The sequence below is a fragment of the Sphingomonas sp. Leaf38 genome (genome assembly GCF_001421825.1).
Classification (GTDB): domain Bacteria; phylum Pseudomonadota; class Alphaproteobacteria; order Sphingomonadales; family Sphingomonadaceae; genus Sphingomonas.
Map to the genome: position 1 here is coordinate 12,811 of NZ_LMLD01000015.1, position 87,568 is coordinate 100,378.

Sequence of the window (87,568 nt, forward strand, 5' to 3'; positions counted from 1 at the left end):
TCGCGACCGGCACGCTGGCGTCCGCGCCCGAGCGCCGCATCGTCCGCATCCAGGGTGCCACCACCACCGCCAACGCGCTCGCCGAGTGGCTCACCATCCTGTGGCTCACCCCTGCGATGGACCGGCTGTTCGTCGCCCCCGCCGGCGAGCGCCGCGGCTTTCTCGATCGCCTCACGCTCGCGCTCGCGCCCGCCCACGCGCACCACGCCGCGCGCTACGACGCGGCGATGCGTGCGCGTAACCGGTTGCTCGCCGATGAAGGCCGCCCCGATGGCGACTGGCTCTCCGCGCTCGAGGCGCAGATGGCCGAACACGGCGCCGCCGTCGACGCGGCCCGGCGCGAGACGGTGGCGTTGCTCGGCGCGCGGCTCGCGGACCAGGACGACGGCCCGTTCCCGCGCGCCGGGCTGGCGCTCGACGGCTGGAACGGCGACACGACCCGGCTGCACGTCGATCTCGCCCAGGCGCGCGCGCGCGATGCCGCCGCCGGGCGCACGCTCGCGGGCCCGCACCGCGTCGACCTGATCGTCACGCATCGCGACAAGGCGCGCGCCGCCTCGCTCGCCTCCACCGGCGAGCAGAAGGCGCTGCTCCTCGGCATCGTCCTGGCGCATGCCGATCTCGTCGCCGAACGCACCGGCACCCCGCCCGTTCTGCTCCTCGACGAGGTCGCCGCGCACCTCGATCTGGCCCGCCGCGCGGCGCTGTTCGCCCGGCTCGCGGGCCGCGGGCAGGTGTGGATGACGGGCACCGAGGACGCGCTGTTCGACGCGATCGACACACAGGCAACGCGGATCGCGGTCGGGCGTTAGGCTGAACGCGCGCTGTCGATCGACGTCACCGCGTGTTCAAGCGGACGCGCCCAAAGCTCCGTCCATCGACGACCTGGAGAGACAGCAATGACCCGGACATTCACGCGCGCCGCCCTTGGCGTCCTGATGATCGCAGCGACTACCGCCCCCATCCTCACGGCGCCCGCCGTTGCGCAGGTCGGCGCAGGCGCGCGCGACGGCGGCCGCTACGACATGAGCCGCGCGCCCTGGTTGCGCCCCGGCTACCGCCTTGAAGGTGCAGGCGTGCCGATCCTGTTTCCCGAACTGCGCAATACGCCGCGCGGTCGCGCGTTCGTGATGCCCAATTTTGACGCCAACGGCGACGGCCGGATCAACCGCCGCGAAGCCGACGACGCCAACCGCGAGTTCGCGCGCATCGCCGGCCCGCGCCGCGACCGGTTCGACTGGGACGCCTATGGCCGCAACCCGGGTGGCTATCGCGGCGACCGCGGCGGCGGCACCACGGTGGTCGAGACCACGACGACGTGGGACCGCGGCGCGATGCGCAACTACGGCTTCCGCCAGACCCCGCGCGGCGCGACGCTGACGCTGCAGGAGGACGTGCTGTTCCGCACCGACAGCGCGGTGCTCCGCCCCGGCGCGATCGAGAAGCTGCGCCCGCTCGCCGGCTATCTGCGCGGCAATCCGGGCGTCCGCGTGGCGATCGACGGCTTCACCGACTCGCGCGGCACCGACGCGCACAACCAGGACTTGTCCGAGCGCCGCGCGGCAAGCGTCCGCCAGGCGTTCGACGACATGGACGTCGTCCGCGCGCGCTTTAGCGTCGTCGGCCACGGCGAGCGCCAGCCGGTCGCGACGAACACGACCGCGGCGGGCATGCGCCTCAACCGCCGCGTCGAAGTGACGCTGCTAGGCCAACGCGCCGACCGCTTCTAACCACCAACTCCCTCTCCCCCCCGGGGGAGAGGGACATACCCCACCACCCCGGCGAAGGCCGGGGCCCAATTGGAAAGGTGGTCGTAACCGGGGGCGGCCCTCCGTCGATTATGTCCCCCAATTGGGCCCCGGCCTCCGCCGGGGTGGTGGCTTTAACAACGGGATTACCCACCCCCCTGTCCTACACGGCGCCACCCTGCCACCCTCCACGCATGGCGATCCGAACCCCCTCGCGACCGTTTCGCCCGACACCCGAAGTGCACACCCGCCCCAAAACACTCTCAGCGTGTGAACTTCGTGAACTTCACTCCCCCGCGCCGCTGTCCCTACAGGCCATTTCGCTTCCGTTTCGGCCGTCCGATGCCTATATGCTGGGCATGGCATCCAACCCCGAAACCAATAATCCCAACCTGCCCAACCAGGGCGACTATGGCGCCGACTCGATCAAGGTCCTCAAGGGCCTCGACGCAGTGCGCAAGCGCCCCGGCATGTATATCGGCGATACCGACGACGGGTCGGGCCTCCACCACATGGTGTTCGAGGTTAGCGACAACGCGATCGACGAGGCGCTTGCCGGGCATTGCGACCGGATCGACATCGTTCTGAACGCCGACGGATCGGTCAGCGTCACCGACAACGGCCGCGGCATCCCGACCGGCATCCACACCGAGGAAGGCGTCTCGGCGGCCGAGGTCATCATGACCCAGCTCCACGCCGGCGGTAAGTTCGAAAACACCAACGACGAGAACGCATACAAGGTCTCGGGCGGCCTGCACGGCGTCGGCGTCTCGGTCGTCAACGCGCTCAGCGAGTGGCTCGACCTGACGATCTGGCGCGACGGCAAGGAGCATTACATGCGCTTCGCGTTCGGCGACGCGGTGCTGCCGCTCAAGATCGTTGGCGACGCAGCCGAGGGCCAGAAGGGCACGCGCGTCACCTTCTTCCCGTCGCCCGCCACCTTCAAGATCACCGATTTCGACTTCGACAAGCTCGAGCATCGCTACCGCGAGCTCGCCTTCCTCAATTCGGGCGTCCGCCTGTTCCTGTCCGACGCGCGGCACGAGGAGATGAAGACCGTCGAGCTCTATTACGAAGGCGGGATCGCCGCGTTCGTGAAGTATCTCGATCGCGCCAAGGTGCCGTTGATGCCCGAGCCGGTCGCGATTTCGGGCACGCGCGACGACGTCACGATGGACGTCGCGCTCCAGTGGAACGACTCCTATTACGAAAACGTCCTCGCCTTCACGAACAACATACCCCAGCGCGACGGCGGCACGCACATGGCCGCGTTCCGCGCCGCGTTGACGCGTACGCTCAACAACTATGCCGAGAAATCGGGCCTGTTGAAGAAGGAAAAGGTCCAGCTCACCGGCGAGGACATGCGCGAGGGTCTCACCGCGATCGTCTCGGTCAAGCTGCCCGATCCCAAGTTCAGCAGCCAGACCAAGGACAAGCTCGTCTCGTCCGAAGTCCGCCAGCCCTTGGAAAGCCTGATGGCCGACAAGATGGCCGAATGGCTCGAAGAGAACCCCGCGCACGGCAAGGCGATCGTCGCCAAGATCATCGACGCCGCCGCCGCGCGCGAAGCTGCCAAGCGCGCGCGCGAACTGACGCGGCGCAAGGGCGTGATGGACATCGCCTCGCTGCCCGGCAAGCTCGCCGACTGCCAGGAGCGCGATCCCGCCAAGTCCGAGCTGTTCCTGGTCGAGGGTGACTCGGCAGGCGGTTCGGCCAAGCAGGGCCGCGATCGCCATTTCCAGGCGATCCTCCCGTTGCGCGGCAAGATCCTCAACACCGAGCGCGCCCGCGAGGACCGCATGTTGTCGAGCCGCGAGATCGGCACGCTCATCACCGCGATGGGCACCGGCATCCGCGACGACTTCAACGCGGACAAGCTGCGCTACCACAAGATCGTCATCATGACCGACGCAGACGTCGACGGCGCGCATATCCGCACGCTGTTGCTGACGCTGTTCTACCGTCACATGCCCAAGATCATCGAGGGCGGCTATCTCTACATCGCCCAGCCGCCGCTCTACAAAGCGACCAAGGGCCGGTCGGAAATGTACCTGAAGGATGACGCCGCACTCGACGAATATCTGGTCGATGCCGGTGTCTCGACGATGGTCCTCGAAGGCCCCGCCGGAACCCGCACGGGCGACACGCTCAAGGATCTGGTCGACCATGCGCGCCGGATGCGCACGCTCATGCGCTACGTCCCCAAGCGCTACGATGCGGGGATGATCGAGGCGCTGGCGCTCGGTGGCGTGTTCGATCCCGAGGCCTCGGTCGCGGATCGCACCTCGCGTCTCGAGACCGTCACGCGTCGTCTCGAACTCGACGACGGCGATGCACGCTGGACCGCGGTGCTGACCGAAGAGGGCGGCATCCACTTCCAGCGCGCCTGGCGCGGTGTCACCGATCACCACATCATCGAGGCAAGCTTCCTGGTGTCGGCGGAGGCGCGCAAGCTGCATTCGCTGTCGGCCGAGCAGGCCGAGAGCTATGCGCAGACCTCGAACCTGATCCCGGCAAGCAAGGCCACGCAGGCCGACGAGCCCGAGGCCGAAGAGGGTGCGGAACCTGAGGCCGGCGTGATCGGCTCTGCCACGATCGTCGTCGCCACGCGCGGCTCGACCCAGGTCTCGCGCCCGAGCCACCTGCTCGATGCGATCCTGACCGCGGGCCGCAAGGGCCTCGCGATCCAGCGCTACAAGGGGCTGGGCGAGATGAACGCCGAGCAGCTGTGGGAAACCACGCTCGATCCGACCGTCCGCTCGATGCTCCGCGTGACCGCGGTGAATGCCGAGAGCGCGAACGAGATCTTCACGCAGCTGATGGGCGAAGTCGTCGAACCGCGCCGCGAGTTCATCCAGGACAACGCGCTCAACGTCGCCAATCTCGACGTCTAAGCTTGGAACATCGAGTGTCCAACCGCGCTTAACGGCCATCTATCAAGGAGTGATACGCATGGCCGAAGACCGGTTGGACATCGATCTGAAGACGCTCGAGGACAATAGCGACCTGCACCAGGTCGAGTTCGAGGGCGAAGTGAGCGACGAGCGTTATCAGTTCGCGGTGCAGTATGACGTGCTCGAAGCGCTGAGCACCGTGGCCCCGGAGGGCGATGCCGTCGCGATCTTCAAACAGCATGCCGAAGAGATCGCCGATCTCGGCGTCGTGGCACTGGCGCGCGACCCCGACCAGGAGATCGTCGTGATCAGCGAGAACGATCTGGGCTGACGTCGTCGTCGGGTGAGGCGCCCGCTGCGCCGGCCTTGCGCGCGTGGCGGCCTCGCCAGAAGCGGATCGCGGCGATCATCAGCGCCGCGACCGCGACCAAGATCGCCACGCCAACCAGCTTCTGCCTGGGCATGACCGTGTCGACCAGCTCGATCAGGCCGTCGCCGAACACATAGCCGATCCCGGTGAACACGACGCCCCACACCAGCGCCGAGATCGCGTTGAGCACAACGAAGGTGCGCGCCGGGACGTGCGAGGTACCGACCGCGATCGGACTGATCGTGCGCAACCCGTACAGGAAGCGAAAACCGAGGATGAAGATCGTCGGATGCCGGTCGAGCGTATCGAGCGCCTTGGCGAAGGCGGGTTTTTCGGCGATCCGGCGGACGGGCTTGGTGTCGCGGTATCGTCGTCCGGCGAAGAAGAACAGCTGATCCGCGAAGAACGACCCCGTCACCGCCGCTGCGGCGCTGCCGACCAGCGGCAGCAGATGCTGGTGCGCGAGCAGCCCGCCGGTGACGACGCTGGTCTCCCCCTCGAACGCCGCCCCCAGAAAGATCGCGGCCAGGCCGTATTGGGTGATGAAGCTCTCGATCGACATTTGCCGCCCATGACGGACCGCGTGACGTTTAGCCAGCGCATAGAAGCGTCGTAATCGCGATACGGAAACAGTCAGTCGCGATCGTCCAGAAACCCCGCGAGCGCGGTCCAGGCGGGAAGCTTGGCAGCGAGCCCGACCGTGTGCAGTGGGCTGCTCGACGGCAGCGCGACGATCTGCGCGTCGGCGAAGTCGGGCCCGAGCAGCTTGCGACCGTATTTCAGCGCGGTGCTGCCGTTGAAGCCGATCGCGCGGAGGTCGGGCAGGGTGGCGATCAGCGCGGGGAGGTCGTTGCCTTCGATATCGGCGATCGCCGCATCGGTGCTCCCTGCGCGGCGCGCCGAACCGATCACGTCCCACAGCGCAACGCGCGCCACGCGCAACGCCGCGAGCCGGTCGTCATAGTCGAGCACCGTCAGGTCGCAACCGACGACCGGCGACATAAGCTGCCAGAACTGGTTTTGCGGATGCGCGTAATAACGCTGCGCGGCGAGCGACCGGTCGCCGGGCAGGCTGCCGAGGACGAGCAGACGCGCGTCCGGAGCGGCGACGGGTGGAAAGGAATGCTTGAGCGGCATGGCCCATGATAACGCTTCCGTCGTCGATAGTGCCCCGCGCCCTCTGTTCTCCCGCGAACGCGGGAGTCCAGGGTCGCGGGCGGCAGCGTTCGTGACTCCTGGACTCCCGCCTTCGCGGGAGAACAGGGTAAGCGTGGGCCGGTATCCGCACCGCCGACCGCGATGATTGCGCCCGCTCCTGCAATCCTCCTATGTTCGGCGCCATGAAGATCATGCTTTCCGCCAGCCTCGCCGTGCTCGCCCTAGCGAGTGCCCCCGCCGCCGCCCGGCAGCTCACTATCGATGACGTCACGATGCTCAGCCGCGTCGGCGCGCCGGCCGCGTCGCAGGACGGGCGCTGGCTCGTCTGGGCGCAGCGCGAGACCGATCTCGCCGCGGACAAGGGCCGCTTCGATCTCTGGCGGCTCGACCTGAGCAAGCAGGGGGCTGCCCCGGTGAAGCTGCTCGCCGACCCACAGGTCAACGAGAACGATCCGCAGATCGTTGGCACCACCGTCTATTTCACCTCCGACAAGGGCGGCGAGGACGCCATCTGGTCGATGCCGATCACCGGCGGCACCCCGCGCCGCCTCACCAGCTTCACGGGCGGCTTCAGTGGCTTCAAGGTCGCACCGACCGGCGACAGACTGCTCGTCTGGGCGGACCGCAAGCCGGGGGCTCCGAGCCTCGCGCCGGCAATGGAAAAGAAGGATCCGAACGCCGGCGTAGGCCGCACGTACGACCAGCTCTTCGTCCGCCACTGGGACACATGGGCCGACGGCACGCGCTCGCAATTGTTCGTGTTGCCGCTGACCGCAGCCGGTGCGACCGGCAACGGCGTGCCCTTGGTCGGTGCGCTCGTCGGCGATGCACCGTCCAAGCCGTTCGGAGGGGGCGAGGAAGTCTCGTGGAGCCCGGACGGTCGCACCGTGTATTTCGCGCTGCGGGAGGCGGGGCGGATCGAGGCGCTGTCGACGAATTTGGACATCTTCTCGGTACCCGCAGACGGCTCGGCCGCGCCGGTCAACCTGACCAAGGCGAACCAGGCGACCGACAATCTGCCGACGGTGTCACCCGATGGCCGCAGCCTTGCCTATTTCGCGATGCGCCGGCCCGGGTTCGAGGCCGATCGGCAGGTGCTCACCGTGCGCGACATCGCGACCGGCAAGACGGTGTCGCTGACCGAGCGCTGGGACCGGTCGGTCGGCTCGATCGCCTGGGCACCCGATTCGAAGTCGCTCTACGTCACCGCCGACGACACGCAGGAAACGCCGCTGTTCCGCGTCGATGCGGCAAGCGGTGCCGTCACGCGGCTGACGCAGGAGGGGCATGTCAGCGCGGTCGCGATCACCCCGCGCGGACCCGTGGTGGCGATCGACAGCCTGACCGCGCCGGCCGATTTCTACCGGATCGCGGGCAGCGGCGCACCGCAGCGTTTGACCCAGGTCAATGCTGCAAGGCTCGCCGGGATCGACCTGCCCACCGTCACGCGGTTCAACTTCAAGGGCGCCAACGCCGACACCGTCTGGGGCTATGCGGTGAAACCCTCTGGCAGCACGGGGAAGGTGCCGGTCGCCTACATGGTCCATGGCGGACCGCAGGGATCGAGCAACAACAGCTGGTCGTATCGCTGGAACCCGGCGGTGTTCGCCGGCGCGGGCTACGGCCTCGTCGCGGTCGATTTCCACGGGTCGACCGGCTACGGGCAGCGCTTCACCGATGCGATCAGCAACAACTGGGGCGGGTGGCCGCTCGAGGATCTGCAAAAGGGTCTGAAGGCCGCGACCGACAAGTTCACCTGGCTCGATGCGGACAACGCCTGCGCGCTCGGCGCGTCGTATGGCGGTTACATGATGAACTGGATCGAGGGGCAGTGGCCCGATCGCTTCAAGTGCATCGTCCAGCATGACGGCGTCTTCGATGCGCGCGCGATGGCCTACGAGACCGAGGAACTCTGGTTCGACGAATGGGAGCATGGCGGGAAGGCCTATTACGAGGACCCGCAGGCGTTCGAGAAATGGAACCCGGTCAATTACGTCGCCAAGTGGAAGACGCCGATGCTGGTCATCACCGGCGAGAAGGATTTCCGCATTCCCTACACGCAAGGGCTGGCGACGTTTACCGCGCTCCAGCGGCGCGGGATTCCGTCGCGGCTGCTGGTCAACCCGAACGAGAACCACTGGGTGCTCAAGCCGAAGAACTCGCGCCAATGGTATGGCGAGGTGATCGGCTGGATGAACAAGTGGACCGCCGAGTAGGAGCTAATCTTCCACAAAGAGACACCACCCCGGCGAAGGCCGGGGCCCAATTGGGAAGGGCGAAGTAACAAGGGGCTGTCGGCCGTTACCGCCGTTCCCCAATTGGACCCCGGCCTCCGCCGGGGTGGCGATTGGTGATAGGGCCTCCTAACCAACCGCGGCGTGTTTCCCTGCGAAGGCGGGGACCCAGACTGGGCTCCCGCCTGCGCGGGAGAACACGGAATAGCTGGTTGGTCAGTGCGCCTTGGGCTTCTTCACCGCGTGCAAGCCCAGCGCGATCGCGCCGCCGAGGATCAGGCCGACCACGCCCGAGAAGAACGCGTTCACCGCCCAGTTCACCGCGCCCTTGGCGAACGGTACTGCCGCCGCCGCGTGCTCGGCCGTATCGTGGATCCAGTGCGGGATCGCCGTAAAGCCGAACGTCTCGACCCCGTGGACGATGATCTGTCCGCCGACCCATACCATCGCCGCCGTCCCGATCACCGACAGCGCGGCCATCACGATCGGCATGCCCTTCACCAGCCCGCGGCCGATCGCCTGGACCGCGGCACTGCTGCGCTGCGCGAGATGCAGGCCGATATCGTCCATCTTCACGATCAGCGCGACCACGCCGTAGACGCCGATCGTGATGACGATGCCGACGATCGCGAGCACGATCGCCTGTTCCCAGATCGGCTTGGTCGCAACGTCCGACAGCGCGATCACCATGATCTCGGCCGAAAGGATGAAATCGGTGCGGATCGCGCCCGAGACCTTCTGACTCTCCAGCGCCTTCGCGTCGGTCGGGACGTCGACGACCTCCTCGGCATGGCCGCCGCCGACCGCCTCGAGGATCTTCTCCGCACCCTCGAAGCAGAGGTAGGTCCCGCCGATCATCAGCAACGGCGTCAGCAACCACGGCGCGAACGCGCTCAGCGCGAGCGCGGCGGGGAGGATGAAGAGCAGCTTGTTGCGAAACGAGCCCAGCGCGATCTTCCCGATCATCGGCAGTTCGCGCTTGGGCTCGAATCCGACCATGTAGCGCGGCGTGACCGCTGCATCGTCGACGACCACGCCGATCGCCTTGCTGCCCGCCTTGCTGGTCGCAGCACCAATATCGTCGAGGCTCGCGGCGGCGAGCTTGGTGATCCCGGCGATGTCGTCGAGCAGTGCGACCAGTCCTGTGGGCATCGAGTCTGTCCTTAGCGTGCGGTTACGCGCTCGGTAACGTGACAGGATTGTCATGCAACGGCTTTCGTACTTGCGGTAGTGCGCGGCGCGCGGAATGGTTGCAGCCGACGCCCCCAAAGCGACAGGACGAGCCATGACCCCACCTTTTATGAACGGCGACTTCATCACGACCCTGCCCAAGGCCGAACTCCACCTGCATATCGAGGGCAGCCTGGAGCCCGAACTCATGTTCGCGCTGGCCGAGCGCAACAAGGTGGCGATCCCGTTCAAGAGCGTCGAGGACGTCCGCGCGGCGTACAGCTTCACCAATCTCCAGACCTTTCTCGACATCTATTATGCCGGCGCGGCGGTGCTCCAGACCGAGGAGGATTTCCGCGATCTCGCGGCCGCCTATTTCGACCGGGTCGCGCAGGACGGCGTGATCCATGCCGAGATCTTCTTCGATCCGCAGACGCACACGCATCGCGGCATCCCGTTCGACGTGGTCGCGCGCGGGCTGTTCGCCGGCATCGACGAGGCGCAGGCCAAGCACGGCATGAGCGTAGGGCTGATCATGAGTTTCCTGCGGCATCTCGATGAGGAGGATGCGTTCAAGACGTTCGCGCAGGCCGAGCCGTGGCTCGACCAGTTCATCGGCGTCGGGCTCGATTCGTCCGAGGTCGGGCATCCGCCGTCGAAGTTCGCCCGCGTGTTCGCGGCGGCGGGGGATGCCGGGCTGATGCTGTGCGCCCATGCCGGCGAGGAAGGCCCGCCCGCCTACATCCACGAGGCGCTCGACATCCTGCAGGTCGACCGGATCGATCATGGCAACCGCGCGCTGGAGGATCCGACGCTGGTCGCCCGCCTGGCGCGCGACGCGATGACGTTGACCGTGTGCCCGTTGTCGAACGTTGCGCTGCGCAACGTCGACCGGCTGGAGAACCATCCGATCGACCGGATGCTCGATCTCGGCCTGCGGGCGACGATCCATTCGGACGACCCTGCCTATTTCGGCGGCTATATCGGCGAGAATTTCCGGCAGACCGCGCGCGCGAAGAATTTGTCGCGCGATCAGGTCGTCACGCTTGCCCGGAACAGCTTCCTCGGCAGCTTTCTCGACGATGCGGCGCTCAGCGGCCACCTCGCGACGCTCGATGCCTATGTGAAGGCGCATCAATGATCGGACGCTTTCTGGCGGTGTTCGAGCCGTTCATCCTGATGCTGCTCGGGACCGTGGTGCTGGCGAGCCTGCTGCCGGCGCGCGGCGAGATGGCGACGATCGTCGGCTATGCGGCGGACATCGGTATCGTCCTGCTCTTTTTCCTGCACGGCGCAAAGCTGTCGCGCGAGGCGATCGTGTCGGGTCTGCGCAACTGGAAGCTGCACCTCGCCGTGCTGGCGGTGACGTTCGTTGCGTTCCCGCTGTTCGGGCTCGGGCTCAGCGCGCTGCCGTTCGTCACCGGGCCGCTCGCTGCCGGGCTGTTGTTTCTGACGCTACTGCCCTCGACCGTCCAGTCGTCGATCGCCTTCACCGCAATCGCGCGCGGCAATGTTGCGGCGGCGGTGTGCAGCGCGTCGTTCTCCAATCTGCTCGGGATCATCGTCACACCGGCGCTGGTGGCGCTGTTGATGAACGTGTCGGGGAGCGGTGGCATCTCGGTCGAAAGCGTCGAGGCGATCGTGCTGCAACTGCTCGTGCCGTTCGTCGCGGGTCATCTGTTGCGACCATGGATCGGCGCCTGGGTCACGCGGAAGAAGGCGCTGCTGACATTGGTCGATCGCGGGTCGATCCTGCTGGTCGTCTACAGCGCGTTCGGCGCGGCGGTGGTCGAGGGATTGTGGACCCGATTGTCGATCGGCGACCTGATCCTGATCGGCCTGTTGTGCGCGGCGTTGCTCGCCTTCGTCCTGGCGCTCACCTTCGCGGTCGCACGGCTGATGAAGCTGCCGCGCGAGGATGCGATCGTGCTGCAATTCTGCGGATCGAAGAAGAGCCTGGCGTCGGGCGTGCCGATGGCGGGTGTGCTGTTCCCGCCTGCGAAGGTCGGCGTGATCCTGTTGCCGGTCATGCTGTTCCACCAGTTGCAACTGGTCGCCTGCGCGGTCATCGCGCGCCGCTATGCCGAGTCGGCGCCACAGAACTGATTTCGATCAATATGCTGACAAGGCCGGGGTATTTGCTTTGTTCCGCGGACGTCGGCAAAGCGGAGCTTGAGACGAGGAGGGCCTTGGCCGATGACGACGTTGACCGATGCCGATACCGCCGCGCTCGATCTCGCGCAGCGCCAGGACAGCGGGCTCGATCTGACCGCCTGCGACCGCGAGCCGATCCATATTCCCGGTGCGATTCAGCCGCACGGCCTGTTGCTGGTCGCCGATGCGGAATCGCTGGCGATCGTCGCGGGTGCCGGCGATATCGAACGGCGATTGTCGCCCGAATGGCTCGGCGCGGATCTGTCGCGGCTGATTGCGCAGGACGTCCGGTCGCTGCTCGCCGACGAGATACCGCTGGGGGGCCTCATCGGCGAACCCGTTGTCGGGCTGACGGGGCGGTTCGAAGTGACGCTCCACCGCGCCGGCGATCACGTGCTCGTCGAACTCGAACAGGTCGACGTCGCGCCGGTGACCGCGGCATACATGCTCGGTCGGCTCAACGCGATGGCCGCAACGTTCGAGCGCGCGACCGATCTGAACGCGCTATGCGCCCGCGCCGCGATTGCGTTCCGCCAGCTCACCGGGTTCGACCGGGTCATGGTCTACCGCTTTCTCGATGACGAAGCCGGCCGCGTGATGGCGGAGGACAAGGTCGACGGACTCGGCACCTTCCTCCATCATCACTTCCCCGCGTCGGATATCCCTAAACAGGCTCGCGTGCTGTATGTGCGCAATCGGACGCGGACGATCCCGACGATCAGCTACACGCCCGCGGTGCTGCGTCCCGCCGGGTTCGAGTCGATCGATCTGAGCGACGTCGCGTTGCGCAGCGTCTCGCCGATCCACTTGCGCTATCTCGCCAACATGGGGGTTGCTGCCTCGGCATCGATTTCGATCGTCAAGGACGGTGTACTCTGGGGTATGATCGCGTGCCACCACGGATCGCCGCGCGGCCTGACGCCCGACATCCGCGCCGCGTCCGCGACGCTTGCCAGCGGTCTCGCCCGCCAGATCCGCGCCAAGGAGGAGGCCGAGATCTACCGCGAAAGGCTGCGCCTGCGCGGTGCGGAAGACGCGGTGATTCCAAAGCTCGCGACCGAGCCTGCGCCGCGCCGCACCGTCGCCGCACTGCGCGACGATCTGCGGCGGATGCTCGATGGCGACGGCTTCGCATTCGTTCAGGGAACGGTCGTCGACACCGGGGGCGTGTGCCCGGCGAAAGACGACATCCGCGATCTCGCCGCCTGGGTGTCCGCGCGCAGCGGAATCGACACCTTCGCGACGCACGAACTTCCCGTGCTGTTCCCGCGTGCGGATACGTATCGGACGTGCGCGAGCGGTGTCCTGGCGTTGCCGCTAATCGACGAGGGCGCGATGCTGTTGTGGTTCCGCGCCGAACAGGCCGAAGAGGTCGAATGGGCAGGTAATCCGCACAAGGCGGTGGCGCTCGACCCGACCGCGGCGCTGACCCCGCGCGCCTCGTTCGAATCCTGGACGCAGGTCGTGTCCGGGCGATCGCGCTGCTGGACGCTTGAGGAAGTCGAGGCCGCGCACCGGTTGCGCCGCGCGTTCCACGATGCGCATATCAACCAGCGGCTTCGCCTGCTCAACGCCGACCTGCAACGCACGCTGGCCGACAAGGACGTGCTGATCGCGCAGAAGGACGTCCTGATGAAGGAGGTCAACCATCGCGTCCAGAACAGTCTTCAGCTGGTCGCGGCGTTCCTCGCGCTGCAGGCCAAGGCGTCCGACGATGCCAAGGTGAAGGAGCATCTCGCCGAGGCGCAGGCGCGGCTGTCCGCGGTCGCGCTGGTGCATCGCCGGCTGTACCGCGACGATCAGGTCGAGTCGGTCGATCTGTCGCGCTATCTCGAGGAGCTGGCGGGCGACATGAAGACCTCGCTTGGGGCGGACTGGGCGGCGCACATGCGGCTCGATCTCGCGCCGATCCTGGTGCCGACCGATCGCGCGGTGAACATCGGTTTGGTGCTGACCGAGCTCGTCATCAACGCCAGCAAATACGCGTATGGCGGACGTCCAGGCCCGATCCTGATCGCACTCGAACAGTATCGCAACCGCCTTCGGCTGATCGTCGCGGACGAGGGCTCGGGCAAGGTCGGCACGCGCGAAGGGTTTGGCAGCCGGATGATGAACGCGATCGTCGCCGGGCTGTCGGGCACGATCGAGCATGACGACAACATGCCTGGCCTGCGCGTGATCATGACCACGCCGATCGGGGATGTGGTCTGACCGGTGCGATTGCCGACGAACACAGGCTTGGGCGCGGCTGATATTTGATCGGGCGTCCGCGGGTTGAAGCTTCATGCTGCAACTGCGAAATGAATCGCATGATCGACACCGACCAAGCCGTTCCAGTCGCTGCAGTCGCAGCCCCACCCGCCGCCCGATCCGTCAATGCACGGCTGGCGTTGCTCGCGCTTGCGGTGGGTGGGTTCGCGATCGGGACTACCGAGTTCGCCGCGATGAGCCTGTTGCCGCAGTTTGCGCGCGGACTTGGGATCGACGAACCGACTGCGGGGCACGTGATCAGCGCCTATGCGCTCGGCGTCGTCGTCGGGGCCCCGACGATCGCGGTGCTGGCCGCGAAGATCGAGCGGCGCGTGCTGCTGATCGGGCTGATGACGTTTCTGGGGATCGCCAACGGGCTGTCCGCGCTCGCGCCGACCTATCACCTGATGTTGCTCGCCAGGTTCCTGAGCGGGTTGCCGCATGGCGCGTATTTTGGCGTTGGGGCGCTGGTCGCGGCGTCGATGGTGCCGCGCGAGAAGCGGTCGCGCGCGGTGTCGCGGATGATGCTCGGGCTGACGATCGCGACGATTGCCGGGGTGCCGCTCGCCAATGGCATTGGCCAGTGGTTCGGCTGGCGCTGGGGGTTCGGGATCGTGGCGATCATTGCCGCGGCGACGGTGCTGATGCTGTCCAAATTCGCACCGGTCCTGCGACCGGCAAAGGATGCAAGCCCGCTCGGCGAACTGGCGGCGCTGCGCAACGGGCAGGTATGGCTGACGCTGGCGATCGGCGCGGTCGGGTTCGGCGGAATCTTCTGCGTCTATACCTATCTCGCCTCGACGCTGACCGAGGTGACGGGCGTATCGTCCGCGTTCACGCCTGTCGCGTTCGCGCTGTTCGGCGTCGGGATGACGATCGGCACGCTGGTGTGCGCAAAGGCGGCGGACGTCGCGCTGATGCCCGCCGCAGGGATCACCTTGCTGTTCGGGGCAGCGGCGCTGGCGCTCTACGCACCGGCGACACCGCATCTATGGGCGATCCTGCCGGTGGTGGTGCTGATCGGGTGCGGGGGCGGATTGTCGACCATCCTCCAGACGCGACTGATGGATGTTGCCGAGGAGGCGCAGACCTTGGCGGCGGCGCTCAACCATTCCGCGTTCAATACCGCGAATGCGATCGGGCCCTGGCTTGGCGGCCTGGCGATTGCGGGTGGGTTCGGGCTGCCGTCCACCGGCTGGGTCGGGACCGCGCTCGCGCTCGGCGGGTTTGCGATCTGGGCGCTGTCTTGGGCGATCGATCGTCGGCGGGCGTAATTGCTTTCGCCATCATCCCAGCGAAAGCTGGGATCTTCCTGTTCCGGGGTACGGCATCCGCCCCGGGGAGACCCCAGCGCTCGCTGGGGTGACAATGTGTCGGCAACTCAAAGCATTCCCGGAACCACCACCCCGGCGAAGGCCGGGGCCAAATTTGCTAGGTCGTGGTAAGGCGGGGAACACCTTGGCCATCCCCGTCCCCCAATTGCGCCCTGGCCTTCGCCGGGGTGGGATCTTGTTGGTAGGTCCGTCAGCCTCGGCAGCTCAGCGCGCGATGTCGCGCTTGGCGAGCTGCTTGTTCAGCCCCAGCGCGACCAGCGTGAACACCGCGCCCGAAAACAGATAGGCGCCGCTCGCGGCGAGACCCAGCTCGCTCGTCAACAGCAGTGCCGCCAGCGGCGCGAAGCCCGCGCCGAACAGCCACGCCAGATCGGTCGTCAGCGCCGACCCCGTATATCGGTGCTGCGGCGACAGGCTCGAGGCGATCGCGCCCGAGGACTGGCCGAACGACAGGCCGAACAACAGGAAGCCGATGCCCATGAACAGGCGCTCGCCGACCTCGCCGCCACCCAGCAGCGACGGTGCCGCGATCGCGAACAGCGCGATCAGCACCGCGATCGTCCCCAGCATCGTGCGACGCCCGAACCGGTCCGCCAGCAGACCCGAGACCAGCATCGCGCCGATCCCGATCACCGCGCCGATCACCTCGACCATCAGGAAGCGCGCGGGCGCCTCGCGCGTGAACAGCACGACCCACGACAGCGGGAACACCGTCACCATGTGGAACAGAGCGAAGCTGGCGAGCGGCACGAACGAGCCGAGCCAGATCGCTTTCCACTGCGACTGCACGGTCTCGACGACCGGCGCGGGCTCGAGCTCGCGCTTGGCGTACATCTCTTCGAATTCTGGGGTCACCACGAGGCGGAGGCGAGCGAACAGCGCGACGACGTTGATCGCGAACGCCACGAAGAACGGATAGCGCCAACCCCAGGCGAAGAAGTCCTCGTTGGGCAGCGCCGCCACGAAGAACGCGAACAGGCCGCTGGCGACCAGCAAACCGATCGGCGCCCCCAGCTGCGGCAGCATCGCATACCAGCCGCGATGCTTCTCAGGCGAGTTGAGCGACAGGAGTGACGCCAAGCCGTCCCAAGCGCCGCCGAGCGCGATGCCCTGGCCGATGCGCAGCAGGGCGAGGATCGCGACCGACCAGTTGCCCGCCGACTCGTAGCTGGGGATGAACCCCATCGCCACGGTCGAGGTGCCGAGCAGGAAGATCGAGATCGTCAGTTTGACGCTTCGGCCATAAGCGCGATCGACCGCGATGAAGATGATCGTGCCGATCGGGCGGGCGAAGAACGCCAGCGCGAACACCGCGAACGAATAGAGCGTGCCCTGCAACCGGTCGACATACGGGAACACCAAGGTCGGGAACACGAGCACCGAGGCGATCGCGAACACGAAGAAGTCGAAGAATTCCGAAGTGCGGCCGATCACCACGCCGATCGCGATCACGCCCGGCGTGACGTGTTCGCCGTCGCTGTGGATACTGCGAGCGTCGGCTTCGAAGCTCGTCTCGGGGATTGTGTTTGCACTCATTCTTCAACTCGCTCTTCGGGGCGCGAACCCGATCATACGCCGTTCCGGCGGATGCGGGCAGGGGTAATATATGCTATCCCTCGCGATGCTAAAGCCATGCCGATGTTGCAGTGCAGCGCCCATTGGACAAATTGTCCACTGTAGCGCAGCGCAAGCCAGGCGTAGGGGAACCGGATGACCGTCGTGACACAGCTTTCCCGCTCCAAAATCTCGGCCCGAAAATGGTTGGCTGCCATACCCCTGGCGCTGCTTACCAGCGGCTGTAACTGGGTGGTGATGTCGCCGTCGGGCGACATCGCAGTGCAGCAGCGCGATCTCGTTCTGATCGCGACCGGGCTGATGCTTCTGATCATCGTGCCGGTGATCGCGATGACGCTGTTCTTCGCGTTCCGCTACCGCCAGTCGAACAAGGCCGCCAAGTACGAGCCCAACTGGGATCACTCGGTCGGGCTCGAACTGCTGATCTGGGGCGTGCCGCTGCTGATCATCATCGCGCTCGGCGCGCTGACCTGGACCAGCACGCATCTGCTCGATCCATATCGTCCGCTGGGCCGGATCAAGCCCGACACGCCGACGCTCGCGAACAACGTGCCGGTCGGCAATCTGGTCGACAAGCAGCAGGCGGGCAACGGTGCCAACGGCGCGGGCAAGCCGCTCGAGGTGCAGGTCGTCGCGCTCGATTGGAAGTGGCTGTTCATCTATCCCGAATACGGTATCGCCACGGTCAACGAACTGGCTGCGCCGGTCGATCGTCCGATCCGTTTCCAGATGACGTCCTCGTCGGTGATGAACGCGTTCTACATCCCGGCGCTCGCGGGCATGATCTACACGATGCCCGGCATGCAGACGACGCTGAACGCGGTCATCAACAAGCCCGGCAATTACGAGGGCTTCTCGTCCAACTATAGCGGCGCGGGCTTTTCGGGCATGCGCTTCCGCTTCCATGGCGTGAGCGACGCGGGCTTCCAGGCCTGGGTCAACCGCGTCAAGCAGGGCGGCGCCAAGGCCAGCGGCGGGCTGAACCGCGCAAGCTATCTCCAACTGGAGAAGCCGAGCGAGAAGGTGCCGGTGCGCTATTACAATGCGGTCGCACCGGACATGTTCAAGCTGGTCGTCGAACAGTGCGTCCAGCCAGGCAAGGTCTGCATGTCGCAGATGATGCACGGCGGAAAAAGCGGGGGGGACTCGCACGCCGGCATGGCAATGCCGGGCGTCAATGGCGGTAAGGGCCCGCAGGATTCGTCCGAGCGGGTCGAAGGCGCTTTGATGAAGGACGCCGACGAGAAGGGTAGCGGCAATCACTGGACCGCACCCGCCGACATAAAACGGGACGGCGCCAACAGCGCGCCGGGCTCGCAGTCCAACCGCAATCATACGATGTTGTCCCCCTCCACCATGCCGGGCACGCGCCCCGTCGCGAACGGCTAGAGAACCATCATGAACGACACTCTGTTGAAGACAATCTTCGGCCGCCTGACCCTGGAGTCGCTGCCGCTGCACGAACCGATCGTCGTCGCCACCTTTGCGATGGTGGCGATCGGCGGGCTCGGGCTCGTCGCGGCGCTGACCTACTTCAAGGTCTGGGGCTATCTGTGGAACCAGTGGTTCACCAGCGTCGATCACAAGAAGATCGGCATCATGTACATCATCCTGGCGATCGTCATGCTGTTGCGCGGGTTCTCCGACGCGATCATGATGCGCGCGCAGCAGGCGATGGCGTTCAACGGATCCGAGGGATACCTGACCGCGCATCACTATGACCAGGTCTTCACCGCGCACGGCGTGATCATGATCTTCTTCGTGGCGATGCCGCTGGTCACGGGCCTGATGAACTATGTCGTCCCGCTCCAGATCGGCGCGCGCGACGTGTCGTTCCCGTTCCTCAACAATTTCAGCTTCTGGATGACCGCGGCGGGTGCCGTGATCGTCATGATGTCGCTGTTCATCGGTGAGTTCGCGCGGACCGGCTGGTTGGCGATGCCGCCCCTCTCTGGACTGGCGTACTCGCCGGACGTCGGTGTCGATTACTATATCTGGGCGCTGCAGATCGCGGGCATCGGGACACTCTTGTCCGGCGTCAATCTGGTCGCGACCATCGTCAAGATGCGCGCGCCCGGCATGACCATGATGAAGATGCCGATCTTCACCTGGACGTCGCTGTGCACCAACATCCTGATCGTGGCCGCCTTCCCGGTGCTGACCGCGGTTCTCGCGATGCTGTCGCTCGACCGTTACATCGGCACCGCGTTCTTCACGAACGACTCGGGCGGCAACCCGATGATGTACGTCAACCTGATCTGGATCTGGGGCCACCCCGAGGTCTACATCCTGGTCCTGCCGGCGTTCGGCATCTTCTCGGAGGTCACCTCGACCTTCTCGGGCAAGCGCCTCTTCGGCTACAGCTCGATGGTCTATGCGACGCTCGTCATCACGATCCTCGCCTATCTCGTCTGGCTGCACCACTTCTTCACGATGGGGTCGGGCGCGAGCGTGAACTCGTTCTTCGGGATCACCACGATGATCATCTCGATCCCGACCGGGGCCAAGATCTTCAACTGGCTGTTCACGATGTACAAGGGCCGGATCCGCTTCGAACTGCCGATGATGTGGACGATCGCCTTCATGGTGACCTTCACGATCGGCGGGATGACCGGCGTCCTGCTCGCGGTGCCGCCTGCCGACTTCGTGCTGCACAACTCGCTGTTCCTGGTCGCGCATTTCCATAACGTGATCATCGGCGGCACGCTGTTCGGCATGTTCGCCGGGATCAACTACTGGTTCCCGAAGGCGTTCGGCTTCAAGCTGGACGAGACGTGGGGCAAGATCTCGTTCTGGTGCTGGGTGTCGGGCTTCTACTTCGCCTTCATGCCGCTCTACGTGCTCGGCCTGATGGGCGTGACCCGCCGCATGCGCTATTTCGACGATCCGAACCTGCAGATCTGGTTCGTCATCGCCGCCTTTGGTGCAGTGCTGATCGCCGCCGGTATCGGTGCCTTCCTGATGCAGATCTTCGTCAGCATCCGGAACCGCGAGAAGCTCGCCGACCTGACGGGCGATCCGTGGAACGGTCGTACGCTCGAGTGGGCGACCTCGTCGCCGCCGCCCGAGTATAACTTCGCGTTCACGCCGATCGTCCACGATCTGGATGCCTGGTACGACATGAAGGATCGCAAGCATGTGCGTCCGCTGACCGGGTTCAAGGCGATCCATATGCCAAGCGGCACCGGCACGGGCGTCGTGCTCGCCGGGCTCAGCGTGGCGTTCGGGTTCGCGATGATCTGGTATGTCTGGTGGCTCGCAGGGCTGGCACTCGCCGGCATCTTCGGCACGACGATCTTCCACACCTTCAACTACAAGCGCGACTATCACATCCCCGTCGAGGACGTGATCGCCAGCGAGGACGCGCGCACCCGCCAGCTCGCGACCCAGGGAGCCTGACGCGATGTCCGCAATACCCATCAAGGACGGTCTGAACGAGACGGAGAAGGTCTCGTTCTACGACCTAGACGAGCACGAACATCCCGATGGCGGCAGCACGATGCTGGGCTTCTGGATGTACCTGATGAGCGATTGCCTCATCTTCGCGGTGCTGTTCGCGGCCTATGCCGTGCTCGGCAACAGCTATGCCGGCGGTCCTAGCCCGAAGGAGATCTTCGAGCTGCCGCTGGTGGCGGTGAACACCGCGATGTTGCTGTTCTCGTCGATCACCTACGGCTTCGCGATGCTGTCGATGGAGGAGGGTCGCCAGCGCATCATGCAGATGTGGCTGGTGTTCACGGGGCTGTTCGGCCTCGCGTTCCTGTCGATCGAAATGTACGAGTTCGCCACCCTCATCCATGAGGGTGCGGGCCCGACGCGCAGCGCGTTCCTGTCGTCGTTCTTCACGCTCGTCGGCACGCACGGCCTGCACGTCACGATGGGTCTGATCTGGCTCGTCACGCTGATGGTGCAGGTGCAGAAGCACGGCCTGATCGCCGCGAACACGCGCCGCCTGATGTGCCTCAGCATGTTCTGGCATTTCCTCGACGTCATCTGGATCGGCGTCTTCACTTTCGTCTATCTGATGGGCACCCTACGATGAGCGACCCCCACGCAAACACGCATGACGCGCATGCGGACCATGACCACGCAGCGCACGGCACGCGTGGCAGCTACATCAAGGGGTTCTTCCTCTCGGTCATCCTGACCGCGATCCCGTTCTGGATCGTCATGACCGACGCGTTCAAGGATCCGTCGACCGCAGCCCTCGTCGTGATGGTGTTCGCGGTCGCGCAGATCGTCGTCCACATGATCTACTTCCTGCACATGAGCGGCAAGTCGGAGGGCGGCTGGACGATGATGGCGCTGATCTTCACGATCATCCTCGTCGTCATCACGCTCAGCGGGTCGATCTGGGTGATGTACCACATGAACACGAACATGATGCCGATGCAGGCCGCGGCAGACATGTGATGAGCGCGCGACCGGGCCCTGCCGTCTATGTCGCAGGCCTGGTCGCGCTGCTGCTGTTCGCCGGGTTCATGGCGCTCGGCATCTGGCAGATCGAGCGCCGCGCCTGGAAGCTCGAGCTGATCGAACAGGTCGCGGCGCGCGCGCATGCCGCGCCCGCGCCCCCGCCGGGCCCCGCCTCTTGGGGCGCGATCACCGCCCCCACCGACGCCTATCGCCGCATCCGGCTCGACGGCACGCTCGACAATACCCGCGAGACGCTGGTCCGCGCCGCCACCGCACTCGGCAGCGGCTATTGGGTCGTCACGCCCCTGCGCACCGCCCAAGGCTTCACCGTCCTAGTCAACCGCGGCTATGTCTCCTCCGAGCAACGCGCCGCGCATGCCAAGCCGACCGGCCCGATCACGATCACTGGGTATCTGCGCATCACCGAACCGGGTGGCGGTTTCCTGCGCAGCAACGATCCCGCCGCCGGCAAATGGTATTCGCGCGACGTCGCCGCGATCGCCGCCGCCCGCGGGCTGACCAACGTCGCGCCCTATTTCGTCGACGCGGACAAGACCGGCACTGCTGCCCCCATCGGCGGGTTGACGATCATCGCCTTCCCGAACAACCACCTCGTCTACATGCTGACCTGGTTCGCGCTCGCCGCGATGACGGTCGTCGCATTCGTCGTGTTCGTCCGGCAGGATGCGCGCAAGCAGCGAGGGGCGGTCGACACGTGACATCGGGAAGCATGGGCGCCAGCGTTGCACGTCAAAGCTGGCAACGGTGGCTAGCGCTCGCCACTGCGCGCACCGACGCGACCGGCAACGCCAACATGCGTCAGCTCGTCACGCTGCGCTGGATTGCGGTGGCCGGACAGTTCGTCACGATATTGTTCGCCCGCTTCGCGCTTGGCTTCGATCTGCCGATGATTCCGATGCTTGCGGCGCTGGCGGCGGGGGTGGGGCTCAATCTGGTCAGCATGCCGCTATACGGGTGGCGCAAGGGCGCAAATATTCAGCTCCTGCTCGCGCTCCTGTTCGACGTCGGCCTGCTCACCACGCAGCTCTATCTCGCAGGCGGCGCGACCAATCCCTTCATCTCGCTGTATCTGCTCCACGTCGTGCTCGGCGCGGTGCTGCTCGATCGCTGGTCGAGCTGGGCGATCGTCGCCGTCACGGCGATCTGTTTCGGACTGCTGACGCTCTACTACCGCCCGTTGATCCTGCCGCCCAATTACAGCGGCGAGTATTTCATCCTCTACACGATCGGCTCGCTGCTCTGCTTCATGCTGATCGCGACGTTGCTGATGCTGTTCATGACCCGCATCACGGGTAACTTGCGCGCGCGCGATACGCGGCTCGCCGATCTCCGCCAGCAGGCCGCGGAGGAGGATCACATCGTCCGCATGGGCCTGCTCGCGTCGGGCGCCGCGCACGAGCTCGGCACGCCGCTCGCCTCGATCGCGGTCATCCTCGCCGACTGGCGTCGCATGCCGACGCTCGCGCAGGACGCCGACCTTCAGGCCGAGATCGTCGAGATGCAATCCGAGGTCCAGCGCTGCAAGGCGATCGTCACCGGCATCCTCCTGTCCGCCGGCGAAGCGCGCGGTGAGGCGCCCGAGATCATGCCGCTCCACCAGTTCCTCGATGCGATTGTCGACGAATGGCGCGCGGTGCATGCGGGTGTGGAGTTCGACTATACCACGCGGGTCGGCGACGATCCGCAGGTCGTCTCCGATCCCGCGCTCAAACAGGTGATCGCCAACGTGCTCGACAACGCCGCCGAAGCCTCGCCGCACTGGGTCGCGTTCCGCGGCGAACGCAGCGACGGCGACCTCGCGCTGATCGTCCGAGATCGCGGCCCGGGCTTCAGCGACGATCGGCTCGCGAGCTTCGGCAAGCCGTATCAGTCGAGCAAGCGCGAACCCGGCCACGGCCTCGGCCTGTTCCTGGCGGTCAACGTCATGCGCAAGCTGGGCGGCGGCGTGTCCGTGGTGAACTGCGAGGGCGGCGGTGCGGAAGTCACGATCCGTATGCCGCTCTCCGCGATCGCCCTGTCATGAACGGGGCCATGACGGACACGAAGTTACTCGCGATCGTCGAGGACGACGAGACGTTCGCCCGTACGCTCCGCCGCTCGTTCGAACGCCGCGGCTATGAGGTGATGCAGGCGGCCAGCCACGAGGAACTCGTCGAGCAATTGGCCGACCGCACGCCGCGCTACGCGGTGGTCGACCTGAAGCTCGGCGGCGCGTCGGGTCTCGTCTGCGTCCAGACGCTCCACGCGCACGATCCCGAGATCCTGGTCGTCGTCCTCACCGGTTTTGCGAGCATCGCCACCGCGGTCGAGGCGATCAAGCTCGGCGCGTCGCACTATCTCGTCAAACCCTCGAACACCGACGATATCGAAGCCGCCTTCGACCGCACTGAAGGCGTCGTCGACACCGAATTGTCGGAACGTCCGACCTCGATCAAGACGCTCGAATGGGAGCGGATCCACACCACGCTCGCCGAAACCGACTTCAACATCTCCGAGACCGCGCGCCGCCTCGGCATGCATCGCCGCACGCTCGCGCGGAAGCTCGAGAAGCGCCCCGTCAAATAGCGGCAACGCATCGGCGGTGGCCGGCGTTGTCCCCCGATGCGCTCCCCTAAACTCTGGCAACCCCGCCGCCTGCTGGCGACCCCGTCCGCGCTGACCTGGGATCACGGCGCCCAGATCGTCGCCCGCGCCACCGCACTGGGCGTACCCGTCACGACACTGCCGAGCGACCGCCTCAAGCTCGACCTCCCCGACGACTCGCGCCACGCCTATGCCGAAGCCAAAGCTACGCTCGCGCTGGTCGTCGCGCCGCCCTCCAAGCGCAAGCTTCAGCCGATCGCGCCCAGCGCGGACTGGCGGATCGATCTTGCCGAGGGGTGCCCGGCGCATTGCGGCTATTGCTACCTCGCCGGCTCGTTGAAGGGCCCGCCGATCACGCGCGTCTACGCGAACCTGCCCGAGATCCTCGCCGAACTCCCGGCGCATCTGGGGCAGGGCACGGTCACCTCGCGCTCGACCACCCGCGCACACGAGGGGACGACGTTCGAGGCCTCCTGCTACACCGACCCGCTCGGCATCGAGCACGTCACCGGATCGCTGTCCGCGCTGATCGCGCATTTCGGCGCGTGGGAGGCCGACGTGCAGCTCCGCTTCACCACCAAGTTCGATGCGGTCGAACCGTTGCTGGAGCTCGACCACCGCGGCCGCACCCGGATGCGCGCGTCGATCAATCCCGCCGCCTATGCCCGCTTCGAAGGCGGCACGAGTCCCGTCGCTGCGCGGTTGGTGGCACTGCGCAGGATGGCGGACGCCGGCTACCGGATCGGCCTGACCGTCGCGCCGATCATCGCCGCGGACGGGTGGCGCGAGGCGTATGGCGACTTGCTGGCGGAGGCGGGCAGAGTGCTCGCCGACCTCCCCGATGTGACGATCGAGCTGATCACGCACCGCTATACGCCCGGATCGAAGGCGGTGCTCGAAACCTGGTATCCCGGCTCGTCGCTCGATCTCAGCATGGCCAACCGCACCGAGAAGCGCACCAAGTTCGGCTCGGTCAAATATGTCTACGACGCGGACTCGATGCGCGCACTCCGCAGCTTTTTCCAGGACGAGATAGCGGCGAAGCTTCCGCAGGCGCGCATCCTCTACTGGACCTGACCGCCGCGCCAACCGGCAACGCAGCGTTGCCATTCACGCCCTTCCGATCACCGCCGCCGCCGCCTACCTCAAGAGCATGACAAACGCCCGCCAGCCGACCCTGTTCATCCCGCACGGTGGCGGCCCCTGCTTCTTCGTGGACGATCCCGCGGGTAACTGGACCGGCATGGCCGCATATCTCCGGTCGATCGCCGCCTCGCTGCCGGAGAGGCCCAAGGCGGTCCTGGTTGTGTCCGGTCACTGGGAGACGCGCGGCTTCGCCTTCACCGGCGCCGCCACCCCGCCGCTGGTCTACGATTACGGCGGCTTCCCCGCGCATACCTATGAGATCCGCTACGACTCGCCCGGCGACCCCGCTTTGGCCGCGCGTGCCGTCGACCTGCTCCGCGGCGCCGGCTTGACCGCCACCGTCGACCCGATGCGCGGGCTCGATCACGGCGTCTTCATCCCGATGAAGGTGGCGTTCCCCGACGCCGACATCCCGGTCGTCGAAATGTCGGTCGATCGCGATCTCGACCCTGCGCTCCATGCCGCCGCCGGCCGCGCGCTCGTCCCCTTGCGCGACGAGGGCATCCTTATCGTCGGCTCGGGCATGAGCTTCCACAACATGCGCGGTTATGGCGACCCGCGCTTCACCGCGCCGTCCGAAGCCTTCGACCACTGGCTCACCGCCGCGGTCGAGGCCGACCCGACCGCCCGCGCCGCAGCGCTTGGCCGTTGGGCCGAAGCTCCCGCCGGCCGCCTCTCGCACCCCCGCGAAGAGCACCTCTTACCGCTGATGGTCGCCGCCGCCGCGTCCGACCAACCCGGCACGCAGGTCTACGGCGAACGCGTCCTGCAAACCGCCATCTCTGGCTATCGCTTCAACTAAGGAAATTCGATGTCCTCTCCCGTGCTACTCGCTTTGTCCGGCAGCCTGCGTCGCGGCTCGTACAACGGCGCGATCCTTGCCACGCTTGGCGAGGCGGTCGCCGACAAGGCCGCGCTCACGATCTTCCCGCTCAACGACGTCCCGCTCTACGACCAGGACGCCGATACCGACACGCCCCCCGAAGCCGTTGCGGCCTTGCGCGCGGCGATCGGCGCGGCCGATGGGATCGTCATCGCCTCCCCCGAATATAATCACGGCATGTCCGGCGTCCTGAAGAACGCGCTGGACTGGGCCTCGCGCCCGCACGGCAAGGCGACGCTGACGGGCAAGCCGGTCTTCACGCTCACCTCTTCGCCAGGCGCAGTCGGCGGCGCGCGCGCGCATGCCCAGCTGAACGAGACGCTGGCGTCGATCGGCGCGCGGGGCGTCCTGCGTCCCCAGGCCGTCGTCGGCGCGGTGCACGAGAAGATCGCCGACGGTCGCCTGACCGACCAGCGCACGCTCGACTTCCTCGTCGCCGGTATAGACGACCTGCTCGCCGACATCGTGCGCCCCACGGCCGCCGACCGCGAGGCGTCGTAAAATGCGCCAGCTCCTCCGCCAATACCCCGCTCAGCGCGACGATATCGCCGATCTCGTCACCCGGCGGCCGCTGCCGGGGCCCGGCCTGCCGCCGGTCGACCCGTTCCTGTTCCTCAACCATCACGGCCCGCAGACCTATCGCCCCGGTAACTCGGGTCTCCCCTTCGGCCCGCACCCGCACCGCGGGTTCGAGACGGTGAGCTTCATCCTCGAGAGCGAGATGGCCCATCTCGACAGCGGCGGCCACGAAAGCGTCATCCGCGCGGGTGGCATTCAGTGGATGACCGCAGGCTCGGGCCTGATCCACGCCGAGATATCGCCTGCATCGTTCAAGCGCGACGGCGGCCCGCTGGAAATCCTGCAGCTCTGGGTGAACCTCCCCGGCCGGCTCAAGATGACCAAGCCCGCTTATACCGGCCTCCAGCGCGAGGACATTCCCGCGATTCCCGTCGAAGGGGGCGTCGTGAACCTGATTTCGGGCGCATTCGGCGAGACGCAGGGCCCGATCAAGTCGCTGACCGATGTTACGATGATGACGGTCGCGCTCGAGGCGGGGGGGCATGTCGACCTGCCCGCACCAGCCGGTCGCTCAGTCTTTTTCTACGTCGTTGCCGGGTCCCCCTCGGCCAACGGGACCCCGGTCAACCCGCACCACCTCGCCACGTTCGCGATGGACGGAGCCACGATCGCGGTCACCGCGCAAGCACCCGCCACGATCCTCTACGGCCATGCCGATCCGATCGGCGAACCCGTCGTGTCGCACGGCCCCTTCGTCATGACCACGCGCGAGGAGATCGTGCGCGCGATCGACGATTATAACGCCGGCCTGTTCGGCGAGCCGCCCGTCATCCGCTAGGGCGCCTTGCGCACCGGGGGCAGCGCGGCACAGATGTCCGCGCCGCCCGCCGGCACCGTGAAGAACGGCCCCGACCGGTTCTCGCGCGAGGCGATCCAGGCGATGAACCGCGGATTGTCCGCGCGGCGATACTCGAAATGCGGCCGCGCTGCGGCGGGGAGCGCGCTGGCCAGCCGCGCGGACACGATCGGGCTGCGCTCGCCCGCGGTCGTGTAGAAGCCCAGATCCCCGGTCCCGCGCGGCAGCGACGACAGCCACTCGATCCCGTCGATCACGCGCCCGACGACCGCGATGTTGCGGTCGAGCGCACGCGGCGAATGACCGATCACGGTATAGAGCTCCGCGCCGCTGCCCGTGCTCGGCGCCAGATCGCGCGCGACGCCGACCATGCCGTAGCAATGCGGCAGCCACTCGGTCGCGCCGTTGCCGGCCAGCGGCCATCCGTCGCGACTATAGCCAGCCCATTCGGCATAGGGATCGCGTTGCGCCAGCCGCGCCACCGTCGTCGGCCCGGCATGCGCATATTCCGCCGGCGGGGTTTCGACGACGCCCGCGGCCAGCGCCTTCTTCTCGGTCGCATCGCCCCATTGCGCGACATAATTGTCCTGCAACCGGTACACGCTGGTCCCGAGATCCCACCACTTGGCAGCGGCAAGCTTGCGGATATTGGCAACATGGACCGGCGCGTACCGGCTTGCGAGACGGACGGTGAAGCTGTGCCCGTTCGCCAGCGTGAACACGAGCAGTTCGTCGTCTGGCACCGCGATCCAGTCGGCCGGCACCGGATCCGAGGGGAGCGCCGCGGCGGCGGGTGAAGCCGCAACGGCTTGCGCGAGTGCGGCGGCGAGAAGGAAATGCAGCATCACCGGAGACTGCCCGAGCGCGTCTGCACACGCAATCGCTTGCGCGCGCGCGAAACCCGCTCTAGCAGATCCCCTTCCAGAGCAATGCGGAGCGGTGGCCGAGTGGTCGAAGGCGCTCGCCTGGAAAGTGAGTATACGTCAAAAGCGTATCGAGGGTTCGAATCCCTCCCGCTCCGCCACCTAGTCTCAGCTATGCGCTCTCCACGGGGGAGGACCCCGGGAATGGCGCGGAACCGCGCCGTTTTCGCTTAGGTCCGTACCATTGAGAATGTCGTTGAGGCGGCAATCGCTAAATTTAGCGTCGGATTCTCTGCGGCCAGCAGTGGCACTACGGTTTCATTTTTTGCCACGACATCGCGCTGCAGAGTTGAGCCACCGCGTTCACGGGACGCATTCTCGAAATTCGCTGATACCCGCCTTTTTACAGGGTAATTACCCTGAACTTGTCCGATCAGGCGTTGAGGCCCTCGATCCAGCCCCGGAAAACTGCCGGTTTCAGAGCAATTTCCCTGGCAAGTATAACAGGGAAAACGAACGAGGAATTGCATCTTCGAAATCGAATATCTGCGACTCTCGCTTCGAAGGAAAGATCAAGCATCAGCGCCGACTTGCGGCGTTTGTTGACAATGAATGTCAGCCGTAACTCCTTGCACTCAAACAACTATTTGACGGCCTTTACTCGATGTAGTATTTGCTTCGGTGAAGGTGAGAGCCTTCCCCGCGCCGCAGACAGCCGACGTGTCTAAGACACCGCACGCGCAGCAGAAACGGGATCACATGTACTTTCGAACGAACCACGCGGTTCGGGCGAGCCAGTGGTCACCCAGTCTGTTTTCGGTGTCACTTGCTTGTCCTCCGCATACTGGAGGCAAGAAATGCCTACTTCAAAGACCCGGTCTTCTGCCACAGCGCTGGGGAATGCCTGCGCGGCTCTCGATCATAAACTTGGTCCCATTCAGTACCGAGGGGTCGGCAGCATCAGGGCGTATGAAGGCCACGCCCGAAAACATCCCGAAAAACAGATTGTTCAGCTGACAGCGTCGATGACGCAATTCGGCTTTGCCATGCCGTTGCTCGTCGATGAGGGCGGCACGCTCATCGCGGGTCATGCTCGCTACGAGGCGGCGATCCGGCTCGGGCTGACAGAGGTGCCAGTGATCGTTGCCGACCATTGGTCTGCATCACAGGTGAAGGCCTACCGGCTGGCGGACAATCAGCTCGCGCGCCACGCGACATGGGACGAGCGCCTGCTGCGGATCGAAATTCAAAGCATCATCGATCTCGACGACGTGTCCGTCGAGGTGATGGGTTGGGAAACAGCGGAAATCGACGTGCTGCTGGGCAGCGTTGTTGGCGACGACACTGACCCCGATGACGACATGCCGGAAGATCACGCGCAACCTGTATCGCGCACTGGTGATCTATGGGTCTTGAACAAGCACCGGCTGCTGTGTGGTTCATCCCTGGAACCTGAAAGCTGGGCGCGTCTGATGAACGGCGCGCGTGGTGCAATGGTGCTGACCGACGCACCGTTCAACGTACCCGTAAACGGCCATGTCTCCGGCAGCGGCCGCCATGCTGAGTTTGCGATGGCTTCCGGGGAGATGTCGGAAGCACAATTCACGGCTTTCAACGAAACATACCTCAGGAACATGATGGCCCATCTGAAGGATGGCGCGATCGTGATGGCCTTTATGGACCACAAGCACCTCTACGAGCTGATGACGGCCGCACGCGCCGCAGGGCTGCATCACCTCAACCTGTGTGTCTGGGCCAAAACAAACGGCGGCATGGGAAGTCTCTACCGTTCCCAGCACGAGCTCGTCCTCGTGCTGAAACATGGCAAGGCACCGCACACGAACTGCGTCGAACTGGGGAAGCACGGTCGGTATCGCACTAACGTCTGGAACCATGCCGGCGCAAACAGTTTTGGCGCCAGCCGGGATGCTGATCTTGCGGCTCATCCAACGGTGAAGCCGGTCGGACTGTTGGCGGAGGCTATCCGCGACGTCACGCGGCACGGTGAAATCGTTCTCGACGCCTTTTCCGGTTCCGGGAGCACTGTCCTCGCGTGTGAGCGAACCAAGCGGGTCGGCTATGCCATCGAGATCGAGCCTGGCTACATCGATGTCGCGATCCGGCGTTGGGAAGCGATGACCGGTGAGCAGGCCATCCTGGAAACCTCCGGACAGACGTTCGCGGAAGTCGCCGCGGAGCGTCTCCACCCTCTCTCTGTTGCTGCCTGACCCTACCGGCGCGCCTCGCCCGCTGCACAACAAGCGCGAGCGTCACGCTGACACCTTTATCTTTCGGAGAATTTCGATGCCGTTTGTTGTTGCAAAACAGCTCAAGCCAGCACTTTCAGTTGGCCAGGTCGTTCAAGAACCCGCGATTGTGCCGCCGCGAACTCGGATTATAGTCACGGCTTCTGGTGCCAACGCGCCTGTTGCTACTTCTCCCGCTTCCAGGGTTCGACCGGCTTCTCAGCCGGCAACAGCTGATGCTCCCGCCGTAAGCGATAACGTGAAGTACGACGTTGGCTATGGACGGCCGCCAAAGCACACCCAGTTTCGCAAGGGACAATCGGGTAATCCCAAGGGGAGGCCGAAGGGCGCAAAAGCCTTCAATACCATCGTCCGGGAGACGATGACGGCGAAGCTCAGGATCCGTACCGCGCAGGGTCGCAAGAATGTGACCCACGTCCAGGCCCTCATGATGCAGGCGATTGAAAGTGCATTGAAGGGCAGCCGGCACGACCGTCACGAGCTCATGCGCTATTACCGGGATGCGGTTCCGGAAGAGCCGCAGGAGATTGCGAGCGCCGGCCCAGCTTCAACCGTCCAGCCGGAAGACGTCGATGCGCATGACCGCGCGATACTCGAACATCTGCGCGCGACGATACTCGCTGATCAGGGAGACGTACGATGAGCGCCGTCGTTAGAGCCGCGATGCGGCAGAACTTCGAGTTGTTCCTGTTACGCGTATTCGCGGAGTTACACGACGGTGCCGAGCCGCTGGACGTTGCCTGGTATCTGCGTGCGATCTGCCATGCGTCGACCGAGGCGTGCGCGCGTCCTGGTGCACGCCTGGTGATCAACGTTCCACCGCGGCATCTGAAGTCGGTGGCGACATCAGTCGCACTACCGGCGTGGCTGCTTGGTCGAGATCCTGCGCGTCGGATTATGGTCGCGACCTACAGCCAGGATCTTGCTCGGCTGCATGCAACGCAATGTCGAGCGATCATGCAGACCAGCTGGTATTGCAGGATGTTCCCAAACGCGGCCATCGCCGAAGATGGCAATCGCATGCTGGAGATCGTCACGACGAGGGGCGGGGGGCGCAAAGCGGTTTCCGTTGGCGGCAGTGTTACGGGCCACGGCGCAGACATCATCATCGTTGACGATTGCCTGAAGGCTGATGATGCCCGCAGCCAAGCCAAGCGCGAAGAGGCAAAAGCGTGGTTCGACGGTACACTGGCAACCCGACTGAACGCCGTGGGCGGAGGAGCCATCATCTCCATTTCCCAGCGCCTTCACGAAGACGATCTGGCCGCTCACCTGCTGGAGAAGGGCTACGATCTTCTTTGTTTGCCAGCGATTGCCGAGCGGGACGAGCGGATCGCGGTGGGGCCGGCCGCATGGCACCATCGCCAGGTCGGTGACCTGCTTGGGCGACGGGATATCACCCGTGAGCTGATGGAAACAGAACGGCGCAACCTTGGACCGCAGGTGTATTCATCACAGTATCAGCAGAACCCGGTCGCACCGGAAGGTAACCTTGTCCGGATGGAGTGGTTCGGCAGCTATGAAACTACCCTTGATCGAGATGCTTATTTCAAGGTCGTTCAAAGCTGGGATACTGCGCTGAGTGATCAGCCGACAGCAGACTTCTCGGTGGGTACGACCTGGGGAAGCCTCGATGGCAAATGGCATCTGCTCGACGTGTTCCGCCAGCGCTTGGCTTTCCCTGATCTGAAACGAGCGGTCCTGCGGCTGCACCGGCAATGGAAGCCCGACAGGGTCATCATCGAAGATGCGGGAACGGGTAAGGCTCTTTTTCAGGAATTCCGTGCCAGCGGCGAGCTGCGGCCAATGATGTGGTCTGTGACGCAAGACAAGGAGACCAGGCTGATCGGCGTGACTGGTCAACTCGAGGCTGGGCTGTGCGTACTTCCGACTGACGCTCCGTGGCTCAATGATTTCCGCCGCGAGATGCAAGCCTTCCCCTATGGCCGGCACGACGACCAGGTCGACAGTCTGACGCAGTTCCTTGAATATTATCTTCTGCGCTCGGGCCGGCTGATGGTGAAGAGGGATGAGAATGGCCGAGCATATGAGGTCCGGCGGCGAAGCCAAGTCAGGCGCCGCTGACGTGCATTTCGAACTCTGGGCTGGCCGGTGCGAATTGGCCACGGCCATTTATCAGCCGATTAGAACCTTTACATGAAGTGCTGCGGCGGAGGGGAGCCATCGCCGCAGCGATGGACATGGGTGGCATCGACCGAGTGAGTGGCATGGTCATGGGCTTAGCTGTGTCGCGGCACGTTTCTTTGGTCTGGGGCGGATCTCGGCCGGGATCTCCGCGGGGGCCGGATCCGCATTTGCCGGGTTCGCGCAGCCCAATTCGGCATCCAACGGCGTAGCGGTGAGTGTCGCATCGGGAAAAAGGCGAAGCCTGGCGCGCAGTTCGACGTGGCGGATCGAGACCCGCGCTGCACACATGTCACGGTTGCGGGCGTCGGCCTGGTCAAAGACGAACGCGGTCGATCGTCCGTCAGCAAGAGATACCACCTTCCAATAGCCTGACGGTACACGCTGGTAGTCGCCGCCTGCTGGAAGCGGCCGCATCATGCGCTCGTAGAGCGGGCCGGTAAGTACGTAGACCGGCATGGCGAGCCGGGTTGCCAGTTCACGCTCTCTGTTCTCCAGCTTTACCCAAGAGCCTTGATTGAGAGCGGAACTCTGCGGTGTGATGTTCGACAGGATATTGGTGTCTGCCGCCCAGGGCGTGCCAGAGAATGATGCGAGCGGAGCCTGGTGGCCACGGTCGATGTGCAGCGTGTCGCTAGCACTGTCATATGCGCCCGGGCCGAGCGTCTCGTTAGCGCCCAGCCATGGGTCAGCGCGCCATTCGCGATCACCGGACGCCCCGATCGAATCTTTGGTGACCCGATAGGCAACCCAATCCGCCATCTTCGTCAGATCGTTGGACGATAACGTATATATCTCGCGAACGATGACATCGTTGGTAGCCGGAGCACCGACGGGACATCCGCTGAGACAATGAAACGTGTGCAACTCTGCATCGTTAGCGGGTGCTACCGCTGGAACTGCTGCTGCTATCGCTGCAGCAACTACGCTGGTCTTCCATCTCATAGGGCTACGCTGCTACTCATATGGACATGGGAGTTCGCTGTCCTGGACCTGCATATTCCGGGTAGCAACATTCTCACCGGCCTGGTGCCGGCAGCAGCGTCGCGATCTGCGTCTGCCAGTCGGCAGCAATCGCGCCTTCGGCAGTCAGGCTGGCAACGGTCACCCCGGCGCGCTGACGCCCGGCGAGGATCGCCTCGGTGACGGCAGGCGCAAGGAAGGCCAGCCGGAGCACACGCGCGACATAGGAGCTGGTAACTCCCTCGCGTGCGGCAAGCTCGGTCGTGCTCATCTCACCCGTTCGCAACATGCTCCACCAGCGTCGCGCATGGACGAGCACGCGTATCAATGATCGGTCAGGTACGGCCTGCGCGGTGGCACCGCTGTCCTGCACCAGCCGCAATGCCCGACCCGACCGGGTTAGGCGGGCAGCACAGCCAATCTCGATGGTGGCTGGCGCATCGGCATGCTGTTCCATGCCCAGCGCCGTGGCGAGCCCAGCGGTGTCGCAGGCGAGCGTCACCGTGGCATCGCCGACCTGCACCTTGGTGACGATGGCGAGAAGGGCAGGGGAGCGCCGCACGCCGAAATGCTCGGCCAACGCCTCACAGCGTGCGTGCAGGTCTGCCACCTGATGAACCTGCACGTCGAGCGCCGCCATGGTGGCAAGTTCGAGCGGCTGGCGGACAAGCTGCTGCACCCGCTCGGTGACGAGCGCCTCGATCTCGCGGGCCGGGATCCGCAGGCCGGTGTCGCTGGTCGCCTGCTGGAGCGCCCGGCTGACATAGTAGCGATGGCGCACCTTGTTCTTGGTCGCATGCGTCGCGACCAGCGGCTCGCCATCCCCATCGACGATCCTGCCCGTTAGCGGGCTGGGCTCGGCGGCACCAGCACGGGTGCGGTGACCCTGGAGATGGTCGGCAAGCATGGCTTGCACGGCGGCAAAGGTCGCCTCGTCGATGATCGCCGGGTGCAGCCCCGGGTAGACCTTGTCCTTGTGACCGATCTTGCCGGTGTAGATGACGTTCTTGAGGATCTGGTAGAGCTGGCCGCGAGTGTAAGCGCCGCCGCCGAGCGGCTTGCCGCCAACTGTGGTCCTGACCGGCACCGTCACCCCGCGCTGTGCCAGTTCCTCCATCAGCCGCCGCACGCTGCCGAGCGCCAGATAACGGGTGAAGAGATGTCGCACGAGCGTGGCATGCTCCTCGACGATGACGAGGCTGCGGTCATTGGGGGCGTAGCCCAGTGGCGGCGTCCCGCCCATCCACATGCCGCGTGCTTTCGACGCTGCGATCTTGTCGCGGATGCGCTCAGCGGTGACCTCGCGCTCGAACTGCGCGAACGACAGCAGCATGTTGAGGGTCAACCGCCCCATGCTGGTCGTGGTGTTGAACGACTGGGTGACCGACACGAAGCTCGTGCCCGCGGCATCGAACGTCTCGACGAGCTTGGCAAAGTCGAACAGCGAGCGGGTTAGCCGGTCGACCTTGTAGACGACGATGATGTCGACCCGGCCAGCCGCCACTTCGGCGAGCAGGCGCTTGAGGGCAGGGCGCTCGAGCGTGCCGCCCGACAGTCCGCCATCATCATAGATCTCCGGCAGCGCCGACCAGCCCTCGCTCGCCTGGCTGAGGATATAGGCGGCGCAGGCCTCGCGCTGCGCATCGAGGCTGTTGAAGCTCTGTTCCAGTCCCTCGTCCGACGACTTCCTGGTGTAGATCGCGCAGCGTACCGTCTTCATGCTGCCACCGCCTTCTTGAGGCCAAAGAAGGCAGGGCCCGACCAGCGGGTGCCGGTGATCGCGCGGGCAACCTCGCTCAGCGAGCGCCATTCGCGCTCGTCCCAGCGGATCACTTGATCCTCGCCAACGGTGACGACATGAACCCGCCCCTGCCATTCGCGTACGAGCCGCATGCCGGGCGTTGCCGCCTGTGTCCGGGTCTGGCCGCGGCCAAGCTGGTCGAGCGTCTGGCTGGTGGTGCGCGCGAGGCCGGCAGAGGCGCGCGCCTGGATCTCCCAGGAGAGCGCCAGCCGCAGCATCTTGGGGCTGACCTTGGGCGCCGGGCTGCCGACGACACTGCGCCATCGCTGGCGCAGGGCATCGGAGGACAGCGTCTCGAGCTCCGCGAGGGTGCTCGCCATGTCCATCATGCCGCCCCGAGGATGCGGTAGCAGGTCACGCCATCGCGTTTGATCCGCTGGATGCTGTGGCCCTTTTTGCGCAGGCCGGTGATGGCGGCGCGGATGGTGTGCGGCAGCCAGCCGGTAGCCGTCATCAACTCAGCGATCGGAACACCGTCCTGCCGCGCCAGCAGCGTCAGCACGGTGGCGATCTTCGTCGGGGTTTTCTCGACGTCGATGATCTCGGGCAGCGGCGCAGCGACGGCCTGACCCGCATCCTCGTCTTCCGCGCTGACCCCGATCGCAGCCATCCCGGCCGCGGTGATGAACACACCGAAGCGCAGGTCGCCGTCTGTCCGGTGCACGGCGGCCTGATCGGTGGTTTCGCGCTCCACCACCAGCGCCTGCCGCACAAGCCCTGCGATGGCCTTGGTGATGCCGCCGCCGCGCTTGATGCTGGCGTGGAATGGCAGGACGCTGCCGTCTGCGCGCTGGCAGGCGGCGGCAAGCAGGATGCCCTGGGTGTCACTCAATGTGGTCATGATGCTGTTCTCCGGCTTGGAGCAGCACCGATGCTGCCCCACCAGCCAGAGCCCCGGTGAGCGGCTCACCTGGGGCGGTGCGGGGCGCCTTGTGCCCCGCGGTTCGTGTGATGCCGCTGTCGCTCTGGTGCAGGGTGAAGTCGAATGGAATGTGCAGCGGTCACGCAAATTGTCGGCCGCGAGTGTCAGCGGGACCCGCGAGATCAAAGCTGCCATGTCGCCTTGCGAGCTGTAAGCCGCTAGGTGGCCGCTCCATCTGGAGACATGCACCATGAATAACGCCGAACTCGCTGAAACTCTCGTTGCCGGCCATGCGATGTCAAAGGCTGATGCGCGCAAGGTCGTGGATGACCTCTTTGCTGCTATCGTCGCTGCCGCGCAGAAGGGCGATGAAGTGTCGCTCTCGGGCTTTGGCAAGTTCAAGGTGAAGGACAGCCCGGCTCGCGAGGGACGCAATCCCGCCAATGGCGAGACGATCCAGATCGCCGCATCGCGCAAGCTCGCTTTCGTACCTGCGAAGGCGGTAAAGGATGCCCTGAACGCTTGATGCGATGACCACCGCAAGGCCGGCCTGACGGCCGGTTCTGCACGGCAGCTCGACCTCTCCGCAACGGAGATGTCGAGCCTGGCCTTGGCGAGAACGCATCAACGATGGTGGATCGAGCCTCGGGATCCCCATGACAGGAAGGCACGACCGGTCATCGCGTATACATCTGCCGTGACACAGCATGCTGCGACAGGATCATAACGACGGGTGGACCAGCAATCATGCAAGAAGCTCTGACGTGTCTATTGACGGCACTCGAACTGCTGGATGCGCATGAGCAGTTTGCGGCTGCAGCGCAGCTCGATCACGTCATCCAGCAGGTTCAGGCAATCCTTCTTGCCCCACCGGGCAGCGTGTAAACCGCCGCCAGCATGGCTTCTACCTTGTCGATGCCGGCCTGGGTCAACAATATGCTGAGCTCGGCGTCGGTCGTAGTTTCGATGATCCCCCGCTGTTGCAGCACCTTCAACCAACGCCGTGCGGTAGATGGCGCGATAGCCGCATAGGTTGCGATTTCGCCAAGCGCGATGTTCCGGCCCTCGGCTTCCGCCAGATAGGTGCCAATAACGATCGTCCCGACAGGGTCTGAACTTAGATCGGGGCCGAATAGCGTCATGCGTGCATCGTGGATATGAGCAACCCTGAGCGCGGCTTCCCACAGCTCCGCCGGCGGCAGCGGGCGTCCATCGTCGTGCCAGAACAGAGTGCTGATAAGCCGATCAGGATTGGAAAAGCGGGTGACAAGAAGGTTTGCTGGAATGCTGGTGCCGTCGGGCCGCAGATAGCGTTTCTGCAGCCGAACCGGTGCTGCGCCCTCCTTCAGGGCTGCCAGCATCTGCGCGCTTCGCCCCAGGTCTTTCGGATCGGTGATCGTCTTATACGATGCGCCGATCAGTTCGCTCTGCGAACGCTGCAGCATATCCAGAAAGCTCTGATCTGCGTGGAGTATGATCCCCGCCAGCGACGAGACGCAATGAGCTGCTGGCATCGCTCAACCCCTTTCATTCGTCTGTTGATCTAGATCAAAGGGGCGGCCGTGCAAAGGCGTAGAAGGGAGTGCGGGCCTGATCCCGCTGGCGCTGGATAAGCTGCTCGAACGTTGGTGCACGTCTGCTGATGCGCTCGTCCGCCAGTGGCGCTCAAGCGACTTTGCATTGCGCAGGCGTCACGCCCATGGATGCGTCTATGAAGACGCTTCTCGATCCCGATCGCGCCCTTGCTGATGGGCTCACGCAAATCCGGGCCGAGTTCCAGGTCCCCGATGGCTTTCCCCCGGCGGTTATTGCCGCCGCAGAGGCTGCAGTTCGACGTACACCCACCCAGCATGTCGACCGCACACAAATGCGGTTCGTCACGCTGGATCCTGCCGCCTCCACCGATCTTGATCAGGCATTTGCGATCGAGCAGGCAGGAGCGGACCTGCTGCTTCATTATGCCATCGCCGATGTCGGCTGGTTCGTCGAAGATGGCGATCCACTCGATGTGGAAGCCTGGACTCGCGGCGAGACGCTTTACCTGCCGGATGGCAAGGCGGGGCTCTATCCTTCCATCCTGAGCGAGGGCGCAGCCAGCCTCCTGCCGGATGTCGAGCGCGCCGCTGTCATCTTCGCCGTCCGCGTCGCGCCCGACGGCAAGGCCCGACTAGATGGCGCCGAGCGGGCGATCATACGGTCGCACGCGAAACTCGGCTATGAGACGGTGCAACCAGCAGATCTGCCAGCACAGTTCGAGGAGCTTGCCCGTCGGACCCAGGCTGCCGAGCGCGCCCGTGGCGCTGCACGAGTGGATCCACCTGAGCAGGAGGTCGAACGTGAAGCTGACGGTCGCCTGCGGCTAGGCTTCCGGCCTCGTCTCGCATCGGAAGCACAGAATGCTGCGCTGTCACTCGCGACCAACCTTGCCGTGGCCGACGCGCTACAGGCTCATCAGACCGGGCTGTTCCGGGTCATGGACGGGCCGGACGATGCCGCGGTTGGTCGGCTTCGCCATATTGCACATGGGCTGGGACTAAGCTGGCCAGCCGACGTTTCGCTCGATCAGTTTTCACGGTCGAGGGATGCTAACGATCCGACGGACGCTGCCTTCATGGTAGCCATTCGCCGCGCCGGAAACGGGGCATCCTATGCGCCCTATAGGGAGGGCGTGGTACCTTGGCATGCCGCTGTTGCGGCGACCTATGCCCAGGCGACAGCTCCACTTCGCAGGCTTGCCGACCGCTACGTCATCCGGGCTGCCCTCGCAGTTGCAACCGGTCAGCCCGTTCCTGAACAGGTGAGCGCGGCATTCGAGGCGCTGCCCAAGGTCATGAGCAGAGCCGATGCTCGCGCCGGTCAGATCAATCGTGCGGTCATTGATGTTGCCGAAGCGGTGCTGCTTTCGGGACGTGAAGGAGAGGTGTTTGCCGCAACGGTTGTTGACGCTGACGAGCGCGGTGCACGCATCCAGCTTGCCAACGTACCTGTGGTGGTGCGCCTGGGGGGTAACGGCCATAAGCCGGGCGACACGCTCGACGTTGCCTTGAGCGACGTCGATGTCACTCGCCGAACGATAAAGTTCGTCGCCGCCAGCTGATCGCGCTGCACCAGCCGACCGGCGCTTATCATCGGCAGGAGCAACACACGCAAAGCTTGAGAACGGCGAGATTACTAACGCTCCGGTAACCCTCGTCCGGTAGCGATCTCCGGTGATGGAAGCGAACGTCGATAGCGAAATAGAGACAGGGCCCAGTGCTGGCTATTGTCGTGCAGCATGGATGGCGGTCTGCCGCTAACAGGCCGTTGCCGAGTTCGATATGGGCCCGCGGGCGGGCCTTATGGCTTCAGGCGACGTATAGCGTCATCTACGATCCAGGGCGCGTAGCACGGCCAACGTTATGACCCTGATTGAACCAGATTCCGCCGGAGATGGAGGACGGCATCTAGCTGCTACGAGCACAGCTCACGCACCGGCACAATCTCGACGACCCGACTGCCGATTTGATACAATGGAAACGCCGGGAGCACGGCTTCGCATCGGTCTCGCGCACGGCTCAATCAGGGATTTCGGATCGCGGGGCGAGGCCAACAATCAGACTCCACCCGACCGCGCCAAACATTCCGATCTCGAATATCTCGCAATGGTGGATTGGCGCAGCATCCTCGATATCGGCAGCCCTACTTAGTATGCTGGAACGCCCGAGACCGGTATTTCAGCGCGACGTTGCCGGGCATGTCTTGCTCGTGATTTCGGGGACGGGGAGGGTCCCTAGGTTACCCCAGTCCGAACCAGCCGCTACCATTGGCTAATCCGCGAATGGCAGGTCAATGACGCAGTCAGATTCGATGCGGAGCTGGAGCGCTTAGTGGGCAAGGTCGATCCTGCCGCAACGCTGCTCCAGCTTTCACTAATGGGGATCATCAGCGAGACAGATCGCGTCGCCATCCTCGGCAGGATCGAACATAATCTGCGGCGCCGGCTCCGCCATCTCGATCTCCGCGCCGACGAATTAGTCGCTAGGCCGAGCGACGACGATCTCGCGTCGCTGGCAGGGGAGGGAATGCCCGGTGCCGAGGCCGCCAAGCTCTACGCAAATGTGAGGGCAGGGGAGGGCGTGCGGCGCTGGCTACGTCCCGGGCCAAGCGACGCATTGAGCGCCGCTGCTAGGCTCAGAACTCCTTTTTGCCGACCACCTTGGTCTGGCGGCGATCAGTCGCGGCGGATCGCCGAGGATTGCGTCAGCCTCTCAAGAGGCCCGCAGGAACAACTCGTTGTTTTGACCCGGTTCGCCATCGCTGTTCTGCTGCTGGAAGAAGGACGTCCGGTTTCGGTCATACTCAACGATCCGCTAGTATATGCCGATGATATTCGGCTGGACTGAATGACCGAATTTTTGACGGAAGCCTCACAGCATATTTATGTGATATTGATAACCTGCCGTGAGCGGGTATTTCGTCACATGACCGGCACCAAGCTCGTTCTTGACTTCGGGGCGTATAGATAATGGAGGAAACCGGCTTGGCCGCTTTCGGGCGGCGTTCGTCGTGAGCGGCCCTTCGTTCACCCGGCAGGGCAAGAGGGGGAGCCCCTCCGACATCGGTCTGTTGAGGTCGGCGATCTTGTTGGCAGCCTTCGGCTTGGTCGTTGGTGACGTCGTCTTCAGCTGCGGCAGGAATCTCCACACCGTCGTATGCTTGAGCCGGGTCCCTTACTGCTCGCGGGACACAATACCGGTCTTGTCGGGATAGGCCTTGCCACTCGCGTCGGACTGGGTCGGGTTCTCGACACCGAAGCGGCCAGCCACCTCGGCGCTCAGACGCTCGGAGTAGAGACCGCACATCGCTCGGCGTTTACCTCGATTCCGAAAGGCTCGGCATATCAACCCAGAACGTCTGCTATCGCCTCCGCTTGTGCAGCGGCTTCCGCAGCGGCCGCCTCCCTTCGTTGCTGTCGGGCCTTCCACGATACCTGGAACGCAGGGCCCTTGGAATCTGGAGGCGAGTTCGGCTTCCGCACGAATATCGGTACCGGGGCCGGCAGTTCGGGACCGATGACGATAGCTTCCCCCGGTGCGAGCATCGGAACAAACTGAGCCGCGCCTCGATCCAGATCGCCACAAGCGCGCTCGACCGTCTCGCGGTCCTGATCATTCGTAAGCCGGTGTACGATCAGTGTCCCTAGTTGGCTTAAGACATCCGCCGGCACGTCGCGCGGGCGCTGTGTCGCCAGCACGCAGGTGAGACCATACTTGCGACCTTCTTTCGCGATGAGCCCGAACGCATCTAGCCGGACGGAAGAATATTCGTCGCCCACCGTACGGCCAAGGAATTGGTGAGCTTCGTCGAGAAACATGACCAATGGCGCATCCCTGAACGCATTGATACGCGCCTCGCCAAGGAGGAACCGACCAATCACGTTCAAAAGAATTTCACGCGTGTTATGCTCGAACCTGACTTCCTTGAACGACACGACCGCGACATCGCGCATGTCGTCCGCGAGGAAGGCTCGCAGTTCGTCGACCAGCGATGCCCCATGGACGGCGAACATGCATTGGAGCTCGCGCGAAGCGGTGAGGGTATCAATGCGAGCGACTAGGGTTTCGCAGAAGGCTACGGTCTGTTGATCGGCATCCCCGAACATCCCCGGCTGACCGGCCATGCGAACGCATTCCTGCCGGACCTGCAACGAGAGCCGTGTGATGTCGAAATCGCAACCTGGCGCGTGGAGAATGGCGACATGATTGCGCGCCGCGTGATGGTACGCGGCCCTTGAGGCGTTCCGCTTTATCAATAGGCCATCGTTGACGGCGACTCCGGCGGGCGGGTTGCCAGCCATCGCCGTGACCAGTTTCAGGCTACGGATGGCCTCGCGAAGTTTCGGACCTTGGCTCTGGCCGGATGGGCGAAACAGCGAGAACAGGTCGTCTTCTGTCATGTGCCGGTACGGGAAATGGACCAGCACCTCGTCATTGACCTGACCATCGAAGGTGAAGACCGAATCGACGCAGTTCATGCCGGCGAACTCGCCGGTTGGATCGAGTACGATCGCCTTGCCGCCCGCGATTTTCAGCTGTTCCACCAGCGTCGCCACGGTCCAGCTCTTGCCGCCGCCGGTCGCCCCGAACACACCGCAGTGGCGGCCGAACAGTCTGTCGGGCGGAAGGCACACGTCGACTCCGTCCGCCGCCTCTATGCGACCGATGCTGAGCGTCAGATCGTCGGCGCTTGCCACCGCATTCCGTATAAGTTGGGCGAGGAGATGGGGTTCGGCCAAGTAGACTCCGTCTCCGATCTGCGGAAACTGGATCAGGCCGCGCTTGAGCTGGTTCGAGACCTGTTCGACCGCGGCAAGCAACTGAACCCGACCGATCGGATTGACTGCACCCGCAGCCCCGACCTTTGGTTCAACGGTCAGCCTTTCGCCATCGGGCAACCGCGTCTCCACGACGCGGCCGAGCACGAACGAGCGCTCGCAGTCGATGAAGACAAAATCCCCCACGGCGCCCAACGATGTTCCGCGGTGTTCGCGCCCAGGGGCGGCATTCGGGAGATTCATGTGCACGTGCGACGCGGTGACGTTGGTCACAGTGCCGACGTACCTGTCCGTGTCGATCGGGTTTATAGGGATCATGCTGCGACACCGCCGGCATCACGAAGACTGCGGATGCGCTGCACGTGCCGTTCGCGATCCGTCTCGCCAACAAGGTCGGGCAGTGCAGCTGCGAGATCTTGGAAGCGACCGTTCATGATGTGCACGCGCGCGTCGCCCGCGTCCGCCAGTCGGCGCAGGCCGGCGATGAAGCGGTTGGACGACACCGGGACATTATGCAGTTCATGGGCGCCGCCCTCGAGCAGCGCTTCCGATATGAAGACTGGATCGCAGACGACTAACCGGAGCGACATATTCCACTCCACTGCCGACATGATCGGACTGCTGATGTGATCGTCGTTGAAGCCGAAACCGGAAATCAGCAGAGCTGTATCCGGTTCGCGGAGCGCAGCCTGAAACGCTGACAGCATATCGAGATATGGAGCGTCGAAGCTCTCTTGGTACTTGCTCGACCGCGGGTAGATGAGAACCGGATCTCCCACGGCCTGACGCGTCCGCAGTATTTCCCCTTTGACGCGACGCCAATCAATGGAGCCGTGCAGCTTGTAGAACTGAAGCACGTTCTGAACGTAATCTGGGCTCTCGCGTCCGATTTCACGCCGGACGACGTCGAGATCGAAGTTCACGCGATCGTACGTCTGATCAAGATGATGGGAAAAGCCGTCGATGAAGGAGAACCGGGATCGACGGGCGGCTTCCTCGAAGCATAAATCATAATTGGTGGTGAACAGCTTCGCGCGAGGCTTGCGGACACCGCGACGCCCCATCTTCTGGATCAGCGCCCCATGGGCATCGAGATTCGTGGCAGCATCCACGAAGTCGACGCGAGCGAGAATTGCAATCTCGGCCGCGAGCACGAAGGCCGCCGTGCGATCGTACGTCGCATCACCGATTTTGCCATCGTGAAGTTCCAGGTAGAGCTTGCAGAGCGTAAGCAGTTTCTCGATGTTGCTCGCAACCCGCTTCGCCCCGAAGAGCGTGACGATCCCATCGAACTCCTCCGCCCCCACGGCGACGCGCACAGCATCCCAGACATCGCCCATCCCAGCCGGCGTCAGCTTGTCCCCAGGATTCACGGCGGCGAACGACGATCCCGTGCCGGTCAGGATCACCACATTCGTTGCATTCAGAACGTTCAACAGCGCGCTGCCGATGTCACGCGACGCGCCTGGCTTGGGCTGCGCTCCCTCGGCAACTGGGGGCTCTTCAGCGGATGCCAGCCAACCCCGACCGGGCGAGTACAGCCGGATATTGGCCGCATCCGCAGCTCTTTCATTCCAGTAAGGCATCGACTTCCCCCGCGTTTCATCGGCACCGTAACGGCATCGAAGAGCTTGGCGAGTCGTGCCGACTGATCCAACAAGTCGCGACGGTACGAATTTAGATCACGCCAGCTGTGGAGCCCAGCAGTCCGACATCGCTGCGCTAGGCTTCTTCGGCCTGCTGTAGCGTCAACGGCTGGTCTCGAAGGGCGCGTATCAACGAATTTCCGTCGAACATGGCTTCTTGACGATCCACCGAGACACTATGTCTCCAACACGCGTCCCGGGGCGGTGCGCAACCGAGAAAGGTAGGAGCACAGACAATGGACGCGACGCGGAAGGCAGAGGCCTTCGATGATCATTGGAAGCAATGACGGGATCGTACGGGAGCTGCGGCTGCCGAACACGTTGGCCCGTGAAGCCTGATGAGGACGATGCATAGGTTTCTCACGTGTCCTGCCTCTCCGGCAGGAGCGACAGTGTGCTGATCGGAGGCATCGACCCGTCGTGGAAGGACATGTCGAGGTACGTGGTGCACTTCGCGAAGGAGGGGGTGTCGGGGACGGCCTACGACAATGCGATCTCGATCCTGTACCAGCGGCGCATCGCCGCGGCGAACGCCTTCGGCGCCGGTCGGAAGCTGGCTCCGGCCCGCAGGTCGGTGTGCTTCAGCGAAGTGCCGCTGCACCACCTGAAGCGGCTGGCGGACGTTCGGGGGCCGCACGGCATCGGCTTTCGCAAGGAGTTCATCGTCGAACGTGGGGGCGGCCCCATCCTCTACGCCTACAAGGAAACGTCGCAGGCCCAAGCCATTAACGAGATGGTGCAGGCGGCGGCGCACGACCCGAACTCGCCGGTATGGCGCGTCGCACCGTTTGTCGATCTGCCAGGAACCTACGGATCGTCGACATACCTGTACGAGTGGGAGAGGGAATGGAGGCACGTCGGCAACCTGGACTTCTTGGTGACCGACCCTACGTTCCTGATCATCCCGGAGAGCCATCACGAGGCCGCACGGGACTTCTTCCATTCGGCGAAGATAGAGAACATCGGCCCGAGCTACGAATGCCCCTTCATCGATCCGTACTGGGGCGAGGAACGGATAGTGGCCGCTCTGCATAAGTGACTTCCGCGGACGACGGACCGGCTTGGCACGTGCCGCCCGCTACGCTGGCTACTTTCTTGAGAAGTCGATCTGCAGCTTCTCCCGGTACACCCCGATCCGCTTGCTGGCCCGATCCACGATGTCTTCGTAGAGCAGTGTCTCGGCGTACAGCTCGCCGAGCATGCGACCGGTCTCGGGGTCCTGCAGGTCGCTGGTATGGAAGTAGCTGCGTCCGGATGCGAACTTCTTCCAGCCGATCATCCCCAAGGGATCAAGGGTGTCGCCGACGAGGTAGCCGTAAAACTTCTTAAGGCGGCCATTGGACTTGGCGGCAAGCAGGTGGGCGTAGCGGGACAGGTCGCCGATGTGTTCGTCCATGGGCACGCCGGGCGCCTTGAACTCGATGATGATGGCAGACCCCTCCTTGCCAAAGATCGCAATGTCAGGCCGCTTGGCCGCGTGATCCTTGGACCGGCGGCGCAATGTCGCGGCCAGCTCTTCGTCGATGGCCGGGTCGAACAGCTTCCCGCCGTCGTCCCACTCGATCTGAGAGAGCGGCTTATCCGACGCGATGTAGTCGTAGTACTGGTATTCTTCGCTGAGTAGCCAAATGTCGTGGTCGGAAGTCTCGTGGCTGTCCTTGCGCATCGGAAAGAAGATGCTGTGGATGATCTGCTCGTCCTTGCGGCGCTGGCCGTCCTCGACCGTCTGCACGGCAAGGCCCCGGCCGCAGGCGAGCTTCAGAATCTCGACGATGGCGGCCCGCCGGACGACGAGCTGGGAAAGGTTGGCCATGTCGAACGTCTTGAGCGACGAGGTGTACTTCCAAGACAGTTCGTTGATCTTATGCCGGAAGTCGGCGGTGTGTGGCTCGGCCGTCTCGATCTCGGCGCGCAGGTCGAAGATCTCGGCGGTGTCGGCGACAATTCGTTCCTGGTACTTCTTCAGCACTCGCTCGGCGACGGACTTGGCGGTGTCGCCGTAGATAACGCGCGTGTCGGTGTCCGTGAGCATCGCATGGATCACGCCGAACCTGTCGGCGACGTCCTTGATGACGTCGTCCTTGCTCCAGCCAGAGGGGGTGACCATCTCGGCAATGATGGGGTCGATCCGGTCGTAGATGTCGGCGTAGGCGACAGTCGCGTCGGTGAAAAGGTCGTAGACCGGCATCTCCTCCGGGATCCCATCGAACCCGTCCCGCTGCTCGTTGACCCGGCGGTCGAGCAGATCGGCTTCGATGAGTACGATGTGATGAAAGCCTTCGACCGGACGATTCTGCTCGGCGATCGTCTTCAGGTAGCGCCGGGTGATATCCTCCACAGGCGACGATCGGGCGCAGAACGAGATCGCGTTGCGCGGTAGGTCATATGTCTGAGCGTCGAGGCGGTAGTGGGAGAGGGTGAAGGTCTGCGTACTCCCAAGCGGGTCACCGGAATGGGGATCGCGTTCGACGACATCGGTTGACCGTGTCAGGGTGACTTCAGGCAGGTCGGATGCGGTCAGGCTGCTGCGTTCTACGCCGCCCTTGGGATTACGCGTCTCGAACGCAATGACAAAGTCGCCGAGCTGCGACTTAAGACTCACAAGGCGCTGAAGGAAGGCGATGAGCATGTTGCGGCGCATGTTCGCCGCCGAGAAGACATCGGCGAGGGCTTCGGTCTTGTAGAGCTTGGCGCGGGTGGCCTCCCTCAGGACCTCAAGCCTGATCGCGGTGCCGATCGCGCGCTCATCGCCGTCGGAACTGCTGAAGTCGGCGACCTCGATCTTCCTGCGCCCGGCGTCGGGCAGGAGGGTGCGGGTAACAACTCCATCTTCGGTGCGGAATGTGCTCCGGACCCCGACGCGTTCGAAGTGGTGGAAGTACTGGATACGGCCCGAGCCTCTGCACTTCCCGATGCCGGCGATCGACAGGTCGTCCTTGTAGGACGTGTCCTTGGTCACGAATGCGTCGGCCTGGTCGTCCCCGAAGCCGCAGCCGTTGTCAGTGCAGGTGACTGATATGTCGGTGCCGTCTGCAAGGAAGCCAGTCGAAGTAAAGTCGACCTCAACAGCGACCGCAAGACTCCGCGCTCGCGGATCAGCATGCTGCCTGATTAGGAAGGCGTCGATAGAGTTCGAGATGAGTTCTTCAAGGACGACGTATTCGTCTGAACTTATCTTCGTGTTCTTCAGGCTTCCTCGGATATCCAGCGTCATTTTCGATCCGTAGAAGGCTTAGTTCGGTTTATCGTTCATGGCGGGACGACCGTTTCGAAGTCAAGGCCGTTGGCGGGTCGTGAGGCCCGGCAAGCAACATAACGCTCTTTGCCGCGCTGAAGGCGGCGGGCTGGCAGCCTTCGGAGTCCTTGAACATCAATCCCGTCATTCCGCTGACGGACCACACTGTGTCATTCCGCCGTGCCTTATGGACAAACGTCGTGTGTCTGCCCCTCACAAAACCTGCCGTCCAAGGCATCACTTCGGAACGGCAGCAAAGTCCCACTATTTGCCCTTCAAGGCTGGCTTTCGTGACCGGTCGAGCGACCGTCTGGCTAAGATTAACGAACGTCTGAAGTTGAAAAGCCGGGGAGAGCATTGAACGGCGACTTAATGGAGCAACCCTGCCAAACTTGCTCACGCTGGCCAACCTCTCAGCCGCTTTCCGGCCAGTTCATCCCGGAAAAAGCTGCGGAACGTCAGCACGTTCTCGTGCCGGACATATTCGGTGCTTTTCGACGCCTTCAGCCCCTCCGGCACAACAAGCACGATCCCGAGACTGGCCATGTCCTCGATCGCGTTCGCCGCGATAGACTCGTCAACCGTTGCGAGGAACAGATCGCCGTCGGCCATTTCGCGCTGCACCTGTTTCCAACGCTCGCGCAGCGTGGTCTTGGCGCTGAGGATTAACCCGGCACTCGTGGCAGGAGCAGGGGACATGAAGTGTGCAAGCGAGGGCAGGATAAAGTCGGGACGCTTCTTAGCATCCATGATCACCTGCTTTTCGAAGGGCAGCCCGCCAGCAGCGAGCATGGCCTCTATCTGGTGCTCGAACGAGTAGCCCGCCCGTGATTTGCGCTGCTGGCTTGCCGACAGCATCAGCCGATCGACCTCACCGATATTGTCAATCAGGCTGCGGATCATGCTGGCAGCCGTCAGGTCTCCGGGTTCGTCACCAAGGATCATCCTTACCAGCGCAACTGCACGCTCGCGGCGCTGGAACTCGCGGAAAAGCTCCCACTCGATCGTGCGACTGATCTCGCGCACGGCATCGCCGGGGCATTCGATGGCGAATGGATCGAGGCTCGTGATGCGGTTGTCAGCCAGGTATTTCTCGCGCGCCATGGTCGCCAGCACGTGCGTCGCGGGCATGATTGCATTCGCCGACGCGAACGCCGCAATGGCGCGAGCCTGCCATGCCGCGATCGCCTGAGCGGCAAAATCCAGTATCCGGTCGCGTTCCGCTGCAAGCGCTGCCTCCGGCTCGAAGACGCCGGCAACGAAGTCGGCATCCAGCCCGAGCGTGTCGGCAAGCACCAGCGCGTCCTCGGACGCGGAGTCGATCGTCAGACAGCGCCAGACCGGTGCCTCGCCGCCTTCGATTCGCCCCATCACCAGCAGCGAGGCGGGAGACAACGTGGCAAACGCTGCTTTCGGCACGCCAGTCATATGTGTCTCGGCACCCTTGCTGGTGTAGTGGACGAGCCGGGCTTCCCGCTTCTCGTTCACTTGGGGCCATTCGGCAGGGAAAAAGCATTCCCGGATCGGCTTGCCGCCTGCGCGCTGCTTCTCGACCAGCTCGGGAAAGAAGCCGCTGTCGCGCTGCAGCGGCGGCACATACACGCCGGCCTGATGCTTGTTGGGCAGTCGTGCCCAGTCGCGGTCGTTGTTGGACAGCTTCTTGACCAGCACCTGACCGGCAGTGTGCAGCAGGTCGGCCAGCAGCGAAACGCTTCCGCTGTCCTCGCCTACGAAAAGCTCCATCTGCCCCGTCACGTCTTCCCCCTCAGCCGTCCGTACCGCGAATTACCAGCGCCGGCCTGTCGCTGCGGATCCAGCCGGCAAGCTCGTCCAGTACCGCGTCCGGATCACGACGGGTACGGCCCTTCACCGCGCACTCCCAGACAAGCGCCACCCGCCAGCTTGCGGCAGCCAGTGCATCTTCCGACCGCGCATCAACCTCGCGGTTTCGCCCGATCTTGGAGCGCCAGAACTCCTCACGGCTCTTCGGCCATTTGAACAGGTGACAGTCATGGCCGTGCCAGAAGCAGCCATGCGCCTGGATCACCGCGCGCCAGCGCGGGAGAACGATGTCGGGCGTGCCCGGGAGACTGCGATCATGCAGGCGAAATCGAAGCCCTCGCGCATGCAGACCCTTGCGCAGCAATAACTCGGGCTTTGTATTGGTGCTGCGTATGCCTGCCATCATCCGGCTGCGCACGTCAGCCGAAACGACGTCAGCCATGGGAGAACGCAGGCTCCCGGTCGGGACGCGTGACGGTCACCGGCCCGGCACCGGACAGAGCAGGGTTTGCGCCCAGCGCCGCTTCCAAGTGCGGTCGCATGGCATCGGCGAGGAACTCGACAACCGGCACCACCACCGCATTGCCGAACTGGCGATAAGCCTGCGTGTCAGAAACCGGGATCTTCCAGCGCCGGTCGCCACGGTCAAAGCCCATCAGCCGCGCGCACTCTAGCGGGGTCAGGCGGCGGGGGCGGGGCCCCGGCTGCGCCACCAGGATCTCCGAGCCGTCCTTGTGGTAGCGTGCCGACAGCGTGCGGGTCACATCTTCGGGGCCGAACAGGCTGAAGCCGAACCCGTTGCCCTTTGCGTTGTGCTTCTCCTTGTAGGCCTGCAGATAGTCCCACAGCTTAGGGGTCAGCGTGTACTTCGGATCTACGTCCTCGTGGCGTTCGAGGATGCTGCCGAGTTTCGGCCCGCCGGCCGGCAGCTCCAGCGCCTTGAGGTCGAAGGTAGTCGGTTCGCGAAAGCCGACGATGAACACGCGCTCGCGCCGTTGCGGTACCCAGTGCTCCGAACTGATTACCCGGGTCTGCACGTGGTAGCCGAGTTCGTTCTGCAGCACGTTCATGATGGTCGCGAAGGTGCGACCCTTGTCGTGCCGCTCGAGGTTCTTGACGTTCTCAAGCACGAAGGCCGCAGGCCGGTGATGGGCGATGACCTGTGCGGTGTCGAAGAACAGCGTTCCCTGCGTGTCGCACAGAAAGCCGTGGGGGCGGCCGAGCGCGTTTTTCTTTGAAACACCGGCGATAGAGAAGGGCTGGCACGGGAATCCGCCCAGCAGCACGTCGTGCTCCGGGATGCGCGACGGATCGTCGGCATATCCACGGATGTCACCGGCGAGCGGGTGGTTGTCGCGGAAGTTCAGGGCATAGGTCTTCTGCGACCACGCGTCCCACTCGGATGTAAAAACGCAGTGCCCGCCAATTGCCTGAAAGCCGATGCGCAGGCCGCCGATACCCGCGAACAGGTCGATGAAGCGGAACGACACCGGTCGCGGCCCGCCAGACCCGCGCCGGGCGGCATCCTTCAGGATCCGCATGCCAAGGTTGGACGGCTCGCCTTTGCCACTCACGTAGCGGTCGATCGTACGCGGTGATACGGCAAGCAACTCGCCTGCCTCGGCTGGCGTAAGCCCCGCCCGCTCGCACAGGCGGCTGAACTCGGTCTGTCCTGTCCGGACCTTCATTACGCTGCGCTCCTGTGTCAATTTCCGACGTCATGGCTAAAAATGACACAGTGATCAAGTTTGTTCTTGCGATGTTCCCGTATTCGCAAGGGGCTGTGGATCACTGGAGGAAACCACTGGATCTACCGACCATCCAGCAGATGTCCTCACCAAAGCGGCTCAGTTCGCGGTACAGGTCGGTCCCATTAATGTCGACGGTGTCGTGTGCCGGATGTGACATTGCGCTCGCTGCCGGCGTCGGTCGCATGAGCGTCATCATGGCGGGAAGCGCACAGCCCGCGCGGCGGGATGAAGGTAAGCCATGTCGGGTCATGGCGCGGTGGTGCCGGTCGGGTTGGTGTCGTGCGGCGCTGCGCGGGGCTGGCGCGATCGTTCGAAGGTTTCGATGACTACCATGCGTCCCCCGCGGCATGGGCATGGCGGATGGGCATCCTCGGGTTAGGCGGGCGCGGCAGGGTCACGGGCGGGCGACCCCAAGCAGTTGGCGGGCGTGTTCGAGGTAAGCCTTGCGGGTGGCGCCAGCGAGCAGGCCGTAACGGCGGGTGTGCGCACGCCGCGCGTCGTCCATGTGGGGAACAAAAGATTCCCGTGTGATAATTTACGAATTCTAACCTTGTCAGGTCGCAAACCTAGGTTAGGGTTGCCCACGAGGCGGGGGTCAATATGCAATTGTTACCAAGCGTAATATTCCGGACGGACACGTCCGACGGTGAGAGGCGCGTGCGCTCTTTGGTCGAAAAGCTTGCCGGCTCGGACGGAGCTTTTGCTCTGCATTCACTCAACCTGCCCGATCATGAGTACAAGCGCTATTCGGAAGCCGACTTCGTGCTGGTGGATGAGCGTGGCCTGATTGTACTCGAGGCTAAGGGTGGGACAGTCAAATGCGAAGGCGGTGAGTGGAGTTTCGAAAATGGCCGCGGAGGTAAGCGCAGCAAGTCGGAAGGGCCCCATCAGCAGGCCGAGAGTGCAGTGCAGGCAGTGCGCACAATGCTCCGGAAGAATGACGCTCGCTATCAGCCATCCGTGTTCGGGTGGGCGGTTGTTTTTCCCTTTACTCACTGGACTCAAGACCATCCCGAAATACCAGCCGAGATTGTCGTGGATGCCAGTGACTGTGAGGACGCTGTCTCCTTCACCAAGGCGATTGACCGTGTGTTCAGATATTGGCGCCAGCGATCCGTCGAATCCGGAAGAACCATCTATCCCATTGAGGTGGACGACTATGCCCATGTTCTCGTCCCGGAATTTCAGTATGTCCCGTCGCCGGCCAAATGCGCAGAGGCCGTCTGGGAAGACGTGGTCCGGCTGAGCTCAAAGCAGTGTGAAATCCTCGAGGGATTGGGAAAAAATCCTCGCCTGCTGGTAAACGGAGGAGCAGGAACCGGCAAAACCGTTCTGGCAAATGCAGCTGCCAAGAAGGCCAGCAGTGATGGAAAGCGCACTGCGCTGATCATTGGCGCGCCACTGCTCGCTGCTGCTTTGTCGGAGGATTTGGTCGGAGTGCTCGTCTGCCCTGCGGACCGCATCAGTGAACTCCCTACATCGGGATTCGATGTTGTGGTTGTGGACGAAGGCCAGGAATTGGCCACCTCGGACGGACTTGCGCAGGTCGATCGCATATTAAAAGGGGGTCTGTCGGGCGGCAGCTGGCGCTGGTTCATGGATGCGGACAACCAGTCCCTCCATAACGACGCGGAGCCAGCTGCACTGACGAGGCTCGAGGATCTGGCGATGCAATGGTCGCCGAAACGGAATGTGCGGTCGACCAAGGAAATCGTTGCCTTGGTCCAGGAGGCGCTGGGCGCCGACATTGGTCTTTCGGAGATCGACGGGCGGGGCGTTCGCCCCTTGGTACAGGTGATGGACAGTGATCAAGCTGCGCTCGAATGGGTGGGAAATTTCGTTGCTCAGAAGGTGAAGTCGGGCGTGGATCCCCGACACCTAGTTGTCCTTGGGGCACCAGATGAACTGTCGAAGATCCGCAATAGCATTCACACTTTGTCCGACCGTGACGCCATCATTGTCACCGGGCCCGATCAGCTTCATCAGATGAAGTCGCGGTTAGTGGTATCTGACCCTTCGACGTTCCGGGGGCTTGAGAGAGCTTGGACGGTCGTCGTCTGCACTAAGGGATTCTCGCTGATGCCTCGCCCGGAAAGCTACCTGTATGTTGCAATGACAAGGTCGAATGCCGGGCTGGCCATCGCGCTCGGGCCGGACGGAAAGGTTTGGCTGGAACAGCTTTATCAGGATCAGATGACTGGGAAGGGTAGAAGGGCGTGACAAATCTCCAGCAGGGCAACCTTAGCGCGGCAGACAAAGTCGCCATCCGGAAAGAATTCACCGACCTTCTCCGACGTGAGCTGATCGGTCCGGCAGGCGGCCCAGTAGAGGAGCTCTTGGAGCGTCCCGACAAACGTTACTTGATGGGAATGCTGTTCCCCAAGGACGCCGTCGCGGGCCAGATTCTCGATGAGGAGGTCACGCGCGCTGCTGACGATCTGAAAAGCGCCGAGGATAGTACAGCCGACGAAGGTCTCGACTCACCGACGGACCTCATGTTTCAGCGGCTGCCTGCGTCGGTAGGTATATCGTTTGCGGTTGCAGGGACGGGCAAGATTGAACTCGATGTCAACGTAGGGGGCGCGAGTTATGAAGCGTCGTCTGGTGGGGAGCGGGGGCGGAAGACTTGGAGGCGGGCCGATATGGCTCGTGGAGGTACAGAGCGGCACCGCTTGGAGCTGGGCCATGAGCCGATCTACGAGGCCGTTCTGAACGGCCGGGCATCTCTTCACGCACTCGTTCGAAATGGTCCCGAACGTTCGCGCATCGTCACAGTCACTCTGATCAACGAGGCCGAATTGCAGCCGGGTGAACGAGTGACTCCGCCAGACTGCATTTTCCAAGTCCTGCTCGAAGTCAGCTGCGATCTTGCTCTTCAGGCTTGGCCGACGCCGGAGCGGCTGTTCAACGACTTGGAAGATGACGAACTGGCTCTCCAATACAGAGACCGCCCGGTACTTGCGATTGGCCATGGTTGTGCGGCGGACTGGAGTGCTGACGCTGATGGCAGGTCGACCGTATGCGTGGAGTTCATGCCGATGGTTGAGATCGCACCCATTACTGCAGAGATCCCGGGACTGGAGCCTGAGGCACAAAAGTGCTTGTCGCTTCAGTTCTTGCAGTCTGATGATAACGATGCGGCGGCAGTGTGCCGCGCACTTGAGAGCTTCGTGGCCGAGTATGCGGGTTGGCGAAAATCGCTTGATACGGTTGAGGTTCCAGATCGGTGCAGGGATGCCCGTCACAGGGTCCTTCAACGTATTGATGCTGCACTTGAGCGGATGCGGCGCGGTGTGAACCTTCTCAAGGTCGAGCCCGAGGCGCTGCGCTGTTTCCGGCTCGCGAACAGGGCGATGCTCCTGCAGATGGTGTTCGCCGGGCGCGTCAAATCGGCTGAAAAAACCGGGAAGGTCGAGATTGCTCCGATCGATCCGGCCGCTTCCAAGTGGAGTAGGCTGCGCTGGAGGCCATTTCAGTTGGCGTTTCAACTCATATCCCTGCGGGGGCTCTGGCAGAAGGAGGATCCCGATCGAGACATAGTCGATCTGATCTGGTTCCCCACGGGCGGCGGCAAGACTGAGGCCTATCTTGCGGTTGCTGCGTTCGAGATGATGCGGCGACGGCTCACGGACGGCGAAGGAGGCGCCGGAACTGCGGTGCTGATGCGTTACACCTTGCGCCTTCTAACGCAGCAGCAGTTCCAGAGGGCGGGACACCTGATCTGCGCGCTCGAAATGCTGAGGCAAGACGAGCAGGGTCTTGGGAGGGAGCCCTTTAGTCTGGGACTATGGGTCGGCAACGAAGTCACGCCCGGTGATGCCGCGAAGGCACACAAAACGTACGACACCCGGCTACGACAGGAGGTCGGCGCGGTGGCTAATCCGTTCACGCTTCTGCGCTGCCCTGCGTGCGGTACGTCTATCGTGCCGGAGAGCTTAAGGGAACAGGGCGCTCCCGGGTGTGGTATCCTTTCAACGACTACGGAGTTCGGTTTCTTTTGCCCGGCTGCAGAGTGTGATTTCCATGATGCCATACCGGTCCAGATCGTGGACGAGCTTCTCTATCGGAATCCGCCCACCATGCTGCTGGCGACTCTGGACAAGTTCGCAATGATGGCTTGGCGGGAGGAGCCTGCGCGCTTCTTCGGCAAGCGAGGCAGCGATGAGCTTCAGGTGTGTGCCCCGTCACTGATTATCCAAGATGAGCTTCACCTGATTGCCGGACCACTAGGCACCGTTGCCGGCATCTACGAGGCAGCGATCGATGTCGCCATTACGTCACGGGGCGGCCGACCCAAGATAATTGCTTCGACTGCGACAACGCGCAGAGCTGCGGAACAGGGGCTCGGTCTTTACGCGCGCGACGTCCAAGTCTTTCCACCCGCCGGCCTAAATGCGGGAGACAGCTTCTTCACCCGAACTGTCAAAGGAGCTGATCCGGGACGCCTATACATTGGTGCTATGGCGCAGGGTCATACGCCAACGTTCAGCAATGTTCTCGTGTCGGCGGCGCTGCTTTCCGCTGTCCCGAAGCTGAATCTTCCGGACCACGTAGAGGACAGCTGGTGGACGCTCGTCGCCTATCACAACAGCCGGCGAGAGCTTGGTCGAAGCCTGACCCTTGCACGTGACGACATTCCAGCCCGCATCGCTGCGCTGAAGGGTAAGGGCGGAGGTGCCGTCCGCCGGGTCAGCGACGTCCAGGAACTGTCCGCGAACATCAAGGGCGATGCCATCCCCGTGGTGCTTGAGGCTCTGAGCAGGCCGAAGACGAGTGGGTCGGCGGTCGACTATCTCGGCTGCACGAACATGCTGTCTGTTGGCGTGGACGTGGACCGGCTCGGCCTGATGCTGGTCCTCGGTCAGCCCAAGACGGCATCCGAATATATCCAAGCGACGTCCCGTGTCGGCCGCAGCGACAGGCATCTTCCGGGCATTGTCGTATCCCTCTTCATGCCGACAAAGCCGCGTGACCGTTCGCATTACGAACTGTTCAGGCCGTTCCATGAGGCGATGTACCGACACGTGGAGCCATCCAGCGTGACACCCTATGCGTTGCCGGCGAGGGAACGTGCATTTCACGCTGCGATGATTGCCGCGATCCGAATGGCGACTGACTTGGACAAGAATGACCGAGCGGCCAAATTCCGGACCGACAGCCCGGAAGTCCGGCAAATTCTCGACACGCTCTACGAACGAATGAAGGCAGCCGACATCGCCGAGACGATCGGCATCGAACAGACCGCGGCAGTTCTTGAGCGTTGGTGGGGTGAACTCGCCAACCCGGAACTGCGGTATTCCACCGCAGCAAACGCGAGGAATTACCGGCCGCTAATCAAACGTTACGGTGAGGTAGGTCAGGGCGAGGCCCGTGAGACCTTGCAGTCGATGCGACATGTCGACAGCAATGTCCGGGTCAAAATTCTCGGCCAGCCGAAAAAGGCGGAAAAGGTTCAATGACGTACGAACTGAGAGCGAACCAGCTGGTGGGTGCTGGCGGGGTAGGGGCCATTGTCGACATCGGTGACGAGTCATTCGTCGTCGGTGACATCACGCGCTGGTCCAGGCCGGATCAGCAGATCATCATTCCCAGAATGGAGCGACGTCTCCGGCGCGACTTGCTAAAGCCGCCAGCTAATCAGAAGGGCTCTAGGGGGGATGTCCTTCTGAGCCGATTCCCCGGAAGCCTGTTCTGCAATCGTGCTCAGTGCCGACGCATCGTGACAAACTGGAATGAGGCGACATCCGGTAATCCTGGCGGCAAGCCGCTCTGTCCGTCGTGCGGGACTGAAGGCAGCTTGGTGCCGATGCGCTTCGTTGCGGCCTGTAAGGCTGGGCATCTGAATGACGTTCCTTGGAAGCGTTGGGTCACTCACTCCAAAGAAAGCTGTCCAAGCCGCCTAAAGCTTCTCATCGGCACCGGCGGGACCGGCGGCCTTGAATCGCTCGTCATCAAATGTGTCGATTGTGGCGCAAACCGCGACCTTAGCCAGATCGTCACGAAGGATTCCATGAAGGCGATAGGTGCAAAATGTTTCGGCACCCATCCTTGGAGGTATGACGACGCCTCCTCCTGCCCCGAGCCACTCGAAGTTCTGCAGCGCGGCGCCACGAACCTCTATTATCCGGTTACAGCGTCGGCTCTATCGTTGGAAGTTATTGAAAAGGATGAGGCCGGCCAAGAAGACATCCGGGAAAGGGACGACTTTAAGTTCGTTCTATCCATGGTTGAGGATGCTAATCTCGACGGCAACTTCGTGCCGCCCCATATCAAGAACATGGTTTCCAAACTGGCAGAGAAATCGGGTATCCCATTCGAAAAAGTTCTGGAAATGATCAGGACCGGAAGTTCGGCGGAAGAAAGCTCAGCTGGGGACGCCGGCGACTGGAATGAGACTGAGGTTCTGAGGGAGGAATGGTCTTTCCTGAAGTCATCAGCTGCGGCTGACTTTCGCGCGAGCGACCTGGTCTGTGCGGAGAGCGATCTTCCAAGGTTCCGCGGGCAGTGCCCGTTCGACAGGGTGCTCCTTTTACATCGGCTCCGGGAAGTGCGCGCATTTCTCGGATACCGCCGGATCGACCCCAGCGGCGAACTGGTAACCCCGGAAGCCGGTCGTCCATTCAGCGGCGGTCGACCATGGCTGCCGGCAGTGGAAGTGTTCGGTGAGGGTATCTTCCTAAGTTTTTCAAAGGAGTGGATGGAGAACTGGGAGCGCAGTGTTGCGGAACACCCACAGGAGGTGGAGCGTATCGCGACGCTCGAACGCACTCGCCAAAAAGAGAATTTCTGGTTCTTGCCGAATGTCACGGCCCGATACATCGCACTGCATACATTCGCGCACTCACTGATGAGGCAGCTGGTTTTTGAGTCCGGATACTCATCATCAGCTCTGCGGGAACGCATTTATGCCGGCCCGGACATGGCGGGCGTCCTCTTATACACGGCAGACGGGGACAGTGAGGGATCGCTTGGAGGCCTTGTCCGCCAAGGTCAGCCAAACCGATTGGGGGACACCATCAGGCTGAGCCTCGATAAAGCTGTGTGGTGCTCAGCCGACCCAGTGTGCAGCGAGACCGCGGGACAGGGTCTCGGTGGCTTCAATAGGGCGGCCTGTCATGCGTGCAGCCTCGTCCCTGAGACATCGTGCGCGACGGCAAACACGCTGCTCGACCGTGGGTTCATGCTTGGCCGGAATGGAATGCCCGGCCTGCTCAGTGCTCTGCTCTAGGCACTAAGATGCGCTTTCCCAATTCCAGAGACCTCAACGACGAGCAGGAAAGGGTTTACCTCTATGCTCCGACAGATGGTCGGATGCTCGTCACCGGGCCGCCCGGCACAGGCAAAACCGTGCTGGCTGTGCTGCGGGCCCTTGAGGTGGCGAAAACAAATCGCACGCCCGTCCTCGCGATGTTCAACAAGGTACTCAGGACATATACCGGTGGTCGTAATCCCGATCGGTCCGCAGCTCACTGGGAAAAAATCAGATTCGTCACGGTCATCCAGTTTTTCTCGGCACTCTGGGATCGGCTTGGGGTCCCTCCGTCCAAGGATGACGAGTCGATCCTGCTTGGAACCCCTTTCGGCGAGAAGGACGAGGCAAAGTCGCTTGGTGCGGTCTGGGACCCGAAGAGCTGGTACCCCGGCAATCGGAGATCAGGCTGCTGGAAAATAGACGGCGAGATGTATCGGCGCAGCCCCGCCGAGTTTGCGCGCTGGAAACCCAGACCTAACAGACCGACAAAGGCGGACGATGCCAAGGCGATCGACTGGGAGCGCTACAACCTAGCGCTGGGCCGACACGCGGCGAGTCTGAACTGGGCTGCTATCGACTTCGAGATACTCATCGTCGACGAAGCGCAGGATTTCCCACCGGCGTTTTTTTCGCTTCTTCGGCGCCTATCCGAAGGCTTTTTCGGTAACGAGACCTGCCCTTCAGTGATGATACTCGCCGACGAGAATCAGCGAATTGGGCAGGACAACAGTACCATCGCCGACATCATCCGGGAAATGGAGATATCGGAGGATCGTCATTACCGGCTCACGACAAACTTCCGCAACACCTCACAGGTCGCTAAAGCTGCCGCACATTTCTACGCCGGGATGCAGACCGGCTTACCTGCGCTTCCATCCAGAACGGGCCCGATACCGGAGCTCCGCCGGTGTTCGGACAGGTCAGCTGTCAGGGCGCGAGTGCTTCGATACGCTGAGAATAATCCGCGCCATCAGATCGGAGTGATCTGCTTGGGATCCGATAGGGTTCGTGAACAGTACTATGAGGATCTCAGAAAGCATGCGGGTTCGAACTCGCTGGTGCAGACCTATTCGTCAGTAAACAGCGCGCACGAAAACGCTGCGGAGATGGAATTCGACCGGCCTTGTGTAACCGTACTGAACAGGGCGAGTTGCAAGGGCCTGGAATTCGATGCCGTATACGTAGTCAACCTTGAAGAGGCAGCCTCGTCGGGTGAGCAGGCGGACTTTTTCAAAATGCATATGTATGTGATGTGCTCTCGCTCGCGCGAGAATCTGTTCCTTCTCTGGAATGGATGTGAGGGTGCCTCGCCATCGGTTTTGGGATTGATGCCAAGCGAACCTACCGTAAGGATCAGGGGATGAAGGAATCCGCGCTGACAATCTACCTTCCGACAAATCTAAGAGAATTTCTCGCGATTCTCGAAGGGCTCCGAATTTCTACGAGTCCCGGTCGGAGCCTCGAACATCTGACACCGCGCCCAATCGTTCAGCCTCCATTGAGGGCCGTTGAAATCGAGCTTCTGACTTCCGGAAGGGACGGCGATTTTCCTATCCTTCTCGAAGCGATCGTGAAGAATTCAGCAGATGCCCATGAGCAGCAACAAGAGGCAATACCACTCAGCGATGTGAAGCGGGCCGTATTCCGGTCCGACAAGGAGCAGCAGGTCGTCGTCAATCGGCGGCTCGACAACGTGCCGGTTGATTTGCTCAGGCTTGATGTCGACCCCTCTCTTTTCGGCGTAGACGGCGATTCGCGATACGTGGCAACTTCAGCCGCAGACAGTGCGTCCAGCGAGCGGTGGAAGTCGGCGGACCAATTGGGCGGTGCCGTGGCAGGCCTCGTGGCGGCCGCTGATATTCATCCGAATGTGCGTGAGCATCTTTCGGCATTTCTCGCAGGAAGTTTACCCTCGTTCAGTCTCGACGATATTTTCGGGGAGGACACACAGACCTTCTGCAGGGCGGCAGTCGGGGTCATTCGGCAGCACCATGACGGTCAGGGCCAAGACGGCAATATGTTACTGGAGGAGTTGGTAGTCACGCTGGGAAAGGCAGGAATGCCATCAGACGAGGTGCGGGCTTTCGGAACGCGGATGGCTTCAATCCTCTCTTCCGACGAGGTGCGAAAGCGTGGAAGCCTGTCTGATAAGAAGAATGTGCTCCTCCGAGCTCTCTCTCTGCTTGTACAGCGACCCTCCCTAGACGAAATTCTTGCCGACAGGGTAGCTGGAGAGCTTCCGGGTCCTCAGGTTCTTCTGATTGCTGCCACACTGGCTGGCCTGCGGGACGGTCTCGCGCGTCTTAGTTCCGAGCGGAAATCACGGCATGCTGACGCGCTCGGTCAAATCACTGCCGGCGTCGAGAATGAGGCCATGGACGTCGAGCGGCTCCGCGAAATGATTTCCAAGGCGTTGGCACATGCCATCCCGGGTAGATCCTCAGAGGCGCAGACCAGACCGTCCAACTCAGTTGTGCTTGAAATCTGTCCGTTCTCGAAGCCCGCAATTGTCAGAAGAGCATTGGCTGACATCGCATTGATGCCGCCGACTTGGCGCCTAATTCTCAGCGATGACAATACGCTTTGTCTCCAGATTGACGGTGCTGGCGAGGATGACGTCGTCGCGGCAAAATTGAAGCGCATGGAGTGGAGCAAGCGCCCGGGGAAGCCGAGGAAAACCCAGACAGCAAAATCGATGGCTCCCGTGAACGACGAGGCGATGTTGCCCGGACTAATAGGCGCCGGGGCGTCCGGCACCGTCGATTAACGGGCATGGACGACAAAGCGATTTGGGAGCTGCGCTGCCGCGAGGCTTGGGATTATCCAGTACAGCTGAGACAACTGCACAACGCATTGGGTGAGATCCGGAGGCACGGGACACTGCGCTTCAGGGTCGCTCACCGTCTGGTCGAGCTGAAGAAACAATCAGATGAGGTTACGCCCCTCGCTTTGATCTTCGGGACCTACAATCTTTCGGCCCCTGACGGACGGCCGCTCTACCAGTATCGACTGAGTGATGACTGCTTCGGGATTCTTCAATCAAAGCTTCAGGCCCTTGGGACGGACAAAATCGATCTGGGTTTCGGTCCGGCCCTTTTCAGTCTCTGGGCGGCGGAATGGTTCCGGCGATATCATCCCGGCGGATTACGCAAATGGGAGGATCTGGAGGCAGCGATCGGCTTTTCGCGCAACCAGAATCAGTGGCGTGAAACCACAAGGCGGGGACTGCAACAGCTAGGTCGGCCAATCATCAAGGCCGACAACTTTCGCTATTTTCTGAGCACACTGGCGCGCGAAGGCGGTTTTCCCACCGCAGCGCTCCAAGCGGACCAGCAAAGCTGGGCAAGCGACGTGATGCGGGCGCTTGTGGCAACGTTGCTTGCGGAGGTGAACCCGACCGAGCGGCGTGCATTCGAATTGGCAAATTCGCTCCGTTCGCGGATACCTTCTGTGTTCTGCGACGATGACTTCATCCAGCTCTGCGCCGACCTTGCCATGGCTATCGTCGGGGTCCGCCGCGGCGCTGACGCAGAGGCTGTCGCAGCGGGAATTCCTGTTTCTGCATGGCTAGATGCCAAAAAGGCCGGGTGGAAGAATCAATTGCCCGTTTCGCTCGACGGAAAGAGTGACGGGCTGATCGATCAGCTGATGTTGGTCCGGCCTCAACGAATGGCGAGTGGTCACCTTGATGCCGCGCGCTACCTCGCGAGAATTGACGGGGAATGGGTCGAAGCTGCGGTTCTCGAATTGAATGGTGATGTCACCAAAGCCGTGCGTCAGCGTCTGGCCGGAACCGGTGGTCGTCTCCATGTCTATTCCTCCGGAGACTTGGCGAGGTACCTTCCAGGCGAGCTTGGGTACATTGATAGGGATGAAAGCGGTCAGTGCTGGATGCAGGCACTCGAGCGGCGTTCCGAGATGCGACTGGTGCCGTTCCGCTGCGCTCTCGATATAGAAATAAGATCATCGGAACGGCCTGAGGCACGTCTGCGTCTCCCGGGCGATAGCAACCCTCTCCGCGCCCCGATGATCGTTTTGACCGTCGAACGTGAGGCCGACGGAGTGCCCCTTGAGTTGCTGGTTCGAGGAACTGGCAGCGGCAAGTACCGTCATGAGGTCCTGTTCGTTCAGGTGCCGCCGACGTGGGACGTTCGCCCCACGTTGCCGGACGAGACTGCTAGCCGCTTGGGATCCAGCCCGGGCGGCACTCTGTGGCGTGTCGAGGGTGGAGCGGTCGCGGTCACGGATCGCGGTGACCTCTACCGGCTAATTTGCGGACATTCGGCCGAGACGATCGACCGGATTGAGGTCACCGCTGGGAATTTGCCGTCTTTCATCAGACCCATGGATCCAGAGGTGCTTCTCGTCCGGCAACCCATCGGTCTGAGGCTCCTGTCCGGAAGCCGTCATGTTCCTACAGGCGGGCGCCTGTTCCAACGCTCGCGATGTTCAAACGAATGGGTTCGACTCGATGGTGAACTGCCTTGCGGAACATATGAGATCGCTTGGCGGGAAGGCAATGTTATCAGAGACCGCTTGATCGTGGCGGTGCTGCCTGGGACCGCGGATATCGCGCGGTGGGGTACCGGGGACAACGTCAGCTATAAGATGGTGGGCTGGAGCGAGGTCAGTATCGTTCCTAATACAGATGCGCCCGTTCGTTTGTCTGCCAGCGGAGAGGAGATGAAAGCATTTTATCAATCCGCCGTGAATCGGATTTTCGGCGCCACGGTTAGATGGGGGGGGGACCACTCCGGGGACAGTTGCCCGGTCATCATTGACTTCCCGAGCGGCGCCGGACTTGCTCGCTGGGATGGGCGAATTGTTCAGGGCCGCGAGCGTATTTCCCTGTCGGACCTTGATGATGTGGCCGCCTATGCCGATGGGCGGATGGAAGTGCACGGACGGATCCTCGATGGCGCAGGAAAGGTCATCCCCGGGACTGAAATGCAGTGGGCATTTGATGACGAAATGCCGCTTTCAGTCATTGCCGACGACCTCCGCCGTGCGATGTTGCCGGCCGGTCTCCACGCGACTGCGCAGATCGGGATGCACGACGGAATTGAGACCTATTGGAAAGTTTCCCAGTATACTTTCGGACTGCGACAGGAATCCGGAGGACTGGTTTCCCCGATCGGAATAATCGACGAGCGAGTTACTCTCTGCGCACGATCTCTGTCGACGTACTGGCTCGAAACCAAGGTTTCAGACTATAATCTTACTGAACGTACCAATCACCGACCGATCATACTGTCTGACTCCCTGAAGGGGCCAACTATTGCGTTTCTTCGCGAAGCGGAACGCGTCATTACCCGACCGGTTTTTCAGATTCAGCCGGGGACGGATCAAGGTCGGACCGACTTACTCGGACGTGCAATGACCGCACCGGACTATGAGGCCGCATTGCATGATTTTCTCAAGGCTGCGTCTGGTCAAACCACGGCCGAAAGTGAAAAGCCGGTTAGATGTCTTGTGAGGGTAGCGACCACTCTAGGCGGACTGCCACCCTCAACATTCAGAGTGCTGGAGTTGCTGCCCGACTATCCGAGAGCTTTAGCTCGGACGCTGGCGTTTGCCTCACCGGATGAGCGCGCAGACGTCCTAAGTCTCGAAATGTCATTGCCGTTTGCGTGGTTTATAATCCCGCGCGAAACTTGGGCAACAGTCATGGGTGAGGTCTTTGACCAAGCGCTGGCCAAGGTCCTCAAGGAAGGTATTGGGCAAGACGCTGCTCGCTACGCAGCGGAGAAGCTAGCCGATCTCCGCACCGAACTGAGAGAACGACATTCGATCCTGTGCGAATTGATCTTCCCTGATCAGAGCAACCTCGACATTTCCTCCATCATCCAGCGCTTTCTCAATCGTAATGTCGATCGCGTGCCCCGGAATGACAGGAGTATTTTCCGAGAAGCGCTGGGCGACCGGTTGCCCGACATGCTTCTGGATTTGCCGCGTCATTGCCTAGAAGTTATGGAGGCTCCTTTTGCGGCAGCAGCTGCCGCACGAGGCGAATGGAGTCCGTCGCGCGAACATATCGCGAGAATGAAGTTGGTGGCTCGAAGGTTCCCTACATTTTTTGGTGATGCGTTTGCCCATTGCCTGACGCGATAGATGTTAGCCATTTCAAAGCGTTCGCCGCTGATCGCTGCATCGCCTACCTGCGGCGCTGCGACAGAGCCGTTATGCCGTTCCACGGCCGCCATGACGTGATGGGGTGGACGACCCCTAAATTTCATAGCTGTACAATGAAGTAGTCGTTGAGCCACGTCTAGGAGAGAATCAATACAGCGGAATCGCTACCGTCGGTGTCGAACTGCCGGAGAACGTATTTAGGTCCACGCTAACAATGCTGACGGCAAAGTGCTGGTCCGGCGGCAACTTACGCGCGCTGAGGTTTTCCAGTTCTTTGCCGCATTGCCGCCGTGCTTGGTGGAGATGGAAGCATGTGCATCGGCCCATCATTGAGGTCATGGGTTCTATCAGACCAGAGCAAAGAATTTGCTATTCTGTGTACCAAGAGCTTTTCATTTCTAGCTGATCACCCGAAGGCTTCTCAAGGCTTAAAACCTCTCGCTTGAATGAACGGGGAAGACGTCACTAGAGCTATTGGTTGCCGCGTCCGCGGCAAAAGTGACGGTTCGGCCAAGGCTACCGAGCCTAAACCGCTGGGATCACTGGTTCGGCTGGATCGTGTGGTCCCGGCACATGCCCAGACGGCACGACCGTGGAAGCACCGAGGACGTGTTTCTCTTGGTCGTCAAAAAAGATGTGCGCACCTAGGGCTTGGAGGATCGGCGCCTTGGACCGACTCCCGACAAAATGCGCCTCGTCAGCAGGCGTGCCCCACGCTCGCAGCGTTCGCACGACCCGCTCGTGCGCTGGCGCGTTGCGTGCCGTAACGAGCGCTATGCGAACCTTGCTTACATCCGCCTCAGTTAAAAACACCCGGCGTAATGCAGAGAGTTTATGAAGGAAGTTGCCAAAAGGACCCCTCGCCATTGGGTTAGCTGCGTTAGCGACTTCATGTGCCAGAAAAGCGTCAAGCCCCCCCTCTTTGTAAACGGCATCGGACTCAGGCCCGAACACTACAGCGTCACCATCAAAAGCAATTCGAACTTCGCCAGCCGACGTTTCGTTTCCAATCGCCGGCACCACACCAAGTCGTGCGGCTGCAGCTCCGCCTTCAACCGCGCCCTGCACGTCGGCGTCTTCGTTAGAGAGGAAAAGCTCGATTCCCCATGCCGGTATGAAAGGTGTTAGAGAGCGCCCACTGGTGAAGCTACCCGTATTGATGGAAAGACCGTATTGGTCGATTGACCTGAAGGCTCTCAGCGAGAGGTCAGGTGAGTTTCGCGATAGGAGAATAACTTCGACGAATGGTAGGGCGTTGGGCTCATTCAAAGCGAGAAGACGTTCAACCACTTCAAAGCCGGTACCCTTGCGAAGCGGTGTGTCTTCCCGTTCAAGCTGCATGAGGGAGTACGCTTTTACACCTTCAGTCGTGAAGACGTGATGCTCTTCTTCGAGGTCAAAAAGAGCCCTCGTTGATATTCCAATTCGTAGAGGATCGGATCTTAGCGCTGCGGAAGCTGCTCTCTTTACATCCGAAGAGGTCGGAGATTCTGCGTCTTCGCGTTTTTCCAAAACCCGTACCGTCCCGCCAAGAATCAATTTTCGTAGGCCCGTCATACGATAGTTTTTCCGACTTGCGCAATGAATCACGTAATGTTGTTTTGTTCGCTTTAACCCAGAGCCGTGATGGATGTTGTCGATAGATACCGGCCAAACGTTTCCGGTCACAACACAATGGTCGATCAGCGATCAGCCTGACCGTTAATAACTTGAAGCACAATGAATGGCGAAAGTTAGGAAGCTGGACGGGTCCCGAAAGTGGCCAGAATTGGGTCCAAGCGGGCGCATTACCGCCACTAAGGTAGGCGGCCGGCATTGACGGTGGTTGATACAATGCTCCGTCAATAGGGACGGTGGTCTGACCTGTTCAGGCGCCGAGATGCTCTGAGCTCGAATTCCGATGGTATCGCGTTCGACCCGGCTAAAATGTTTCGGCTCGGTGAGCGAGGCGGCGAATGTGTTCCACGCCGGGATAGGGAATGGCGGCAAGGGGTGGCCTAGAAAGGCCCGGATTTGCATACGGCCTGAGTGAGGAAAAGATGTCGAGATTGTTGGCTTCCATAATTACGCGGTTGGCAGCCGCAATTAGTTGGAAGAGTACCTCGCGGACGACGCACTTCTCTATTTCTATCCAATAACCCCTATCCACGGTAAGATCGAGATCATCCACATCGACGAGGTAAAGGAAGTTTCCGTTGCCCTCGTGACTCTCGAACATACGTTGGTACTTGCGCTCGTCAGTAAGCGGGTTGGCCGCGGCGAGCAAGCTCAGCAGGTCGGAGGCGACGGCGTTGAAGTGCAGTAGTGGATCCCGAAGACCGTGTTGGAATGCGCTGTCGGACAAGTCGTCGCGAATGCAGTTGGCTGAAGCGGCACAACGCTCGATCAGCTCGACGGGGATGCTTACGCTATAGCGGTCCCAGGCCCGCCGTGCCTCCCACGCCGACAGCACTGGTTGGAACGCTGCTTCCCATGCCTCGAACGCAAGCCGCGCGCTGCCGCGCCACACATGACCGAACGGTGCCGCTTCCCGGCCATCGTGCTGCCGCGCGACGCGTTCCTCGTGCAAGCCCTTGAGCCGACGCAAGTCCTCGATGCAGTAGGTGGAGGTGTCTCGGTCGATCAGGTCGCCGTGCTTGGCGCACAGCCAAATTCCGTTCTCGATGCCGCTCCGCTCCTCGGCCGTCATCGCGCGGTATCGAGGGCCACCGGGAGCTGCTGCGCAGATGTGGGAGGCACGGCCACTCGTGCTGACGGCGTCGTCAGATTGGGCGCTCGGGCCGATGGTTGGGTTGCCGCAAATGGAGCAGCGGAACGACGCGCGCTCGGCCAGACGTCGCCGCGTCCTAGCGGAGAAATCGTCTCTGTTGCCATAACCCACGACCGCTCTTCCTCAACTATTCAATGGAGCTTCTGATTCATCGTCGTTCACTGATTTGCTTGCAAGGCGCCGGCGCAAGGAATGTTGGGTTGACCCGAGGCTTCGGCCATAGCGTATGACCTGCTCGCACATATCTTGGTTCATCCGGCCGATCGCGAGCGGCTGATTCAAGCGGTCCCGGCGAAGATACCTAATCAGATAAACCTACTCTTTCAGCTCGGTATCTCAGATCGTGTATTCCGCTTGTTTCGTCGGATGCTTGCGGCGGGCGTAATTCCCATCCAGAAACGCACGCGCATATGCGCTGCGCTGCGTCCGCGATGACGTCGTCGGCTAGATGCGCGTACCGGGCCGTGGTCTCTGGTAGGCAGTGACCGAGCAGCTTTCCGATTGTGGCCAGCGGAACATTGTCCATGATGGCGGTGGACGCGAAGCTGTGGCGCAGGTCATGGATGCGCAGGTCAGGCATCGAGCAGCGACGCCGCAGTGCGGTCCACCAGCTGATCACGGCAACGGGTGCCTTGCCGGTTTTGTCAGGGAACACCAGCGGGCAATCCGCGCGACGGGGAAGTGCCTCTAGGATCGCGAGAGCTTGGCTGTTCAGCCAGATGGTCTTGGGGCCCGTCTTGCTGTCCGGCAGTGCTAAACGGGGCGGCTGGATCCATTCCCACTGGAGGTCGCGGATCTCGCCGACCCGCGCGCCAGTGTAGAGTAGCAACCTGATAATCGCGGCCTGCGCCGGGTGGGTAGCGCCAGCGTAGGTTGAAAAGCACAGCGAACGCGAACGACTGGCCTGATCGAAGCCTTTCAACGCTTAACTGGCAGGCAATTACTGCCAAAGTGTCGGCTGCCATTGAGGAGAGCAATCCGCCGGGAACGGCGCGAGCCCCGGTCGTCGACGAGTTAGCCGGTCACGTCGCACGTGGTTCAACAGCGGGGCCGCTTATTGTGAGTTATACGCCAGCCGAGACTGATCGACGGCAGGACTTTCTCCGGGTCCTCTGTACATGAGTGACGCGCGCCGTGGCCCGCTGCGTTAACGGGCAATGGGCCGAACCATTGTTTAGACGGTCGGGGCAGCTCGGCTTGCCTTGCCGGCGCGTTTACATTGCGCTCAAGCCCGCGTCCCGGTTTGCGTCGGACTGAAATCCGGCGCGGCCGCTTCGAGGTAGCGGATGATCCGCTGCTCCTCTTCGGTGCAGCCTTCCCGCAGGCGATACGGAACCACCACCCCGTGCAATTGGGCGCGAAGATCGTCCCATCGTTCCATGAGCACCGCCCAGTGATGGCTATCGTACGTCCCTTCGAAGATCACGGGCCGCACCTCGATCCGCGGCAGCGGACGCCGCCCGTGCCTGATCGCTTCCGTCAGTCCTCGCGCCCAATGGCTCTCAACGCGGTCGACTCGCCCGATCTGCTGCTCCACTACCCCGGGATTCCATTCCGGATGTAGCAGCACCACCACCCGGCACGCTCCGTGCAAGTTCAAACCTTCGCGTCCAACCATCGAATTGGCTACGAGGACGCGCGGTTGACTGTGCGGGCGATTGAATGCGTGCTGGAGCGTTCGCCGGGTCGATCGCGAGGTCGCGCCGATCATCAATCGCGCGAAACGCCCGCGACCGGAGCCATATTCGTCCTTCAACCGCGCGAAAAGATCGCGCCAGAGATCGCCGGCCTCGGTCGTGCTGAGCATAGGATATCTGTCCGTGTCGCGTTTCCCCGGCTCGCAGAATTCGGAGATCAGGCTCGCGAACGCCTCCGCCAGCTCCCGGTTGGATACGGTCAGGTCAATTCGCCGATCGCCGTCAAGGTGCTGCTCGAGCGCAGTAGCGAGCACCGTTTCGGTCTCTCCGGCATCACCGCGCGCTGCGTCCGCGAGCCGCCGGAGGTTTTCGTCGGCAGGGTCGATCCCGCTGACGATCCGATCCAACAGTTCGCGCCGCGCCGCGCCGCGCCGGCTTTCTTCGGCTCCGTACTGCCGGGTAAGCGCATCGTCGAGCGCATCCTTGTCAAAGTCGCCTGCTCGGCCGAGCTGGCGATGCGCCGCCTCGATGGCCGGCACCTCATCTGCTAGTGAATTTCTTTGTGGCCAGGGTTCGCCAGCGTCCAGCGCGCGCAGCATCGCGCGTGCGTTCAACAGCTCCGTTAGGGCGCGCAACGGACTGGTGAAGCGTCCGAAGACGAGCACCTTCTCGCCGTCGCTATGATAGGCCTCAATGGCTGCAACGGCGGCTAGGATGTGGGGATGGTCGTGGAGCGCGCCCTTGGCCTGCGCCACGCGGCTGAGGATGCGGATCCACCAGTCCACCCGATCGAGGCGCTTGGTTTCGGCCAGCGAGGTCGGGACAGTCACTTCGTCCGCGGCGGTCGGGACCGTCTCGAGTTCGGGATCGTCTTCGCCACGTTGCGTGTCCTCTGCGCTGCGTCCCCCGGCATCGATCAGACCGGCAATGCCGTGGTTGATGCCGTGGCCGCTGCCAAAGGTCAGCCGCAACCGCTTGGCGGCTGGGTCATCCACTCCGGAGGCGACGAACGATAATGCCTCGGCGGCGCACACTGCCTGCTGCCATTCCGGGCTGAGCATGGCCGGCGTTACTGCGATCTCGTGTTGCCAGCGGTAGCTTTCGGCGTTCGCGGCGGCCGCTCCCTCCGCACGCGTCGACTCTTTACGAAACTGGATCACCGCCTCATCCGCCCGTTTGTCGCGCCGCAGCACGAATGGGCCAAGTGCCTTCTGCAGCGCTGCCGCCGCGTCGACATAAGCTTCCCGAGCCTCTGCACTGCTGCGCCAGACCAGCCGTACCCGCCGCACGGCCTCGCCGTATTGCGCGACTGCAAGGAGGATCTGCTGCTGGCGTGGAACGTCCAGCTGGATGCGCGTCAGCATGTCCGTCCAGTCGGCGCCGCTGAGTTCGACCGGGGTCGCGGTCATGCAGAGTCTCCGGCTGTCGGCGCGCGGAAGGATGGTGCGCTCGAGCAGGCGGGACAAGCCGCTTTCCTCGCGCCGGCTCTTGTGCGCTTCGTCGACGATTAGCAGGTCGAAACTGCCGAGACCAAGGCCCACGGCCTGCTGCAGAGACGCCCGGAGATCGCTGTCGCTGCCGTAATTCTCCCCCCGAGTAGCCTGGCGCCAGTCGATGGTGTCGCGAAGCGCTGCGAAGGTGTCGCGGATGACCGGGTCCGCCGCGCTGGCACAATGCGTTGCAATCCCTTCCGCCGCCCGTCTCGCCCAGTCGTCGGTCTCCTTCAGCGCGGCATTGAACCCGTGCGGTGCGCGTCCGGAGGCTTTCCGGGCCAGTCCGATTAGGATGTGAAGGAGTTCGAAACGCCACGGAGCTGCGTTGAGGCCGAGCCGCCAGTTAGCGAGCCCGTGTGACACCAGGACGACCGATTCGTCAAACCAGTGACGTGGCGCATCTTCCTCATCCCAAGCCGAGAGGAACGTCCACAAACTGCGGATTACGTCCCGGACGCGGGGCACCTCGCCCGCGTTAAGCTCTGTCTGCCATTGATCGCCTAGGCCCGCCGGGATGAGGATCGCGACACGGCCGCCAGCCTCTACCACCGCCCGCGCCACCGCGACCGCGATACGCGTCTTGCCCATCCCGACCTCGTCGGCGATAATCAGTCCGTGATCGGGCAGGCGATCGGCGATCACCCGCAGGCTGTCGCGCTGACCGGCGTTCAGCCAAACACCGGGAGCGCCGGCGATTACGCGGAGCCGGTCCGCCACGTTGTCCCAATTTTGCATCGTCACCGTCAGGGCTCCAGCTTCCCGTTGGCGACGCACCACGCATTTGCAACGCGGTCCAGCGTTGCTTCGTACCGCGCTCCGGACGGGGTCGCCGCGGTCTCTGCGAATGGCGGCCGAAAAGGCGCGGCGCGGAGCGGGCTCAGCGGATCAAGACCAAGTGTTCGAAATGCCACGATCTCCGGATCGTCCTTGGCCTGGTCAAGCGTTTGTTCCAAGCGAGCGCACCATAAGATCCAGTCGGGCTCGGCGAGCGCGGTCTGGCGCGCGGCGATGCGTTCCACCAGCTCCATCACTCGGCGGATCGGATAACGGCTTGGCAGGGCGCCGCGGCCGGTCACGCGGGTCAACTTGGCGCCCTTGCTCAGCTCCGGATCGTCGTCGTCTATCCCGTCACCGCCGCCGTCACCATCGTCCGGAGGCGGTAGCGGGAAGTCCGCAAGTAGGGACCATACGTCGTCGAGCGTCACAGGGTTCAGCCGCGCAGCTGCGATCCGCCCGAAGCGATCGACCACGCACACCGCTTCGGTCCGCGTCTCTTCCCCCTCCGTCCAGCGGACCTGGACTTCCGGAGGGCAGTCGCCCTGCCAGACGAACGTTGCTGCGTCCCGTTGGCAGGGTGCGCCGTGCGGATCGAGCACCTCGAACTCGGCGCAAGCATCTGCGGGGGGCACGAGACGTCCGATCGCATCCGGCTCCGTAGTCCAGCGCAGATAGGTAACCGGCGGCGGCAGATAGGCTGGTAGCCGTTCGGGCATATCGCCGCCTGCCAGCAGATCCTTGGCCAAAATGATCTCGGTTTCGTCATCGAAGTTCAACGGCAGGACCCGCTCGACAGCGATCCAGTCCAGGCCTTCAGCCTCCGCCCAGACCAGATTCTTTGGGGCGAAAACGACGCCGGCCTCGAGGTTCGCGCGCGCTCCCGTCAGCACCAGCCCCGGAGGGGTCAGATTGCCAGAGCCGAGATAGAGCCAGGCGCGCAGGCACGCGTTCGAATTGTGATGTCGGTGCGCGCCGAACAGGAACTTGGCATGCAGGCTACGGGCACTGTTGCCGAATGGCCCCCGGCCTGGACGTCTGATCGTCCAGCCCTCCGCGGCAATCGCGGCTCGCGCGGTTGCGATCGCCTGACAGGCCATCGGATTGACGATCAGGTCTACTTCGGTGTCGGCGTTTTGTATGCCCTTTGCTTTGAGCTGATAGACGATGTCGGCGGGAACCTTTGGAAGCTTGCCGCTGCCGCCGCTCTCGTAGAACCCCGAGCCCATCACCAGGACATTTCGCCGGCCGGGCTCGACCCGATTGACGATCTGCGGCAGCAGCGGCTGGCGCCGGTTGTCGATGAACCGCGCGGTCCCTCGCAGCGGTGATGCGTCCGCTACGAGCTTGCACCACGCATCGAGGCGTTTGTAGTTTTCCGCGGTTGCCGGCGTCACCGCCTCTATCGGCAAGACGGGCGATTTCCTACGGAGCCAAGTCATGAAGCTTGTCGCTGCCGCGATGTCGGTCCGCGCTTCGGCAGACGTATCGGCACTCAGCTCGTCCGAGCAGACCTCGGCCTGCCAAGCCAGATCGAGGCTTTCCTCCAGCGTTTGCCGGGTCCAGTTGCCGGTCGAAACCACCAAACGCACCCGCCAGCTGCCGGTCGTGTACAGATGCCGGAAGCCGAGGAGCGCGACCTTGGAGTGGAGGAGCTCGAAAGGCGCCTTGCTAGGCGCGGCGAGATGAAGCACGCCGGGAACTTCGGTCGTCGATAGCCGTGGTGTGCCCCGGTCAAGCAGAAGCGCGAGCGCGACATCCCCATCGATCATGCGGCGTCGACGGGTGCGGAGCGTAAACCGCTCGGCAGCGTCGTTCATGAAAGCCGCATCAGCTGAATAGCCGCAAACCCAGCCGAAGGTGCCGATGTGGTCGGCGGGGGGATCGAACAACTCCGACAACGGTGGCGGACTTTTGGATCCGAAACTGCGGCCTGCCATCACCGTCGTTCCATGCCGGACGAACAGGCTGAACGAAGGTCGTCAGTCAGCAGCATGAGGTTGTGAATCCGGTGCGAGATGCGCTCCGGCAGCGCCGGCAAATCTTGCGTCAGCGGCGTATTCGAAAGCTCCTCGTCTGCGGCCTCCGCTGCGATCTCGTCACCAGATGCGGCAATCGAAGGTCTCGACGGCGCGGAGAGAAATGCCGGACCGGCCAGAATCCCGTCCCCCCCGGACATCAGCACGCGTCCGTCGCGGGCGACCAGACGGCGGAGCACCTCCACGCCGTCGGGTGCGACGCACTCCCGGCAGAAGCGGCTGGCCTCTCCGTCCGGCGACGGATCGTGCGCGGCAGTCAGGAACTCCTCCGCCCGAACACGGAGTTCGTCCAGCATGGGGCGCAGGCTCGCGTCCGCCGCCTCTACCCACGACATCTTGCGCGCGCCGGTTGCCAGCATCCGGTTTTCCACGCGCGCCAGCACCGACCCGTCTTCGATCTCGCCAGCCGCGGCCTCGACAACGGCGGCAAAGCGGGCGCCGGCACGGAGATCCGCCCAATGCTCCGGCTCGGTGAGCTGTGTAGGGGGGCGGTCCCACTCGACATGGTCGCGCCCGTCCTTCTTCAGCGCCTCCACCCAGGCCAGTGCGTCGCGTCGGCGCACCGAAGCCCCCGCGATCGCCTCGCGCAGGATCTCGCGCGCGCTGATGGGCAGCGGGAGCGTCGGATCGATGGTCTTCAGAATCGAGCGCCATGTGCGGGGAAGGTCTTCCCCCATGACCCAGCCGAGCAGCTTGTCGCACGCGAGCGGGCAGGCGGCGGCCAGCAGGGCCGCACCAAGCTCAGAACAGCTGTAGGTGCTGAAACGCTGCGTAGGCGCGTTGACGAAGCCCAGCGCCGCCAGCCCTTCCACCGTCCGGATTCGCATCGGCTGAGTCACGTAGAAGGTTCGGCTCGCAGCGCGCTTGAATGATGGCGGCCCCGTCAAGCCGTGACGTCCCAGTTTGCGGATTCCCGGCAGTCGATCGTCGGCGTTCCATCCCGTCCGGTGGAATGCCGCCCAGACTGCCACGGCCTCAACCGCGTTGGCAGCGGCAATGGTCGACACGACCTGCCCGACGCGGCGGGCCTGTTCCGCCAGTTGTACGCCGAGAAGTGCCAGCACGAACTGTCGGCCGTATGAGGCGTTGCCCATGCCCGGCACAGCCAGATCATTGAACCGACGCACGACCGCGCCAAGACCCAATGTCCGGACTCGCCGCGTACCGCCAAGCGCCTCTCCCCCGAGAAGCCCCCAATTCAAGATAAAGCCATCCTCAACAAAAGTTCGGAACTCCAACTGGTTTGGCGGGCCCCTCGCCAAGACTCGCTCATGTATGGCCTTCTGCGGGAAGGCACGAAAGAAGTTTCGACGTACCGCCGGAACATCGCTGATTGGCACCAGCCGGTCAGGCGCTTGGCTTTTGAAACCGTCAAACAGTGTACGTCAGAGCCGTGGGGTCAATCTTCAATGTACGGCAGATAAAACCCTTCAATGCGGCGCCGGAATTTGCCAAAGATGTAGCGCATAATCGTTCAGCGAACCTCGACGGTTGCGCCAGCGGCAGTCAACTCCCTCCGAGCTGCCTCGGCATCGTGCTGCGACACCCTCGTCAACAGGGTAGTAGGCACTTTATCGACCAGTTTAATCGAGGGACCCATGCCCAGATTGGTCAACTTTCTGACTGCAGCCGTGACGTTCATCTTTTTACCGTTGTGGGCGACCAGAACAACGTCAAAATCGACTTTCGCATCAAGATCGAGGGGGACGTAGACTTGGACGTCGAGCGACCGGTCTCCGCGCGTGAACGTCACGATCGACGTTGTCTCGCCGCGCTGCAGCCGTCGATCCACCGCGTCGTTGGCGCGGCCGATAACATTTTTGGCAAAAACTTCCATCTCGTCTGCGATCTTGGCTAGGCGCTTCATCGCAAAGCCATTGAATGGCCAGCTAGATGCGTCAAAGTCGCGCTTGGCCTTGTCGGCCTGCTTTTCTAAACGCTCGATCATCTGGGCGTCAGAAGCAGTGGCACTGTTACGGTCTACCACATCGTACTGGATGTCGGCGTGACATCCGGCGCACAGCGCCAAGCCGTACTCGATGTCCTTTTTGCCGCAAAACGGGCACTTCATGTCGTCAATGCTTCTGGCCATGTATCCACCATTTTTAGGTATCATGAGCAAGACGAGCGGGGAGGCAACCCCTTCCGTCAGATCGAAGGCGAGAGCTTCGTCAAACTAAACGCTCAGGCGGTGTCGGCGAGGCAATGAGGGTATCCGCCGGGGGCGGGGCGGACCCTGCTCGTTGACGAGCTTGCCGGCCACGTCGCACATGGTTCCACAGCGTGGCCACTTATTGTCGATTATTACGCCCGCTGAGACTGATCAACGGCAGGATTTTCTCTCAGGTCCACTATACACGAGTGACGCGTGGCCATGGCCCGCTAGTGTGAACGGGCAATGGGCCGAACGACCCGGTGCTGTCGGTTGCGAAGTCTCGCGAGTTCGGACTGGCCGGCGCAAAGTAGGGGGGCGAACCGGGTTCGATATAACGCCGGTTGCCGACAAGCACGGGTAGGGACACAAGGGCATGACGACATTCGACTTTTGAGCAAGCAGCTCGTTTCTACCCGAGCCCCCGCTAGCGCAGACGATCGGAATCAATATAGGGAGCGGCCGTGTCATCCTAGGGACGGGGCTGCATGTCCGTATTCAGGGGGAACCGCACTTTGATTGAGTCTGTCGACGCTGAACTCCTACATCAGCTCGAAGTCGTTCAGCGCGGCTATGACGTTGTGCCGTTCATGGCCGAACTTCAGCCTGCCGCCGGCATGCTTTGGAAGCCGATTCCGGACGAAATGTTCGCGTATCTGGTCAGATCTGATGACTATCGTCCCGTTCTTGCCGGCGCTGCTCCAACCTGGTTCGAGGTTGTCGCGGATCAGGGTGTACTCACGCTCATCATTTATCGCGCGAGAGCCGACGAGCTGTTTTATGTGCTCGCGCCGAACCGATGATCCAGGCGGATGCGAGGAATACTGTTCGACTCGCATCTACAGCTTTCGCTAAAGCATTTCGAGCGGCATCGATCCGCGTGCTTATGGCGATAGTTGGTCGAGTTGCGCCAGCGGTCCTCGCGAGTGGTCCCGGCGGCGGGTTCATGCAATGGCGACGGCGCCGGGCTTCTACTTATATCCACGGCAAGCTCGCCTCTTCGGAGGTGCTCATGCCGATATCATTCAAGCGCGCAATCTGCGGTCAGCGGAGACGACAAAAGTGCGCGCCCTTAAGATGTTTTTGCCGGCTCAGTATCTTTTTTCAGCATGGTATCTTTGAGCGTGTTGCCAGCGATCCCGCCGGCGGCGATCGCTACAACGACGTTCCCGACAAAGAACTCTGCAATACCGGCTACGCTTCCAAAGGCGAGCAAGGCAGACGCTGTAACCGGCAGCGCTGCAGCTGCTTTGCCAATTGCCACCTTGGCTTCCTGTTTGATCGAGTGCAGCCGGTTAAGCGCGGGCTCAAGGGAGCGGCTGTGCTCCACCGCGATGATGAGATCTCCAAGTGCAACGTGCAGCGCTTTCAACTGTTGCAGCGCAATCTCACGATCTGCATCAACCGGGCCGCCGTTGTCTCGAGCCCGCTCCTCATCATCGATGAGGCGCTGGACAGCTTCCAGCGCGACAGGTGCCAGAGCATGAATGACAGCTGCCTGCTCACGCGGGGAGGGGCGGCCTGTCCATCCTGCCGAGCTGATCGCTTCAGCTCCTCTGACCTCGTCCCACAGCAATTTGAACTGCTCACGCACCATGTCTCGCCGCATGGTGCGGTCCTTCGTTTCACGAACATGGCGAACAAAGGCTTCGAGACTTGGCTGGGCTGCCAGGAAGGCGGGCGCGAGCGGGCGAAGGTCACTGCGCCCCAGAAGCACCCGCCGCAGCGCTTTGTAGCGGGCATCATCAGACAGATCCTGGATGCCGTCGCAAGCGCCAAGACACAGTGTCTGCAGTCGCTGCAGTGCCTCCACATCGTTCAGCCCTTCCGGCCAATATGTCGCTGGAAATCCCATGATCCTCGATACCTCCGACTCGCAGGGAAGCTACATGCACAAAACTCATGCTGTAGGACATACCGTGAACATCGTGCCGCTGGGCGGGTGCAACGGGGGGGCGCTTCGAGGTTGCGCAAGGAACGCATCTTCCTCGACGGTGACGACATGGACCCGCCCTGCCCACTCGCGCACCAGCCGCATGCCAGCCGTCGCCGACTGGGTGCGGGTCTGGCCGCGGCCGAGCTGGTCGAGCGCTTGCGCAACCCCGCGCGGCAGCCCGCCGGCTGCTCTCGCCTGGATCTCCCAGGCGAGCGCGAGGCGGAGCATCTTGGGGCTGATCTTCGGCACAGATGTGCCGACCAGCGTTCGCCAGTGTTGCCGCAGGTCGCTCGACGACAGCGCGTCCAATCGCGCTAGCTCGACATCGACGTCCATCATGCCTGCTCCGCGATGCGGTAGCAGGTCGCACCGTCGCGCTTCGTGCGCGCGATATCGTGTCCCTTCTTGCGGAAGCCCGTGAGCGCCGCGCGCGTGGTATGCGGAAGCCAGCCGGTCGCCTCGATCAACTCGGGCAGCGTGACGCCGTCGGTGCGACCCAGCAGGGCGAGCACCATGGCCGTCTTGGTGGGCGGCTTGGGCGTCGAGGGAGCAGATACCGCGGATGCCTCACCAGCGCCTCCAGTGAAGGCTGCTGAGTCGCCCGGCTCGACACCGATGGCGCTGGCACCGGCCGGGGTGAGGAACAGGCCGTAGCGTAGATCGCCGTCGGTGCGGTGCGCCGCGCCTTTATCATCGATCTCACGCTCTCCGATCAGATTGCGTTTGAGAAGCGTGGTCAACGCCTTCGCCGTTGCACGCTCATCAAGGCTTGCGGGCAGAGGCAGCAGGTTGCCGTCATTGCGCTGCGAGGCGGTAGAAAGCAGGATCGCCTGCGTGTCGGTCAGTCGTGTCATGATGCTGGTCTCCAGTGGGATCAGCACCGATGCTGTTCCCACTGGTCACAGCCCCGGTGATCAGATCACCTGGGCCAGCGAGCGGCGACTCACCGCCTTCGTTCGTCTGCCAGCGGTGTCGCTCTGCTCTCCCGGCAAGTCGAATGGTTTATCCAGCGCGAAAGCGGAACGGCGACATTTGTGGTGGAAAGCGGCCCGTCCGATATTGGGACGGGAGACGGCGTTAGCGGACATTTCCTGATCCTGCAGCCTTTCCCAAAAGGATCACGTTTTGGGAACGCGATCGGCTTCCCAAAATCAGTCACAAGCGTAAAATGGGAAAAGATTGACGCTGGTCATTCACAGCAATCCTGTCGATGCTAGGATCACAGCCGTTCGGTTGTGATTCTTTATAGTGGATATCTGGCTTTTAAAATCGCAGTTTGTTAACGCCAAGTTGCTTCTACTTCAAAGGTCTATCCGTGTAAGCCTCAACGCAGTTTTCTAGCATTGTTGTTTGCACGGCGTATGGCCGAATGCACTTTCACGCGTTCTAAAAGTAAATCGAGATCCTCACGACCAATGTCGAATGTCTCACCAAGGTCCGCGAGTGCTGCATCGAGGTCTTCCGGATGGGGGATGCTATCGCCTCCCAGAACAGCAGGCACGGCCGTCATTGCGACAGAACGATGCGGATAGGAATGCTTTGATAGCAGATGAAAGACCATTCCGGCAGCGGTCAGGATCACGGCATTAATACCAACAGGCAGGACCGGAAACGTCCAGCCCGCTGCCGTAACGGCAGGTCCGCCCATGACTGCGGTCAGTGCGGCAGCGCCGCCAGGAGGGTGGAGACAGCGCAGCAGCGACATTGCCAAGATCGCGCCTCCAACGGCCAAGCCGCTCGCAAGCGCGGGCGATGACACCGTGGATGCGATCCCAACCCCGACAATGGCTGAGATAACGTTGCCACCAATGACTGACCACGGCTGCGCAAGCGGGCTGGCCGGTACGGCGAAGATGAGCACCGCGGAAGCGCCCATCGGGGCCACCAGCAGAATTGCCGTCCATCCGTTTCCGAACGCCGTCCCTGTTACGATTGCGGTAAGTGTGATGCCGAAAGCGGCACCGGTACACGCCAACAGTCGATCGCCGAATGTGGCACCAGCAAGGATCGGGGCAAAAAGCGCACGCAAGCAGATTACCTTTTGTCGAGAGGTTTCGAATTGATCTGCTCGCCCGGACGGTCGGACAGCACTTCGCTCATCGCAGCGACCAGCTCTCCCGTCGCGCCATCGCTTTCCCAGGCATAGATCGACACCACCAACGGCGCGTCCGCGGCAAAGATGGAACTGGCACGAACGGCATGTGCAGCGACGGTGCTGACGGGCAGCACCGACACTCCTAGCCCGGCTTCGATTGCAGACAAGACACTGCCCAGGCTGTTGCCGGTAAAGGCGATGTACCACCTTCGGCGCTCGCGCTCTATCCGATCGATCATGAGATCACGGTACAATCCGCCGGGTGGAAACGTCACGAGAGGGATAGGGTCAGGCCAGTCGTTGCAAATGTCTCTGGCTTCGAACCAGCCAAGCGGTTCGGAAAAGCTGGCGCGGGCGTCGCCATCTGCTCTCGCCTCCTTGACGATGGCAATGTCGAATTCACCGGCACGGAAGCGTTTTGTCAGATCGCGGCTGAGGCCTGTCGTCACATCTAACCGGATTTCACGATGCCGTTCGGCGAACCGCGCAAACTGCTGGCTCATAGCCTGAGTCACGACATCGTCGGGCACCCCGATACGAATCGTGATCGTTCCCGATGGGTCGGCCAGCAATGTCTGCGCTTCATCCTGCAAGGCCAGTAACCGCCTTGCATAGCCTAGCAACCGCTCGCCCGAAGGCGTCGGCGAAATCGGCCTTGCCGATCGATCGATCAGCGACTGCCCGACTGCTGCCTCAAGCCGGCCAAGCTGCTGGCTGACCGTCGACTGGGTGGAATTGAGACGATCGGCTGCGATCGTGAAGCTGGCGGCATCGGCGATAGCGACGAAGGTACGGAGCAATCTCGGGTCGAGCATGCCAGCATTCTAATTTCGAATGCCGACCATTCAAATATCTCATTCGCAAATGTTCTCGCGCGCGCCCATTTGCGGATTTCACTAAGCCAAGGACCGCTGATTTGCGTGACGCCGTCGCACCCCGCCTGTACCGGAACGCCCTGCTGAAAGATGGCCGGACCAGCGATCTGGCGGTGTCGGACGGTCGTTTCATCGATCCGGCATCCCTTGCGGCGAGTGCCGATATCATCGACCTGGCAGGGCTTCTGGTCCTTCCCGCGTTCGTCGAAGGCCACATCCATCTCGACAAGAGCTTCGTCGGCGATGGCTGGCGTCCGCATTGCCCCGCCGATAGCCTTGGCGAACGCCTGGGTATCGAAAAGCAACTGCTTGCGGATGCATTGCCGGTCACCGATCGCGCAGACGCGCTGCTGGCGCAGGCACACGGCTTCGGCACGGTCGCGATGCGTAGCCATGTCGATATCGATGCGTCGCTCGGGCTCGCCAATCTGCATGCCGTGTTGGCGGCGTGCGAGCCGTGGCAAGACCGCATCGATGTTGAGATCGTCGCGTTTCCCCAGGCCGGCATCCTTGCATCGCCCGGGACCGCCGACCTACTCGATGCGGCCGTTCGGGAAGGGGCACGCGTCGTCGGCGGGCTGGACCCTTCGGCGTTCGACGGTGATGCCGACGCGCACCTCGACGTGGTGTTCGGCGTGGCGGAACGGCACGGCGTGAAGATCGATATCCACCTCCACGAACCCGGTCGGCAGGGGGTCGAGCAGCTGCGCCGGATCGCTGCGCGAACGACCGCGGTCGGAATGCAGGGCAAGGTCGTCGTGAGCCACGCCTATGCGCTCGGCTATGTCGGGCCGGTCGAAGCCGCCCGCACCGCCGATACTCTGGCGGAAGCCGGCGTAGCGATCATGACGAATGCGCCGGGTGACCGCGCATTTCCGCCGATCAAAATGCTTCGTCGTGCAGGCGTGCGGGTGTTTGCTGGCAACGACAATATCCGCGATGCGTGGTGGCCGTACGGCGATGCCGACATGCTCGGACGCGCGATGATGATCGGGTATCGATCGGGCTTCTTCACCGACGCCGATCTCGCGACCGCGCTGGATATGGCCACGACGGACGCAGCATCGGTTCTGGGGCTCGAACGCTACGGCATGGCACTCGGTGACGAAGCGACGTTCGTCATAGCCGATGCGGAAAACGCCGCTGCCGCAGTCGCCGCTCCGCCGCGCGACCGTCGTTTGATCCAGCAGGGCGCGATCGTACCATCGGGCCCATCGCGACTCGACACCCTCTTTCCCCGCCACGACACTCAGCAAGGATATCGCTCATGAAGGCTATCGCTCTCGCTCTGTTGCTCGGCGCAGTCGCCACCCCCGCCGCGGCAGCCGACATTTCCACGCACGTTCTCGATCTCGCCCGGGGCGTTGGCGGCAAGGCCGTGCCTGTAACCCTCTCGAAGCGTGCGGATGACGGACGCTGGCAAACGGTCGGCACCGCTACCACCGATGCCGATGGCCGCGTCCGCAGCTTTGGCGATGCCAAGGCGTTCGACACCGGAATCTACAGGCTCCAGTTCGACATGTCGCGCTACCCCGATGCGTCGGCGAGCCCGTTCTTTCCGGAAATCACGCTGACGTTCCGCGTGATCGACAAGGCGGGTCACTATCATGTGCCAGTGGTCGTCAGCCCCTATGGCTATTCGACCTACCGAGGAAACTGAGCATGACCGGCATGACGCTTCCCGTTACGCTGGCGGCAGCGGCCTCCCTGGGAACGATCAACCTGTGGCTTGGCCTGCGGATCTTCCGCATGCGGCTCCGCGACGATGTGCTGATCGGCGACGGCGGTGGGGATACCCTTGCCGGCCGAATGCGCGCGCATGCCAATCTGGTCGAATATGCTCCGTTTGTCCTGGTGCTGGTGGCGCTGATCGAGCTCGCCCGCGGCGCCAGCCTGACGCTTGGGGTCACCGCTGCGATATTTGTTGTCGCCCGGATCGCCCATCCGATCGGAATGGACCTGCGCCGTTCCAATGTGCCGCGAGCAGGCGGCGCGATCCTGACATGGCTAGTGCTGGCATTCCTCGTCGGCTGGGCTGCGCTGATCGCAACCGGCGTCGCCTGATGCGCCTTCGCGCTAATTTATTCCTGAAAGGTCACATCACGGTGTTGAGTCTCGTCATTCTTCTGCCCGCGGCAATCGGCGCGGCAACGCCCGTGGTACCGCTGGAGCGTAAAACCGTGTCGCTGGCACTGGCCAACAGCCTGACAGGTGCCGCAATAGCTTCATGTCGTACGATCGGTCGGGAGTCTGTGGTCGCGGTGGTCGATCGCGGCGGAAACTTGGTTTCGCTCCAGCGCGGGGACGACATCGGCCCGCACAATACGCTCGCCGCCCAGCGCAAGGCGTTCACCGCCTTTTCGACCAAGGCCAACACGAGCGTACTGGCCGAGCGAGCAGCAACCGATCCGACGTCCCGTAACCTCGTCACCATTCCCGAACTGCTTCTGTTGGGCGGTGGCATGCCGATTGTCATTGATGGTGGCGTGATCGGGGGTATCGGCGTCGCCGGGTCAGGTGGATCCGCCAATGACGAGCGCTGTGCGACCGAGGCCATTGCGCAGGTATTAGGCAAGGCGAGGACACGCCCATGACGGAACTGGCACATCACGGCCGGTATGAGTACGTCCCGATCATCGGCCGCCCCGATTACAGCTGGCCGGAAGGACGCCGTCTGGCGGTGTACCTCGGCGTGAATCATGAAGTTTTTGCGTTTGGCGACGGGATGGGCGCAACCCTGGCCCCGTCCAAGACCGATCCCGATGTCATGAACTTCGCCTGGCGCGATTATGGCAACCGCGTCGGCGCGTGGCGTTTCATGGAGATGTTCGACCGGCTCGAACTTAAGACCACGGCGCTCGTCAACAGTGCCATCATCACGCGGTGCCCAGGACTTGCGGAGGCGTGCCGGGATCGGGGCGATGAAATTGCCGCGCATGGCCGCACCAATGCACAGGCCGAGGGCCACATGAGCGAAGGCGAGGAGCGCGAAATGATCGCGCGAACGCTTCAGGAATTTGAAGCTATCGACGTCCGCCCCCGCGGTTGGCTCGGGCCGTGGATTTCGGAAAGTGAGAATACGCCTGATCTTCTTGAAGAAGCCGGGTTCGACTATGTCCTCGACTGGGCGCACGACGATCAACCGACACGACTGGATACCCGGAGCGGCAAGGGGATATTATCAATCCCGTATTCCCAGGAGATCAACGACATCCCCTCGATCATCGCCCGGCATCAGGAAGCCGACACGTTTGCCGGCATGATCGAAGACGCAGTCGAACAACTGCTAGGCGAGTGCGACCGTCGCCCGTTGGTGCTGGGCATCGCGCTCCATCCCTACATCATGGGGCAGGCCCACCGTGCACTTCATCTTGATCGAGCCCTGACCCGGCTGAGAGAGGCTGCTGACTCACGCATCTGGTGGACGACCGCGGGCGCCATCGCCGACCATATGGCGAGGGGACCTGGCAATCCTGCCTGATAAAGTCAGCCTCGGCGTTCAGGCGGACCAGCAAATGACGAACGCTGTGCGACAGAGGCGAGTGCGCAGGTTTTATGGGCCGCGACGCACCGTCCATGACCGGTGATACCAACGGTCACGAACGATGATGCCGATCTGGACTATCAAAGCGACGAGCTAATCACACAATAAACAAGTATCGGAACGCCAACGACGAGAATTAGAAAGGCAAGGTTTAGGTCAATAAATCTGCCCAGACGGTTGAGCCTGCTGTTGGGATCTGTTTCATAATGTGTGGTCGGCTCATCTTCTATTTCCAGTGAGAAATTATTGGAAAAGAAGTGCTTGGGTTTTGAGCGTAACCGCTGGCGATTTTCTACGATGCGCATCCCATCGTTATTGCGCGATAGCCGATGGTACGGCTTTTCAGTAAATTCTGACATGTGCGATTCCCGCTTATTCGAGATCGCGAACGCGCTTCGCGCGTCCGCGGGATCAAAATCGAATGGAGCCCGAACTCAAGCGGCAAATGTCCGCGAGCTCGGGCTAGCGGCGTGCGGCGAGTTGGCCGGCGTGATCAATGAACCGCTTATATGTCTCAAGCAGAGGCATCCAGCGAACATCGCGGTACACCTCCTTAATGTCAAATCGACGTGGCAGCCGATCGTTTATTCCAGTGGAACATCCGCTTCGTAAGGAGGTAGGATCAGGCCTGCTTTCCAAAAGAGGTCAGCGCCGTGCTACGAGCTGGTCGCCCGACGTGGTTGTCAGAACAAGCGCGCCCGTGGGTCATGTCAGACCAACCTGGCAGGCGGGGCGGGGGGATGATACCGGTCGTGGATGAGCCGTAAATCGCGGGCACTGCCGCCTAGCCCGTTCCGCCGTTTCAACTCGTCGCCGGAGGTAATCCGGCTCGTGGTCATGATGTACGTCCGATTTCCGCTTTCGCTGCGCAACGTCGAAGATCTGGTGTTCGAGCGCGGCATCGACGTTTGTCACGAGACGGTGCGGATGTGGTGGAACAGGTTCGGCCCGATGTTCGCCGGCGATATCCGCCGTCAGCGGGTAAGTCGAATGCGCGGTTTCTGCCACTGGCGCTGGCACCTTGACGAGATGTACGTGAAGCTGAACGGCGAGATGGTGTACCTCTGGCGGGCGGTCGATCATGAGGGTGAGGTTCTCGAAAGCTACATTACCAAGACCAGAGATAAGGGAGCGGCGCTTACCTTCATGAAAAAGGCGCTCAAGCGCCATGGATTGCCCGATAATATCACCACCGACGGACTACGCTCGTACGGTGCGGCGATGAAGGAATTGGGCAATGCCGCTAAACAAGAGGTCGGACGCTGGGCTAACAACCGGGTCGAGAACAGCCACTTGCCGTTCCGACGAAGGGAGCGCGCAATGCTGCGTTTCAGGCGAATGAAGACGCTGCAAAAGTTCGCCTCGGTCCATGCCAACGTCCACAACCACTTTAATCTCGAACGCCACCTCGTCGACCGCCAGACCTACAAGGACCGCCGCTCCGCCGCCTTGGCGGAGTGGCAAATCCTCGCGAGCTAGGCTGCGGCGTTCAAAGTCTGAACTGCATCGTGTGGAGAGCGGTTCGCGTTAGACTGACAGCACCGCCACAATCTGTTGTTCCATCGGTCGCGATCCCAAAAAAAACCGCTCCGGTGTCCGCCGCATTGCCGCTTGCGGTTTGGCTTTCGGCGGACGCGACCGGTTTGTCGCCGTCGATTGTCCTGTAGGCCAAGGGCATCGAGTCCCGCATTTCAGATCAGCGATCCCGGGTCGAACGCGTCAATCGTGCAGAAGCGCCGGTAAGGGCGCTGTCGCCGTATCGATCTCATGGTCGACGGACTGAAGGATTTGCCGCACGGGGCCACCCGTTACGACTGATGCCCTACAGTTTCTCTGCCGACCATCGCTGTCTCGCTGTCACCATCCTCGTCCGGCGCCAAGCTTGGGGGCCTGGTGCTGTGTCCGGTGAGACCGACGGGATATTTGCGGATGTCTGACGGCACCTGCATCGCGGTAAGTTCGAGCGGAGGCGGAACGGGGATCGAGGTGCACAACGGCAGCATCGTTCTTGCCGTCGTCGTTGCTACCTTGCGGTATCGCCGCGCAAAGGCCTTTGATTTGGAACGCAAAAGCGTGTGTTTTTGGCGACTTCGGGACGATCAGGACCAACGACAAAGAGATAATAGGCAAACGCGTCATAGCCTGCCGGGATATAGGTGATCGGTAGCAGGAGGTCGCGCGGAACCGTTGGCGACAAGGGTAGGTCGCTCAGCAGATAGAAGCGGCCGCGCGTCGCGACCTCGTGCCGAAGATACGTCGTCAATCGCTTCGGGTCGCGCAATGCCGATCGGAAATTCCAGTGGATAAAGTCCTGCATGCAACGCGCTTCGGTGCGTTCGAACGCGATCCCGGTCAACGCGCTGACGCCCTGCGCGCGGGAGTCCGGAAAGACCATCCAATGCTTGTCGCCAAGGCCGCGGCTGACGATGGCCCGACCTGCAGCATCCGCCGTATCGAACGGCACGACAAAATTCCACGCTGCTACGAATAGCCCGCATGCCGAACCGACCGCCAGCCAGCTTCGAAATCCTGCGGATGGTTTGATGGTCTGGTCCGCCGCACCGCGCCATGTCAGGAGAATAAGAAGCAAAGCGATCAGCATCAGATGCCGGCTCGGCAGCGGATACACCGTCACCGAAAATCCCAGCGTCAACGTCACGAACCCCCAGAACAGCGCGCGTGCCAGCCAATCGTTTCGCAACTGCGTGGCGGCGAACAGCAGGAAGAGGATGCCTGCGAACCCGCCTAGGCTGAACGGCACGCCGCCATTCCACGTCGGACCGTGCTCTCCCCATTGCAGCGGTACTGCCAGCAGGCCGATGCTTGCCAGATAATCGGCAAGGCTGACCAGCAAGGTTTTATGTTCCAGGGCGGGGATCATGTCGGGTGCGGGCATCACCGACCAGCCAGCCATCACGCCGCTTGCCAACCACAGCGCAACCCCGGGCCGCCACAGCCGCCCATCGCGCCATTGCAAGACGAGCAGGATGCCGGACAGCGCGCCGAACAGGAAATCACACATGGGCAGCAGTGCGATCATCAGCCAGACCGACCGATGTCGCCATAGCGCCATGGCAAAGACCAATACTGCGACCCCTAGGGTCAGGCTGCGCGACAGCGTCAGGAACTCGAACAGCACGAAGGTGCCGGTGGCGAGCAACACCCGCTCTGCGCGCGAAAAGGGGCAGGCAAACGCGATGACCATCTGGGTCGCGATCGCCAACATCGCGGCGGTGACCGGCAATGCGTTGTACGGGCCGACCAGCGCGCCCCCTGCGCGCAGCATCAAGTACCAGAGCGGCGGGTGCCCCTCATAGCGTAGATTACGAAATAGGTCGGCCAATGTCGGCGATTGTAACGCGAGCTGCAGGGCCTGCCATTCGTCGAGCCAGGGCCGATGCCCGAATATCAACGAAAGTTGCAAAACGATTATCAAGGCTACCGTACTGGTCCAGATCCTGTCACGGGCCAGTTGCTGGTCGAGCGCATCGACGATGCGGCTTGTGTAACCGCAGAGGAGGTGCACGAACGCCGTAGACGAAACGCGATCTGCCAAGGTGATCATGGCCGAAACTCCGGGCGCGCAAGCGCCGCCGGCTCGGCCGCTCGACGGGGCCTCATCATGCAGCCTTCATGTCTTCCGGCAGGGTATTCGGTAGGCGTTCGGGTATCCTGCGCACGCTGGACAGCGCCGCGGCGATCCCCGCCTGCTCGCCCTCGTTCCCCGCCTCGTGATATTCGGCGTCCTCGTTGACGCTCCAGATGTCGTGGATCCGGGCCCCCGCCTGGATGTTGCGCACCGTCAGCATCGCGGTCATCATCGCGTGATCCTGGTTGTTGTAGCGATGCATCCCGTTGCGGCCGACACAGTGCAGCGTGGGATGCCGCGCCTCGATCTCCTCGCGCAGCGCGTCGACGTTATCGCGATAG

The 87,568-nt window shown here is 62.8% G+C and carries 71 protein-coding genes, 1 tRNA gene and 2 pseudogenes; 42 read left to right on the top strand and 32 right to left on the bottom strand.

Features of this window, described 5'->3' with window-relative positions:
- The 4 genes from ASE88_RS17660 to ASE88_RS17675 form a co-directional block, all read left to right on the top strand.
- Positions 1-812, top strand: an 812-nt coding sequence (locus tag ASE88_RS17660) for a DNA replication and repair protein RecF (protein WP_235528008.1), incomplete at its 5' end; no start/stop codon positions are given.
- 87 nt (positions 813-899) lie between these two features.
- Positions 900-1,730, top strand: a complete 831-nt coding sequence (locus tag ASE88_RS17665) for an OmpA family protein (RefSeq protein ID WP_056480447.1) — start codon at positions 900-902, stop codon at positions 1,728-1,730.
- A gap of 377 nt (positions 1,731-2,107) precedes the next feature.
- Positions 2,108-4,642, top strand: coding sequence for a DNA topoisomerase (ATP-hydrolyzing) subunit B (gene gyrB / locus ASE88_RS17670; RefSeq protein ID WP_056480624.1), 2,535 nt, complete (start codon positions 2,108-2,110; stop codon positions 4,640-4,642).
- A gap of 58 nt (positions 4,643-4,700) precedes the next feature.
- Positions 4,701-4,973, top strand: coding sequence for a DUF1488 family protein (locus ASE88_RS17675; RefSeq protein ID WP_056480450.1), 273 nt, complete (start codon positions 4,701-4,703; stop codon positions 4,971-4,973).
- On the opposite strand, the gene ASE88_RS17680 is transcribed toward ASE88_RS17675, so the two are convergent.
- Entirely contained in the window at positions 4,951-5,574 is a 624-nt protein-coding gene (locus ASE88_RS17680; RefSeq protein WP_056480453.1) for a DedA family protein, read from the bottom strand. The genes ASE88_RS17675 and ASE88_RS17680 overlap by 23 nt on opposite strands.
- Before the next feature lie 71 nt (positions 5,575-5,645).
- On the bottom strand, positions 5,646-6,149 hold the full coding sequence (locus ASE88_RS17685) for a DNA-deoxyinosine glycosylase (protein ID WP_055882556.1): 504 nt from the start codon (positions 6,147-6,149) through the stop codon (positions 5,646-5,648).
- 203 nt (positions 6,150-6,352) lie between these two features.
- On the opposite strand from ASE88_RS17685, the gene ASE88_RS17690 reads away from it, so the two are divergent.
- Positions 6,353-8,386, top strand: a complete 2,034-nt coding sequence (locus ASE88_RS17690; RefSeq protein ID WP_056480627.1) for an alpha/beta hydrolase family protein — start codon at positions 6,353-6,355, stop codon at positions 8,384-8,386.
- 234 nt (positions 8,387-8,620) lie between these two features.
- Here ASE88_RS17690 and ASE88_RS17695 read toward each other — a convergent pair whose 3' ends face one another.
- Positions 8,621-9,556, bottom strand: coding sequence for a DUF808 domain-containing protein (locus tag ASE88_RS17695; protein ID WP_056480456.1), 936 nt, complete (start codon positions 9,554-9,556; stop codon positions 8,621-8,623).
- A 148-nt stretch (positions 9,557-9,704) separates the two neighbouring features.
- Between ASE88_RS17695 and ASE88_RS17700 the strand changes: the two genes are divergently transcribed.
- The 4 genes from ASE88_RS17700 to ASE88_RS17715 all read left to right on the top strand — a co-directional run bounded on the left by ASE88_RS17700 (position 9,705) and on the right by ASE88_RS17715 (position 15,252).
- Positions 9,705-10,715 carry an adenosine deaminase gene (locus tag ASE88_RS17700; RefSeq protein WP_082466637.1) on the top strand — a complete coding sequence of 337 codons (1,011 nt, stop codon included), beginning with the start codon at positions 9,705-9,707 and terminating at the stop codon, positions 10,713-10,715.
- A complete protein-coding gene (locus ASE88_RS17705; protein ID WP_055882564.1) occupies positions 10,712-11,680 on the top strand; it encodes a bile acid:sodium symporter family protein in 969 nt (322 codons plus the stop codon). The genes ASE88_RS17700 and ASE88_RS17705 overlap by 4 nt, the downstream gene beginning before the upstream one ends.
- A gap of 90 nt (positions 11,681-11,770) precedes the next feature.
- Positions 11,771-13,939 (top strand): histidine kinase dimerization/phosphoacceptor domain -containing protein, encoded by a 2,169-nt coding sequence (locus tag ASE88_RS17710; protein WP_056480463.1) that lies wholly within the window; start codon positions 11,771-11,773, stop codon positions 13,937-13,939.
- A gap of 98 nt (positions 13,940-14,037) precedes the next feature.
- On the top strand, positions 14,038-15,252 hold the full coding sequence (locus ASE88_RS17715; protein ID WP_056480630.1) for an MFS transporter: 1,215 nt from the start codon (positions 14,038-14,040) through the stop codon (positions 15,250-15,252).
- Between the two features lie 264 nt (positions 15,253-15,516).
- Here ASE88_RS17715 and ASE88_RS17720 read toward each other — a convergent pair whose 3' ends face one another.
- Positions 15,517-16,848 (bottom strand): MFS transporter, encoded by a 1,332-nt coding sequence (locus ASE88_RS17720; RefSeq protein WP_055882573.1) that lies wholly within the window; start codon positions 16,846-16,848, stop codon positions 15,517-15,519.
- A 276-nt stretch (positions 16,849-17,124) separates the two neighbouring features.
- Between ASE88_RS17720 and ASE88_RS17725 the strand changes: the two genes are divergently transcribed.
- The 11 genes from ASE88_RS17725 to ASE88_RS17775 all read left to right on the top strand — a co-directional run bounded on the left by ASE88_RS17725 (position 17,125) and on the right by ASE88_RS17775 (position 27,293).
- Positions 17,125-18,276, top strand: a complete 1,152-nt coding sequence (locus ASE88_RS17725; protein WP_200910289.1) for a ubiquinol oxidase subunit II — start codon at positions 17,125-17,127, stop codon at positions 18,274-18,276.
- Between the two features lie 9 nt (positions 18,277-18,285).
- Entirely contained in the window at positions 18,286-20,286 is a 2,001-nt protein-coding gene (cyoB, locus tag ASE88_RS17730; protein WP_056480469.1) for a cytochrome o ubiquinol oxidase subunit I, read from the top strand.
- A gap of 4 nt (positions 20,287-20,290) precedes the next feature.
- Complete coding sequence (cyoC, locus tag ASE88_RS17735) at positions 20,291-20,929, top strand: cytochrome o ubiquinol oxidase subunit III (RefSeq protein WP_056480472.1); 639 nt, start codon at positions 20,291-20,293, stop codon at positions 20,927-20,929.
- Positions 20,926-21,300 (top strand): cytochrome o ubiquinol oxidase subunit IV, encoded by a 375-nt coding sequence (cyoD, locus tag ASE88_RS17740; protein ID WP_055882584.1) that lies wholly within the window; start codon positions 20,926-20,928, stop codon positions 21,298-21,300. The genes cyoC and cyoD overlap by 4 nt, the downstream gene beginning before the upstream one ends.
- Complete coding sequence (locus ASE88_RS17745; RefSeq protein ID WP_056480475.1) at positions 21,300-22,022, top strand: SURF1 family protein; 723 nt, start codon at positions 21,300-21,302, stop codon at positions 22,020-22,022. The genes cyoD and ASE88_RS17745 overlap by 1 nt, the downstream gene beginning before the upstream one ends.
- An 11-nt stretch (positions 22,023-22,033) precedes the next feature.
- Positions 22,034-23,347, top strand: a complete 1,314-nt coding sequence (locus tag ASE88_RS17750) for an ATP-binding protein (RefSeq protein WP_056480478.1) — start codon at positions 22,034-22,036, stop codon at positions 23,345-23,347.
- A gap of 8 nt (positions 23,348-23,355) precedes the next feature.
- Positions 23,356-23,889: a response regulator transcription factor gene (locus ASE88_RS17755; RefSeq protein ID WP_055882685.1), complete on the top strand. Its 534-nt coding sequence runs from the start codon at positions 23,356-23,358 to the stop codon at positions 23,887-23,889.
- A gap of 36 nt (positions 23,890-23,925) precedes the next feature.
- A complete protein-coding gene (locus tag ASE88_RS17760) occupies positions 23,926-24,984 on the top strand; it encodes a spore photoproduct lyase family protein (protein WP_056480481.1) in 1,059 nt (352 codons plus the stop codon).
- A gap of 76 nt (positions 24,985-25,060) precedes the next feature.
- Entirely contained in the window at positions 25,061-25,855 is a 795-nt protein-coding gene (locus ASE88_RS17765; RefSeq protein ID WP_056480485.1) for a DODA-type extradiol aromatic ring-opening family dioxygenase, read from the top strand.
- Between the two features lie 9 nt (positions 25,856-25,864).
- Complete coding sequence (locus ASE88_RS17770; RefSeq protein ID WP_056480488.1) at positions 25,865-26,437, top strand: NADPH-dependent FMN reductase; 573 nt, start codon at positions 25,865-25,867, stop codon at positions 26,435-26,437.
- 1 nt (position 26,438) lies between these two features.
- On the top strand, positions 26,439-27,293 hold the full coding sequence (locus tag ASE88_RS17775) for a pirin family protein (protein WP_056480492.1): 855 nt from the start codon (positions 26,439-26,441) through the stop codon (positions 27,291-27,293).
- On the opposite strand, the gene ASE88_RS17780 is transcribed toward ASE88_RS17775, so the two are convergent.
- Positions 27,290-28,156, bottom strand: a complete 867-nt coding sequence (locus ASE88_RS17780) for a peptidylprolyl isomerase (protein WP_056480494.1) — start codon at positions 28,154-28,156, stop codon at positions 27,290-27,292. The genes ASE88_RS17775 and ASE88_RS17780 overlap by 4 nt on opposite strands.
- An 88-nt stretch (positions 28,157-28,244) precedes the next feature.
- Between ASE88_RS17780 and ASE88_RS17785 the strand changes: the two genes are divergently transcribed.
- The 4 genes from ASE88_RS17785 (at position 28,245) to terL (ending at position 32,526) form a co-directional block, all read left to right on the top strand.
- A tRNA-Ser gene (locus ASE88_RS17785) sits at positions 28,245-28,335 on the top strand.
- Between the two features lie 696 nt (positions 28,336-29,031).
- Entirely contained in the window at positions 29,032-30,402 is a 1,371-nt protein-coding gene (locus tag ASE88_RS17790) for a site-specific DNA-methyltransferase (protein ID WP_082466638.1), read from the top strand.
- Between the two features lie 277 nt (positions 30,403-30,679).
- Positions 30,680-31,084: a DUF5681 domain-containing protein gene (locus ASE88_RS17795; protein ID WP_156357095.1), complete on the top strand. Its 405-nt coding sequence runs from the start codon at positions 30,680-30,682 to the stop codon at positions 31,082-31,084.
- Positions 31,081-32,526: a phage terminase large subunit gene (gene terL / locus ASE88_RS17800; protein WP_056480497.1), complete on the top strand. Its 1,446-nt coding sequence runs from the start codon at positions 31,081-31,083 to the stop codon at positions 32,524-32,526. Before ASE88_RS17795 ends, terL begins: the two co-directional genes overlap by 4 nt.
- Before the next feature lie 147 nt (positions 32,527-32,673).
- Here the strand turns inward: terL and ASE88_RS17805 are convergent, their stop codons facing one another.
- The 4 genes from ASE88_RS17805 to ASE88_RS19695 all read right to left on the bottom strand — a co-directional run bounded on the left by ASE88_RS17805 (position 32,674) and on the right by ASE88_RS19695 (position 36,191).
- Positions 32,674-33,531: a DNA/RNA non-specific endonuclease gene (locus tag ASE88_RS17805; protein WP_082466639.1), complete on the bottom strand. Its 858-nt coding sequence runs from the start codon at positions 33,529-33,531 to the stop codon at positions 32,674-32,676.
- A 73-nt stretch (positions 33,532-33,604) separates the two neighbouring features.
- Positions 33,605-35,269 (bottom strand): recombinase family protein, encoded by a 1,665-nt coding sequence (locus ASE88_RS17810; protein WP_056480504.1) that lies wholly within the window; start codon positions 35,267-35,269, stop codon positions 33,605-33,607.
- On the bottom strand, positions 35,266-35,670 hold the full coding sequence (locus tag ASE88_RS17815; protein WP_235528009.1) for a DUF2924 domain-containing protein: 405 nt from the start codon (positions 35,668-35,670) through the stop codon (positions 35,266-35,268). The genes ASE88_RS17810 and ASE88_RS17815 overlap by 4 nt, the downstream gene beginning before the upstream one ends.
- A gap of 5 nt (positions 35,671-35,675) precedes the next feature.
- The gene (locus tag ASE88_RS19695; RefSeq protein WP_056480510.1) at positions 35,676-36,191 is read right to left on the bottom strand and encodes a DUF3489 domain-containing protein; all 516 of its coding nucleotides are present in this window, start codon (positions 36,189-36,191) and stop codon (positions 35,676-35,678) included.
- 271 nt (positions 36,192-36,462) lie between these two features.
- On the opposite strand from ASE88_RS19695, the gene ASE88_RS17825 reads away from it, so the two are divergent.
- Complete coding sequence (locus ASE88_RS17825) at positions 36,463-36,738, top strand: HU family DNA-binding protein (protein WP_056480512.1); 276 nt, start codon at positions 36,463-36,465, stop codon at positions 36,736-36,738.
- 322 nt (positions 36,739-37,060) lie between these two features.
- Here ASE88_RS17825 and ASE88_RS17830 read toward each other — a convergent pair whose 3' ends face one another.
- A complete protein-coding gene (locus ASE88_RS17830) occupies positions 37,061-37,726 on the bottom strand; it encodes a PAS domain-containing protein (protein WP_056480514.1) in 666 nt (221 codons plus the stop codon).
- A gap of 197 nt (positions 37,727-37,923) precedes the next feature.
- Here ASE88_RS17830 and ASE88_RS17835 point away from each other — a divergent pair, with 197 nt between their 5' ends.
- Together ASE88_RS17835 and ASE88_RS17840 are read left to right on the top strand one after the other, a co-directional pair.
- A complete protein-coding gene (locus ASE88_RS17835) occupies positions 37,924-39,309 on the top strand; it encodes an RNB domain-containing ribonuclease (protein ID WP_056480636.1) in 1,386 nt (461 codons plus the stop codon).
- Positions 39,310-40,078: 769 nt separating this feature from the next.
- Positions 40,079-40,594 (top strand): hypothetical protein, encoded by a 516-nt coding sequence (locus ASE88_RS17840; RefSeq protein WP_156357096.1) that lies wholly within the window; start codon positions 40,079-40,081, stop codon positions 40,592-40,594.
- A 327-nt stretch (positions 40,595-40,921) separates the two neighbouring features.
- Here the strand turns inward: ASE88_RS17840 and ASE88_RS19755 are convergent, their stop codons facing one another.
- Genes ASE88_RS19755 through ASE88_RS17850 form a run of 3 tightly spaced genes read right to left on the bottom strand, consistent with a single transcriptional unit; the run spans position 40,922 to position 44,111 of the window.
- Positions 40,922-41,053, bottom strand: coding sequence for a hypothetical protein (locus ASE88_RS19755; protein ID WP_268795234.1), 132 nt, complete (start codon positions 41,051-41,053; stop codon positions 40,922-40,924).
- A 38-nt stretch (positions 41,054-41,091) separates the two neighbouring features.
- Positions 41,092-42,798, bottom strand: a complete 1,707-nt coding sequence (locus ASE88_RS17845) for an ATP-binding protein (RefSeq protein WP_200910286.1) — start codon at positions 42,796-42,798, stop codon at positions 41,092-41,094.
- Positions 42,799-42,839: 41 nt separating this feature from the next.
- Positions 42,840-44,111: an SIR2 family protein gene (locus tag ASE88_RS17850; RefSeq protein ID WP_056480524.1), complete on the bottom strand. Its 1,272-nt coding sequence runs from the start codon at positions 44,109-44,111 to the stop codon at positions 42,840-42,842.
- 454 nt (positions 44,112-44,565) lie between these two features.
- Here ASE88_RS17850 and ASE88_RS17855 point away from each other — a divergent pair, with 454 nt between their 5' ends.
- Positions 44,566-45,210 carry an abortive infection system antitoxin AbiGi family protein gene (locus ASE88_RS17855; RefSeq protein ID WP_200910287.1) on the top strand — a complete coding sequence of 215 codons (645 nt, stop codon included), beginning with the start codon at positions 44,566-44,568 and terminating at the stop codon, positions 45,208-45,210.
- 48 nt (positions 45,211-45,258) lie between these two features.
- Here ASE88_RS17855 and ASE88_RS17860 read toward each other — a convergent pair whose 3' ends face one another.
- The 4 genes from ASE88_RS17860 to dcm form a co-directional block, all read right to left on the bottom strand.
- Entirely contained in the window at positions 45,259-47,385 is a 2,127-nt protein-coding gene (locus ASE88_RS17860; protein ID WP_056480534.1) for a hypothetical protein, read from the bottom strand.
- A gap of 417 nt (positions 47,386-47,802) precedes the next feature.
- A complete protein-coding gene (locus tag ASE88_RS17865; RefSeq protein ID WP_156357097.1) occupies positions 47,803-49,161 on the bottom strand; it encodes a type II restriction endonuclease in 1,359 nt (452 codons plus the stop codon).
- Positions 49,162-49,171: 10 nt separating this feature from the next.
- On the bottom strand, positions 49,172-49,630 hold the full coding sequence (locus ASE88_RS17870; RefSeq protein WP_056480539.1) for a very short patch repair endonuclease: 459 nt from the start codon (positions 49,628-49,630) through the stop codon (positions 49,172-49,174).
- On the bottom strand, positions 49,623-50,876 hold the full coding sequence (gene dcm, locus ASE88_RS17875) for a DNA (cytosine-5-)-methyltransferase (protein WP_056480542.1): 1,254 nt from the start codon (positions 50,874-50,876) through the stop codon (positions 49,623-49,625). Before dcm ends, ASE88_RS17870 begins: the two co-directional genes overlap by 8 nt.
- Positions 50,877-51,539: 663 nt before the next feature.
- On the opposite strand from dcm, the gene ASE88_RS17880 reads away from it, so the two are divergent.
- From ASE88_RS17880 to ASE88_RS19700, 7 genes and pseudogenes are all read left to right on the top strand, one after another.
- Positions 51,540-53,159: a nuclease-related domain-containing DEAD/DEAH box helicase gene (locus ASE88_RS17880; protein ID WP_082466640.1), complete on the top strand. Its 1,620-nt coding sequence runs from the start codon at positions 51,540-51,542 to the stop codon at positions 53,157-53,159.
- Positions 53,156-56,398: a helicase C-terminal domain-containing protein gene (locus tag ASE88_RS17885; RefSeq protein ID WP_056480547.1), complete on the top strand. Its 3,243-nt coding sequence runs from the start codon at positions 53,156-53,158 to the stop codon at positions 56,396-56,398. The genes ASE88_RS17880 and ASE88_RS17885 overlap by 4 nt, the downstream gene beginning before the upstream one ends.
- Entirely contained in the window at positions 56,395-58,167 is a 1,773-nt protein-coding gene (gene drmB / locus ASE88_RS17890; RefSeq protein WP_056480550.1) for a DrmB family protein, read from the top strand. The genes ASE88_RS17885 and drmB overlap by 4 nt, the downstream gene beginning before the upstream one ends.
- An 8-nt stretch (positions 58,168-58,175) precedes the next feature.
- Complete coding sequence (locus ASE88_RS17895; RefSeq protein WP_156357098.1) at positions 58,176-59,555, top strand: hypothetical protein; 1,380 nt, start codon at positions 58,176-58,178, stop codon at positions 59,553-59,555.
- Entirely contained in the window at positions 59,552-60,958 is a 1,407-nt protein-coding gene (locus ASE88_RS17900; RefSeq protein WP_156357099.1) for a hypothetical protein, read from the top strand. Before ASE88_RS17895 ends, ASE88_RS17900 begins: the two co-directional genes overlap by 4 nt.
- Before the next feature lie 5 nt (positions 60,959-60,963).
- On the top strand, positions 60,964-64,302 hold the full coding sequence (locus tag ASE88_RS17905; protein WP_056480566.1) for an STY4851/ECs_5259 family protein: 3,339 nt from the start codon (positions 60,964-60,966) through the stop codon (positions 64,300-64,302).
- A 249-nt stretch (positions 64,303-64,551) separates the two neighbouring features.
- A pseudogene (locus ASE88_RS19700) lies at positions 64,552-64,653 on the top strand (IS110 family transposase); the annotation flags it as partial.
- Between the two features lie 195 nt (positions 64,654-64,848).
- Here the strand turns inward: ASE88_RS19700 and ASE88_RS18540 are convergent.
- The 7 genes from ASE88_RS18540 to ASE88_RS17935 all read right to left on the bottom strand — a co-directional run bounded on the left by ASE88_RS18540 (position 64,849) and on the right by ASE88_RS17935 (position 75,128).
- Positions 64,849-65,991 carry a 5'-nucleotidase gene (locus ASE88_RS18540; protein ID WP_235528010.1) on the bottom strand — a complete coding sequence of 381 codons (1,143 nt, stop codon included), beginning with the start codon at positions 65,989-65,991 and terminating at the stop codon, positions 64,849-64,851.
- Between the two features lie 253 nt (positions 65,992-66,244).
- A complete protein-coding gene (locus ASE88_RS17910) occupies positions 66,245-67,012 on the bottom strand; it encodes a hypothetical protein (RefSeq protein ID WP_056480569.1) in 768 nt (255 codons plus the stop codon).
- A gap of 382 nt (positions 67,013-67,394) precedes the next feature.
- Entirely contained in the window at positions 67,395-68,015 is a 621-nt protein-coding gene (locus ASE88_RS17915) for a site-specific integrase (RefSeq protein ID WP_056480572.1), read from the bottom strand.
- A 303-nt stretch (positions 68,016-68,318) separates the two neighbouring features.
- Positions 68,319-70,958 carry a DEAD/DEAH box helicase gene (locus ASE88_RS17920; RefSeq protein ID WP_235528012.1) on the bottom strand — a complete coding sequence of 880 codons (2,640 nt, stop codon included), beginning with the start codon at positions 70,956-70,958 and terminating at the stop codon, positions 68,319-68,321.
- A gap of 8 nt (positions 70,959-70,966) precedes the next feature.
- The gene (locus tag ASE88_RS17925; RefSeq protein ID WP_056480577.1) at positions 70,967-72,937 is read right to left on the bottom strand and encodes a hypothetical protein; all 1,971 of its coding nucleotides are present in this window, start codon (positions 72,935-72,937) and stop codon (positions 70,967-70,969) included.
- A complete protein-coding gene (locus tag ASE88_RS17930) occupies positions 72,937-74,163 on the bottom strand; it encodes a hypothetical protein (protein ID WP_156357100.1) in 1,227 nt (408 codons plus the stop codon). The genes ASE88_RS17925 and ASE88_RS17930 overlap by 1 nt, the downstream gene beginning before the upstream one ends.
- A 347-nt stretch (positions 74,164-74,510) precedes the next feature.
- Entirely contained in the window at positions 74,511-75,128 is a 618-nt protein-coding gene (locus ASE88_RS17935; RefSeq protein ID WP_056480584.1) for a ribosomal protein L7/L12, read from the bottom strand.
- A 548-nt stretch (positions 75,129-75,676) separates the two neighbouring features.
- Here ASE88_RS17935 and ASE88_RS17940 point away from each other — a divergent pair.
- The gene (locus ASE88_RS17940; protein WP_056480585.1) at positions 75,677-75,991 is read left to right on the top strand and encodes a hypothetical protein; all 315 of its coding nucleotides are present in this window, start codon (positions 75,677-75,679) and stop codon (positions 75,989-75,991) included.
- Positions 75,992-76,260: 269 nt separating this feature from the next.
- Here the strand turns inward: ASE88_RS17940 and ASE88_RS17945 are convergent, their stop codons facing one another.
- From ASE88_RS17945 to ASE88_RS17960, 5 genes are all read right to left on the bottom strand, one after another.
- A complete protein-coding gene (locus tag ASE88_RS17945; RefSeq protein WP_156357102.1) occupies positions 76,261-77,043 on the bottom strand; it encodes a hypothetical protein in 783 nt (260 codons plus the stop codon).
- Between the two features lie 45 nt (positions 77,044-77,088).
- Positions 77,089-77,463: a DUF2924 domain-containing protein gene (locus tag ASE88_RS17950; protein WP_056480594.1), complete on the bottom strand. Its 375-nt coding sequence runs from the start codon at positions 77,461-77,463 to the stop codon at positions 77,089-77,091.
- Positions 77,460-78,005: a DUF3489 domain-containing protein gene (locus ASE88_RS17955; protein WP_056480596.1), complete on the bottom strand. Its 546-nt coding sequence runs from the start codon at positions 78,003-78,005 to the stop codon at positions 77,460-77,462. Before ASE88_RS17955 ends, ASE88_RS17950 begins: the two co-directional genes overlap by 4 nt.
- A gap of 443 nt (positions 78,006-78,448) precedes the next feature.
- Positions 78,449-79,153, bottom strand: coding sequence for an HPP family protein (locus ASE88_RS18545; protein WP_200910288.1), 705 nt, complete (start codon positions 79,151-79,153; stop codon positions 78,449-78,451).
- A gap of 5 nt (positions 79,154-79,158) precedes the next feature.
- On the bottom strand, positions 79,159-80,034 hold the full coding sequence (locus tag ASE88_RS17960; protein ID WP_056480599.1) for a LysR family transcriptional regulator: 876 nt from the start codon (positions 80,032-80,034) through the stop codon (positions 79,159-79,161).
- A gap of 101 nt (positions 80,035-80,135) precedes the next feature.
- On the opposite strand from ASE88_RS17960, the gene ASE88_RS17965 reads away from it, so the two are divergent.
- Genes ASE88_RS17965 through ASE88_RS17985 form a run of 5 tightly spaced genes read left to right on the top strand, consistent with a single transcriptional unit; the run spans position 80,136 to position 83,575 of the window.
- Positions 80,136-81,365, top strand: coding sequence for an amidohydrolase family protein (locus tag ASE88_RS17965; protein ID WP_056480602.1), 1,230 nt, complete (start codon positions 80,136-80,138; stop codon positions 81,363-81,365).
- Entirely contained in the window at positions 81,362-81,754 is a 393-nt protein-coding gene (gene uraH, locus ASE88_RS17970; RefSeq protein ID WP_056480605.1) for a hydroxyisourate hydrolase, read from the top strand. The genes ASE88_RS17965 and uraH overlap by 4 nt, the downstream gene beginning before the upstream one ends.
- A 2-nt stretch (positions 81,755-81,756) precedes the next feature.
- Positions 81,757-82,158 (top strand): MAPEG family protein, encoded by a 402-nt coding sequence (locus tag ASE88_RS17975; RefSeq protein ID WP_235528011.1) that lies wholly within the window; start codon positions 81,757-81,759, stop codon positions 82,156-82,158.
- Complete coding sequence (locus ASE88_RS17980; RefSeq protein WP_056480609.1) at positions 82,158-82,688, top strand: GlcG/HbpS family heme-binding protein; 531 nt, start codon at positions 82,158-82,160, stop codon at positions 82,686-82,688. Before ASE88_RS17975 ends, ASE88_RS17980 begins: the two co-directional genes overlap by 1 nt.
- Positions 82,685-83,575, top strand: a complete 891-nt coding sequence (locus ASE88_RS17985) for a polysaccharide deacetylase family protein (RefSeq protein ID WP_056480612.1) — start codon at positions 82,685-82,687, stop codon at positions 83,573-83,575. The genes ASE88_RS17980 and ASE88_RS17985 overlap by 4 nt, the downstream gene beginning before the upstream one ends.
- 143 nt (positions 83,576-83,718) lie before the next feature.
- Here ASE88_RS17985 and ASE88_RS19060 read toward each other — a convergent pair whose 3' ends face one another.
- Positions 83,719-83,997, bottom strand: coding sequence for a hypothetical protein (locus tag ASE88_RS19060; protein ID WP_156357103.1), 279 nt, complete (start codon positions 83,995-83,997; stop codon positions 83,719-83,721).
- Between the two features lie 397 nt (positions 83,998-84,394).
- On the opposite strand from ASE88_RS19060, the gene ASE88_RS17990 reads away from it, so the two are divergent.
- Positions 84,395-85,117: an IS6 family transposase gene (locus ASE88_RS17990; RefSeq protein ID WP_056480616.1), complete on the top strand. Its 723-nt coding sequence runs from the start codon at positions 84,395-84,397 to the stop codon at positions 85,115-85,117.
- A 544-nt stretch (positions 85,118-85,661) separates the two neighbouring features.
- Here the strand turns inward: ASE88_RS17990 and ASE88_RS17995 are convergent.
- Together ASE88_RS17995 and ASE88_RS18000 are read right to left on the bottom strand one after the other, a co-directional pair.
- A complete protein-coding gene (locus ASE88_RS17995; RefSeq protein ID WP_056480619.1) occupies positions 85,662-87,203 on the bottom strand; it encodes a hypothetical protein in 1,542 nt (513 codons plus the stop codon).
- A 55-nt stretch (positions 87,204-87,258) separates the two neighbouring features.
- Positions 87,259-87,568, bottom strand: a pseudogene (locus ASE88_RS18000) (FAD-dependent oxidoreductase); the annotation flags it as partial.

Coding starts and splice junctions, on each gene's coding strand:
- ASE88_RS17665 (WP_056480447.1), top strand. CDS start 900: ATGACCCGGACATTCACGCGCGCCGCCCTTGGCGTCCTGATGATCGCA.
- gyrB (WP_056480624.1), top strand. CDS start 2,108: ATGGCATCCAACCCCGAAACCAATAATCCCAACCTGCCCAACCAGGGC.
- ASE88_RS17675 (WP_056480450.1), top strand. CDS start 4,701: ATGGCCGAAGACCGGTTGGACATCGATCTGAAGACGCTCGAGGACAAT.
- ASE88_RS17680 (WP_056480453.1), bottom strand. CDS start 5,574: ATGTCGATCGAGAGCTTCATCACCCAATACGGCCTGGCCGCGATCTTT.
- ASE88_RS17685 (WP_055882556.1), bottom strand. CDS start 6,149: ATGCCGCTCAAGCATTCCTTTCCACCCGTCGCCGCTCCGGACGCGCGT.
- ASE88_RS17690 (WP_056480627.1), top strand. CDS start 6,353: ATGAAGATCATGCTTTCCGCCAGCCTCGCCGTGCTCGCCCTAGCGAGT.
- ASE88_RS17695 (WP_056480456.1), bottom strand. CDS start 9,556: ATGCCCACAGGACTGGTCGCACTGCTCGACGACATCGCCGGGATCACC.
- ASE88_RS17700 (WP_082466637.1), top strand. CDS start 9,705: ATGAACGGCGACTTCATCACGACCCTGCCCAAGGCCGAACTCCACCTG.
- ASE88_RS17705 (WP_055882564.1), top strand. CDS start 10,712: ATGATCGGACGCTTTCTGGCGGTGTTCGAGCCGTTCATCCTGATGCTG.
- ASE88_RS17710 (WP_056480463.1), top strand. CDS start 11,771: ATGACGACGTTGACCGATGCCGATACCGCCGCGCTCGATCTCGCGCAG.
- ASE88_RS17715 (WP_056480630.1), top strand. CDS start 14,038: ATGATCGACACCGACCAAGCCGTTCCAGTCGCTGCAGTCGCAGCCCCA.
- ASE88_RS17720 (WP_055882573.1), bottom strand. CDS start 16,848: ATGAGTGCAAACACAATCCCCGAGACGAGCTTCGAAGCCGACGCTCGC.
- ASE88_RS17725 (WP_200910289.1), top strand. CDS start 17,125: ATGTCGCCGTCGGGCGACATCGCAGTGCAGCAGCGCGATCTCGTTCTG.
- cyoB (WP_056480469.1), top strand. CDS start 18,286: ATGAACGACACTCTGTTGAAGACAATCTTCGGCCGCCTGACCCTGGAG.
- cyoC (WP_056480472.1), top strand. CDS start 20,291: ATGTCCGCAATACCCATCAAGGACGGTCTGAACGAGACGGAGAAGGTC.
- cyoD (WP_055882584.1), top strand. CDS start 20,926: ATGAGCGACCCCCACGCAAACACGCATGACGCGCATGCGGACCATGAC.
- ASE88_RS17745 (WP_056480475.1), top strand. CDS start 21,300: ATGAGCGCGCGACCGGGCCCTGCCGTCTATGTCGCAGGCCTGGTCGCG.
- ASE88_RS17750 (WP_056480478.1), top strand. CDS start 22,034: ATGGGCGCCAGCGTTGCACGTCAAAGCTGGCAACGGTGGCTAGCGCTC.
- ASE88_RS17755 (WP_055882685.1), top strand. CDS start 23,356: ATGACGGACACGAAGTTACTCGCGATCGTCGAGGACGACGAGACGTTC.
- ASE88_RS17760 (WP_056480481.1), top strand. CDS start 23,926: ATGCGCTCCCCTAAACTCTGGCAACCCCGCCGCCTGCTGGCGACCCCG.
- ASE88_RS17765 (WP_056480485.1), top strand. CDS start 25,061: ATGACAAACGCCCGCCAGCCGACCCTGTTCATCCCGCACGGTGGCGGC.
- ASE88_RS17770 (WP_056480488.1), top strand. CDS start 25,865: ATGTCCTCTCCCGTGCTACTCGCTTTGTCCGGCAGCCTGCGTCGCGGC.
- ASE88_RS17775 (WP_056480492.1), top strand. CDS start 26,439: ATGCGCCAGCTCCTCCGCCAATACCCCGCTCAGCGCGACGATATCGCC.
- ASE88_RS17780 (WP_056480494.1), bottom strand. CDS start 28,156: ATGCTGCATTTCCTTCTCGCCGCCGCACTCGCGCAAGCCGTTGCGGCT.
- ASE88_RS17790 (WP_082466638.1), top strand. CDS start 29,032: ATGCCTACTTCAAAGACCCGGTCTTCTGCCACAGCGCTGGGGAATGCC.
- terL (WP_056480497.1), top strand. CDS start 31,081: ATGAGCGCCGTCGTTAGAGCCGCGATGCGGCAGAACTTCGAGTTGTTC.
- ASE88_RS17805 (WP_082466639.1), bottom strand. CDS start 33,531: ATGAGATGGAAGACCAGCGTAGTTGCTGCAGCGATAGCAGCAGCAGTT.
- ASE88_RS17810 (WP_056480504.1), bottom strand. CDS start 35,269: ATGAAGACGGTACGCTGCGCGATCTACACCAGGAAGTCGTCGGACGAG.
- ASE88_RS17815 (WP_235528009.1), bottom strand. CDS start 35,670: ATGGCGAGCACCCTCGCGGAGCTCGAGACGCTGTCCTCCGATGCCCTG.
- ASE88_RS19695 (WP_056480510.1), bottom strand. CDS start 36,191: ATGACCACATTGAGTGACACCCAGGGCATCCTGCTTGCCGCCGCCTGC.
- ASE88_RS17825 (WP_056480512.1), top strand. CDS start 36,463: ATGAATAACGCCGAACTCGCTGAAACTCTCGTTGCCGGCCATGCGATG.
- ASE88_RS17830 (WP_056480514.1), bottom strand. CDS start 37,726: ATGCCAGCAGCTCATTGCGTCTCGTCGCTGGCGGGGATCATACTCCAC.
- ASE88_RS17835 (WP_056480636.1), top strand. CDS start 37,924: ATGAAGACGCTTCTCGATCCCGATCGCGCCCTTGCTGATGGGCTCACG.
- ASE88_RS19755 (WP_268795234.1), bottom strand. CDS start 41,053: ATGTGCGGTCTCTACTCCGAGCGTCTGAGCGCCGAGGTGGCTGGCCGC.
- ASE88_RS17850 (WP_056480524.1), bottom strand. CDS start 44,111: ATGCCTTACTGGAATGAAAGAGCTGCGGATGCGGCCAATATCCGGCTG.
- ASE88_RS17860 (WP_056480534.1), bottom strand. CDS start 47,385: ATGACGCTGGATATCCGAGGAAGCCTGAAGAACACGAAGATAAGTTCA.
- ASE88_RS17870 (WP_056480539.1), bottom strand. CDS start 49,630: ATGGCTGACGTCGTTTCGGCTGACGTGCGCAGCCGGATGATGGCAGGC.
- dcm (WP_056480542.1), bottom strand. CDS start 50,876: ATGAAGGTCCGGACAGGACAGACCGAGTTCAGCCGCCTGTGCGAGCGG.
- ASE88_RS17880 (WP_082466640.1), top strand. CDS start 51,540: ATGCAATTGTTACCAAGCGTAATATTCCGGACGGACACGTCCGACGGT.
- drmB (WP_056480550.1), top strand. CDS start 56,395: ATGACGTACGAACTGAGAGCGAACCAGCTGGTGGGTGCTGGCGGGGTA.
- ASE88_RS17895 (WP_156357098.1), top strand. CDS start 58,176: ATGCGCTTTCCCAATTCCAGAGACCTCAACGACGAGCAGGAAAGGGTT.
- ASE88_RS17900 (WP_156357099.1), top strand. CDS start 59,552: ATGAAGGAATCCGCGCTGACAATCTACCTTCCGACAAATCTAAGAGAA.
- ASE88_RS17905 (WP_056480566.1), top strand. CDS start 60,964: ATGGACGACAAAGCGATTTGGGAGCTGCGCTGCCGCGAGGCTTGGGAT.
- ASE88_RS17910 (WP_056480569.1), bottom strand. CDS start 67,012: ATGACGGCCGAGGAGCGGAGCGGCATCGAGAACGGAATTTGGCTGTGC.
- ASE88_RS17920 (WP_235528012.1), bottom strand. CDS start 70,958: ATGCAAAATTGGGACAACGTGGCGGACCGGCTCCGCGTAATCGCCGGC.
- ASE88_RS17925 (WP_056480577.1), bottom strand. CDS start 72,937: ATGGCAGGCCGCAGTTTCGGATCCAAAAGTCCGCCACCGTTGTCGGAG.
- ASE88_RS17935 (WP_056480584.1), bottom strand. CDS start 75,128: ATGGCCAGAAGCATTGACGACATGAAGTGCCCGTTTTGCGGCAAAAAG.
- ASE88_RS17940 (WP_056480585.1), top strand. CDS start 75,677: ATGTCCGTATTCAGGGGGAACCGCACTTTGATTGAGTCTGTCGACGCT.
- ASE88_RS17945 (WP_156357102.1), bottom strand. CDS start 77,043: ATGGGATTTCCAGCGACATATTGGCCGGAAGGGCTGAACGATGTGGAG.
- ASE88_RS17950 (WP_056480594.1), bottom strand. CDS start 77,463: ATGATGGACGTCGATGTCGAGCTAGCGCGATTGGACGCGCTGTCGTCG.
- ASE88_RS17960 (WP_056480599.1), bottom strand. CDS start 80,034: ATGCTCGACCCGAGATTGCTCCGTACCTTCGTCGCTATCGCCGATGCC.
- uraH (WP_056480605.1), top strand. CDS start 81,362: ATGAAGGCTATCGCTCTCGCTCTGTTGCTCGGCGCAGTCGCCACCCCC.
- ASE88_RS17975 (WP_235528011.1), top strand. CDS start 81,757: ATGACCGGCATGACGCTTCCCGTTACGCTGGCGGCAGCGGCCTCCCTG.
- ASE88_RS17980 (WP_056480609.1), top strand. CDS start 82,158: ATGCGCCTTCGCGCTAATTTATTCCTGAAAGGTCACATCACGGTGTTG.
- ASE88_RS17985 (WP_056480612.1), top strand. CDS start 82,685: ATGACGGAACTGGCACATCACGGCCGGTATGAGTACGTCCCGATCATC.
- ASE88_RS19060 (WP_156357103.1), bottom strand. CDS start 83,997: ATGTCAGAATTTACTGAAAAGCCGTACCATCGGCTATCGCGCAATAAC.
- ASE88_RS17990 (WP_056480616.1), top strand. CDS start 84,395: ATGAGCCGTAAATCGCGGGCACTGCCGCCTAGCCCGTTCCGCCGTTTC.
- ASE88_RS17995 (WP_056480619.1), bottom strand. CDS start 87,203: ATGATCACCTTGGCAGATCGCGTTTCGTCTACGGCGTTCGTGCACCTC.